This window comes from Psychrobacillus sp. FSL K6-2365 (genome assembly GCF_038003165.1).
Lineage (GTDB): Bacteria > Bacillota > Bacilli > Bacillales_A > Planococcaceae > Psychrobacillus > Psychrobacillus psychrodurans.
The window spans coordinates 1,614,803-1,730,145 of sequence record NZ_JBBOOO010000001.1 but is presented as its reverse complement, the minus strand read 5'-3'; the positions used below and the strand labels follow the sequence as shown (position 1 = coordinate 1,730,145).

General features: G+C 35.6%; 123 protein-coding genes, 1 tRNA gene, 1 pseudogene and 1 riboswitch (2 of these 126 running past the window's edge). Of the genes and pseudogenes, 18 read left to right on the top strand and 107 right to left on the bottom strand.

Annotation, left to right across the window (positions count from 1 at the left end; all coding sequences use genetic code 11):
• From MKY29_RS08270 to prsW, 33 genes are all read right to left on the bottom strand, one after another.
• Nucleotides 1-19, bottom strand: partial view of a DUF1405 domain-containing protein gene (locus tag MKY29_RS08270; protein ID WP_340879483.1) — the 5' end (the start) only. It extends 578 nt beyond the left edge of the window; 19 of the gene's 597 nt are visible here — the first part of the coding sequence; it begins with the start codon at nt 17-19; its stop codon lies off the left edge, out of view.
• Between the two features lie 67 nt (nt 20-86).
• Nucleotides 87-866 (bottom strand): menaquinol-cytochrome c reductase cytochrome b/c subunit, encoded by a 780-nt coding sequence (locus tag MKY29_RS08265; protein ID WP_090561748.1) that lies wholly within the window; start codon nt 864-866, stop codon nt 87-89.
• Nucleotides 867-908: 42 nt separating this feature from the next.
• Nucleotides 909-1,583: a menaquinol-cytochrome c reductase cytochrome b subunit gene (gene qcrB, locus MKY29_RS08260; protein WP_090561750.1), complete on the bottom strand. Its 675-nt coding sequence runs from the start codon at nt 1,581-1,583 to the stop codon at nt 909-911.
• 20 nt (nt 1,584-1,603) lie between these two features.
• Nucleotides 1,604-2,107: a QcrA and Rieske domain-containing protein gene (locus MKY29_RS08255; protein WP_090561754.1), complete on the bottom strand. Its 504-nt coding sequence runs from the start codon at nt 2,105-2,107 to the stop codon at nt 1,604-1,606.
• 157 nt (nt 2,108-2,264) lie between these two features.
• On the bottom strand, nt 2,265-2,711 hold the full coding sequence (locus tag MKY29_RS08250; RefSeq protein WP_090561756.1) for a YpiF family protein: 447 nt from the start codon (nt 2,709-2,711) through the stop codon (nt 2,265-2,267).
• A 12-nt stretch (nt 2,712-2,723) separates the two neighbouring features.
• Nucleotides 2,724-3,275: a ReoY family proteolytic degradation factor gene (locus tag MKY29_RS08245; RefSeq protein ID WP_090561758.1), complete on the bottom strand. Its 552-nt coding sequence runs from the start codon at nt 3,273-3,275 to the stop codon at nt 2,724-2,726.
• 20 nt (nt 3,276-3,295) lie between these two features.
• The gene (locus tag MKY29_RS08240) at nt 3,296-4,540 is read right to left on the bottom strand and encodes a tetratricopeptide repeat protein (RefSeq protein ID WP_340879481.1); all 1,245 of its coding nucleotides are present in this window, start codon (nt 4,538-4,540) and stop codon (nt 3,296-3,298) included.
• 190 nt (nt 4,541-4,730) lie between these two features.
• Nucleotides 4,731-6,020 (bottom strand): 3-phosphoshikimate 1-carboxyvinyltransferase, encoded by a 1,290-nt coding sequence (gene aroA, locus MKY29_RS08235; RefSeq protein ID WP_340880830.1) that lies wholly within the window; start codon nt 6,018-6,020, stop codon nt 4,731-4,733.
• Between the two features lie 15 nt (nt 6,021-6,035).
• Complete coding sequence (locus tag MKY29_RS08230) at nt 6,036-7,136, bottom strand: prephenate dehydrogenase (protein WP_340879480.1); 1,101 nt, start codon at nt 7,134-7,136, stop codon at nt 6,036-6,038.
• On the bottom strand, nt 7,136-8,236 hold the full coding sequence (gene hisC, locus MKY29_RS08225; protein ID WP_093494656.1) for a histidinol-phosphate transaminase: 1,101 nt from the start codon (nt 8,234-8,236) through the stop codon (nt 7,136-7,138). Before hisC ends, MKY29_RS08230 begins: the two co-directional genes overlap by 1 nt.
• Before the next feature lie 22 nt (nt 8,237-8,258).
• The gene (aroH, locus tag MKY29_RS08220; protein ID WP_093494655.1) at nt 8,259-8,621 is read right to left on the bottom strand and encodes a chorismate mutase; all 363 of its coding nucleotides are present in this window, start codon (nt 8,619-8,621) and stop codon (nt 8,259-8,261) included.
• Complete coding sequence (aroB, locus tag MKY29_RS08215) at nt 8,614-9,708, bottom strand: 3-dehydroquinate synthase (protein WP_093494654.1); 1,095 nt, start codon at nt 9,706-9,708, stop codon at nt 8,614-8,616. Before aroB ends, aroH begins: the two co-directional genes overlap by 8 nt.
• Before the next feature lie 2 nt (nt 9,709-9,710).
• Nucleotides 9,711-10,892, bottom strand: a complete 1,182-nt coding sequence (gene aroC, locus MKY29_RS08210) for a chorismate synthase (RefSeq protein WP_340879479.1) — start codon at nt 10,890-10,892, stop codon at nt 9,711-9,713.
• A gap of 289 nt (nt 10,893-11,181) precedes the next feature.
• On the bottom strand, nt 11,182-11,952 hold the full coding sequence (locus MKY29_RS08205; protein ID WP_090561772.1) for a CheR family methyltransferase: 771 nt from the start codon (nt 11,950-11,952) through the stop codon (nt 11,182-11,184).
• 343 nt (nt 11,953-12,295) lie between these two features.
• Nucleotides 12,296-12,742 carry a nucleoside-diphosphate kinase gene (gene ndk, locus MKY29_RS08200; RefSeq protein ID WP_090561775.1) on the bottom strand — a complete coding sequence of 149 codons (447 nt, stop codon included), beginning with the start codon at nt 12,740-12,742 and terminating at the stop codon, nt 12,296-12,298.
• Between the two features lie 145 nt (nt 12,743-12,887).
• A complete protein-coding gene (gene hepT, locus MKY29_RS08195; RefSeq protein WP_241598809.1) occupies nt 12,888-13,862 on the bottom strand; it encodes a heptaprenyl diphosphate synthase component II in 975 nt (324 codons plus the stop codon).
• Between the two features lie 18 nt (nt 13,863-13,880).
• Nucleotides 13,881-14,585, bottom strand: coding sequence for a demethylmenaquinone methyltransferase (locus tag MKY29_RS08190; RefSeq protein ID WP_093494651.1), 705 nt, complete (start codon nt 14,583-14,585; stop codon nt 13,881-13,883).
• Nucleotides 14,586-14,588: 3 nt separating this feature from the next.
• A complete protein-coding gene (locus MKY29_RS08185; RefSeq protein WP_090561781.1) occupies nt 14,589-15,350 on the bottom strand; it encodes a heptaprenyl diphosphate synthase component 1 in 762 nt (253 codons plus the stop codon).
• A 54-nt stretch (nt 15,351-15,404) separates the two neighbouring features.
• Nucleotides 15,405-15,626: a trp RNA-binding attenuation protein MtrB gene (gene mtrB, locus MKY29_RS08180; RefSeq protein ID WP_090561783.1), complete on the bottom strand. Its 222-nt coding sequence runs from the start codon at nt 15,624-15,626 to the stop codon at nt 15,405-15,407.
• Nucleotides 15,627-15,693: 67 nt separating this feature from the next.
• Nucleotides 15,694-16,263 (bottom strand): GTP cyclohydrolase I FolE, encoded by a 570-nt coding sequence (gene folE, locus MKY29_RS08175; RefSeq protein WP_090561785.1) that lies wholly within the window; start codon nt 16,261-16,263, stop codon nt 15,694-15,696.
• A gap of 234 nt (nt 16,264-16,497) precedes the next feature.
• Nucleotides 16,498-16,770, bottom strand: a complete 273-nt coding sequence (locus tag MKY29_RS08170) for an HU family DNA-binding protein (RefSeq protein WP_090561787.1) — start codon at nt 16,768-16,770, stop codon at nt 16,498-16,500.
• A gap of 172 nt (nt 16,771-16,942) precedes the next feature.
• A complete protein-coding gene (gene spoIVA / locus MKY29_RS08165; protein ID WP_090561789.1) occupies nt 16,943-18,421 on the bottom strand; it encodes a stage IV sporulation protein A in 1,479 nt (492 codons plus the stop codon).
• Nucleotides 18,422-19,316: 895 nt separating this feature from the next.
• The gene (locus tag MKY29_RS08160) at nt 19,317-20,027 is read right to left on the bottom strand and encodes a hypothetical protein (protein WP_090561791.1); all 711 of its coding nucleotides are present in this window, start codon (nt 20,025-20,027) and stop codon (nt 19,317-19,319) included.
• A gap of 13 nt (nt 20,028-20,040) precedes the next feature.
• Nucleotides 20,041-20,229, bottom strand: a complete 189-nt coding sequence (locus tag MKY29_RS08155) for a DUF2768 family protein (RefSeq protein WP_090563513.1) — start codon at nt 20,227-20,229, stop codon at nt 20,041-20,043.
• A gap of 399 nt (nt 20,230-20,628) precedes the next feature.
• Entirely contained in the window at nt 20,629-21,648 is a 1,020-nt protein-coding gene (locus tag MKY29_RS08150) for an NAD(P)H-dependent glycerol-3-phosphate dehydrogenase (RefSeq protein WP_093494649.1), read from the bottom strand.
• A gap of 30 nt (nt 21,649-21,678) precedes the next feature.
• On the bottom strand, nt 21,679-22,989 hold the full coding sequence (gene der / locus MKY29_RS08145; RefSeq protein ID WP_090561795.1) for a ribosome biogenesis GTPase Der: 1,311 nt from the start codon (nt 22,987-22,989) through the stop codon (nt 21,679-21,681).
• Nucleotides 22,990-23,089: 100 nt separating this feature from the next.
• Nucleotides 23,090-24,238 carry a 30S ribosomal protein S1 gene (gene rpsA / locus MKY29_RS08140; protein WP_093494648.1) on the bottom strand — a complete coding sequence of 383 codons (1,149 nt, stop codon included), beginning with the start codon at nt 24,236-24,238 and terminating at the stop codon, nt 23,090-23,092.
• A 93-nt stretch (nt 24,239-24,331) separates the two neighbouring features.
• Nucleotides 24,332-24,919: a lysophospholipid acyltransferase family protein gene (locus MKY29_RS08135; RefSeq protein WP_090561800.1), complete on the bottom strand. Its 588-nt coding sequence runs from the start codon at nt 24,917-24,919 to the stop codon at nt 24,332-24,334.
• A 1-nt stretch (nt 24,920) separates the two neighbouring features.
• Complete coding sequence (gene cmk / locus MKY29_RS08130) at nt 24,921-25,595, bottom strand: (d)CMP kinase (RefSeq protein ID WP_093494646.1); 675 nt, start codon at nt 25,593-25,595, stop codon at nt 24,921-24,923.
• Between the two features lie 191 nt (nt 25,596-25,786).
• Nucleotides 25,787-26,434, bottom strand: coding sequence for a flagellar brake protein (locus MKY29_RS08125; protein ID WP_340879475.1), 648 nt, complete (start codon nt 26,432-26,434; stop codon nt 25,787-25,789).
• 75 nt (nt 26,435-26,509) lie between these two features.
• Nucleotides 26,510-27,793, bottom strand: a complete 1,284-nt coding sequence (locus tag MKY29_RS08120; RefSeq protein ID WP_340879473.1) for a PepSY1/2 domain-containing protein — start codon at nt 27,791-27,793, stop codon at nt 26,510-26,512.
• 9 nt (nt 27,794-27,802) lie between these two features.
• Complete coding sequence (gene sleB, locus MKY29_RS08115) at nt 27,803-28,618, bottom strand: spore cortex-lytic enzyme (protein ID WP_090561808.1); 816 nt, start codon at nt 28,616-28,618, stop codon at nt 27,803-27,805.
• A 44-nt stretch (nt 28,619-28,662) separates the two neighbouring features.
• Nucleotides 28,663-29,355 (bottom strand): glutamic-type intramembrane protease PrsW, encoded by a 693-nt coding sequence (gene prsW / locus MKY29_RS08110; RefSeq protein ID WP_093494643.1) that lies wholly within the window; start codon nt 29,353-29,355, stop codon nt 28,663-28,665.
• 68 nt (nt 29,356-29,423) lie between these two features.
• Between prsW and MKY29_RS08105 the strand changes: the two genes are divergently transcribed.
• Complete coding sequence (locus tag MKY29_RS08105; protein WP_340879470.1) at nt 29,424-30,389, top strand: asparaginase; 966 nt, start codon at nt 29,424-29,426, stop codon at nt 30,387-30,389.
• A gap of 159 nt (nt 30,390-30,548) precedes the next feature.
• On the opposite strand, the gene MKY29_RS08100 is transcribed toward MKY29_RS08105, so the two are convergent.
• From MKY29_RS08100 to MKY29_RS08075, 6 genes are all read right to left on the bottom strand, one after another.
• Nucleotides 30,549-31,526 carry a YpdA family putative bacillithiol disulfide reductase gene (locus tag MKY29_RS08100; protein ID WP_340879469.1) on the bottom strand — a complete coding sequence of 326 codons (978 nt, stop codon included), beginning with the start codon at nt 31,524-31,526 and terminating at the stop codon, nt 30,549-30,551.
• Nucleotides 31,527-31,551: 25 nt separating this feature from the next.
• A complete protein-coding gene (locus MKY29_RS08095; protein ID WP_340879468.1) occupies nt 31,552-32,319 on the bottom strand; it encodes a metallophosphoesterase in 768 nt (255 codons plus the stop codon).
• Nucleotides 32,320-32,395: 76 nt separating this feature from the next.
• A complete protein-coding gene (locus MKY29_RS08090; RefSeq protein ID WP_241598799.1) occupies nt 32,396-33,028 on the bottom strand; it encodes a CBS domain-containing protein in 633 nt (210 codons plus the stop codon).
• A 78-nt stretch (nt 33,029-33,106) separates the two neighbouring features.
• Complete coding sequence (locus MKY29_RS08085; protein ID WP_340879467.1) at nt 33,107-33,706, bottom strand: LysM peptidoglycan-binding domain-containing protein; 600 nt, start codon at nt 33,704-33,706, stop codon at nt 33,107-33,109.
• Nucleotides 33,707-33,786: 80 nt separating this feature from the next.
• On the bottom strand, nt 33,787-35,202 hold the full coding sequence (locus tag MKY29_RS08080) for a RecQ family ATP-dependent DNA helicase (RefSeq protein ID WP_340879466.1): 1,416 nt from the start codon (nt 35,200-35,202) through the stop codon (nt 33,787-33,789).
• Entirely contained in the window at nt 35,199-36,230 is a 1,032-nt protein-coding gene (locus MKY29_RS08075) for a helix-turn-helix domain-containing protein (protein ID WP_340879465.1), read from the bottom strand. Before MKY29_RS08075 ends, MKY29_RS08080 begins: the two co-directional genes overlap by 4 nt.
• Nucleotides 36,231-36,340: 110 nt before the next feature.
• Here MKY29_RS08075 and MKY29_RS08070 point away from each other — a divergent pair, with 110 nt between their 5' ends.
• On the top strand, nt 36,341-36,589 hold the full coding sequence (locus MKY29_RS08070) for a ferredoxin (RefSeq protein ID WP_090561824.1): 249 nt from the start codon (nt 36,341-36,343) through the stop codon (nt 36,587-36,589).
• 834 nt (nt 36,590-37,423) lie between these two features.
• Here MKY29_RS08070 and MKY29_RS08065 read toward each other — a convergent pair.
• From MKY29_RS08065 to MKY29_RS08010, 12 genes are all read right to left on the bottom strand, one after another.
• Nucleotides 37,424-38,017 (bottom strand): ECF transporter S component, encoded by a 594-nt coding sequence (locus MKY29_RS08065; protein WP_340879464.1) that lies wholly within the window; start codon nt 38,015-38,017, stop codon nt 37,424-37,426.
• Nucleotides 38,018-38,170: 153 nt separating this feature from the next.
• Nucleotides 38,171-38,303: riboswitch (FMN riboswitch) on the bottom strand.
• Between the two features lie 303 nt (nt 38,304-38,606).
• The gene (locus MKY29_RS08060) at nt 38,607-39,851 is read right to left on the bottom strand and encodes a hypothetical protein (protein WP_340879463.1); all 1,245 of its coding nucleotides are present in this window, start codon (nt 39,849-39,851) and stop codon (nt 38,607-38,609) included.
• Nucleotides 39,844-40,380, bottom strand: a complete 537-nt coding sequence (gene sigX, locus MKY29_RS08055; protein WP_093494634.1) for an RNA polymerase sigma factor SigX — start codon at nt 40,378-40,380, stop codon at nt 39,844-39,846. Before sigX ends, MKY29_RS08060 begins: the two co-directional genes overlap by 8 nt.
• Before the next feature lie 314 nt (nt 40,381-40,694).
• Nucleotides 40,695-42,473, bottom strand: a complete 1,779-nt coding sequence (locus MKY29_RS08050) for an ATP-binding protein (RefSeq protein WP_340879462.1) — start codon at nt 42,471-42,473, stop codon at nt 40,695-40,697.
• Complete coding sequence (locus MKY29_RS08045; RefSeq protein ID WP_093494632.1) at nt 42,466-43,182, bottom strand: response regulator transcription factor; 717 nt, start codon at nt 43,180-43,182, stop codon at nt 42,466-42,468. The genes MKY29_RS08050 and MKY29_RS08045 overlap by 8 nt, the downstream gene beginning before the upstream one ends.
• A 369-nt stretch (nt 43,183-43,551) precedes the next feature.
• Nucleotides 43,552-44,736 (bottom strand): c-type cytochrome biogenesis protein CcsB, encoded by a 1,185-nt coding sequence (gene ccsB, locus MKY29_RS08040; RefSeq protein ID WP_276517599.1) that lies wholly within the window; start codon nt 44,734-44,736, stop codon nt 43,552-43,554.
• A 4-nt stretch (nt 44,737-44,740) separates the two neighbouring features.
• Nucleotides 44,741-46,399, bottom strand: a complete 1,659-nt coding sequence (gene resB / locus MKY29_RS08035; RefSeq protein WP_241598792.1) for a cytochrome c biogenesis protein ResB — start codon at nt 46,397-46,399, stop codon at nt 44,741-44,743.
• Nucleotides 46,400-46,412: 13 nt separating this feature from the next.
• The gene (gene resA, locus MKY29_RS08030; protein WP_241598791.1) at nt 46,413-46,949 is read right to left on the bottom strand and encodes a thiol-disulfide oxidoreductase ResA; all 537 of its coding nucleotides are present in this window, start codon (nt 46,947-46,949) and stop codon (nt 46,413-46,415) included.
• A 99-nt stretch (nt 46,950-47,048) separates the two neighbouring features.
• Nucleotides 47,049-47,783, bottom strand: a complete 735-nt coding sequence (locus tag MKY29_RS08025) for a pseudouridine synthase (protein WP_090561843.1) — start codon at nt 47,781-47,783, stop codon at nt 47,049-47,051.
• 107 nt (nt 47,784-47,890) lie between these two features.
• The gene (locus MKY29_RS08020; RefSeq protein WP_340879461.1) at nt 47,891-48,838 is read right to left on the bottom strand and encodes a D-alanyl-D-alanine carboxypeptidase family protein; all 948 of its coding nucleotides are present in this window, start codon (nt 48,836-48,838) and stop codon (nt 47,891-47,893) included.
• A gap of 65 nt (nt 48,839-48,903) precedes the next feature.
• Nucleotides 48,904-49,470, bottom strand: a complete 567-nt coding sequence (scpB, locus tag MKY29_RS08015) for an SMC-Scp complex subunit ScpB (RefSeq protein WP_093494857.1) — start codon at nt 49,468-49,470, stop codon at nt 48,904-48,906.
• Nucleotides 49,463-50,242, bottom strand: coding sequence for a segregation/condensation protein A (locus MKY29_RS08010; RefSeq protein WP_093494628.1), 780 nt, complete (start codon nt 50,240-50,242; stop codon nt 49,463-49,465). The genes scpB and MKY29_RS08010 overlap by 8 nt, the downstream gene beginning before the upstream one ends.
• A 54-nt stretch (nt 50,243-50,296) precedes the next feature.
• On the opposite strand from MKY29_RS08010, the gene MKY29_RS08005 reads away from it, so the two are divergent.
• Entirely contained in the window at nt 50,297-50,800 is a 504-nt protein-coding gene (locus tag MKY29_RS08005) for a DUF309 domain-containing protein (RefSeq protein ID WP_241598788.1), read from the top strand.
• Nucleotides 50,801-50,808: 8 nt separating this feature from the next.
• Here the strand turns inward: MKY29_RS08005 and MKY29_RS08000 are convergent, their stop codons facing one another.
• From MKY29_RS08000 to MKY29_RS07945, 12 genes are all read right to left on the bottom strand, one after another.
• Nucleotides 50,809-51,168 (bottom strand): GNAT family N-acetyltransferase, encoded by a 360-nt coding sequence (locus tag MKY29_RS08000; protein WP_340879460.1) that lies wholly within the window; start codon nt 51,166-51,168, stop codon nt 50,809-50,811.
• Nucleotides 51,169-51,474: 306 nt separating this feature from the next.
• The gene (lysA, locus tag MKY29_RS07995; protein WP_340879459.1) at nt 51,475-52,791 is read right to left on the bottom strand and encodes a diaminopimelate decarboxylase; all 1,317 of its coding nucleotides are present in this window, start codon (nt 52,789-52,791) and stop codon (nt 51,475-51,477) included.
• 68 nt (nt 52,792-52,859) lie between these two features.
• A complete protein-coding gene (locus MKY29_RS07990) occupies nt 52,860-54,305 on the bottom strand; it encodes a spore germination protein (RefSeq protein ID WP_093494856.1) in 1,446 nt (481 codons plus the stop codon).
• A complete protein-coding gene (locus MKY29_RS07985; protein WP_090561857.1) occupies nt 54,305-55,087 on the bottom strand; it encodes a SigF/SigG family RNA polymerase sporulation sigma factor in 783 nt (260 codons plus the stop codon). Before MKY29_RS07985 ends, MKY29_RS07990 begins: the two co-directional genes overlap by 1 nt.
• Nucleotides 55,087-55,533, bottom strand: coding sequence for an anti-sigma F factor (gene spoIIAB / locus MKY29_RS07980; protein ID WP_090561859.1), 447 nt, complete (start codon nt 55,531-55,533; stop codon nt 55,087-55,089). Before spoIIAB ends, MKY29_RS07985 begins: the two co-directional genes overlap by 1 nt.
• Nucleotides 55,523-55,879 (bottom strand): STAS domain-containing protein, encoded by a 357-nt coding sequence (locus tag MKY29_RS07975; RefSeq protein ID WP_090561861.1) that lies wholly within the window; start codon nt 55,877-55,879, stop codon nt 55,523-55,525. The genes spoIIAB and MKY29_RS07975 overlap by 11 nt, the downstream gene beginning before the upstream one ends.
• 1,666 nt (nt 55,880-57,545) lie before the next feature.
• Complete coding sequence (locus tag MKY29_RS07970) at nt 57,546-58,835, bottom strand: thymidine phosphorylase (protein ID WP_241598785.1); 1,290 nt, start codon at nt 58,833-58,835, stop codon at nt 57,546-57,548.
• 97 nt (nt 58,836-58,932) lie between these two features.
• Nucleotides 58,933-60,111, bottom strand: coding sequence for a phosphopentomutase (deoB, locus tag MKY29_RS07965; protein ID WP_241598784.1), 1,179 nt, complete (start codon nt 60,109-60,111; stop codon nt 58,933-58,935).
• A 72-nt stretch (nt 60,112-60,183) separates the two neighbouring features.
• On the bottom strand, nt 60,184-61,083 hold the full coding sequence (gene xerD, locus MKY29_RS07960; protein ID WP_340879458.1) for a site-specific tyrosine recombinase XerD: 900 nt from the start codon (nt 61,081-61,083) through the stop codon (nt 60,184-60,186).
• Between the two features lie 229 nt (nt 61,084-61,312).
• Nucleotides 61,313-61,756: a ferric iron uptake transcriptional regulator gene (gene fur / locus MKY29_RS07955; protein WP_090561869.1), complete on the bottom strand. Its 444-nt coding sequence runs from the start codon at nt 61,754-61,756 to the stop codon at nt 61,313-61,315.
• Between the two features lie 85 nt (nt 61,757-61,841).
• Entirely contained in the window at nt 61,842-62,309 is a 468-nt protein-coding gene (locus MKY29_RS07950; RefSeq protein ID WP_090561871.1) for a hypothetical protein, read from the bottom strand.
• A gap of 50 nt (nt 62,310-62,359) precedes the next feature.
• The gene (locus MKY29_RS07945) at nt 62,360-62,908 is read right to left on the bottom strand and encodes an NUDIX hydrolase (RefSeq protein WP_093494620.1); all 549 of its coding nucleotides are present in this window, start codon (nt 62,906-62,908) and stop codon (nt 62,360-62,362) included.
• A gap of 88 nt (nt 62,909-62,996) precedes the next feature.
• Here MKY29_RS07945 and MKY29_RS07940 point away from each other — a divergent pair, with 88 nt between their 5' ends.
• Nucleotides 62,997-63,899, top strand: coding sequence for an aldo/keto reductase (locus MKY29_RS07940; RefSeq protein ID WP_241598782.1), 903 nt, complete (start codon nt 62,997-62,999; stop codon nt 63,897-63,899).
• 196 nt (nt 63,900-64,095) lie between these two features.
• Here the strand turns inward: MKY29_RS07940 and MKY29_RS07935 are convergent, their stop codons facing one another.
• From MKY29_RS07935 to MKY29_RS07925, 3 genes are all read right to left on the bottom strand, one after another.
• Nucleotides 64,096-66,219: an ATP-dependent Clp protease ATP-binding subunit gene (locus tag MKY29_RS07935; RefSeq protein WP_241598781.1), complete on the bottom strand. Its 2,124-nt coding sequence runs from the start codon at nt 66,217-66,219 to the stop codon at nt 64,096-64,098.
• Between the two features lie 231 nt (nt 66,220-66,450).
• Nucleotides 66,451-66,714 (bottom strand): DUF3886 domain-containing protein, encoded by a 264-nt coding sequence (locus tag MKY29_RS07930; RefSeq protein WP_416235926.1) that lies wholly within the window; start codon nt 66,712-66,714, stop codon nt 66,451-66,453.
• An 8-nt stretch (nt 66,715-66,722) separates the two neighbouring features.
• A complete protein-coding gene (locus MKY29_RS07925; protein ID WP_241598779.1) occupies nt 66,723-67,904 on the bottom strand; it encodes an acetyl-CoA C-acetyltransferase in 1,182 nt (393 codons plus the stop codon).
• 106 nt (nt 67,905-68,010) lie between these two features.
• On the opposite strand from MKY29_RS07925, the gene MKY29_RS07920 reads away from it, so the two are divergent.
• Both MKY29_RS07920 and MKY29_RS07915 read left to right on the top strand, forming a co-directional pair.
• Entirely contained in the window at nt 68,011-68,907 is an 897-nt protein-coding gene (locus tag MKY29_RS07920; RefSeq protein ID WP_241598777.1) for a hydroxymethylglutaryl-CoA lyase, read from the top strand.
• Nucleotides 68,908-68,918: 11 nt separating this feature from the next.
• Nucleotides 68,919-69,848, top strand: coding sequence for an alpha/beta hydrolase (locus tag MKY29_RS07915; protein WP_241598775.1), 930 nt, complete (start codon nt 68,919-68,921; stop codon nt 69,846-69,848).
• A gap of 62 nt (nt 69,849-69,910) precedes the next feature.
• On the opposite strand, the gene MKY29_RS07910 is transcribed toward MKY29_RS07915, so the two are convergent.
• From MKY29_RS07910 to yneA, 5 genes are all read right to left on the bottom strand, one after another.
• Complete coding sequence (locus MKY29_RS07910; protein ID WP_090561886.1) at nt 69,911-70,129, bottom strand: YneF family protein; 219 nt, start codon at nt 70,127-70,129, stop codon at nt 69,911-69,913.
• A gap of 209 nt (nt 70,130-70,338) precedes the next feature.
• Nucleotides 70,339-72,339, bottom strand: coding sequence for a transketolase (tkt, locus tag MKY29_RS07905; RefSeq protein ID WP_090561888.1), 2,001 nt, complete (start codon nt 72,337-72,339; stop codon nt 70,339-70,341).
• Nucleotides 72,340-72,425: 86 nt separating this feature from the next.
• Nucleotides 72,426-72,659, bottom strand: a complete 234-nt coding sequence (locus MKY29_RS07900) for a DUF896 domain-containing protein (RefSeq protein WP_090561890.1) — start codon at nt 72,657-72,659, stop codon at nt 72,426-72,428.
• 62 nt (nt 72,660-72,721) lie between these two features.
• Nucleotides 72,722-73,372 carry a YneB family resolvase-like protein gene (locus MKY29_RS07895; RefSeq protein WP_093494613.1) on the bottom strand — a complete coding sequence of 217 codons (651 nt, stop codon included), beginning with the start codon at nt 73,370-73,372 and terminating at the stop codon, nt 72,722-72,724.
• Nucleotides 73,369-73,686 (bottom strand): cell division suppressor protein YneA, encoded by a 318-nt coding sequence (gene yneA / locus MKY29_RS07890; protein WP_093494612.1) that lies wholly within the window; start codon nt 73,684-73,686, stop codon nt 73,369-73,371. The genes MKY29_RS07895 and yneA overlap by 4 nt, the downstream gene beginning before the upstream one ends.
• A 173-nt stretch (nt 73,687-73,859) precedes the next feature.
• Here yneA and lexA point away from each other — a divergent pair, with 173 nt between their 5' ends.
• The gene (lexA, locus tag MKY29_RS07885; RefSeq protein ID WP_090561896.1) at nt 73,860-74,480 is read left to right on the top strand and encodes a transcriptional repressor LexA; all 621 of its coding nucleotides are present in this window, start codon (nt 73,860-73,862) and stop codon (nt 74,478-74,480) included.
• A 186-nt stretch (nt 74,481-74,666) separates the two neighbouring features.
• Here the strand turns inward: lexA and MKY29_RS07880 are convergent, their stop codons facing one another.
• Nucleotides 74,667-75,242 (bottom strand): peptidoglycan DD-metalloendopeptidase family protein, encoded by a 576-nt coding sequence (locus MKY29_RS07880; protein ID WP_340879455.1) that lies wholly within the window; start codon nt 75,240-75,242, stop codon nt 74,667-74,669.
• Nucleotides 75,243-75,850: 608 nt separating this feature from the next.
• Here MKY29_RS07880 and MKY29_RS07875 point away from each other — a divergent pair.
• From MKY29_RS07875 to MKY29_RS07865, 3 genes are all read left to right on the top strand, one after another.
• On the top strand, nt 75,851-76,390 hold the full coding sequence (locus tag MKY29_RS07875) for a hypothetical protein (protein ID WP_241598770.1): 540 nt from the start codon (nt 75,851-75,853) through the stop codon (nt 76,388-76,390).
• A gap of 326 nt (nt 76,391-76,716) precedes the next feature.
• Nucleotides 76,717-76,887, top strand: coding sequence for a hypothetical protein (locus MKY29_RS07870; protein ID WP_340879454.1), 171 nt, complete (start codon nt 76,717-76,719; stop codon nt 76,885-76,887).
• 337 nt (nt 76,888-77,224) lie between these two features.
• Entirely contained in the window at nt 77,225-77,659 is a 435-nt protein-coding gene (locus MKY29_RS07865) for a hypothetical protein (protein ID WP_241598766.1), read from the top strand.
• 300 nt (nt 77,660-77,959) lie between these two features.
• On the opposite strand, the gene MKY29_RS07860 is transcribed toward MKY29_RS07865, so the two are convergent.
• The 3 genes from MKY29_RS07860 to MKY29_RS07850 form a co-directional block, all read right to left on the bottom strand.
• Nucleotides 77,960-78,358, bottom strand: a complete 399-nt coding sequence (locus MKY29_RS07860) for a hypothetical protein (protein ID WP_241598764.1) — start codon at nt 78,356-78,358, stop codon at nt 77,960-77,962.
• Between the two features lie 115 nt (nt 78,359-78,473).
• Entirely contained in the window at nt 78,474-78,611 is a 138-nt protein-coding gene (locus tag MKY29_RS07855; protein ID WP_241598762.1) for a hypothetical protein, read from the bottom strand.
• A 10-nt stretch (nt 78,612-78,621) separates the two neighbouring features.
• Nucleotides 78,622-79,014, bottom strand: coding sequence for a hypothetical protein (locus MKY29_RS07850; protein ID WP_241598760.1), 393 nt, complete (start codon nt 79,012-79,014; stop codon nt 78,622-78,624).
• Between the two features lie 232 nt (nt 79,015-79,246).
• Here MKY29_RS07850 and MKY29_RS07845 point away from each other — a divergent pair, with 232 nt between their 5' ends.
• Nucleotides 79,247-79,381 carry a hypothetical protein gene (locus tag MKY29_RS07845; protein ID WP_276517598.1) on the top strand — a complete coding sequence of 45 codons (135 nt, stop codon included), beginning with the start codon at nt 79,247-79,249 and terminating at the stop codon, nt 79,379-79,381.
• Nucleotides 79,382-79,636: 255 nt separating this feature from the next.
• The gene (locus MKY29_RS07840; protein ID WP_340879453.1) at nt 79,637-80,248 is read left to right on the top strand and encodes a site-specific integrase; all 612 of its coding nucleotides are present in this window, start codon (nt 79,637-79,639) and stop codon (nt 80,246-80,248) included.
• Between the two features lie 108 nt (nt 80,249-80,356).
• On the opposite strand, the gene glnA is transcribed toward MKY29_RS07840, so the two are convergent.
• The 16 genes from glnA to MKY29_RS07760 all read right to left on the bottom strand — a co-directional run bounded on the left by glnA (nt 80,357) and on the right by MKY29_RS07760 (nt 97,804).
• Nucleotides 80,357-81,691, bottom strand: a complete 1,335-nt coding sequence (glnA, locus tag MKY29_RS07835; protein WP_090561905.1) for a type I glutamate--ammonia ligase — start codon at nt 81,689-81,691, stop codon at nt 80,357-80,359.
• Nucleotides 81,692-81,731: 40 nt separating this feature from the next.
• The gene (locus MKY29_RS07830) at nt 81,732-82,115 is read right to left on the bottom strand and encodes a MerR family transcriptional regulator (protein WP_090561907.1); all 384 of its coding nucleotides are present in this window, start codon (nt 82,113-82,115) and stop codon (nt 81,732-81,734) included.
• Between the two features lie 137 nt (nt 82,116-82,252).
• Nucleotides 82,253-83,503, bottom strand: a complete 1,251-nt coding sequence (locus MKY29_RS07825) for a methionine gamma-lyase family protein (RefSeq protein WP_241598758.1) — start codon at nt 83,501-83,503, stop codon at nt 82,253-82,255.
• 79 nt (nt 83,504-83,582) lie between these two features.
• Entirely contained in the window at nt 83,583-83,882 is a 300-nt protein-coding gene (locus MKY29_RS07820) for a rhodanese-like domain-containing protein (RefSeq protein WP_090561911.1), read from the bottom strand.
• A gap of 74 nt (nt 83,883-83,956) precedes the next feature.
• Nucleotides 83,957-84,178, bottom strand: a complete 222-nt coding sequence (gene hfq, locus MKY29_RS07815; RefSeq protein ID WP_090561914.1) for an RNA chaperone Hfq — start codon at nt 84,176-84,178, stop codon at nt 83,957-83,959.
• Between the two features lie 63 nt (nt 84,179-84,241).
• Complete coding sequence (gene miaA, locus MKY29_RS07810) at nt 84,242-85,162, bottom strand: tRNA (adenosine(37)-N6)-dimethylallyltransferase MiaA (protein ID WP_241598756.1); 921 nt, start codon at nt 85,160-85,162, stop codon at nt 84,242-84,244.
• Nucleotides 85,155-86,051, bottom strand: coding sequence for an alpha/beta hydrolase (locus MKY29_RS07805; RefSeq protein ID WP_093494606.1), 897 nt, complete (start codon nt 86,049-86,051; stop codon nt 85,155-85,157). Before MKY29_RS07805 ends, miaA begins: the two co-directional genes overlap by 8 nt.
• Before the next feature lie 25 nt (nt 86,052-86,076).
• Nucleotides 86,077-87,723, bottom strand: coding sequence for a glycerol-3-phosphate dehydrogenase/oxidase (locus tag MKY29_RS07800; protein ID WP_340879452.1), 1,647 nt, complete (start codon nt 87,721-87,723; stop codon nt 86,077-86,079).
• Nucleotides 87,724-89,235 (bottom strand): glycerol kinase GlpK, encoded by a 1,512-nt coding sequence (glpK, locus tag MKY29_RS07795; protein WP_340879451.1) that lies wholly within the window; start codon nt 89,233-89,235, stop codon nt 87,724-87,726.
• Between the two features lie 12 nt (nt 89,236-89,247).
• Nucleotides 89,248-91,056, bottom strand: a complete 1,809-nt coding sequence (mutL, locus tag MKY29_RS07790; protein ID WP_340879450.1) for a DNA mismatch repair endonuclease MutL — start codon at nt 91,054-91,056, stop codon at nt 89,248-89,250.
• 21 nt (nt 91,057-91,077) lie between these two features.
• Nucleotides 91,078-93,645, bottom strand: coding sequence for a DNA mismatch repair protein MutS (gene mutS, locus MKY29_RS07785; RefSeq protein ID WP_340879449.1), 2,568 nt, complete (start codon nt 93,643-93,645; stop codon nt 91,078-91,080).
• Between the two features lie 150 nt (nt 93,646-93,795).
• Complete coding sequence (locus MKY29_RS07780; protein ID WP_139219679.1) at nt 93,796-93,933, bottom strand: YfhE family protein; 138 nt, start codon at nt 93,931-93,933, stop codon at nt 93,796-93,798.
• Nucleotides 93,934-94,145: 212 nt separating this feature from the next.
• The gene (gene cotE / locus MKY29_RS07775; protein ID WP_093494601.1) at nt 94,146-94,700 is read right to left on the bottom strand and encodes an outer spore coat protein CotE; all 555 of its coding nucleotides are present in this window, start codon (nt 94,698-94,700) and stop codon (nt 94,146-94,148) included.
• A 103-nt stretch (nt 94,701-94,803) separates the two neighbouring features.
• Nucleotides 94,804-95,394: a nucleotidyltransferase family protein gene (locus MKY29_RS07770; protein ID WP_241598880.1), complete on the bottom strand. Its 591-nt coding sequence runs from the start codon at nt 95,392-95,394 to the stop codon at nt 94,804-94,806.
• On the bottom strand, nt 95,395-97,017 hold the full coding sequence (locus tag MKY29_RS07765) for a hypothetical protein (protein ID WP_241598740.1): 1,623 nt from the start codon (nt 97,015-97,017) through the stop codon (nt 95,395-95,397).
• Entirely contained in the window at nt 97,010-97,804 is a 795-nt protein-coding gene (locus tag MKY29_RS07760; RefSeq protein ID WP_241598738.1) for an ABC transporter ATP-binding protein, read from the bottom strand. The genes MKY29_RS07765 and MKY29_RS07760 overlap by 8 nt, the downstream gene beginning before the upstream one ends.
• A 193-nt stretch (nt 97,805-97,997) precedes the next feature.
• Between MKY29_RS07760 and MKY29_RS07755 the strand changes: the two genes are divergently transcribed.
• Nucleotides 97,998-99,197 carry a CynX/NimT family MFS transporter gene (locus tag MKY29_RS07755; protein ID WP_340879448.1) on the top strand — a complete coding sequence of 400 codons (1,200 nt, stop codon included), beginning with the start codon at nt 97,998-98,000 and terminating at the stop codon, nt 99,195-99,197.
• Between the two features lie 39 nt (nt 99,198-99,236).
• Here the strand turns inward: MKY29_RS07755 and MKY29_RS07750 are convergent, their stop codons facing one another.
• A complete protein-coding gene (locus MKY29_RS07750) occupies nt 99,237-100,292 on the bottom strand; it encodes a nitric oxide synthase oxygenase (protein WP_093494596.1) in 1,056 nt (351 codons plus the stop codon).
• A gap of 347 nt (nt 100,293-100,639) precedes the next feature.
• Here MKY29_RS07750 and MKY29_RS07745 point away from each other — a divergent pair, with 347 nt between their 5' ends.
• Together MKY29_RS07745 and MKY29_RS07740 are read left to right on the top strand one after the other, a co-directional pair.
• A complete protein-coding gene (locus tag MKY29_RS07745; protein ID WP_090561940.1) occupies nt 100,640-100,903 on the top strand; it encodes an excalibur calcium-binding domain-containing protein in 264 nt (87 codons plus the stop codon).
• Between the two features lie 292 nt (nt 100,904-101,195).
• Nucleotides 101,196-101,268, top strand: a tRNA-Val gene (locus tag MKY29_RS07740).
• 175 nt (nt 101,269-101,443) lie between these two features.
• Here MKY29_RS07740 and MKY29_RS07735 read toward each other — a convergent pair.
• From MKY29_RS07735 to MKY29_RS07720, 4 genes are all read right to left on the bottom strand, one after another.
• Nucleotides 101,444-101,641: a hypothetical protein gene (locus tag MKY29_RS07735; RefSeq protein WP_340879446.1), complete on the bottom strand. Its 198-nt coding sequence runs from the start codon at nt 101,639-101,641 to the stop codon at nt 101,444-101,446.
• A gap of 5 nt (nt 101,642-101,646) precedes the next feature.
• Nucleotides 101,647-101,937: a YolD-like family protein gene (locus MKY29_RS07730; protein WP_340879445.1), complete on the bottom strand. Its 291-nt coding sequence runs from the start codon at nt 101,935-101,937 to the stop codon at nt 101,647-101,649.
• Nucleotides 101,938-102,017: 80 nt separating this feature from the next.
• On the bottom strand, nt 102,018-102,239 hold the full coding sequence (locus MKY29_RS07725; RefSeq protein ID WP_340879444.1) for a transcriptional regulator: 222 nt from the start codon (nt 102,237-102,239) through the stop codon (nt 102,018-102,020).
• Between the two features lie 98 nt (nt 102,240-102,337).
• Nucleotides 102,338-102,640: a hypothetical protein gene (locus MKY29_RS07720; RefSeq protein WP_340879443.1), complete on the bottom strand. Its 303-nt coding sequence runs from the start codon at nt 102,638-102,640 to the stop codon at nt 102,338-102,340.
• A gap of 369 nt (nt 102,641-103,009) precedes the next feature.
• Here MKY29_RS07720 and MKY29_RS07715 point away from each other — a divergent pair.
• Nucleotides 103,010-104,343 (top strand): IS3 family transposase gene (locus MKY29_RS07715; RefSeq protein WP_340879442.1). Its coding sequence is split into 2 segments (ribosomal slippage): nt 103,010-103,397 and nt 103,397-104,343, totalling 1,335 coding nucleotides; the frame shifts between segments, so codons are not numbered across the junction.
• A 121-nt stretch (nt 104,344-104,464) separates the two neighbouring features.
• On the opposite strand, the gene MKY29_RS07710 is transcribed toward MKY29_RS07715, so the two are convergent.
• On the bottom strand, nt 104,465-104,941 hold the full coding sequence (locus tag MKY29_RS07710; protein ID WP_340879441.1) for a hypothetical protein: 477 nt from the start codon (nt 104,939-104,941) through the stop codon (nt 104,465-104,467).
• A gap of 353 nt (nt 104,942-105,294) precedes the next feature.
• Between MKY29_RS07710 and MKY29_RS07705 the strand changes: the two genes are divergently transcribed.
• Complete coding sequence (locus MKY29_RS07705) at nt 105,295-105,678, top strand: hypothetical protein (protein WP_340879440.1); 384 nt, start codon at nt 105,295-105,297, stop codon at nt 105,676-105,678.
• 572 nt (nt 105,679-106,250) lie between these two features.
• On the opposite strand, the gene MKY29_RS07700 is transcribed toward MKY29_RS07705, so the two are convergent.
• The 5 genes and pseudogenes from MKY29_RS07700 to MKY29_RS07680 form a co-directional block, all read right to left on the bottom strand.
• Nucleotides 106,251-106,508, bottom strand: a complete 258-nt coding sequence (locus MKY29_RS07700) for a histidine kinase (protein ID WP_241600711.1) — start codon at nt 106,506-106,508, stop codon at nt 106,251-106,253.
• A 177-nt stretch (nt 106,509-106,685) separates the two neighbouring features.
• The gene (locus MKY29_RS07695; RefSeq protein WP_340879439.1) at nt 106,686-107,003 is read right to left on the bottom strand and encodes a hypothetical protein; all 318 of its coding nucleotides are present in this window, start codon (nt 107,001-107,003) and stop codon (nt 106,686-106,688) included.
• Nucleotides 107,004-107,218: 215 nt separating this feature from the next.
• Nucleotides 107,219-108,085 (bottom strand): annotated as a pseudogene (locus tag MKY29_RS07690) (serine hydrolase domain-containing protein).
• A 230-nt stretch (nt 108,086-108,315) separates the two neighbouring features.
• Nucleotides 108,316-108,720, bottom strand: coding sequence for an HIT family protein (locus MKY29_RS07685; protein WP_340879438.1), 405 nt, complete (start codon nt 108,718-108,720; stop codon nt 108,316-108,318).
• A 575-nt stretch (nt 108,721-109,295) separates the two neighbouring features.
• The gene (locus MKY29_RS07680; RefSeq protein ID WP_340879437.1) at nt 109,296-110,126 is read right to left on the bottom strand and encodes a GNAT family N-acetyltransferase; all 831 of its coding nucleotides are present in this window, start codon (nt 110,124-110,126) and stop codon (nt 109,296-109,298) included.
• 603 nt (nt 110,127-110,729) lie between these two features.
• Here MKY29_RS07680 and MKY29_RS07675 point away from each other — a divergent pair.
• Nucleotides 110,730-111,953, top strand: a complete 1,224-nt coding sequence (locus MKY29_RS07675) for an IS110 family transposase (protein WP_340878735.1) — start codon at nt 110,730-110,732, stop codon at nt 111,951-111,953.
• Nucleotides 111,954-112,053: 100 nt separating this feature from the next.
• Here the strand turns inward: MKY29_RS07675 and MKY29_RS07670 are convergent, their stop codons facing one another.
• The 5 genes from MKY29_RS07670 to MKY29_RS07650 all read right to left on the bottom strand — a co-directional run.
• Nucleotides 112,054-112,866, bottom strand: a complete 813-nt coding sequence (locus MKY29_RS07670) for a Cof-type HAD-IIB family hydrolase (protein WP_340879436.1) — start codon at nt 112,864-112,866, stop codon at nt 112,054-112,056.
• A 202-nt stretch (nt 112,867-113,068) separates the two neighbouring features.
• Nucleotides 113,069-113,392, bottom strand: coding sequence for a hypothetical protein (locus tag MKY29_RS07665; RefSeq protein WP_340879435.1), 324 nt, complete (start codon nt 113,390-113,392; stop codon nt 113,069-113,071).
• A gap of 380 nt (nt 113,393-113,772) precedes the next feature.
• On the bottom strand, nt 113,773-114,261 hold the full coding sequence (locus tag MKY29_RS07660; RefSeq protein WP_340879434.1) for a hypothetical protein: 489 nt from the start codon (nt 114,259-114,261) through the stop codon (nt 113,773-113,775).
• Nucleotides 114,262-114,365: 104 nt separating this feature from the next.
• A complete protein-coding gene (locus tag MKY29_RS07655; protein WP_340879433.1) occupies nt 114,366-114,692 on the bottom strand; it encodes a hypothetical protein in 327 nt (108 codons plus the stop codon).
• Nucleotides 114,693-115,166: 474 nt separating this feature from the next.
• Nucleotides 115,167-115,343: the 3' end of a hypothetical protein gene (locus MKY29_RS07650; protein WP_241598659.1), read on the bottom strand. It continues 249 nt past the right edge of the window; 177 of the gene's 426 nt are visible here — the last part of the coding sequence; its start codon lies beyond the right edge, outside the window — the gene reads right to left on this strand; the stop codon is at nt 115,167-115,169.

Genomic DNA, 115,343 nt, shown 5'->3' with positions numbered 1-115,343 from the left:
ACAGTAGCAATTCTTTCATTTATCTGGGCTCCTTTTTAATATGAAAAAAAGAGAGCCAGTTTCCTGACTCTCTTCACTTGTTAATATTATTCTGCTGGTTGAAGTGTTGTAATAAACTCAGCTAGTTTTTGTAATTCTTCTTCAGTACCTGTGTAAGTTCCACCAGGCATACCGCCTCTACCTTCATGAGCGATTTCTACGATTTCCTCAGCAGTCATGTCTAAACCTGCTAATGGTAAACCAATACCGCCCTCAAAGGAGTTACCGTGACACCCAATACATGAAGAAGCCTGGTAAAGTTGATAACCCTCCGAGGTTTCATCATATTCAACAGAAACTTCTTCTTTAATTTCACCGTAAGCTTTAGCAGCTTCCCAGTCATGGTTTACAACAGATTCCCATGTTAAGAAAATAATTGAAGCAATTGCAAGAAGCATGAATCCTGTCGGTAATGGACGTTTCCATGGGCTTCTTTCTTTACTTGTATCTAAAAATGGTACTAATAATAGCGCTCCGAAAGCCAATCCTGGCATAACGATTGCTCCAATAATATTATACGGTCCAGAAGCAAATTCATATTTTAATAATTGGTATAAAAATAAGAAATACCAGTCTGGTACTGGAATATAACCTGTGTCAGCTGGATCAGCTGGGCGTTCAAGTGGCGATGGATGTGCAACTGTTAATACCAAATAACCAACTAAGAAAACCGCACCGACTAACCATTCTTTAAGTAAAAAGTCAGGCCAGAAAGCTTCTGTTTTACCTGGATACTCTGAATAGTCCTTTGGAGTGTTTTTCTTACGATTAGAAAGATCTGGTACACGTGAGTCTCCAACAAATTTCATGCCTTTTCCGCGATGCATAATGTCCCCTCCTTGTTAAGAATTATCTGAACCACTTACCCATTATAGTGGTCCAGAAATACCTTGACGACGAATCATGATAAAGTGAGCTGCAAGTAATCCAAATAAAGCAGCCGGCAAGAAGAACACATGAATCGCAAAGAATCTTGTTAATGTTTGTGCACCGATGATTGTTTCATCACCAGCTAAAAGTGTTTTAATTATTCCACCAATAAATGGAACAGATGCTGCAATTTCAATACCAACCTTCGTTGCGAACAATGCTTTCATGTCCCAAGGAAGTAGGTAACCTGTAAATCCTAAACCTAACATAACGGCGAAGATTAGTACTCCGACCATCCAGTTTAGTTCACGAGGTTTTTTATAAGAACCAGTAAAGAATACACGTAATGTATGTAAGAACATCATAACAATTACAAGTGATGCTCCCCAGTGATGCATCCCACGCACTATTTCACCGAATGCTACTTCATTTTGAAGGTAGTAAACAGATTCCCATGCATTTTCAATATCCGGTACATAATACATAGTTAAGAACATACCTGAAAGAATTTGAATTACTGTGATGAAAAATGTTAATCCACCGAAACAGTATACAAATGCAGAGAAATGGTGTGCAGGGTTTACGTGTTCTGGTACTTCATGGTCTGCAATATCACGCCATATTGGTGTAATATCTAGACGTTCATCCACCCAATCATAGATTTTATTAAGCACTGATGTCGTACCCCCTTACTTTAAACTAATGTGTTAGGAATAGCTTTCCCAATTTCTAAGAACCCGTCATTTTCACGAACTTCATATTGATCCAACGGACCTAGAGGTGGTGTTTTTGGAACATTTTTACCGTTTTTCTCATAACGACCCGCGTGACATGGACAGAAGAACTGATTTTTGTGAGCTGGGTCTGCTTCCCAGTTTACTGTACAACCCAAATGCTTACATACAGGAGATAGTGCGATAATTTCATCGCCTTCTTTGTATACCCAAGCAGCATTGGTAATATCAGACTTGTACCATGCATCCACTTGTTCAAAAGTGAAGTCAACACGTTCTGGAACTTCCGTAATATCGGCAATTTTCTTCTCCGTTAGTACAAAATCTCCGCCTTCTTTTTTCTGCAATACAGGATCAACTGCAAATCGTACCATTGGCATAAGCATTCCAGCTGCCATAAAACCGCCAACACCTGTTAAAGTGTAACTTAAAAATTGACGTCTTGATACTTTATTGTTACTCATCCTTTTCCCCCCTCTTACTTAAAGGTCAGTCCAATGGACATACTTGCTTGAATAATAATACTAGGACATATACATGATATATCAATAAAAAAGGAAGGTCAATAATCGATTTCCTCGAATTATAAACTTTATAGACAAATCATGAAACAAATTGTCACTAATTCGCCCATTTTTTCGCGAAAATAGGAATAAGTTGTCGTAATTGATCTTCTAGTACTGAGTTTCTCATTTTTTGGTCCATGGAATCCAGTGGTACAGATGGAATCCAAATAATATTTTGTTCCTCTCCCATTGTACTCCACTCTCTATCAGAAGTAACGTAAAAGATATGCTTGAAGGATGCTTTGTTTAGTTCTTCCTGCCAATCTTTAAATACGGATTGCTTGTCCTGACTTTTTGTATAGGAGAAGGAAGGAAATAAAACAATCCTTCCTTTGAACTGATTTTCAATTACGTTTGCTAGGGACAGTGTGAAGTCAGCTGCAGATGCTGCAAATTGGAAGCCCTCATCTGAGCCATCAATTTGTATTAATGGAATCACTGCTGTGTCTATAAATTCTTTTTGTGCTTGATATACTGTGCTATCTTTTCCGTTCCAATGCATTTGTAACCTCTCCTAAACCTCTTTTTGTTGTATTTGTTTCCACAATGAAGAAAGCTCCATAAATTTTTCTTTGTTATTATCATCTATCGCTTGATCAATCTGCTTTTTTAATTGTTCCACTTGAAATGAATACAAGCTTTCACTAACTATATCCTCGGCTATCAATTTATCTTTTTCACTAATCTGCAAATATTTCGGCATATATGGATTCTCTTCTAATACCGCCAAATACTCAGGACTAGGTGGCATCATTTGAAAGTTCAATTGAATGTACATATCTTCTTCTGGATGTAACCGCAAATCATGGAAGGACTTTTCAGCATCAGCAGTCATGATACTTCCTTTGTAAAAGCGAAATGGGATGCCTGAGGACGTCGTAACCGACATAATCATCGCTCGAGGACAATAATGCGCCTCCTCCACAAAGTGTACATTATTCAACAACGTTTCGTGGCTTATCAAGTAATTCAAGATCCACACGCACTCTCTTCTTTTCATCTGATACTTTTTTAAAAACCACCGAACAAATTCTTTTTTCTCACCAACTGAAACAGAAGCAGTCACGTAACCTCTCCTTCCTTCATTTATTCAAACATTTCAAACCATTCACTATTTTCAGGTTGAAGTTTTTGTAAAATTAACACAATATCTTTTGCCTCTGCTCTTTTCCCTTCTTCTAAAAGGAAATAAACGTATTTCTCTAAAAAAGGAACATCCTCTTTATGTTCAGTATATGCAAGCTGATAAAATTCGTATGCTTTTTCGTAGGATTCTAATCTTTCATACGCAGCTGCTAAAAATGGATACATTGCATACCATTCAAAATGCTCTTGCTTCAACGTTTCATAGAGTTCCACTAACTCCTCATCTTTCTCTTCTGTTGAAAATAAGGAAGACAAAATGAAAATAGCATCCATATATTCTGGGTCAAGAGCAATTGCTTCTCTTAAAAAAGTTTCTGCTTCTTTCACTTTACCCAATTTCAAGGAAATTTTACCTGCAAATAAATAATATTCTTTTTCATATTCATCACGAGTGATACCATCTGTAATTGTTTTTAGAGCATCCTCATTTTTTTCCAGCATTGCATAGGTCTCAGCAAGAAGCATATACCCTGAGAAGTAGTCAGGATCAATTTGAAGGAGATCTTCTAATTGTTTTGCAGCAGTTTCATAATGCTGTACCTGGAAGGATGCATAAGCTGCATGGAAAAGTACGTCTGGGGCAACTTCTTTTTTCAGTGCTTCTGTATAATATGGAATCGCTTCCTCATATGCTGCCCCAGCACTATAGATTTCTGCTAGTTTAAGAGGTAAATCTACTGCTTGTATAGAGTCCTGATGAGGCAGTAAATCCTCCATTACTCGTGCTGCCTCTAGGTATCGACCAGTTTCAAACAACAATTCACCTTTAGCATACATTAGTAAAGGTTCTTTTGGTAATAGCGTGATTGCTTCATTTATCTTTTGTTCTGCAACCTCATATAACCCAATCATTTGATAATAGTCAGCTAATGTAAGTAGAGCCTGCGGGTAAGCATCGCTAGTTTTTTCGATAGTTGTTAGCATCTCTAGAGCTTCATCTTCTTTATCCATTTCTAAATAAAGCTGGGCTTGATCAATCTTCAATTGATTCTCTTCAGGAAATAAAAACTGAAGATGCTCTAAGACTGTAATAGCTTCCTGTATAAAACCAAACTGTGTTAGTAGATCTGCAAGCTGGTATTGCTCATCTGGATCGCCATTCAATAAAAAATCATCAATCATTGTTCCAAGTTTTTCCATGTTTCCTTCTTCCATCGTCTGGATAAAAGGTGTCAAGTTGTCCATGTTATCACCATTCTTTCATTATACCTTTATCCTACAAGAACATTTGTTTTTGAACAAGAAAAAAAACCTCTTCTAAAAAAGAGGGTTTTTATTTTTTCATTTATTAATGAGGTAAAGCACCCGTGATGTTTAACTATAAAGGTGTTCAGCTAATGATCAGTAAGGAATGAAGCTTTCCCTAATCTAAGATTCATTTGATCACACTCGAAATATCTTCAAAAAATGTAGGGTATGAAACAGCAATACATCCCGCATTGTCAATTGTGACAGGTTCTGTTGTTATTAGGGAAGCAACTGCAGCCATCATACCAATACGGTGATCTCCATATGTGAGAATATCTCCGCCATGAAGTGTTGTCGGCCCCTCTATTATCATTCCATCATCTGTGGCAGTAATATTTGCTCCTAGTTTCTTCAACTCATTTACTACTGCATCAATTCGGTTCGTCTCTTTCACTTTTAGCTCTTCTGCATTTTTAATAACAGTTTTGCCGTTAGCCTGTGTAGCGAGTAAAGCTATTATAGGTATTTCATCGATGAGCCGAGGTATGAGTTCTCCTCCGATTTCTGTTCCAACTAAAGAAGAGGACTCAATTTCAATTGTACCCATCTCTTCGTGACTGCTATTTGCTGCGTCATTAACTGTAAAAGAAGCACCCATTGCTTGAAGAACATCCATAATGCCTGTTCTTGTTGGATTTAACCCTACATTTGTTAAAGTTAACTTACTACTAGGAACAATTGCACCAGCTACTAGGAAGAACGCTGCAGAGGAAATATCACCAGGTACGACAACGGCAGTTCCATTAAGCTTTTGTCCGCCTAGAAGTCTGATCGTCCTATTATCAACGGTGATGTTCGCACCAAAGTGTTCTAGCATTTTCTCTGTATGATCCCTAGAAGTTTCTATTTCTTCAACTACTGTTTCACCGTTTGCATTTAAAGCTGCTAGTAATATTGCAGATTTCACCTGCGCACTAGCTACTGGCATCGTATAGTGAATAGCTTGTAATTTAGTACCTTCTACAGCAATAGGAGTAAACTGACCGTTTTCTCTCCCGATTAGCTTAGCATTCATTTGTTTTAGAGGATCTGTAACTCTTCTCATTGGACGTTTTTGGATTGATTCGTCACCTATTAATACCGAAGATACCGATGAACCAGCTAAAATTCCAAGCATTAAGCGAGTAGTTGTCCCTGAATTCCCCGTATATAATATTTCATCGGGTTCTTTCCAGTGCGTGATTCCCTTACTATTGATATTTACTTTGTCACCTTCTATAGATATTTCAACTCCAAGCTTTTGAAAGCAATCAATCGTACTTAAGCAATCATCACTTTGCAAAAAGCCTTCAACTGTAGTAGTCCCTTCAGCAATAGCTCCGAACATGATAGAACGATGCGAGACAGATTTGTCCCCAGGTATACGAATAGCACCCTCCAATGAGGGCTGTGCATATTCTAATTTCTTGCTAGTTATCAAGATCACCCCTCCTTAAGAAATATACGTTTCATATGATGTATTATTGGCAATACAGTCTACCGCTTTAGCACGATCATCTGTTGATTGAAAGCTTATGACAAGTATTCCGAAAACGTCTTCACGAGTTTCTACAATTCGTAAATTTGTAATACTAATATTGTCTTTAGCTAAATATCCTGTAATCTCCGAAATAACACCAGGATAATCAGGTACATCAACATAAAGGTCAAAAGAGCTAAACATTGCCCCTTGTGCATTTATAGGAAGATCATCTCTTACTCTTTTAGCGGTAGCAAAATATTCTTCTATATCACTAGAATCTGCGTATGTTAGTAAGTCCTGTAATCTACTCATTTCATTCGTCCATGCATGTAATTGATTACGTAGTTCTTTACGATTTTGAAGCGTTATATCTCTCCATACAATCGGGTTTGCAGAAGCAATTCTCGTTATGTCTCTAAATCCTCCGGCTGCAAGTTGTTTTGTAAATGGATATAGTTCGTTTTCAAAAGATAATTGATGCACAAGTGAGGCGGCAACTAAGTGGGGGAAATGACTAACTACAGCAGTCATATGATCATGTTCCTCTGCTCCGACTTTTACCAACTTCGCTTTCGTCACCTGCAATAAATCTATCAGAACTTGAATTCGTTCATAAGATTCGTCTTCAAAAGGTGTGAGCAAATAATAAGCATTCTCAAAAAGAATCGGTCTGGCAGCCTCTACACCACTTTTGTGGGAGCCCGCCATGGGATGTCCACCTATAAACGTAATGCCCTTTTCTCTTAATGAAATGGCAGCTTTCATAATTTCTTTTTTGGTACTTCCCGTATCCGTAATAATTACTTGGTTCTTTAGTTGCCATTTTGGTAATTCATTCATTAATCGGATTGTTTCACTTACTGGAGTAGCAAAAACAATTACATCCGAACACTCCGTTCCATCTTTCATGTTTATGACTATTTCATCTATGACACCAATTCTTTTCGCTGTTCTAAGGGTATGACCATTTTCATCATACCCAATTATTTTCACATCTTTATTGCGTTTTAATCCAAGTGCTAGAGATCCACCTATTAATCCGAGACCAATAATAAAAACTGTTTGCTGCATTATAAGACGCCTTCCTCTTTTAGAACTTCATCTAGCTTTTCTAATAACTCGCTATTTTGCTGTTCTGTTCCAATTGTTATACGAAGGTATCCTGGTTTCCCTAATGCATTCCCACTTCGAACGATAAACCCTCGCTTCATTAATCCTTGGAATACTACGTCACTATTAGCTTTGACTTCCATTAAGATGAAGTTTGTTTGGGAAGGAAAATAATCTAAATTTCGTTCCTCGCAATATGCCACGAATTGAGCTTTTCCAGTGTTATTTTTCTCTTTACATTGTTCTATAAACGCTTGATCTTCTAATCCAATAAGGGCTACCTGCTGACTTATAATTGTATTATTAAATGGCTCCCGAGTTGGTTCTAGTTGAGCTATTACTTCTTCTGAACCAATCGCATAACCAATTCGAAAGCTTGCAAGTCCATAAGCTTTAGAAAATGTACGCATTATTAATATATTTGGGTGTTTTTCTAATAATCCAAGAGAATCCTTGTAGTTATTGTCTGTTATGTATTCTGTGTATGCTTCATCTAAAACGATCAATACATCCTTTGGCACTTTTTCAATAAAATCTTTCAATTTATCGCTAGGTGTTAGTGTCCCTGTTGGATTGTTTGGATTACATACCCAAATGATAGCGGTGTTCTCATCAATCGCTGTAAGCATATTGTTTAAATCATGCTCCCCGTTATTTGTAAGGGCGATTTCACGAACTTCTGCTCCTTCAACAATCGCATTATGCTTATATTGACCGAATGTTAAATCTGCCATAATAGTATTCAACCCAGGTCGTAAAATAGCTCTTGATACGATTAAAATATTCTCGTCAGAACCATTACCAAATAATAATTGTTTTTCAGAGATGTTTAAATGATTCGCTACAGCTGTTCTTAGGTTTGAAGCATATCCATCAGGGTAAATGGCAAAATCTAATTTCGCATTTGCGAAGTATTCTTGTACTCTTGGTGAAGCACCGTATGGATTTTCGTTAGATGCAAGTTTCGTCACTTTTTCTAAGTTATACATTTTCTTTACTTCGTCGGAAGTTTTGCCAGGCTGATATGCATGTAACCCATTAATCTGTTGTTTGAATTTCATTTTAACCCCTCAGTTCTATAGTTTATTTGAGTAAATCTGGTCTTAACTGTACAGCGTTATTTAAATAAATATGTTGTATCTCTTGCTGCGGTTTTGTCGTATTTACATGCATTAGTAATCGTATACACTTTTCCAACGCTCCAGGAACGTTCATTTCATGAGTGCACATTACTGGGACATACGCCCATCCTTCTATGCCTCGAACAGCTCTTGCAGGAAAAGCAGAAATAATATCCGTCGTAGTAGATATGATGACTGAAGCGATATCTTCTGGTAAAATACCATTTGATTTTGCCATTTCTTCTACAAGACGCCTAGTTTCCTGAAGTACTAATTCATTTGAATCCTCTGTTACTGTAGTTGCTCCTCTTACGCCTCTAATCATTAGTTACCTCCTTAACCCATTGCCGCAGTTGTTCATCGGACCTTTTAATTTCTTCTACCGAAATTATTTGCACAAATGGATTCCCAATTTCTTGAAGCAGCGCAAAATGTAGTTCTCCATTTGTCGTTTTCTTATCTTTTTGCATAAATTTAGATAAACTTTCAAATGAACACTGAAGCACATGTTCAAAATTATAGCCAAGTCTTTTCGCTAAATCATATACTTTTTTGGCATATCCTTCTTCCACATTTCCATGAAGTTCACTTAGCATTAACGCTGGAATCATTCCAATCATAACTGCTTCACCATGCGTGATTTTACCGTAACCTACAGATGCTTCAATTGCATGACCATATGTATGACCAAAGTTCAAGAATTTACGATAAGATTGTTCCTTTTCATCTAATTCGACAATACGAGCTTTTACTAGAATTCCTTTTTCAAGCCATTGTAATAATTCTTTATTATTGATTGCCTTTAAGTTGGGAAGAGCAATAAATTCATCCATCCAGCTAGCATCACTGATAATCGCATGCTTTATAACCTCTGCAAGGCCAGAGCGAACTTCTGCTTCTGGTAACGTTTTTAAGAAATGAAAATCATATAAGACTTCCGAAGGTTGATAGAAAGCCCCAATCATATTCTTTCCATTTGGGTGATTGATCGCAGTTTTACCTCCAACGGCACTATCATGTGCTAGTATAGTTGTTGGAATTTGATAAAAAGGAATACCACGCATAAATGTTGCTGCCACAAATCCAGTCAAGTCCCCAACTGCTCCCCCTCCTAATGCGATAAGAGCAGAATTCCTTGAACAATTTTCTTCCAGCAAAAAGGTTTGGACTTGAAAATAGGATTCAAACGTTTTGCATGCCTCACCATTTGGAACAATATAAAGTTTAAAAGACAGATTAAAATTAGTACGAACATAGTCTTCATGAAGTCTCCAAACATGTTCATCCGTGATTATCACTAGTTGATCATATTTTTTAAAATCTGCTGCTCGTCTTTCACAAAAAGATTGTAAAATATTCTCTCCTAAAAAAACTTCATAAACAGAGTCTTTCGTTTTTACTTGGATAGACATCATTAAAACCCCTTTGTATATGCTCTATGACTCTCTATATCTGCAAGTAATGTATCTATTTTATCTCCATGAAAGGTTTCTAATACCGCTTGTGCAATCTCCCAAGCAATAACTGCTTCAGCAACTACTGAAGCTGCTGGTACCGCACAGCTATCAGATCTTTCAATACTAGCCTTGAACGGTTCCTTCGTATCAATGTCCACACTTTGAAGCGGCTTATAAAGCGTAGGAATTGGTTTCATCACACCACGGACTACTATTGGCATTCCCGTAGACATCCCGCCTTCAAGTCCACCTAGACGATTTGTATCGCGTGTATATCCTTCTACTTCATTCCAAGAAATTTGATCATGAACTTGACTTCCAAAAAGGTTAGCCATTTCAAATCCTAATCCTACCTCTACACCTTTAAATGCATTGATGCTCATCATCGCCATTGCCAACTTGCCATCTAACTTACGATCATAATGGACATAGCTTCCAACTCCAGCTGGCATACCAGAAACGATTATCTCTACCACTCCACCAATCGTGTCTCCAGCTTTTTTTGCATTATCGATTGCCTCTACCATTCGGGCTGATGCTTCCGGATCTAAACAATATACCGGATCTGCCTCAACAATCTCACGAATTGCTTCTACTGTTTTGCCATTAGCTAGACTTAAATCGGCTTCAATCCCACCAATTTTCGTCACATGTGCCACGATGGATATACCTAGTTTACTAAGCAATTCTTTTGCAACAGCTCCTACAGCAACTCTTACCGTAGTCTCGCGCGCAGAAGATCGCTCTAGAACATTTCGTAAATCGCGATGACCATACTTCATACCTCCAACTAAATCGGCATGACCAGGACGAGGTCTTGTAATTTGTCTTTTAATATCCTCAGGGTCTATTTCTTCTCCAAGAGGCTCAATCCCCATTATATTCGTCCAATGCTTCCAGTCATCATTATTTACAACTAGGCAAACTGGAGATCCTAATGTTTTCCCGTGGCGTACACCTGAAGTAATAGCAACTGTATCTTTTTCAATTTGCATACGTCTTCCACGACCATGTCCACCTTGACGACGTTTTAATTCTTTATTTATGATTTCACTCGTTATTTCTAATTGGGCTGGTAACCCTTCAATAATCGCTGTTAGTTGTGGTCCATGTGACTCACCTGCAGTTAAATATCTCACAGCACTTTCCCCCTTCAACTCGCTAAAGTATTTGTTTTTCACTATAACAAAATTTTAGAACAATGTATACAAAAAATGTGTAAGTATCTTTTAAAGGCTCGTTGTAAAATAAAAATCATTCCGCAACTGAAGTCAACCTTTGTTCATTGAACATTGTCTTGACTTATCTATACTTTCTTTTCATTGATCAGTTACCACTTTTCTTCCATTATTGCTGAATTCGTAAGACCTTCTATTCATTATCTTTGCTTAGAAGAAAAACTGTCCGGAAATTCTCGGACAGTTCTTCTTATTTTTTCCGATAAAAAAAGGTATCTTCCGTTTCAAATCCATATTTTCCTGGATTGAATATTTGCTCAGTACTACCAACAAATAGTATTCCGCCAGAACGAAGGGAATCGCTAAAGTTTTGATAAATTTGATCTTTTGCTTCCTCTGTAAAGTAAATCATAACATTTCTACAAACAATCAAATCAAAGTTTTTATCATATGTATCTTTCAATAGATTATGTTTTTTGAATGTTACCGTTCTTTTAACTGCATCACTCATCTTATAAAATGGAGTTTGGTTCTCAAAATGCTTATTCTTCATATCAGTTGGAACCTCGGCTAGGGAACGTTCAGGGTAAATGCCTACTTTCGCACGTTGGATTGCATTTTCATCTAAATCCGTTGCGTGTATAGCAACTTGAGTTAAAGGAACATGATTGGACAGAACCATTGCAATGGTATAAGGTTCTTCTCCAGTAGAGCACGCTGCACTCCAAATTTTTAGCCGCTTATTTGTTTCTAATAATTTTGGAAATATTTTAGTCTGTAATATTTCCCAGCGTTTCGCATTCCGATAAAACTCCGAAACATTGATTGTCATCCTGTCTAGAAATTCATTCATTAAATCTCTATTTGAGTCGAGAGCTTGATAAAATTCAACAAAATTTTTATATCCCTTTTTTTCATACAACGAAGTTAGTCTCCGACGCATCTGCGCCTCTTTATATGCTGCAAGATCAATGCCTGTCTTTTTCTTAATGGAATCCACAAATTTAATATAATCCGGCAAAATGATTTCGCCCCCTTCTAAAACCTATAATTAGTATATCCTATACGCAGCATTTCGAACATACTAAAAAGACAGACAAATATGAACACTTACCTACCATTTAGTTTGTTGTGTGTGAGTTTCTCTCGTTTAGGTCAATCCTCCTTGGATAAAACATTTGCCCCTCCTTTATACTCCAACCTCTCTTAAATAGATCGATATGCCATTCGAATAACAATGTATTTCTCGATTAGCAGTTATTCTCTCTCTCATTTAAGCTTAATCTCATCTCATAGCTTCTTTTTTCAGAACAAAAAAAGGTTGTTTATGAATGAAGTCATAAACAACCTTTTTCTATTTCTTATTAGTTAATCCAGTTGTTAGCATCTTTTTTGTATGATACTAGCTCTTCTTGCTTGAAGAATAATCCAATTTCACGTTCAGCGCTTTCAGGAGCGTCAGAACCGTGGATAATATTTTTCCCTACAGTTACTGCGAAATCACCACGGATAGTTCCTGGTGCAGATTCTTTAGGGTTTGTAGCACCCATCATTAAACGAGCAGTTGAGATAACATTTTCGCCTTCCCAAACCATAGCGAAGACTGGTCCAGAAGTGATGAATTCTACTAATTCTCCGAAGAATGGGCGTTCTTTGTGCTCGCCGTAATGTTGTTCAGCAAGTTCAGTAGGAATTTGCATTAATTTTGCTCCAACTAATTGGAATCCTTTTGCTTCAAAACGACCTACGATTTCACCGATTAAGTTACGTTGTACGCCATCAGGTTTTACCATTAAAAATGTTTTTTCCATATTTAACACTCCTCGAATATATATAATGGACTTTATTCTCCACCGTTACAAATATTATCATTATAATGCATTATTTTCAAATTAAATTAACAACTTAGTTTTTCGCTACGGAGTTCCTAAAGGAAGCAACTAATCAATCTTCCTCTTAAAATTTCCTTTTGCTCATGAATAGCGCAATATTTTGTAACGATTTCTTCGCTGAATTTGCCGGTAATTGCTTAACCTCATCTAGCGCTTTTTGTAAGTATATATTACTTATTTGTTTGGCACGTTCAATACCGTCTGATTCGCGAATTTTCGTTAACAATATTTGTCGATTGGTGTCGCTAATCGTTCCAGCTAAAATATCACTTAATAAAGGTTCAATGGCTGGATCGTTTTTAACGAATAAAACAGGCAGAGTAATATTGCCCTGCGCGAGATCAGATCCAGCAGGTTTGCCTAATTCCTCGTCAGAAGATGTGAGATCTAAAATGTCATCAATTATTTGAAATGACATACCAACATAATATCCAAACCGCTTCAAATGACTAACAGTTTTTACATCTGCTTTGGAAGCAATTGCACCTAATTCACAGCTGGCTGATATTAATATTGCCGTTTTTCGTTTAATTCGACGTAGATAGTCTCTAACTGTTTGCTCAAGATAGTGCTTATCCTCAATTTGAATAATTTCACCAATACAAAGTTCCACCATTGTTTGAGATAACACTTCATGTGCATATGTATTTTGTAAATCTGTTATGTATTCAATTGCATTTGCAAAAAGAAAATCACCTGTATACATCGCAACCCGATTGTTCCATTGCGCCTTTACAGTTTCTCTGCCCCGTCTGGTTTCTGCATCGTCTATTACATCATCGTGGACGAGAGATGCCATATGAATGAGTTCAACTGAAACAGCCACACTTTTTATTGAGTCTATAGAGTAATTTCCGAATTTCGCTGCAAGCAAAACGAAAACTGGTCTAATTCTTTTACCTCCAGCAAGTAGTAGATGAAGAGACGCTTCATTCAATAAGTGAGAAGAAGAATTCACCGCTACAGCTAATTCTTTTTCGATGATTTCAAGATCCGATTTTAAATCGGAATAGAGTAACTTCAACTTCATCTTGTCCACGGTTACAACCTCACTCACTTAAATATCTTTTTTATATCCAATATGTCTAGCTGCCGCTCCACCACTATATGGTTTACTAGTTACATTGACCAAACCCACTTTTTCAAAGAGCTTTGTTAAATCAGCTCTATTTGGAAATTCTTTAGCTGACTCCTGTAACCATGAATATTCTTTATAGCTTTTAGCAAATAGTTTTCCGAATAGGGGCATAATATAACGGAAATAGAATCGGAACAATCCATTAAATAGTTTAGAATCTGGTGTAGATGTTTCTAAACATACAACCATTCCACCCGGTTTAACAACACGGTTCATTTCACTTAATACTTGTGTATAGTCGGGAACATTGCGTAAACCAAACCCAATCGTTACATAATCGAAAGAATTATCTTCGAATGGCAATTCCATAGCATTTCCTTGAATTAACTCAATTTGCGAAATATGCTTAACTTTTTCTAATCCAACATTTAACATGTTCTGACTAAAATCTAATCCTCTTACTTCGCCAGTTGGTCCTGTTGCCTCTGCCAATGCGATTGTCCAGTCTGCTGTTCCGCAACATACGTCTAATGCTTTGCTTCCACGTTTTACTTGCATAGCCTTCATCGTATCTTTTCGCCATGCTTTATGTTGTTGAAAGCTAATAACCGAATTCATTGAATCATAATTATCGGATATCTTTTCAAAAACTTCATGTACATGTTGTTCTTTTGATTTTCCCACGATTTAACCTTCTCTCAACTGCTTTTCTAAGGTGCATCTCATTAATTTATCTAACAGTAGGCCTTTCAGTTGATCTTGCAATAGCTCTGAGTTAGTTATTTCTTCCTTGAGTAAAGACTCAACTTTTTCTATCTCCACCTGTAGCAAATTAATATTGGCTTGTAATTGACTAGATTTACTAATGTAAAATGGTTTGCCGCCTTTTTCATATGCTTCTAGTTCTCTTTTTAGAGCAATGAGTAGCAATGATTCTTTCATAACGAATACATATTCATGAAATGAATAATATTCATATAATTGTTCTATAGATTTAGATTCAATCAGTTGGATAGATTGTATGATTTCCTCAAAGCTATATAATTGTCGATCATAAAATCTAGTCTTCTGTTCAGATATAGTTGCGACACCATCCGACAATTGTTGGATTAAGTCTAATTGTTTGTCACTAGCTAGTAACTGGTAATACTTCCCACTATAATAGTCCCCAGCTAATACTTGTAGTTGCTGTTCCTTAGTGGTTGCATTCAATTCTTTTACTAAGTCGTGAGCAGCTAATGCAGAAAAGATAAGTGTAACTGCAATGGCAGATTTACTTTGGGACTCATCCCATTCTTCCCCATTAAATAGTGGTAAAAGTGTAAAAAACAAACGCTCTTCATCAATGACAGGAGCCCCGGTATATTTTAACAAAGTACTATGCTGTACTTGTTTGAATATGCCATCTTTATACTGCTTTATATGTTGTTTGATCAATGCTTCGTTCATACACTTTACTCCATTTCCCAACTGCGCTTAATCTGTCTATCTGTATATTTTAATTTATTTTTTAGAATCGGATTGTATAATACCATTTGCAGAATGGATTGATGCTTTCCCTCTGATCTTCATGGCCGACGTATGTTCGGTAAATTGGGCAATCATAACTTCACCATTATCCAGTTTTTCAGAATGATGAAATTTTGTATCTGTTCCTCTTGTAAGACCAATTACATGAACTCCGTCTTCCTCTGCTTTTATCAAAATATAATCTGAACTAGACATATTATAGTCTCCTTTGTTCACAGTCTTTTTCCATCATACCATATTCTAAAGCCGACATCCAAAGGTGTTACTTCATCTTTATGAATGAAAGTATTTCTGAGCGCTTCACATCGTCAGTTTCTAAAATTCCACGTGCAACAGCAGTAATTGTTTTTGCACCAGGTTTTTTAATACCTCGCATTGTCATACACATATGTTCTGCTTCCACTACTACATACACACCATGTGGATTTAGCATTTGCATTATATCATCCGCTACGCTTGAGGTGATTCTTTCCTGTAGTTGTGGGCGTCTTGCTGTAGTTTCAACAGCTCTAGCAAGCTTACTTAAGCCCGTGACAACCCCATTACGAGGAATATATGCTACATGTGCTTTACCGTAAAAGGGAACTAAATGATGTTCACACATGGAGTAGAACGGTATGTCCTTTACTAAAACTAACTCTTCATGTTCTTCGTTAAAGACAGTTTTAAAATATTCCTTTGGATCCTGATGTAAGCCTTCGAACATTTCTGCGTACATTTTAGATACTCTCTTAGGTGTCTCTAATAATCCTTCTCTATTTGGATCTTCACCGACTGCTTCTAAAATCATTTTAACAGCTTCTTCTATCTTGTTCAGATCGACTTTTGTCATCTGTAGACCCCCTAAAACTATGTATTATATCAATTGCATCTTAGCATATGACATAATTATAATAAATAAATTTATTCTAATGTCATATCTGCATATTTTATCTCGTTAATAGCTGAAATTCTTTTTTTGGGTTATAGCTTAACAATCGAACAATCTGATAACAGAACTTAATTGAAAAGAACGGCTACCGTGAAGCAAGCTCCACAATAACCGTTCTATGTACTACAACATCAGTTATTTAACTGCGTCTTTAAGTGCTTTACCTGGTTTAAACGCAGGTACTTTGCTTGCAGCGATGTCGATTTCTTTACCTGTTTGTGGGTTACGTCCTTTACGTGCAGCACGTTCACGAACTTCAAAGTTTCCAAAACCGATTAATTGTACTTTTTCACCATCTGCAAGAGCAGTTTGAATTGATTCAAATACAGCTTCAACAGCTTTAGAAGCATCTTTTTTAGAAAGTTCTGTAGCTTCTGCAACAGAGTTAACTAGTTCTGTTTTATTCATACCATTCACCTCCTCTCAAAGGAAGATAGCTTCAATCCTGTAAAAAGAGTATCACAACCAAAAAACCTTCGCAACACAATTTACACGAGTTTAGCTAAGTTTCCTCAAAAAAAGGACATTTTCACACAATAACAGGACTTTTTGCATACTCGCAAAAAGTCCTGTATTGACTTCACAATATAAATGTGACCATCCCTCGGTCACCTTCATTTACCATTCGTTCAATCGTTTCTCGCATTCTCTTCTTCGCTACGTCAGAAACACTTTCTGTTTTATAACGTAAACTTTCTTTTAAAACTTCCACTAGAGAAGTTCCAAAAACCTGTGTTTGCCATAAAGCATCTCGGTCGTGTAAATACCCATGTTTTAAATCCTTTAATAATTGCTGACTATGAAATTCAGACCCGATTAATGGTGCGAATTCAGCTTCCATATCTACACGTATAATGTGGAGAGAGGCAGCTTTTGCTTTTAAGCTTACACCATAGAAATTATTTTGTTTGATAATTTCGGGAGCAGTAGGCTGAAAATCTTGAATTGTTGGTAATGATACGCCATAACCATGTTTTTTAGCTGCTTCCAAAGCATCTGAAAATTTATGATATGCCTTCTTTGCGGTAGATGCTTCTTTAACGAACAGTAGCCAATCCTTCTTCGACTCAATAGGTTCCTCTAACCATTCATCGCAAACTTCCTGAAACACTTCGGGTTTTAAGCCAATTTGGATACATGCTGACCCTCTACCGGGATTTGCTTCTACAACTTCTGCTGACTGGATAAAGGGAACTTGCTTGAATCTAGAAGCTAATTCTTTCACGTCTTTCATTTTGGATACTATTTGCAGCCATTCTTGTAAGGAGGAAGTGATAGCATTATTGACAAAATGGTCAGGTTCTAACACATCTGTCCAATCTGGTTTTACTAATTCGATATCCGTGATCGGAAATTCATAGAGTGCTTGTTGGAGTATGTATTGAATTTCCTCAGCAGTCATACGATCAACGGCAGTTGCAATTACTGGTACTTCATGCTGTCTTTGTAATTCTTCACTTAATTGAATCGTCTCTAAATGACCTGGATTTTTGCTGTTTAGAACGATAACGAATGGTTTACCAATTTCCTTTAATTGTGTAATTATTTGTTGTTCTGCACTTTCAGCTGCCATACGAGGGATATTATTTACTGATCCATCCGTTGTGACAACAATACCAATAGTAGAGTGATCTCTAATTACTTTGTCTGTCCCAATTCTAGCAGCTTCCTCGAAGGGTATTGCTTCGCTATGCCATGGTGTATGCACAAGCTTTTGACCTTCTTCACCAGAGTGCGTTTTAATGCCATCGATCATATAACCGACACAGTCTACTAGTCTGATCTGTAAGCGTAGCTGATCTTCTCCTAAGTGGATATTTGTCCCGTGTGCTGGTACAAATTTCGGCTCCGCTGTCATAATCACATTACCTGGAGAACTTTGAGGCAATTCATCTTGTGCACGTAGTCGCTCGGCCTCTTCCTGAATATTCGGGATTACTACTAACTCCATTACACGTTTTACAAAAGTAGACTTACCTACTCGGACAGGGCCGACTACACCAATATACACATCTCCATTCGTTCTTTCTGCTATCTGTTCATACAGTTTACTCGACATGGATACTCTCCTTTCTTAGCAATTTAATATATGCACAAAAAAAACGTTTCATGCATATCGCACGGAACGTCCTTTTCAACTTCTAGAAACGAATGATTATTAATCCTCATTGTCTTGCTCAAATGCATATTACAGCTAGAAATAGAAACTGTTACTTAAATACTAATATTAGTTAATAATAAAATGTGACAAAACCATTTATTAATGGTATTTGAAACATAGATGCAATTATTTTATTGTGATTTATAGATGTAAAGATTTTCAATTTATATAAGTTTAAATGATTCTATTTCACAAAGAATATTATATAGTTAAATCCGAACAACACTGATTTCCGCTCTAGGCGCACGCTTTCCGCGGGCACGGCTTCAATCTCCTCGTCACTACGAAAACATATGCTCCTGCCGTTACTCCTCGCAAAGACGTTGGTCAAACAAAGTTCGACCAACGTTTTTCCTTCGGGGCTTTCAGCTCGTGCTGTTTCCACTGGAGTCACCGCCTACGACTCCAATCAACGGGATCGCCTTAAAAAACGAATAATATATGGCGATATTAAGTAAACATTCGCATTTGGTAAATGAAACAAGTAATTATGAAATTGACTCAAATAGTAAATATTTATCCGATTAGGAAAGAAAAACACAATAACATTTATATTTCGAGAACCACAGGATAAAAGTCAAATTCACTATTCTCTCTAATAGTTTTTGAAGGTGGACTGACAGAGAAATGTCATAAAATTATCAAAAAAGTGATTCTGATTGCAACATCCATCACAATCAAAATCACTAAAAATTCACTTGGTAATAATATAACATCAAGAATGATCAAGACATTTTGAAAACAATTTAAACAGTTCCCCACTTTAAATTTAAGTCTTTATAACTATTTTTTCTTACTTACTCAACATAAAAACTGGCTCATTTTGTTCATTAATCGTGTAGGGAAGCGAATATGCAGGAACAATTGCAAAATTATCCGTTAACAAAAAACGAATGTCATCTCCCGGTTTTATTTGCTCTTCTGTTTCTTCGAGTAATCTATTCAATTCTATTGAGTAATCAACATAGACCTCCCCATCGCCAGTAGCAACAATCGGTAATTGAGTATCAGAATATGGACTTTGAACGGATAATTCACTATCATATCCCATTTTTTTATAGTCCAACTTATAAACACCTTCTACAATGGTCTCAGCAATAGGTCCGAATCCATTTATCCCTTTTCGATGGTTAATGTCACGAAGGGTATCTGCAATACGTAAGTCTACTAATTTAACAGTAGGATTCTCTTCTACATTCATTAGTACATATTGATAAATACCCCCAGCTTCATAAGAATTAGCAGGAGCCTCTCCAAGTTTAGATGGAATGATTTTACTAAAGTCAATTGGGTATTTAATGTATTGGTCAGTTTCCATATCGCGTGTTTTTATCGGTAATAGTCCACTGGAATCTTCCTGAAAACTATCAACAGCATTTTGAACTGCTAACAGTTGATCTTCATATGGCAATAAATTTTCAGGTTCATAACCACTTTTATAACTACATCCAGCTAAAAAAATCACTAACATAATTACAACAGCAAAAAGTTTAAAGTTTTTCATAGGAATCTCCTTACTAAGCCTTAGTTGGGTTAGATATTATATAAATCATCGTAATGAAACCTATAAACAATAATATGTATGCGATTAAACCTAATATAAATTTCAAGAATTTATTTTTCAGTTTATTCTTTACGAAAAACATAAATGCCATAGCTAAAAACATACAACCCATAGATCCAAACGATATCCACATTTTATCCATTGATGATACTAATAACACCACAACAACTTCCACACCTTTCTTCAATAAAAATACAAAACAAACTAAAAGCGCACAATGCCAATGAAAGCCCCGACAACTTGCTTATATAACAAGCTTTACTTCGGGGTAAGCGTTGGTAGAATTTCACGTGAAGACGACCCTTTGCAAAAAAGTTATTCTGTCTAAGATCGTGACACCATGTAACAACCAATGACTACTATGCCATCCAGCTTCCCTGAAAGCCCGATGCGACTCAGGAAACTAGGTGTTGAAGATAGACAAATTCTAACAAAAAAGTTCGGGGCAACACTTACAAGGAACTATTTAATAAACAACATTTCAAGTATACAGTCAAAAAAGAGTTGTTATTATCAACAACTCTTTCCATTTGTGACAAATTTAGAACGTTTTATAATCTTCTAATTCGTGTTTTTTCGTGCGGTGCATCAAAATATCTACTGCCTCTTTAGGATTGACCTGTTCAAATAAAACGGAGTGCAAGGCTTCTGTAATCGGCATGTCCACTCGTTGCTTAGTAGCGAGCTGATATGCTGCTTTTGTAGTACGCACACCTTCTACGACCATTCCCATCTCTTCTAACACAGTATCCAGGGTAGCCCCCTTACCTAACATATTACCAGCGCGCCAATTTCTTGAATGCACGCTTGTACATGTTACGATTAAGTCACCCATACCTGTTAATCCAGAGAAAGTGTATGGTTGCGCACCAAGACTAATGCCTAGACGAGATATTTCTGCAAGCCCTCTAGTTATTAGAGCCGCTTTTGCATTATCTCCGTATCCTAAACCATCAACAATTCCAGCTGCTAATGCAATTACGTTTTTTAAAGCCGCACCAATTTCTACACCGATTACATCATCGTTTGTGTAGACACGGAAAGATTTGTTCATAAACAAATCTTGAACCTTCTCGGCTGCCAGCATATTTTCACTTGCAACTGTAATAGTTGTTGGATGCTCTAAGACAACCTCTTCTGCATGACTAGGACCAGATAATACGACTATTGCTTCCGTAACACCCGCAGGTAACTCTTCCTCAATCATTTCTGATATTCTTTTTAGCGAATCCGGTTCAATCCCTTTAGAAACATGCACAAATAGTTTCTTCTCATCCAAGATAGTTAACATGTTTTCGCAAACTTCTCTAATCGCTTTAGTTGGCACAGCAATCACAATAACATTTGCATGTTGAATTGCTTTTTGAAAGTCACTAGTAGCCTTTAGATTAGCTGGCAAAATAGTGTCAGGCAAATACTTTTTGTTTGTATGGTTTATAGTTATTTCTGTTGCCTGTTCATCTCTGTGTGACCAAAGTAAACAATCATGGTCATTGTTTGCAAGAACCATTGCAAGGGCTGTTCCCCAACTTCCTGCACCCAGTACAGTTACTTTTTCCATCGCTATTTCGCTCCTTTAAAACTAATAGGATTAAGTTCTTGCGCGTGTGATAATCCGGATTGGAGTACCCTCAAAGTCAAAGGACTCTCTTATACGATTTTCTAAAAATCTTTCATAAGAAAAATGCATCATCTCTGGCTCATTAACAAATACAACAAAAGTTGGCGGTTTAATAGCCACTTGAGTTGCATAGTAAATACGCAGTCTCTTCCCTTTATCAGTTGGAGCTGGATTTCTCGCTACAGAATCTTCAATTACCTCATTCAATACAGATGACTGAACACGCATTGCATGATTTTCACTTACCTGATTAATGACCGGTAACAGTGCATGAACACGTTGTTTCGTTTTAGCAGAGACGAAAACAATCGGTGCATAGTCCAAGAATTGGAAGTGATCTCTAATTTTTTTCGTCATCACATTCATTGTTTTGTCATCTTTTTCAATAGCATCCCATTTGTTCATGACAATAATAACTGCTTTTCCAGCCTCATGTGCGTAACCAGCAATTTTTTTATCTTGTTCTTGAATACCTTCTTCTGCATTCAAAACAACTAAAACAACGTCAGAACGTTCAATCGCCTTTAAAGCACGTAAAACACTGTATTTCTCCGTCGTTTCATATACTTTCCCTTTTTTACGCATACCTGCTGTATCAATCATTACGTATTCTTGGCCATCAAAAGAGTATTCCGTATCAATCGCATCTCTTGTTGTACCAGCGATATCACTTACGATTACACGATCATGTCCTAAAAATGCGTTTATCAAAGAAGACTTCCCTACATTTGGACGTCCAATTAGAGAAAATTTAATAACTTCTTCGCCATATTCTATATCTTCTACATCTGGGAAATTCTTCGCTACTTCATCTAGCAAATCACCTAATCCAAGTCCATGGGAGCCTGAGATTGGGAAAGGTTCACCTAATCCTAAAGCGTAAAAATCATAAAGCATATCACGCATATCCGGATTATCGATTTTGTTAACAGCTAATACAATTGGTTTTTTAGTTTTATACAAAATTTTAGCAACATATTCATCTGCTGAAGTTATTCCTTCCCGACCATTAGTCAAGAATATGATAACATCAGCTTCGTCCATCGCTATTTCTGCTTGCTGCTTAATTTGTTCTAAAAATGGTTCGTCGCTTAATTCAATACCACCTGTATCAATAATATTAAATTCATGTGTCAACCAATCGGCAGAACTATATATACGATCACGTGTAATACCTGGAATGTCCTCCACAATTGAAACACGCTCTCCTACGATTCGATTAAATATAGTCGATTTGCCAACATTTGGCCTACCAACGATTGCTACTACTGGTTTTGTCATTACTTTTTCATCCTTCCAACTTCGTCTAAGTTGTATTATACAACAAAAACACAAAAACAGGCGACTTTATTGAAGTCGCCTGTTCAATATATGGTATTTTTTAGTTATTGTTTGTGAAGCCTTTCAGCTTGTCTCCTAATACATCACTTATAGAGAATCCTCGTGATTCTTCAGGCATTTGATAATCTTCTATATTGTATTTATCTTCATTTTCGACTAATTCTTTAATGCTTAAAGAAAGACGTTTATCAGCCAGGTTAACTTCAATCACCTTAACTTGTACTTCTTCACCCTCTTTTAAGACCTCTTGTGGATTACTAATATGCTTATGTGCAATTTGAGAAATATGCACAAGCCCTTCAACTCCAGGGAATACTTCTACAAACGCACCATATGAAACTAGACGTTTTACTTTCCCCGTAAGTACTGCTCCTTTTGAAGCTTTTTCTTCCACTTCAGCCCATGGTCCAGGCAATGTATCTTTGATAGATAGAGAAATTCTTTCTGCATCACGATCGATAGATAAAACTTTTACTTTAACTTCTTGCCCTTCTTTTAAAACGTCTGCAATATTTTCTAAATGCTCGTACGAAATTTGTGAAATATGAACAAGTCCATCCACTCCACCAATATCCACAAATGCACCGAACGATGCTAGACGTTGTACTGTACCTGTTAAAATGTCACCACTTTTGATGGATTCAAATGTTTGTTGCTTGCTAACAGATTTTTCATCTTCTACAACTGCTTTATGAGAAAGAATCAGTCTATTTTTATCCTTTTCAATTTCCACTATTTTAAAAGTTATTACTTTCCCTTTATAGTCTTCAAAGGACTCTACAAAATGATCCTCTATTAATGAAGCAGGGATGAAACCACGGACACCTAAATCTACTACTAGTCCGCCTTTTACTACTTCTTTAACCTCTGTTTCAATAATTTCTCCAGATTGGAATTGCTGCTCTAACTTATCCCAAGCTTTTTCCGCATCCACTCTTCTTTTAGAGAGAACAAAATTAGTTTCTTCCACTTTAGTAATCATTAATTCCAATTCGTCACCGATGGAAACGGAGTCGGATGCTTTTTCAATATGCAAGCTAGATAGTTCACTTATAGGAACTATTCCATCATAAGGTGCTCCTTCAATTGTTACGATTATAGATTTTTCATCTACTTGTGCAACAGTTGCTTTTACTAGTTCACCCTCTTTAAACTCATTCGTGTCGTTTAAGTTCATTTCTTCTGACATATGATATTCCTCCTTCACAGCGTCTCTATTCTATATTATGCGAATTGGCACAGAATTACAAAAGGAAGCACTTTTCAAATTAAAATTTTCTAATTATTTTGATTGGTGCTCTTTTAATAATTGAGCAATATTCTCCATTATTACTTCTGTAACTTCATCTGCAGAAGCCTTTCTTTCACGATAAGGTTTAATATCAATTGGTTCGCCGTATACAACTTTTAACTTTTTAAAAGGTTTATAAGGACCAATTATAGCGCAAGGAACAACATTTGCTTCTCCGCGTAATGCGAAGAACCCCGCTCCACTAAATCCCTTCCCTAACTTGCCATCTTTACTTCTTGTCCCTTCAGGGAATAATCCTACTACTTCCCCTTCTTTTAAAAGCTTTATAGCTGTTCTGAGGGCATCGCGGTCACTTAGCCCTCTCTTAACTGGGAAAGCATTTACACCAGGTAAAATCCCTTTTAATAGTGGGACATTAAATAATTCTGCTTTCGCCATAAAATGGACTGGCCTAGGAGCAAGTATCCCTACTACTGGTGGATCTAATGCATTAATATGATTGGAGCATAATAAAATACCACCATCTTTTGGGAAATTTTCGGTTCCAATAACTTCAAATCTATATATTGGTTTTAATGCCGAAAAAACAACCGTCTTTGCAAAGGAATATATATTCAAATTAGGACATCCTTTCTTTTGCAAGTTGCATAATTTTTTCAGATACTTCTTCAACCGTTAAGTACGTCGTGTCTATATAAATTGCATCATCTGCCTGTATTAAAGGTGATGCTTGTCGTTCACTATCTAACTTATCTCTAAGCGCAATCTCTTGTTTAAGTTCTTCTAAGTTGGTTTCAATTCCTCTATTTTGGTTTTCTAGATATCTTCTATTTGCTCTTTCTTCTACACTAGCACTCATAAAAATCTTTAGCTCAGCATCCTTTAATACATGGGTACCAATATCTCTACCATCCATTACAATGCTCCCATTTTTACCCATTTCCATCTGTCTTTTAACCATTTCTTCTCGTAATGTTGCATGTGCAGCAACCGCTGATACAGATGCTGTAACTTCTTTCGAACGAATTTCCTCAGTGACAGCCTTATTATCAAGAAACACCAATTGACCGGTTGGAGAAGGTTTTAACTCAATAAAAGTATCCTTTAATAAGTATGTTAATTTATCTTCGTCTTGCAAATCTATGTTTTCTTGTAGTGCTTTATACGTGATTGCACGGTACATTGCACCTGTGTCTACATATGTATACCCTAGTAATTCTGCAGTCTTTTTTGCAATCGTACTTTTACCTGCTGCTGCAGGGCCATCAATGGCTATTTGTATTTGTTTCTTCAATCTATTTGCCTCCACTCTATTCCTTTACATTTTATCATAGAACTGTATTAATGAGAAAAAAGCAAGTGTCCAAATGATAATTTGTGTTAGATTTCTCAAAAAGCCTTTTTTAAACTTGACTGAAATTTCTATCAAAAATTTTAAGAGGCTACCCAAAAGTTATACTTTTGAACAGCCTCACTTCTTTTCATTTAATTTATCGTTTTCTTTCGAATCGATAGTTGACGCTCAAAACAAAATCTTACTATTTGTTGTTTATCTAGGTCATCCGTATCTGTAAAGTTTAAAGAAGCAATAGTAAGTGATTCTTTTTCCCAAATCCTAATTACTTGGGCTAGAGTTGTGACATATTTAAGGTCTCCATTGTTAAACAATAGAGGAATTAGTAATGTTACTTCGTCTCCAGCTTTAAAGTTGACTGGTTTGTTCAAGATAACAGCGGATCCACCGGCGCTGATATCATCTGTAACGAATTGGTATCTTTCCTCTTCAAATTGTACAGAAATATCGATAGAAGTACTTACACGAACAAAATCTCTACGCTGAATTCGCAAAAATTCGGAATCTGCTGGAAGCGCAAGTCTAACCATTGGTATTTGTTTTGATTTTTTTCCTAATACCTCTGTTTGAAATGCATAAACTGCCTTTGAATCTTCTACAAAAGTTGCTCTTAGCTGCATGCCGTCCATTAAAAAAACTGTCCTATTGGATATTGTATCCGTCGGGTAATCGATATAAATAAATTGTTCGTCTAGATCAACCACTTTACATCGATACTTTTCTGTTTTATCAGTAAAGGTTGGCTCTAACGTTAATTGTGTACCAACTTTGATTTTCATAAGCAACCCTCTTTAGTGTCATAATATACTTTCTATTATGACACTGAAATGAGTATATTTCTATAGAAAAAAGTTCTATGGAAGCTTATCTGCATGTAAAATTTCATGGTTTTCGGTATCTATATAAATTTTGTACGTGCCAATAGAATCATTTTTAGCTAATACCTGGTAGGCCAAACGTTGCTCTAGTTGTTTGTTTTCTACATATGCTAATCTCTCTTCCTCAATGTAAAAGTTACTTGAAAAGAGACCCACATTATCTAGCGGTACAATTTCTTGCTTACCAATTTTTTCTTTCTGAATATATTCCATGGCATTTAAACCGAGCAATTCTCCATTGTCCTTAGCAATTTTCAATTGAATACCATCTGCATAAATTAAAGCATCATTATTTTCGTCTTTTCTTGCAAATGATAAATGCCAAGCCACTGAGTTTTCACGATATTCTACCAACTCTGTGTCCGTAAACCCTAATGTTTTCATATATTCAGCTGACTTATCTTTCATCTGCTGTACTGTTATAGTCGTCTTTTCAAAAGGTCTTTCCAGCAAAAATGACAGAATGTGTCCACCTTTTTTGGTCAAATCTGCATATCCTATCCGAATACCTTCATGGAATTCGATATGATAAAAAGGATAAGGGGCATCCTGGGAACTTTCTGTTATATGAATTTTTGCATCCTTAAATTCTGGAAATAATTTGACGAACTGTTCCTTAGCCTCATCTTCCGTAATTTCGGAGTCCTTAATATGCTGTAAATCCTTTTTCTTTTGCTGATCCGTTTCACTAGCAGTCATAGGGAAGTCGCTTTCTGTATATGCCTTTACAGAGTTCCCTAGTGACTTCCAATTTTTCTCACCATTTTTATCTAATTTGTTTTGAACAAAGGCTGTTACAATATAATCTTTATTTCCACCGTCTTTGTTCGTAAATGCCCACTGATCTGAAAGGGCTTGCAAGTTTTCTCTAGTACTGACCATATTCTTTTGCCATTCCTCAATTGGCACTTCTCCATTTTTCACCTGTGCAGCACCATTACCTAATCTGTTTAAATAATTCATCCATACTGTAGAAGTTTCGCTACTAATAGGCAATGAACTTATAGAAGTTCTTATATCAGAGGAAATCCGCCATACATCATCTAAGGGCTGTTCTAGTGCTTCTTTATCCTTAAATAGCATTGTCTGATCGACGGATTCAGTTAGCTTAGTCAATTTTTCTGATGCTGAGGTCAATTGATTGGAGTATTGTACTGCTAATGCATTTTCTAACCTGTTATTTTGAGACTGAACTGAGAAATGATACATAAGAAAGACTACTGCGACCGAAGACACGATTACCCATATAATTTTTTTCATTTTATCTCCTTATGCACAGAAAATATGCTGTCCTATTGTTTTAATTTGTGGTCTGCTCCATATCCATTCACTTGTTGCAGTGTCTGGATTGAAATAATAAATAGCATTTTCAGTTGGATCCCATCCATTTAGGGCATCTAACACAGCTTCCTTTGCACGTTCATTTGGTTCAAGCCAAATTTGCCCATCCGCTACTGCTGTAAATGCTAAAGGCTGAAAAATTACTTCTGAAACCGTATTCGGAAAATCTGGATGTTCGATTCGGTTTAAAATTACTGCTGCTACTGCAACTTGTCCTTCATAAGGTTCTCCACGCGCTTCTCCATATACAGCATTAGCAATCAGTTTCAAATCTTTTTCCGAATATTGTGGAGGCAGCTGCATATTTGTACTTTCTGCTTTTTTGTTTTTTACTTGCTTATCTAAATCCACCCCACCATAATGTGTAAAGCTATTCCCTTTGTTTATCTGCTCGTGGACAAATTCTTTATTGTAATCTGAAACACCTACTAATTTTTTCTTAGTGTCTTCTCCCAGTAGGCCGTCGATTGGAAGTCCATATTTTTCCTGGAAATTCCTCAGTGCCCAGTAAGTACTATAACCAAATTTACCATCTATCTCACTCTTATAAAATCCAATATACTGTAACCTTGCTTGAAGTTCGATAACGTCGTCTCCGTAAGCACCCCGTTCTAATATTTGAGCAGAGAAAGCCTGGGTAGTTGGTTGCTCATTGATTAATGAATAACTAAACGTACAAAATAGCAAACTAATCAGGATGTATTTTATTTTTTTCAAACGACATCTCTCCTTTTTATTTAGCATGGAGCATGAAGTGTCAAAATATACAAAAAAAGTCTAGCATATAGCTAGACTTTTTCTTCTACATAATATTCATGATTCTTATATCTTTTTCTACGGGATAAGATATGGGCTTTCTTTACTTTCGATAAACTAAATAGCCACAAAAACAACATAAATGGTACCATTAATAATAACTCCAAGCCTGTAATGCCCAGAATACTATTATAAATAGTGTGCAAGGCTAGTGGTCCTATCAATGCGTAAAATATTTCATAACGAGATTTCGTTAAGGTCGTGAATTTTGCTCTACCGATATAATACCCCATTAAAACGCCAAATAGGGCATGACTGGAAACTGGAAGAATTGCACGTAAAATTGCTTCATCCATACCAAAATTCAATAAATATAATATATTTTCAACAGTCGCAAAACCTAGTGCTACGCTAGCACCATATAAAATGCCATCGTAGGGGTCATCAAACTCTACATGCCCATAGATAGCTACTATAAGAACCAACCATTTAAAGAACTCTTCTAGTGCACTCGTTACAATAGCTTGATGTAAAAATAAAGAAGAAAAAATCTGTTCCTCTTGAAAAACATGTTGAATAAACATTATTGGAAATGTTAATATAGCGCCATATATAAATGTATGTAACAATAATCTGGAGGGTTCTGCAGATATTTCTTTACGTAAGTAAAAAAAACTTAATAATGCCAACGCTGGGGCTATTGCAACGGAAAGTAGTATGAACATAAACTTACTCCTTCCATTTCATTATTACTATTATACCTTAAATACACAGATTATGGGAGGTACTTACATTGAAAACTATTTTATTAATCCATACAGGTGGCACAATATCTATGCAGGTGCACGCAGACACAGGAGCTGTTGTTCCAGCAGATCAAAACCCACTTTTAATCGAGGCAGGAAAACTTAAATCATTAGCCAATATAGTAGAAATAGAGGCATTTAATCTCCCTTCACCTCATATTACACCCGACGAAATGTTAGAGCTGAAACAGCTAATAGATCAATATATTATAACTGACGATATAGATGGTGTTGTCATTACGCATGGAACAGATACATTAGAAGAGACTGCATACTTTTTGGACCTCACTGTTGATACGGAAATACCAATTGTCCTTACTGGTGCTATGCGTTCTTCCAATGAGATTGGTGCAGATGGGTTATATAATTTAATGTCTGCTATCCAAGTGGCTTCTTCCGATGATGCAAAAATGAAAGGTGTACTAGTTGTATTAAACGATGAAATACACACTGCAGAAAATGTAACTAAGACACATACCAGCAATGTGAGTACGTTTCAGAGTCCACAATATGGACCTATTGGGTTTATTTCTAAATCCATCGTACATTTTCATCATTCACCCAATCACCGTATCGTTTTTCCGATTGAACATATTGAGAAAAAAGTTGCATTGTTTAAAGTATATGCGGGAATGGAGCCAGACTTGCTAAAAGCATCGATAGATTTAGGATACGATGGAATAGTATTAGAGGGGTTAGGTCAAGGCAATGTACCTCCAAGCCTTGTTTCTGTCATTGAAGAGACATTAAACAAAAATATTCCAATTATATTGGTTTCTAGATGTTTTAATGGAATTGCACAAGATGTGTATGGTTATAGAGGAGGAGGTAAAGGCCTTAAAGATGCTGGTGTAATTTTTGCACAAGGCTTAAATGGACAAAAAGCTAGATTAGCATTGCTGATAGCATTAAACCATCCTGATCCACAGAAAGCAATTGAGTATATTTTTTGAGATACGAAAAAGCAGTGTAAAACATTTAAGAGTAGTTGTCGTACTGACTATACGACAACTACTCTTTTTTCAATCAAGATAATAAAGTGAAGAAATTTGTAAAATGTTATCACAGAAACAAGCATTAAAATATTTGACTCATGTAGTCATGAAAATGACTCACATATTGTCTTGTTTTCTCTTAATTTCTTTTGCTATTTGCTCTCCATGGAATCGTCCATTTTCTATAAAGATTTCATTTGCATTATTACCAGCTGCAATTACACCAGCTATGAAAATCCCTTCTACATTCGTTTCCATTGTATACGCATCATGAGTTGGCCTTCCTGTAGCTTCATCAATTTGAATACCCATTTGTTTTAAAAATGTATGATCAGGGTGATAGCCCGTCATTGCAAATACATAGTCATTTGACAATTGGAATTCCCCAGTTTGACTATTTTTTAATGTTACATTAGATACTCCTATTTCTATTACTTCTGTATTAAAATGCATTTGTACCTCGTTATTTCTTACGAGACCATCAAACTCTGGAAGTACCCATGGTTTTATACTTGGTGAATATTCATTTCCTCTATAAGCTACCGTTACATTAGCTCCAGCTTTGTTTAGTTCTAAGGCTGCATCAATGGCTGAATTTTTTCCTCCGATAACCAGTACATCTAAACCAAAATACGGATGTCCCTCTTTAAAGTAATGTTGTACCTTTCCTAAATCTTCACCAGGAATATTCATATAGTTCGGATGATCATAATAACCAGTTGCTATTACTACATATGTTGCCACATAAGTTCCTTTAGAAGTATATACCTTAAAATTATTTTCTTGTTTCTCTACTTTTAGCACCTGTTCATATTTACGGACATCAAGGTTTTTAAGTTTTGCTACTTCTCGATAGTAGACTAAAGCCTGATTTCTCTTGGGCTTTCTCTCCTCTACTATAAATGGAACTTCACCTATTGATAATTTCTCACTTGTACTGAAGAAAGTCTGATGTGTGGGATAATTATAAATAGCCTCCACTATATTTCCTTTTTCAATTATGATGGTTTTTAGTCCGATATTTTGTGTAGAAATAGCTGTTGCTAACCCGCAAGGTCCTCCTCCAACTATTAATACATCTACCTGTTGAAACACAAAAAAACTTCCTTTCTTTGTTCACTTAATTTCTTCCACTTATAGTAACTATATGGCATTCAGATTTTGCTCCCAGTCTCAATGGCACCGCAGTTGTTCCAAATCCATTACTTATGAGCTCTGCACTATTTTCTTTTTCACGATAGCTACCGTTCTCATAAATCCCAAAAGGGCCAAAGCGTATTTGGCCACCATGGAGATGACCCGCTAAGAGAAGATGCGGCTTACATACCTTTTTGGCATTATTAAAGTATGCTGGAGCATGAGTTGTAAAAACGATAATATCAGATTCAATAACGTCTTTGAACGCTTCATATATTTTAACTGGTCCCACAAATCCATCATTAATCCCTACTACACGAACAGAAAAATTGTTTTTTTCATATTTAATAGAGTTGTTCTCCAATATACAGACATCATGCGAATAAAGGATATCTCGTAAATTTTGTTCCCCAACTTCCCGATCATTGTTACCGAAAACGTAACAAGTATTTCCTAACTTGGCAAGTTGTCTGATATTATCATTCGTCCGTTTTAAAGGGACTCCCCTCTCCGTCAAATCTCCTCCGATTATAACGATATCCACTTTTCCGCTGAGTTTTTGAATAAGCTCATCACTTATTCTTCTGCGATGGATGTCGGATATGAAAAAAATATGAAAATGATCTTCCTTCTTCCATTCATCAATATACAATGAATGGGTATGAATATTTGTTTGAAAAGCTAAAAATAACATATACAAAAAAATAATAAAAAATATAAACAATCCTATACCAATTATCCATCCTATCAAATATATACCCCCATATAACATGGAAAAGGACAGGGAAATTCCCCTGCCCTGCACTCGTGTTTCCTATAAGCTAATTTTACTCTTCTTTGTCAATATGTAAAACACGAAACCCTGCTTTTTCTAAATCTGCTAGAATACGATCAATTTTTGAATCGTTTTCAATCTTTAATACAATACGTCTGAATAGTTTATCTGTTTCATCAAATGTTACGATTGAAATGACCGAAGCGTGATATTTATGCAGTACATCCGTCATTTTTTGAATTCGTCCTTCAGATTCTACAGAAGTAAAAGTTATACGCGTTCCCTTACTATTCATACCAAATGCACTTTTAAATTGTATTACTGAATCATAACGAGTTACTAAACCAAGAAATTTTCCATCCTCCACAACAGCTAGGACAGGAAAATCATGAAGCTTAATCATTGCATTTTCGAAAACTTCTTCGTAACCAACAAATATATCCTCATTTGTCATAATATCTGTTACTTTCGTTTGCTCCATGAAAGTTTGTTTTTCAAGATTGCTATAGAAATGCGCTTTATACAAAAGGTATTTGTTAAACATACCTACATATTGTCCGTTATCTAAAATCGGTAAAGCATCCATTTCTTTTTCCTCTAAAACACGAAGAGCCGACGATACTGAAGTATCTACTTGAACTGTAATACATTTTTCTTTTGGGATCATTACACTTTTTACAAACATATTAGCACCTCTTCCAACTAGGATATACCCTATATTATATATTCAACATTTATGAAAAATATCCTTCTTTATATATGTTTAAGGTAGTACTAACTTTTGACCAACAGAAATTTCATTTGACGAAAGGCCATTAGCAGATTTTATTTTTTCGACCGCTGCTGGATCTTTATAATAATTAACGGCTATACGATATAGTGTTTCATTTTCCTTAACTATATGCGTTTTAGAACTAGCTGCTTCTGTAGTTTCTGTTTTATCTACTACTACTTCTTCTTGCTTTGGCTCTTCAGTAACTTCCTCTGTCTGTTCAGCTGGTTGCTGAGTTTCTTCAGGAGTAGTTACCACTGGAACTTCTACTTCTTCTTCTTTTTCTTCTGCTTTGGTAGTTTCATCTTTTTCTGTCCCATTATTAATAGCTTGCGTTTCTACATGTATCGTATCATTTTTTACTACTTCTGCTTTATCTGGATCAGCTACATAGAAAAATTGTACGTAAATAAATATACTAATTGGGATTAATATGAAAATGCAAAAAACAACTGGGATTAATAAATTTCTAGATTTTTTCTTTGGTTTTTGATTTGAACTTCTACTTCTTCTCATTTCATTGGTATCGTCATCTTGTCCTATAGATTGTCGATGTTCGTCGATTTTTTTTTGATAATCATCTTGGTTCATTTTATTCAAACTCCATTTCTGCCTTCATTTCTACTTCTATTATGACGAATATTGTAGAAAAAGTAAACTTAACAAAAGTATTATGATGGAAGAAGTATATTTAATCTATCTATCCAATTCATTTCATCTTGCCTATTCTTTTCATCAGTTCTTTTCCTTAAAATGCTCGAGACATTTAATTCACATTTGGAGCAACAATGATGGGGGCGTTCTATTAATGCTTGATCAAAATAATGAAGTAGCTGCTCCCTCAAACAGGAATCATTTCGAATCATTAAGTAAAAACTTTGAATATCCTGCCACTTTTTTTGTTTAATTTGCTTAAATAATTGAATAGTTTGCTGTTCATTTAATTGCTCTTTCCAATAAGCTAGAATGCGGCTTGTAGTCTCTGCCTGTTCAACTTCAGAATATTCTTCTTGATAAGCAAAATGTATGTCTTGTTCCTCTGGAAAATCTTGCATCGCTACGTAAAATGTTTGCTCAACATCTGAAGAAGTATATAAGAGTGAGGCGATTGCCTGATTGCCATCTCTTGCAGCTCTTCCAACCTCCTGCATATAGCCTGCTACAGAGGTCGGAATATGATCATGAATAATTTGCCTGATATTATCTTTGTGAATACCCATTCCAAAAGCATTAGTCGCACAGATCCAATCTAATTGTCCCTGCTGAAACTGTTGCTGGATTAATATCCTGTCACTTTGCTCCATTTTTGCGTGGTAATAGGCAACAGAAATTCCTTGTTCTCTTAGCATTGTTGCATAAACTTCCGTCTTTTTACGTGATTGTGTATAAATTATTCCTGGACCTTCAGTAGAGATAACTCTACCTAATATCCAATTCATTTTTTCTTGGTGGTTTTCAACCTCTACTATTTCATATGCAATAGCAGGACGATCAAGTGAATGAATGTATTCAAATGGTTTTGTCATCCGTAAAGTTCCTTTAATATCTTTGACAACTTCGCTTGTCGCAGTTGCTGTTAATGCAAGAACATTCACAGCTTTTAGCGAATGTATCCAACCTGATATCCTCAAATAATCAGGTCGAAAATCAAACCCCCACTGAGAAATACAATGCGCCTCATCTGCTACAACATATGCGATGGAAAGCTCTCTAAGCGCACGGTTAAATTGTTCATTTTGGAGCATCTCTGGTGAAGTAAATATAAATTTAAAATCAGCTAAGTGACGAAAAGCCATTTCTCTTTCTTGGAATGGTAAAAATGAATTGATGGCAATAACTCTTTTTTCTCCTAGTAATTTTAGTTGCTCTACTTGATCCTGCATAAGAGATAAAAGAGGTGACACGATAATCACAGTTCCTTCCATTAGGTATGCTGGTAGCTGATAAAGAAGGGATTTCCCCATACCAGTAGGAAGTATAGCAACAACATCCTTTCCTGCTATAATTTGTTCAATTATTTCCTGTTGCCCATCTCGGAAGTTTTCATGACCGAACTTTTTCTGAAGAATTTCATTTAATTTATTCATGAATTCTTTTCTCCCTTCGTCAATGCTAAGCGCACTTGAAAGAAACTAATTTCCGGTAATCTTTGTTTTATTAATGTGAGTTTTTTTGTTTCTAGCTCGTTTGATAGATGAAGAATTTCTTCTATTTGCTCCTTAGAAATAAAAGCAGAAATAGAGAAGTTTTTATTGTTTGAGACTATTTCAATAACATGATCTTCTATTGTATTAATCTTCAATTTTCTTATTTTTGCAATTTCTTCAATAGAATATCCCTTTTCAAATAGACTATTAGTTTTAAAAGCAGATTCAGTTAGAGGCGTTTCGATACGAATATCTTTAGCTAAATTAAATAACTGGGGACTTGTCTCTACCGAAATATTGTCTAACATACTATGTAAACATTCTAAAAAAATTATTTTAATGTTCAAGTCAGTCATATGATAGTGGCGAGCCAGTTGTTCCCATGTCAAACCAGTTGTCTTATAGCCACTAAGCCGATAAACAAGCAACGTTCTGTGTATGTCATCAAAAGAAGGATTTTCAAGTAAATAAAAAATTTCTTGCTTAATATCGTTATTCAAGTTAAATTCACGAAAATTATTATGGATTAAAAAGTCTTTAACAAAATGCTGTATAGAAATATCCTTTTGGTTTGGTACGAATTTTTTTTCATTCGCTTGGAACTGCGATAATGTTTGGATAACTAAGTCTATTCTTTTCCAAAAAAGTTGTTCCTTGCCCCTATATTTCCAACCATTAAATAGAGGTTCTTTATCACTCGGTAGTATTTCAATTCCTTTTTCAGTTATATATACGAGTGATTCATTTACCCGAATAAACTCATTTTTAAACAGCTCATTTATCGCTTCATCATAATCTTCCTTCGATAATTGTGGAAGGATAGAGAAGAAAGCATGAAGTTGAAAATATGTCACATCTTGAATGGTTTGTCCTGATTTTTTGCCTTTTAATAAATAATATGGGGCATTCTCAGAACGTTGCCCAGATATTTTATGTATTATAAATAGTAATATTTGATGAAAATGCATAGGAATACCTCTCTTTTCTGAAGTATTTTGGTTGAAATGTATGGAAAACATCTTTAGAATGAATAAGATAGCATATTCGTTTTAGTAGTTATAAAGGAGAGAATATAATAATGGCAAAATATACAATTGTAGATAAAGATACATGTATTGCATGCGGAGCATGTGGAGCAGCTGCCCCAGATATTTATGATTATGATGATGAAGGTATTGCCTTCGTTATTTTAGATGATAACATGGGTACAACAGAAGTTCCAGAAGAACTAATGGAGGACATGGAGGATGCATTTGAAGGTTGTCCTACTGATTCTATTAAAGTAGCAGATGAGTCATTTGAAGGCGACGCTCTGAAATTCGAATAGTATATTGAATGGTGGTTGTGACTCTTGTCATGATCACCATTTTTTTATTCTGTAAGAAAAACTGGGTAAAAAAGATACCAGTGCCTTTTTTCCCAATCGTTTGCGAAGGCTTGGACAGACGTTTTGCTATATCGTTACCAAGGTAATTTTTAGTGATATTGGCGTTTACCTGTCCGCGCCATTCTGCAATTCTTAGAAAAATACCTAAGTGCGTTTTTGGTTAACTACAGAAAAACTACTAACTATTCCTAGATTAAGCACTCGAAGATGCAATTTCGTTCGCTCTAACGCTACTCTATACGATTGAAACCAACTATTTTTTGTCGTATGTCTTCTGTCTTCTTACTAGTTGAAAGATGCTTGATAACAAATCCAGAGCCCCTGTTTTGTATGCGATGCACTTCATATCATAAAGTACTAGGAACATGGACTTTGTGCGTATACATCCTCATCTTTTATGAAATAATTGAATCCAATTTTATCGTTACTTGCTCTCCCCTATTGTTTACTTGCTTACATCTGTGGCTTACTTGCGGTCGTAAAGAGCTTACTTGCCCATAGTCCATAATTACTTGCGGTTTATTACCTATTACTTGCGAAAAGGATAATTTCCCCAAATAATTTGATTAATTCACAACCTAAATGAATGTAACTGAATTACTAATTGTTATTTTCTACTTATTAGTTCCAATGCTATAAATGATGTCTTTAGATGATCCTATAATAATCACTGCTTACTTAGTTGATTGTGGCGGAAATCAAAGCGGTATTATCCATTTATATTTACTTTCCTCTAAAAAAAAGTTGTTCCTCCTAATGGAGAAACAACTTTTTTTAATTTGTATTAGGTTTCATATATGAATTAGTTACCTTATCAAGTAAAGGTTTTATACGTTTAAATAATACAATCATCACAATAGTTACTATTACGCCTTTAATCAAATTAAAGGGTAAAATACCGAAAATGATAGTATTAAACAAGGCAGTACCGGTTTCCATTGGGAAATTTAAGAAATAAGTGTACATTGGTAAAAACACATAATAATTTAATACACTCATACCAATCGCCATTGATACTGTACCTGCTCCTAGTCCTACCATAATTCCTTTTGATGTAGTAACTTTACGATAAATAAAATACACTGGTGTTAAAAATAAGATACTAGTTACAAAATTAGCCATATGACCAACAGGTACACCAGTTGGACTTCCTGCAAATAACCAATCTAACACATTCTTTAAAAATGCAACTAGAATTCCTGCTATTGGTCCCATCGTGATTGCAGCGATTAAAGCTGGTATATCACTAAAGTCGACCTTCAAATATGCCGGTAAAACCGGTAATGGAAAAGCAAGTAGCATTAAAACAAAAGAAATACTACTAAGCATTGCGACTGCAATAAGCATTCGCGTTTTGCCTTTTATCATAAAATCCTCTCTCCTTTTGCGATTCACTCCACAAGAAGAAAGGTTCAGCTCGTTTGCACACTTAAAGAATCCCTTGAACCAATAAAGTTCAAGGGAGAAACAAGGTACACTTAAATAAGCGTATCCGTATAAGCATACGAGAAACGACTGCACCTTCACCTTCTCCCATCCAGACTATACTGTCGGCTTTGGAATTTAACCAAATCAACCTGTTAAGGTTCGCGGGCTGAAGAAATAAATTTCTAATACCGCCGGTCGGGAATTGCACCCTGCCCCGAAGATGAATCAATATTTTGTTGATCTTCAAGATTAATATCTTGAATTAATAACATTTTATCAAATATAAACAATATATGCAACAGACCTGTTTGTAATTGAGACCAACATCCTAATATAGGCTATAATAAAAAATTTACGGGCTTTTTTGATTTAATTAAGGGCTATATTTAAAATCTTATGGGCTTTCATCTCGTTATTATTCCTAGATTGATTGTTTATGGGCTATTTCCACAACTTTATAGGCTATCGCGTACCCAGATACAAAAAAACTGCCAAGCTTTAGTTGATAAGCATTGGCAGTTGACGTTATTTAGTTGGTTCGCAAAGTAAAACCATTCGGTCCGATTGGAACAGGAAGTGAGCTGCTTAAATTAATTCCATCCCAACTATCTTGTACAACATTTTCTAATTGGATGGATTGATTAAAGCTTGCGGCAGTTAGGGAAAAAGCTTCTAATAATCGAGATGCCTCACTTACATCTAAAGATTCCAGGTTTAAAGGTTTATCGAAGCGTATTACTAAACCTTTATCCTCTCTTATTGTGTAGGCCACATTATTTGGTATAACAGAAGTGTAAATATCATTTCCAGGATCTCTCATATCCATCAATGCTTCCGATAATGTAGCGAATGTTTTATTAAAATTTGGTGCTAAATATGTCTCTCCATTTGAACCAATATATGCAAAGTAATTTACCTTTTTCTCTGTACCTTTTAGCTCAACAGGTTCATCTAGCGTACCGACTTGATCCCAGTCAATCGGCGAACCATCTTCATTGACCCTTAAAAAGGAATCAAAATCAGTGAAAATTTCATTGATAGAAGCTAGATACGGCGCCATTGCTCCAGGAGCAGCATCGTAACCATGATCTACTGGTAAGTAGTGCTTTAACATTTTACCTTCTGTCAAAAAGTAACCTTTGTAAGGATGGTATTCTTGGAATCCAAGGGAAATCTCATCAATCCCAAATGCGTATCTTTCATATAACTCCAAGCTATTTGGTGTCTTATTTGGAAAATCCATATCTATTTGTTCTTTAGGAATTACAATCGTTATTGGAATAGAGAGAGCATTTTCTAATAAAGAAAAATGAAATACTGTTCCTCCATTTAAATCGTTTTCGTAAACAGAGGTAAATAGACTGTCGAAAGGAACTAATTCATACGAAGATACTATTTTTCCAGACATAGTCGACATATCGCTAGACTTGTCTTCTTCAGTAGCCATTGATGCTTCTTCTGGTACGTCCATCGTTCTCATATGATCTTTTTCCATTGATGACTCTTGGGCTTTATCAGCTGTGGAACTCTCATTCTTATTTATAAAGGAAGAGACGAGAACTGTTAATATAAGGACAGAAGCTACGGAAATGATAAAAGGTAGCCATTTGTTCATTGAAACCTCTAGTCGATTACGTTTCTCAGGCCTCTCCTGAATTTCTATTTTGGATTTTACCAGTTTATACATTTCATCTTTCGAGCGTTTATCTGTAAACTTCGGCATGTTATTTAATAGCTCATCTAATACACGATCTTCTGTCTTTTTCTCACTCATGATGAACATCTGCCTCCTTTTGCTTATCAGATAATCGTTCACGAAGTGCTTTTATTGCACGATGTTGCGTTGTCTTCACTTTCCCTTCCGACCAATTTAGAATTTCCGATGTTTCCGCAATCGAAAGTTCCTGGAAATATCGCATAATAATAACCATTTTCTGATCTCCCGTACAATCATCCAATGCAATTAATAATGTTCTCATCTCATCATTAAGCTGTACTAAATCTTCCGGTAACATTTCGGAAGATGCAAGTTGCATCTTTTCCCAGTCAAATGAGTCAAATAACCTCTTTTTTCTGACGGTTTGTTTTCTAAAATGGTCAATTGCAATATTTTTGGCTATTGAAAATAGCCATGTCTTTTCTGAGCTTTTTCCCTCAAAGCTGCTATAAGCTTTAAGCACTCGTACATATACTTCTTGAACCAAGTCTTCTGCAGTTTGTCTATTTTTCACCAAATATATGAGAAACTGAAAAACGTCTTGATGATAGGTATCATACAAGCGGTGGAAAACGGAGTCATTCATAGGCTCCCCCCGTTCTTTCAATTAGTCGTTTCAAGTACAAATTTGTTACACGCCTTTTATCCCACATTAATAGACAATACGACTCCCAATTAGAAGATAAGATGGGAGAATAACTGCCTATATAAGCGCAACGTAGAACATAGTTCAAAACGCTACGACAGATGGGTCTGTCTCTGTTACACGGTTCCTGCGAGACACGGACCATCAGGATGCTGTTTACTCAGGTATTGCGGTCCGAATCAAGACACAGCGTTATATACAAGAGTCCATTTTCACTCATCGGGATGTGAAGGTAATCTTCACAGTTTGTAGAATCACTTTATAGGCAAGTTAATAATAAAGGATGTACCTACTCCAATTTCACTTTCTGCAGTTAGCACACCATCATGTCTTTCGACAATGTTTTTCGCAATTGCCAAACCTAAACCAGTGCCACTTTTCCCTCTAGTTCTGGCCTTATCAGCTTTATAAAAACGTTCGAATACATACGGAAGATCTTCTTTTGGAATGCCATATCCAGTGTCGACTACCTTTATAACAAATTGTGTATCTGACTTACTTAATTGGACGGTGACAGAACCATTCTCTTTTGTATGCCTAAGGGCATTATCGATTAAATTGGTTAACACTTGTTCCATACGATCTTCATCAATTTCCATCGATAAATTTTCATTTATATTATGTTTAAAAGAAAGTCTAATATTATTTTCTTTGGCAACTTGATCAAATTTTTGTGTTATTCGTTCAATTGTCGGGACAACAGAAACCTTTTCTTTATATATACTTAGATAACCTGACTCTAGGCGGGCTAAATCTAACAATTCAGTTACTAGTCTACCCATTCGCTTAGACTCATCGTATATAATACGGATCATTTCATTCTTATCCTCTTCTGTTGTAACGACATTATCTATTATTGCTTCTGAATAGCCTTGCAACATCGAAATAGGCGTTCTAAGCTCGTGCGAAACATTTGCGATAAAGTCTGACCTCATTTTATCTAAACGATGCTGTTCAGTCATATCACGAAGTACTATTACTGCACCACGCACAACATTACCACTAGTGTATAAAAGACTAATAGATGCAGCAAAATAGGAGCCTTTAATCTCTAATTTTTCGTCAAACTCCTCTTGAACATCAAAGACGTACTCTAAAAGATGATGAAGTTCAGCAGGTAGCTTAGAATCATCTAACGTCTCTGCATTTGCATACCATTTGTTGAGAAGGATATCTGCCTGTGGGTTACTAACTTGAACTTCAAATTTAGTATCAAATGTAATAACCGCATCCGTCATGGATGTTAGTATACTCGCCAGTTGTTCCTTTTCTTGGTTAATCACTTCTACATGATGTTTCAATTGTTTCCCCATTTGGTTAAAAGCGATTCCTAGTTCTCCAATTTCATCCTTTTGCAGATACGGAACTTTTGTTTCAAAGTTACCTTTAGCTAATTGAATCGCCGCTTCCCTCATAGACCTAAGTGGTAAAGTAATACGAGAGGTTAAGAAAAAAGTAAACATAGTAGTTAAAAGTAACGCAATAAACCCAGATAAGAAAACAATTTTCGTAGTACTATTTGTCGTCTTACTAACAACTTCCAAACTTTGATAAATAAATACAGCACCATGAATGTTTTTATTGGATTCTAAAGGGGCAGCTAAAATAATATAATCTTCCATCCGATCCTCACTATTCATAGCGGGCATTAGCATTTTCTTCACAATTGGCTCATCAGAAGTGTATATTTTAGATAATTCCTTATTATCCAATATTTTTTTCTGTACTACATCCTTGTTAAGCCCTTCATGGACTGATAAAAAAACGGATTCTGCATTGCGTACAATTAAAGTATTAGTTTCTGTACCTAAAATATCTTGTATAATTTTAAACGAATCTTCTACATTGTCATGCTGCTCAACAATTTTACCGATAGTAACTGCCTCTTTACGGAGTGACTCCTCCGCCTGCTCTGTATGAAAATCACCTAGAAATTCAAGTAATAAAACGGTTACAATAAATAACACAAATAAGACGAGAAGCAGTATGGTTCCCCATAGCTTCCCGACAACACTATTCCAAATTCTATTCATTTATGACCTCGAATTTATATCCGACACCCCATACAGTCACAATCATTTTAGCAGACTTTTCAGAAACTCTATTTAGCTTTTCACGCAACCGTTTTACATGAGTATCAACTGTTCTCAAATCCCCAAAGAAATCATAATGCCAAACTTCTTTTAGTAATTGCTCACGATCAAATACTTTATCTGGTGCTTTCGCTAAGAAATATAGTAGTTCATATTCTTTAGGAGTTAAACCTACTTCTACCCCATCCGCAGTAACTCTATGCGCATCATGATCTATCGTTAGATGCGGAAAGACTACTATTTCTTTTGAAATAGATGTTCCTTGAGAAGGTGCAAAAGCAGTAGAGCGTTTCAAGAGAGCTTTTACACGTAATACTACTTCTCTTGGGCTAAACGGTTTTACAATATAATCGTCAGCTCCAAGTTCAAAACCTTCCACACGGTTTGCTTCTTCACCTTTAGCTGTCAATAATATGATAGGTGTTTCTTTATGCATACGTAGCTCTGTCATCACTTCTATGCCATCTTTTTCAGGCATCATTATATCTAATAGGATGCAATTATACTCAAATTCTAATGCAAGCTGTAATGCGACTTCCCCATTTTCAGCTTCTTCTACTTCATATCCTTCTCGTTCTAAATACATTTTTAAAAGACGACGAATGCGTTCTTCATCCTCAACTACTAGAAGTTTAATTGTTTCAGACATAGTTTTATCAAACCTTTCTATCAACATCTACTTTATATTGTACAATTACTGTATCCAAAATGAAAGAAAAGCTCTTCCTCCCGTTAAGTAAAGAGTAAAGAGCTTTCTAACTGTGCACTAGTTCTATCTTTTATTCTAGATCCATCGCCTAGCTCCTCGAGTCGCTTCAGGATTTCAGGGTCGCACGATGCGGGTCAGACAGTCGTTGTGACACGATGTCATGACCTTAGACTGACTCCCCCTCTGCAAAGGACTCCTTTACGTGAAATCCTTCCAGCTCTTGCTCCTGCGCAAAGCTCGTTGCAGAAGATCGTTTTGCTCCTGCGCAAAGCTCGTCGCAGAAGAACGGTGTCGGCGCTTACACTTTTGTTATGCGTAAGAATGTAATCCCGCTAAAATTAGATTTACTGCAATCAAGTTGAACATAATTATGATGAAACCAATTAGAGCAATCCAAGCCGATTTCTTACCTTCCCAGCCTTTTGATAAACGAAGGTGTAAGAACACTGCATAGAATAAGAACGTGATAAGTGCCCATACTTCTTTTGGATCCCAGCCCCAGAAACGTGACCATGCTTCATGCGCCCATATCATGGCGAATATTAATGCTCCAAGTGTAAACACAGGGAAACCGATTAATACTGAACGATACCCGATTTCATCCATCAATTGAGAATTAGACTTTTTCGTAAGTGGTTGTAAAACAGTAGAAATACGTTTACGTAATATTAAACGAAGTAAAACATAAATTACTGTACCAAATAAAACAGACCAAACAACTGTAGTTAATTTTTTTGCATTTACTAGCGGTGGCATTTCCACAAGTGGTTCAAATGCTCCATCTGTAATTGCTTCTGATTCATTCATACCAAATAGGGCTGGCATTGTGTATACAATTGTATGTTGTGTTTCATCTTTACTTATATAGTTGTATTCTGCATTATAATTCACTAAATAAAACGATAGCGAAGCAACAACAAAACCTACTACAAGGACTAAAACGTACATAACTGCCTCAATCCAAAAACGTTCCTTGGATCTCTTTGTCAAGTCAATATTTTTCAACAAATAAATAAATCCTGCTACAGCACTAATCGCTAAAATTGCCTCACCCATTGCTGCAGTAATTACATGAATGGTTAGCCAGTAACTTTTTAATGCAGGTATTAGCGGAGTAATTTCTTTTGGGAACATACTTGCATATGCAATGATTAGTAAAGCTATTGGTAATGCAAACAATCCAAGAGCAGGAGCTTTATATATAAAGTAAATTAGAATAAATGCTCCTACAATCATCATTCCAAATGCAGCAGTAAACTCAAATAGGTTACTTACAGGCGCATGTCCAGCAGCAATCCATCTAGTAATAAAATAGCCGAGATTAGCAATAAATCCTATAATAGTAACGGTAATCGCTAATTTGCCCCATCTATCAAAGGACTTGGTGGTTTCAGCATTTGAAGATTTCACTGCTCCTCCAAATAAAAATGTAGCAACTAAATATGCTACAAAAGCTATAAATAATAAGGTACTACTTAGAGATGCCATATCCATTTTGTTAAACTCCTTCTTCTTTATCCACTTTTTCTTCTAAAGAATCTATATCCTGCTGATCTAGATATTTTGGAAGATGAGCTACTTCTGTAACCTTGTCCAAATCTCTCTTAACACTTAACCAATTTTTGTTTGTATGCGCAGCAACAACCGTCTGTCCATCTTCTGATAATTGAATCCAAATTCGACGATGGTTCCAGTAAGAGCCTTGAGCTACACCTATCATAAATATAAGACCACCTAACGCAAGAAGTGGAAGTGTTAAATCTTTACGAACTGTTAAACCAGATACATCTCTCGTTTCCACGCTTTGGAAAGCAATTTTATGTTGGTTTACCCCTAGAGGTTCTACAGTTTCTTTAATCATGACAAAGCTAGTTTCACCTTTAGGGAATTCAGGACTATACATTTTTATCAAAAAGGCAGGATTGTTTGGAAGTGGTGATTGAGATTGCGGAACCCCTTCTTCAAATCCAGTAAAATCAGCGTAATAATCCATAACCTCGACCTTATATCCCTCATCTAATTCATAAAAAGGTTGAGGATCTGCTAAATCAATTGTAAACTCTCCAAATGATTGCTGTGTCTCTTTATCCTGTAATTGGAATGTCATTGTTGCTAATTCATCCAAGCGGAAGTCCATTTGGAACACTGAGAAATTATCAAATTTAATTGGCTTATTTACTTGAATAGAAGCTTCCTTTTCAAATTTCAAGTCTTCTGTATGTCCTGCTACAGAATCTTCTGGTCCTTTATATAAGGAAACGTCTGTTTGATAGTTCTTTGCAATCGTACCTACTCGATCAATAGCATCACCGTATACTTCTTTAGATTCTTCTTTCGAGTATGTCTCATAGATGAATTCTTTACTTTCTAAGAAATAACCGTCTGTTTCAGGTACATAAAGCGTTTCACCTTCACGTAACCACATCGTTTCATCTACATAAAAACCAGGAAGGGCACGAAGCATTACACCAAAAAGGAAAATAATTAGTCCTAAATGGTTGACGTACGGACCCCAACGTGAAAAACGTCCTCGTTCTGCTAAAATCGCATTACCTTCACGTTTTATATTGTATTTTAGCTCTTTAAGCTTTTCTTCCGCTTTCAGTAATGACTCCTCAGTAACATCCGATTTACCCATGCCAAAAATACGTTGTCTCTTCAAGAAACTTAAATGTCTCTTCGTCTTTTGTTTTTTCAAAGATTTATAAAGAGGTATGACTCTATCTAAACTTGCTATTACTAGTGAAATACCAAGCATACCAACTAATACCTGAAACCACCATGAGCTGTATAAGTCCGATAACCCAAGCTTATAATACAGGGTTCCAAACCCACCATACACTCTCTGATAATATGCAGCAATATCAGTTTCATTTGTTGCAGGCACATAAAATACTTGTGGAAGTATAGTTCCAATTGCAGCTGCAATTAGAATCGCTACGATTATCCACATACCTACTTTTACACTGGAAAAGAAATTCCATACTTTATCAATTATCGTCTTATTATACGTTTGAGACCGTCTTGCAGATCCTTCATAGCGCATATCTACAATTTTTTTCTCTTTTGTCTCTTCAGTTAATGGACGACCACAGCTCTCACATAACTCTGTACCAGCTGGATTAACGTTTCCACATGCACAAACTATCTTGTCCATTTTTAAGACTCCTTCATGAAGGTTTAATTTGATCCATAAAATTCGCAATATCTTCTTCGGTCATTTCGCCTTTAATAATTTTCTCAATCTTACCTTCTGGATTGATCAAAAAAGTAGTTGGCAGCGGATCAATATTATACGATTCCATTACACTTTTATTACGATCAATTGCTATAGGAAAAGTTAAACCATATCGATTTGAAAAACTATTTACCTTAAGGTCTGATTCACCAATATTAATAGCCAGTGTTTGGACACCCTTATTAGCATATTCACCGTATTGGTTGTCCATGGCCGGCATTTCTTTAGCACAAGGCTTACACCATGTACCCCAGAAGTTCAGAAACACACCTTGCCCTTTATAATCAGACAAACGCCTTTCAGTTCCATCCATATCTACTAATACGAAATCTGGAGCTTTATCGCCTACTTGTAATACAGCATTTTTCTCTTTATTTAAGTTGGAGTAAACTGTAAAAACTATAGCTACGACGAGTACTGCTAATATAGCTGTTCTCATATAAAAACGTCGTTTCTTAGACTGTGCCAATTTGCTAACCTCCATTTCCAAGCATAATCATGAATTATTATAACAAAATTTACAAATTAAAAGAGCCTTACTTATGAAGGCTTTGTGAACACATAGGTTTTATTTTCCTATTTTCCCCGTCTCTGCTAACACTCTCATTTGTTTTACTTCATGAGTAGTCAATTCTCTCCATTCCCCGGCATTTAAACCGTGAAGAGTTAAGAAACCAAATTGTTCTCTTTTTAGCTTTTGAACAGGAAAACCTATTGCATCGAACATTCTACGTACTTGTCTGTTTTTTCCTTCATGTATGGTGATCTCTATAATCGATTTATCAGCTTTTCTCTCGGAAGATAGTAGCTTTACTCTAGCAGGAGCTGTTTTACCATCTTCTAAAACAATTCCTCGTTCCAGTGGTCGCAACTGTTCCTTTAAAGGGATACCTTTTACTCGTGCTACATATGTTTTATCCACTTTATATTTTGGGTGTGTGAGGGCATAAGAAAAATCTCCATCATTAGTAAGAAGTAACAAACCTGATGTTTCATAATCCAGTCTTCCTACAGGATATAAGCGCTCTTTCACATGTGGCAATAAATCTGTTACTGTTTTTCTGCCTTTATCATCCGAAACAGCCGAAATTACTCCACGTGGTTTATAAAGTAAATAGTATACTTTTTGCTCTTTTTCTAATTTAACCCCGTCAACTTCTACTACATCATTGTCGGACACTTTTAACCCTTGTTCTGTTACTACTTTTCCATTCACTTTAACTTTTCCTTGTGTAATCATTTCTTCCGCTTTTCTTCTAGATGCCACACCTGCATGTGCGAGCACTTTTTGTAATCTTTCCAACACATTCACCTCGTCCATTCTATCCAAATCATATGAGTGAATTATGTCATACTTTGGGACAAATTAAAAGAAGACAGTCTTTTGTAATAACTGTCTTCACCATAATTCTATTTAATTTTCATTACGTTAAATTTTAATGCAATCTCATTATTAATCGTAACATTCCAAAGATAGGGTTTTTTTTCTGATGATTTACGTGGAATCATCAATACATTTTTAGTCGCATCTTTTTCTTCTTTTTTAAGTAAAAGGAAATAATCTTTTTTCACTTCAATAATCTGTTTATCTAACAGACGATATTTTCCTTTCTCCACAACCTTGACATTATCGTATGTCCGAAAAACATTTGCTGCAAGAGAAGAATGAGTATTCCAATCATTCGAATGGTTTAATGTTACTACAATAACTTTTTTCCCATTATCCTCAAAATAAGTCACTAGTGTTCTTCCTGCTACTTTTGTATACCCGGTTTTTCCAGCTACCGCAGACTTATTAAAGTGCAATAATTTATGTTTATTTCTCCAAGTGACGGATCTTTCTTTAGGAGTATAAGTTTTAGCTGATGCAATTTGAGTATATGAGTCGTTCTGCAACGCCAGTCGGAACATATTAGCCATATCTAAAGCAGAAGCATAGTGTTCATCCTGGTGGAGTCCCGATGGATTAGTAAAATGAGAGTTTTCTAACCCAGCTAACTGTATTTTTTCGTTCATCAATTTTGTAAAGCCTTCCATAGATCCACCTGTATGCTCAGCAAGTGCATAAGCAGCGTCATTACCTGATTGTAACAGCAACCCATACAATAAGGATTCGACAGTCCAAACCTCACCGGCCTTTAAGTATAGAGATGACCCTTCTTGTGTTGCAGCAGCATTTGAGATTGTTATTTCGTCATCGAGCGACACATTATCCAACACTGTTAAAGCAGTCCAAACTTTAGTGAGGCTTGCGATTGGTAGTTCTGTATTTGCATTGCTACCCTCTAATAATCTCCCTGTATTTGCATCAATAACAGCATAAGAGGACGAGGCTTCCACATCATTTACATTCCACAAAAGAAAAAGCAACAGAAAAAATACCATTTTTTTAAAAATGAATCATACTCCTCATTCGATTATTTCTACCCTTCAAAGGTCTCTTGAAATTTCGTCATAAATAAATCTGTGTCTTCCATTTCATCAACAGACAAATCTTCTGGTAGTGGTGGAAGTGCTTTAATATCTTTTAACCCAAAGTATTGAAGAAATTCAGTTGTCGTTCCATATAAAATAGCCCGACCTGTCCCTTCTGCACGGCCTATTTCTTGTATTAGACCTTTAGCAGAAAGAGTATGAATTGGTCGCTCTGATTTGACCCCACGAATTTCTTCAATCTCTACTCTCGTAATAGGTTGCTTGTATGCAACAATTGCTAGAACTTCAAGAGATGCCTGCGACAATGACTGATTTGTTGGATTCTCTACTAGTCTCTGAATACTATCTATATTTTCTTGCTTCGTAACTAATTGATAGGTTCCTGCTAATTGTTTTATCTCAATTCCCCTAGTGTGATTTGTTTTATATTCCTGTATCATTTCCTGGAGGATCGCTTCTATTTCCTCATCTGCCGAACTAGTTAGGAAAGCTAATTGTTTTTTAGTTAGACCATCCTCTCCACTTACAAATAATAGACTTTCTATATTACTCATCAATTTCATCTTGGAATTCACTTTCTATATCTTCCTTTCGCAAATGCACAAACAAATCTTCAAAATTACTTTTTTGTTCTACATGTATAATCTGACGTTTCATCAGTTCAAGTAGAGATAAAAAAGTAGTAACGATCGAGGTCTTATCTCTTGTAGGGAATAAATCGTAAAATGATAATTTCCCTCCTCCCTTTTTCAAAACCTCAATAACATTTTTCATCTGAGCTTTAATCGATATTTCTTGTTTACTTATTCGTGTATTAAGAGGTGCATTTATTTGTTTTCTTCGCAACATTTTTTGAAAAGCACCGAGCATATCGTACACATTTGCGTCTAATTCAAGTAATTCTAATTGTTTACTGGTTTGGTATTCACTTAAATCTGTTGGTGGCCTAGAATAATAGAGTGAACGTGTCTCCTCCATCTCATGCAAGTTTTCTGCTGCTTCTTTATACTTCTTATATTCTATTAATCTTAGTACAAGTTCATCCCTTGGATCTTGTAAATCCATATCGAAATCATCGTCCATGTCATCGTCTTGGTGAATTGGCAATAACATTTTACTTTTAATCGATAGTAAAGTTGCAGCCATTACTAAGTATTCACTTGCTTCATTGAGTTCTAGAACACGCATTGCGTGAACATGCTCCATGTACTGCTCTGTGATTTCCGCCATTTTTATATCGTATATATCTATTTCCAAACGATTTATTAAATGTAATAATAAATCTAGAGGTCCTTCAAACGCTTCTGTTTTTACTTCGTAAGTCATAAAACTCCACCTATTATCGGTTTTTAACATTATTATAGAGGAAAGGTGATTGTATTGCACCCTACATTTCATACTAGTTTTGTCGCATTTCTAAAACATTTCAATGAAACCTTCGATTATTTTGAGTGTCACGAGTTATTGGAAGACTATTGGAAGGAAGTTTCTCCAAGGCATAAAAATCATGCGTTAACTGCTCTAATCTTGTTAGCAACTTCTATGTATCACTGGCGTCGCGGAAATCTAACGGGAGCTATTAAAACGATGAGAACAAGTATTAAAAGAATGGAAATAACGAAGAATTCTCCTTTCTTTGAAAACCTAAATTTCCAAAAATTAACAAAAAATATGACAAATGCACTCGAATTAATGACTAGTAGCCAAAAGTTTCAAGGATTTACTATTGAGATAACTAATCCTAGTCTACAGACGCAAGTAAGTCGCGTCCATTTAGAAACGAATGAGGACATACATTTTCTTATTCATAAACATATGCTTCGAGATCGTTCAGAAATACTGGAGGAACGAGAAAGAGAGAAAAAAAAGAGAGATGACTTATAAAATTAAAGTCATTCCTCTTCTTTTTTTGTTTGGCATTTAGTATAAAATGGTTCTACATCCTCAGATGGCTTTATGGAATTAGTTTGTAAAACGGCTGGAATTTTTTCCAACATTTTTTCACCGAGACCTTCACCGCGATGTGAAGGGTTGACTGAAAGATGTTGAATTACTGCTTCAGTTCCTTCCATTCGTACTCCTATTAATCCTACTAAGTCGTCCTCTTTCTTCCAAAGAAACAAATGCCACTCTGGATTTGTCTCATACTCATGAATTGTTTCTAATAGTTTTTTTACGTCTTTTTCATGAGGCATAAAGGAAAGTAACCCCATTGAAATTTTTTCAAATGTTTTTTTATAGCGAAGTAGCATAATTAAAACCCTCTTTTAATTTCTTGGCTTGTTTATTCATTCATTATTGATATTATACATACGAATATACAACTTTAATTTAAGACACTTACAAATGTAATTTAGTTCGTAAATCTATAAACGTATCATACTCAACACTAAATTTAACATAGTCCAATTTCTTAAAATATCTGTATTATCGCACCTTAACTTACCATTTTTACAAATTCGCATTTGGTGCTATAAATAACCAGTATATGACACCCCATACTATTCCAACAATAAAAATCATTAGAAATAGCATTACGTTAGCCTTTTTCATCTTGTTCACTCCTTCTCCATTGTTAAAGGAAGGTCAAGATGTATGAGGTCTTCCAACGTCTCTCTTTTAACAGCTAATTGATGTTTACCATTTTCTACAAATACAACCGCTGGTTTCGTTAAACGATTATAATTACTAGCCATGGAATAACCATAAGCGCCTGTGCAGAACATCGCTAGAATATCTCCTGGCTCAGCTACAGGTAATTGTATATTTTCGATTAGCTTATCACCAGACTCACAACATTTACCAGCAATTGTATAATTATTTGTTAACTGTTCGTCCATTTTGTTTGCAATAACTGCGTCATATTCAGCTCCGTATAATGCAGGTCTGATATTGTCGGACATACCTCCATCAACCGCTAAATAATTTCGAACATTTGGTACAATTTTTTCAGATCCGACAGTATATAACGTAGTTCCTGCATCACCAACTAATGATCTACCCGGTTCTATCCAAATTTCTGGCATTTTAAAAGAAGAATTATGCACGAGCTCTTTTACAATTTGTATCATTTCTTTTACATATACAGCTGGTTCAAGCGGAGCATCCTCATCTGTATATTTTATACCGAAGCCACCGCCTAGATTTAATACACCGCATAAGAAGTTATAATCCGTATACCACTCTATCATTTTAGTAATTAGCTTCTCAGCAGCCACCTTAAAACCAGTCGTGTCAAATATTTGAGAGCCAATATGACAATGCAAACCAAGCAACTGGATATATTTATCCTGATATACATCCAGAAATGCTTGGTCAGCTTGTCCATTCAACAGATCAAACCCAAATTTAGAATCTTGTTGACCAGTTGTAATATAATCATGCGTATGGGCTTCGACACCAGGTGTTACCCTTAACAAAACATTAACTTTTTTCTTGGTTTTTTCAGTAAGTATCTTTAATAATTCTATTTCATAAAAATTATCGACAACTATACAACCAATATTATGCTCAAGAGCTAATAATAATTCTTCTTTACTTTTATTATTTCCATGAAAATGAATTCTTTCTACTGGATATCCTGCTTGAATCGCAGTATACAATTCTCCAGCAGATACCACATCTAATGATAAGTTTTCTTGTTTCATCAATTGATACATTGCAACACTTGAAAAAGCTTTACTCGCATAAGCAACTTGTGCCGATATATGTTGATCTCGGAATGTCTGGATGAATGCATGTGCTCGTTCTCTAATTAGAGACAGATCGTACACAAACAATGGTGTTCCATATGTTTTTGCAAGCTCTAAGCTATCTATTCCACCAATCATTAAGTGACCTTTTTCGTTTACAGCATGCCGTGAAACTAGCACCATTTAGTTCGCCTCTTTTCCCTATATCTATTAAAACTTTATCACAATAGATAAGGAAATGGCAATGCACATTATGAACGTTTACGATCTGGTGATCGTGTTATAAATGGTCGTTTCGCATCATCAGGCATTGGAAACCTAATGATCAAACGCATAAATGCCCTTGGAAAAAAAGGTTGAAGTGGCCATAAATAAGGCACATTTAAAGGTTTAACAGAACATACGTACCAAAGCAAAGCTAAAGAAGCTACAAAAAATCCACTCGGTCCAAATAACGCAGTACTCAACAGAATAATCGTCCTAAATATTTTTGTTGTAATACTAAGCTCATATGAGGGAATAGAAAAAGTGAATATCGCTGTTATAGCTGTATATAAAATAACCTCTGGCACAAAAATTCCTACATCAACAGCCATTTGTCCAATAACTAACGCAGCTATAATCCCCATCGCAGTTGAAAGCGGAGTAGGAGTATGAATAGCAGCAAGCCTTAAAAATTCTATCCCAATATCTGCAAATAGAAGCTGTAATAACAGCGGTATTTCAGTGGATTCTTTCGGTCCAATGAATTCAAGAGCCTTTGGTAAAAACTCTGGATGTACTGATAATAAATACCAAAATGGTAAAAGAAATAAACTTAGAAGAACCCCTACAAATCGAATCCACCTAACCACTGTACCAATTGCTGGTGCTTGCCTGTATTCCTCAGCATGTTGTAGGTGGTGAAAAAGGGTCGTAGGTACTATAACTACGGATGGAGATGTATCTACTACTATTATTATATGTCCTTCTAGTAAATGCGCTGCTGCTATATCTGGCCTTTCTGTAAATCGTACAAAAGGCAAAGGGTGAAAACCTTGTTTAAATAGCCATTCCTCTAATGCTTTGTCCGTCATAGTAATTCCATCATGTTTTATTTGCTTTAATCGATCTCGAATTTGAGTAAGATTATCTTCATTAGCAATATCTTTAATATAAGTTATTGCAATATCAGTTTGACCTAACTCCGTAATTTGGTGTAGCTCAAAGCGCAAATTGGTATCCCGAATCCTTCTTCTAATGAGTGCTGTGTTTTGGATTATGTTTTCTGTAAATCCATCCCTTGAGCCTCTTACAACCTTCTCATTATCAGGTTCTTCAGGTGATCTTCCAGGGTATGAACGAACATCTATTGTATATACTGAACCATTTGTTAATATAAAAGTTACTTGTCCACTCAAAAGTGCAGCAAGCCATTTTTCCTTGGAATCATATTGCGTAATAGAGTAATACGGTAAATAATGCTCAATGATATCATTTTCGCTTATTGTTTTATCTGTAATTTTCATTTGGGTGTTCGTTAATAATTGTGTAATTACTAGGCCATCAATCAGTCCAGTAATAAATACGAGTAGTACAGGAAATTCATATAAATGGGTATGTAAAATTCCCACATCAAAAGACTCGTTTTCACCGAACTTTTCTTTTAAATATAATTCTGCTTCATCCTTACTAGTAAACAAAGGTTTCGTTTCAATCACCTATCTTTTGCATTTGTATTCGTATGACCTACTGGTACTAGCCAGGTTTTTAATTGAGTTAATATTTTCTTCTCTAGTCTCGACACTTGTACTTGGGAAATTCCTAATCGTTCAGCAATGTCACTTTGTGTACAATCAAGATAATAGCGTAAATAGATAATCATTTGCTCTCGTTTTTCCAGTTTTTCTACTAGCTCACGTAACGGAATATGCTCAAATGGTTTCTCGGAACGCTCGTCCTTCATTTGATCCATTAACGTTAGTGCATCCCCGCTATCATTTTCATAAAGCTGCTCCTGTAACGATGCCGGATCACGAAGAGCATCTGTGGCCATTACTATTTCTTCTCGTGAAACCTCTAAAATATGCGCAAGCTCCAAAATAGTTGGTTGACGCTCAAACGTTTTTAAAAAGTCATCCGTAGCATGACGAATTTTAAAATTTAACTCCCGAATCGAGCGACTGATTTTCACCATTCCATCATCTCTTAAAAACCGCTGAATCTCCCCTATAATCATAGGAACCGCATACGTTGAAAACTTCACTTCATAGGACAAATCAAATTTATCTACCGATTTCATCAAGCCGATACAGCCGATTTGAAACAAATCCTCTAGATCTGCTCCTCTTGATGCAAACCTTTGGACAATAGACCATACAAGCCTAGTATTACCCTCAATCATTTGCTGCCTTGCTAATTTATCACCAGTCTGTGATAGTGCTATGAGCTCTCTCATTTTTTCTTGAGTTAGTAAAGTAGACGGTTTTTTATTTATCATTAGACGATCCTACAAGATTCCTGGATTGGTACAAATTGCTTTGTTATTGTTACAGTCGTCCCCCTATCAGGAATGGAGTAAATCTCAACTCCGTCACTAAAGCTTTCCATAATTGTAAAGCCCATTCCCGAACGTTCCTGCTCAGGCTTTGTCGTAAATAGTGGTTCACGAGCTTGATTTACATCACGTATTCCACGGCCATAATCTACTATAGAAACGATAATTTCTCTATCTACTCTTTGTGCATGCAATTCAATTTTTCCGATACCATCTTCTTCATAACCATGAACGATAGCATTCGTTACAGCTTCGGAGATGACTGTTTTAAATTCAGATAACTCTTCAATTGTCGGATCAATCGTTGCGATAAAACTAGACATAACCATTCTAGCTAATGCCTCATTCTCACTTTTAGCGATAAAAGATAATGTGATCTCATTGTCCATAAACTATTCCCCCTAACTTAGACATTATTTCAATTTCGGATTCGCTATAGATATAAGGGCTTAAACCTGCAAACTGAAAAATTTTACGCATTGTTGGTGACGGATTTACAATAATTGTTTGTCCATCTATCGGAGCAAGCTCTCTCATTCTGCCTAAAATTAACCCTATCCCCGAGCTATCCATAAAATTCAAATCTTTCAAATTCCAAACTATTACTTTAATAGACCCGTTTTTTATCATTGGAACTATCTCATTTCTGATATCATTTGTACTGTGATGATCTAATTCACCTTTTAATCGAATAATAATAATTTCGTCTCCTACTTTTTCTACTTCATGAATCATACAATCGCCTCCTTAGATAGCGCTATTCCACATGTTCCTTGAAAACTCCTTGCGCTTGACAAAAGTAGAAGAAATCATCTCTTATTAGTCGATTTTCGACAGAGGGTGGTCATTTAAAGTATGGGAACATATTCTTTTTTTTAATCAAAAAATAGGCATCTCGCAAAAGTTTTTAAAAACCTCAGCGAGATGCCTATTTTGAATGTTTTAAACTGAAAAAAAACCCCTGTTTCGCAAGTAAATGTCACCCTAATGCAAGTAAGTAGACATGGAGACCAAGTAAACGAAATAATTGTATCTTCACTTAGTTGTTTCTTTGGAAAAATAATCCACTTCGCAAGTAATTGTCCCTCATGAGCAATTAAAACTACTGCACCCGCAAGTAAACAGCCACGGAGAGCAAGTATTCAAAACGGAACGCAAGTAAATAGCATGCAAAAGCAAGTAATCGAAATAATTGTATACCTTCACTTAGTTGATTCTTTGGAAAAATAATCCACTTCGCAAGTAATTATCCCTCATGAGCAAGTAAAACTACTGAACCCGCAAGTAAACAGCCACGGAGAGGAAGTATTCAAAACGGAACGCAAGTAAATAGCATGCAAAAGCAAGTAATCGAAATAATTGTATACCTCCACTTAGTTGATTCTTTGGAAAAATAATCCACTTAGCAAGTAAATGTCCCTCATGAGCAAGTAAAACTACTGAACCCGCAAGTAAACAGCCACGGAGAGCAAGTAAATGAAATAATTGTATATCTTCACTTAGTTGATTCTTTGGAAAAATAATCCACTTCGCAAGTAATTGTCCCTCATGAGCAATTAAAACTACTGCACCCGCAAGTAAATAGCCAAGGAGAGCAAGTATTCAAAACGGAACGCAAGTAAATGAAATAATTGTATCTCCACTTTGTTGAGACATTGGAAAAATAATCCACTTCGCAAGTAATTGTCCCTAATGTGCAAGTAAAACTACTGCACCCGCAAGTAAACAGCCACGGAGAGCAAGTATTCAAAACGGAACGCAAGTAAATAGCATGCAAAAGCAAGTAAATGAAATAATTGTATCTCCACTTTGTTGAGACATAGGAAAAATAATCCACTTCGCAAGTAATTGTCCCTCATGAGCAAGTAAAACTACTGAACCCGCAAGTAAACAGCCACAGAGAGCAAGTATTTAAAACGGGACGCAAGTAAATAATGCGAGTGCAAGTAAATGAAATAATTGTATCTCCACTTTGTTGAGACATTGGAAAAATAATCCACTTCGCAAGTTATTGTCCCTCATGAGCAAGTAAAACTACTGCACCCGCAAGTAAACAGCCACGAAGAGCAAGTATTTAAAACGGGACGCAAGTAAATAGCATGCGAGAGCAAGTAAACGAAATAATTGTATACCTTCACTTAGTTGATTCTTTGGAAAAATAATCCACTTCGCAAGTAATTGTCCCTCTTGAGCAAGTAAAACTACTGCAGCCGCAAATAAATAGCACACGAGAGCAAGTAAACGAAATAATTGTATATCTCATTGGATCCTTCAAATTTTAAAAAGTGATCTAGTTAACTTATCTTTGTATTATTTATTTTTACACTTCTACAAAATAAAAAGTTGGTAAGCTAAATCCAATTAGCTAACCAACTTTTTCTTTATATTGTATAGAATTATTTTACATTATTTTCAAGATAGAATTATTTTTGACTGGTTCATCTTCAATAATTTTATAAGCTTCTTCAATCAATTTTATTGATTCCGCTACATCATCTTTGTTTGAATATAGAATAGCTAATGTATCACCTTTTTGAACTTCTTGACCTGTTAATGATACCAGTTTAACTCCTGCATCAAAATCAAGGGTGTCCGCTTTTGTTAAACGACCTGCACCTACTAATAGAGAAGCCATACCAATCAATTCAGCATCAATTAAATTGATATAACCATCTTTTACAGCTTTTACTTCAATCGTATGCTTAGTGTCTTTCGGATTAATATCAGAAGCATCTCCGCCTTGAGCAGTTATAAACTCTTTGAATTTTTCCAATGCAGCACCATTTGTAAGTGTTTCTACTACTTGGTTTTGTGCTTCATCTTCACTTACTCCAGTAGCTAATTGATACATTTTTGAAGATATAGCTATTGTAACTTCTAATAAGCCTTGCTCACTATCTTTATAGTTTCTAAGGAAATCATGTGCTTCTGCAACTTCTAATTTATTACCAATGTTATGACCTAAAGGTTGGTTCATATCAGTAATAACAACTGATACCTTTCTACCTAAACTTTCACCAATGCTAATCATAGTAGAAGCCAATTCTGTAGCATGATTTAAATCCTTCATGAAAGCACCTTTACCACATTTTACATCTAGTACAATGCCGTCTGCACCACTAGCAATTTTCTTACTCATAATTGAAGAAGCAATTAACGGGATTGAGTCCACAGTACCTGTTACATCTCTTAAGGCATATAACTTTTTATCAGCTGGAGTTAAATTACCAGATTGACCAACTATCGCAATTTTATGTTCATTTACTTGCTTTATGAATTGATCAGAAGTTAATTCAACATTAAAACCTTCTATAGATTCTAATTTGTCTACAGTACCACCTGTGATACCTAATCCTCTTCCACTCATTTTTGCAATGGGAATGTTTAATGATGCTAAAATCGGTGCAACAAGAAGACTAATTTTGTCTCCTATTCCTCCTGTTGAGTGCTTATCAACTTTGAATCCTTCAATAGAAGATAAGTCAATAACATCACCTGATTCAACTATAGATTTTGTTAACCATGATGTTTCATCTTTATTCATTCCATTTATTAAGATTGCCATCAACATGGAACTCATTTGATAGTCTGGAATTTCATCATTTGTATACTTATTAATCATATATTGTATTTCTTCTTCGGTTAATGAATTGTTTCTTTTTTTCTTATCGATTAAATTAAGCATATTCATATTAAATAATCTCCTTACACATCTCTTTTATTTTTACAGGCGTCCACCTGGAGTGGAATTTTACTACCCTTATGAAATTAATTCATATAAATATGGATTATTTTAATAGAGAAAGAAAACTCTCTCCGAATTCTGTAGTCGATACACCAAAGTTTTCACTAATCGTTGCTCCAATGTCGGCAAATGTATTACGTAGTGGTAACTCTGTTATTTCCTTAAATTTTGGTGAGTATACAATTAACGGAACATATTCTCGCGTATGATCTGTTCCTGGCATAGTTGGATCATTTCCATGGTCTGCCGTAATTATCAACAAATCTTCCTCTGTTAACTTTGGAAATACTTCTTTTAAACGTACGTCGAATTCTTCTAAAGCTTTACCATAGCCTAATGGATCGCGGCGATGACCAAATAATGCATCAAAATCAACTAGATTTAAGAAACTGATTCCTTTAAAGTCTTTATCCAGTGTAGCGATGAATTTATCCATCCCATCCATATTATCTGTTGTTCTTTCCGTAGAAGTGATGCCTTCACCATTATAAATATCGTTAATTTTACCAATTGCGATTACATCTAGTCCCTCGTCACTCAGTTCGTTCATCGCTGTACGACCAAAAGGTTTTAACGCGTAATCATGGCGATTTGATGTACGAACAAATTTACCCGATCCTCCGATAAAAGGACGAGCAATTATACGACCTACTAAAAATTCCTCCGACAAAGTTAATTCACGTGCAATTTCACAAATACGATACAATTCTTCTAACGGAATTATTTCTTCATGTGCTGCGATCTGTAGCACAGGGTCAGCAGATGTGTATACAATTATGGCACCAGTTTTCATATGCTCTTCGCCAAGCTCATCTAAAATTTCTGTTCCACTTGCCGGTTTGTTTCCAATTACTTTACGACCAGTTTTCTCCTCTAATTGGGAGATTAACTCCTGAGGAAATCCGTCTGGATATACTTTAAACGGTTTATCAATATTAAGACCCATGATTTCCCAATGACCAGTCATTGTATCCTTACCAACAGAGGCCTCCTGCATTTTACCAAAATAAGCGGTAGGCTGAGTCTGTCTAGCAATCCCTTGAATATCATCAATGTTACCAAGTCCAAGTTGTTCCATCTGAGGCATATGAAGTCCGTTCATTTTTTCTGCAATATGCCCAATTGTATGTGATCCTACGTCACCAAATACGTCGGCATCTGGTGCTTCTCCAATACCTACAGAATCCATTACAATAACATGTATGCGCTTAAATTTATTCATTTTATAACCTCCTACTATTTTCTTCTAGTTTACCAAAAAAAAACAAAATGTACAGGTCAGACCTCTGACAATTTATGCTCTAGGATGGAATTGTTTATAAACATCCTTTAAACGGCTTTTGCTAACATGGGTATAAATTTGAGTCGTAGAAATATCAGCATGTCCTAGCATCTCCTGAACAGCACGTAAATCCGCTCCATTTTCGATTAAATGTGTTGCGAATGAATGGCGAAGTACATGAGGTGTAATTTCTTTTGAAATCCCTGCTGTAGTAGCATGCTTATTTAATAACTTCCAAATTCCCTGTCTAGTTAGACGTTTTCCACGTTGATTAATAAAAATTGCTTCCGTTTTTTCGGACTTCAATAATTCTGGTCTTGCATTCTCTATATAAGTTACACATGCTCTAATGGCAGAACCACCTAAAGGTACAATTCGTTCTTTGCCACCTTTTCCAAATACACGAACAAATCCCATGGATAAATGAATATCTTCCAGATTTAAGTTCAAACACTCACTAATCCTCATACCACTAGCATACAAGAGTTCAAACATTGCTAAATCCCTTTGGCCCTGTGGTTTGGACTGATCAATACTATTTAATAGATTATTCAATTCCTCCACTGACAGATATGTAGGCAGTTTTTGTTCTAGTTGGGGCAAATCTAAATGGACAGAGGGATCTGTGTTCGCCACTTTCTCTCTTAATAAAAATTGATGAAAGGAACGTATAGAAGAAATATGCCTAGAAATGGTTCGAGCAGATTTTCCATTTTCTTTTAAACTTCGCAGATACAAAACAATATGCGTGCGTTCAATCTCATTTAGACTTTGTAGTTGCTGCACTTCAAATATATGATGTAAATAATCGGTTAAATCTTTTTTATAGGAGGTCAATGTATTACTCGCTAACTGGCGTTCAATCTGCAGGAAGTGCATATAATCCTCTAAATGTAGTATTCCATTATTCATGTTATTCACTCCTTTTGATAAGACAATCTAGGCAAATTTCGTAATGAAGTATTTGAAGTAAAATTGATTTCCATTCCTACTAACCTTTCATTCTTCGAAACTAGCGTAGCAATGTGAAAGCATTTACCGCTCCCACTGGAATCACTAGTTTGTGTGTAATTATATTGAAATAAATTATGCAATTGACTTAATCATTTAAAAAAAGGATAGCAATAAGCTATCCTTTTGTTTATTTATCCTCTTGGCAACGGTAGCATATACCGTGAAATGTTAGACGATGGTCTTTTATTCTAAAGTTCCACTTCTTTTCTACAATAGCTTCTACATCTTCTAACAAATCTTCTTGAATTTCATCTACAGCTCCACATTCAATACATACTAGATGATGATGAAAATGCGCTGCACCTTCTTGTCTTAAATCATAGCGAGATACGCCATCACCGAATTGAATTTTATCTACCACATTCAATTCGTTTAATAACTCAAGCGTTCTATAAACTGTTGCAAGTCCTATATCAGGTGATATTTCTCTAACTAGTAAAAATACATCTTCTGCACTTAAATGATCTTCTTCATTTTCAAGCAAAACTCGGACCGTCGCTTCTCGCTGCGGCGTCAGTTTATAGCTCGCACCAGATAATTGTTTTTTTATACGATCAATACGGCTTTCCATATGACGCCTCCTTAACTGAATCCATTATACCAATAATTGAATTCTCATTACAAGAGATTCACATAATAATAACTATTAATAAAAACTAATTATTAAATAATATAAATGGTATTAAGATGGATTCTATAATTATAACAATTATATAAAAGGATAGCGAAAAAATATTAATACGATTTGCTAAAGCTAATAACAAGACACAATACACTAGCTGAAATGGAAACCACCAAAACACATAAGGAAAAGTAGATTCCTGTGTTTGTAGTATATAACTCGAACAATATCCATAGAATGTAATCTTAAATGCACAAATAACTAAAATTAGCTTTCGTAAAAAAGGATGCTGATAAAACAAAAAAAACACAATGGCAAACATGAGGTGAGGAAAAATCGTTTCTAAAAAAGTAGGCTGTTCTATTAATAGAACGCGTGCATCCAAGAGATTAATAATCCATTGCTGCTGTTCTGCCGTACTTTTTTCAAATAATACTAAACCTCCGATAAAACTAACAACGAGTACACATAATGAGATGAAAATAGTATAAGTCTGGTTCAAATTGGAACACCCCCCTATCTACTTTCATCATATGCTTGTACTATCTTAAATCATGCTTCTTTAAAATAATCTTTCAACCAAATATATGCAAAGGCAGTTTTAGCATCATAGATTTGTTGCTTTTTTACCATTTCTTCCATCTCGGAAAGACTCACATGTAGTAATTCTACAAACTCATCTTCGTCCAAGCCTACTGGTTGCTCCAGCTTTTCAATATTCTCTGCAAAATATAGATGTATAATCTCATCAGCAAACCCTGGTGATGTGGCAAATGATTGAATGTATTGAAGTTTGTCCGTCGTATAGCCCGTCTCTTCTTCCAATTCACGCAGCGCAGTTATTTCGGGAACTTCATCAATCTCTATTTTTCCAGCGGGAATTTCAATAATTGATCGTTCTAAAGCTTTTCTATATTGTTCCACTAAAATTATTTTCATATCTTTTGTAACGGCTATGACCGCTACAGCACCAGGGTGTTTAACAATCTCTCTATTACTAGTTTTGCCATTTGGTAGTTCTACTTCATCTATCTGAAGAGATATTATTCTTCCTTTATATTTAACCTCAGATTGAATTGTTTTTTCTTCAAATTTTTTCATAACGAATCGTCCTCTCGTTTCTAGTGTTTCACTTTAGTTGAATCTATCTATTTGACATTGTACCATGTAGAAAAGGACGTGATGAAACTTGAAGAAAAGACAATTAGGTAAAAGTGATATATACGTATCTGAAATCGGACTAGGATGCATGTCACTTCCATCAGATCAAAAAGAAGCGGATAACATTATTCAAGTAGCACTAGAAAATGGTATTAATTATTTTGATACAGCAGATCTTTATAATAAAGGCGAAAATGAAAAGATTGTTGGTAATGCCCTTAAGAGCAATCGACAAAATGTTATATTAGCTACGAAGGTTGGAAATCGACTCAATAATTCTGGAGACGGTTGGTCATGGGATCCAACTAAGGAATGGATAACAGATGCAGTTCATGCCTCTTTAAAGCGACTTCAAACGGATTATATAGATGTATATCAGCTACATGGGGGCACGATGGAAGACAATGTAGACGAGGTTATAGACACAATGGAATCTCTTCAAAAAGAAGGGTTAATTCGTGAATATGGTATATCCTCTATTCGCCCAAATGTCATAGACCGATTTTTACGCAAAAGTAATGCCGTCTCTGTTATGATGCAATATAGCCTACTAGACAGAAGACCCGAAGAGTGGTTCTCCTTGCTAGAAGACCATCAAGCTTCACTGTTCACGCGAGGAACAGTTGCAAAAGGTTTACTTACAGCAGATGGTCTTAATCGTGCAATTAAAACAAAAGAATATCTTAGCTACACGCAGAAAGACTTAGTTGATACTATCGAAAAATTACAAATATTAGAAGCTCCGATTGCTTCTATTGCACTTCAATTCGTGTTACAAAGAAAAGTGACAGGTTCTCTGATCATTGGAGCTAGTAACTCGGAACAATTACTTGAATCGATCGAAGCTTATAAACAGCAAGTGCCAGACACCATTCTATTAAAAGCAACGGAAATAACAAAGCAAGAGTTGTATATGGAGCATAGAGTTTAAAGAAACCTTCATAATTAGGGAAGTGCTGATACAGGAATATCGCGGTTCGAGGGATCATGATAGCTTCCTATGATATGAAATTTTTAAGCCATGCTAAACGATGTAATATAGTAAGATATAAAGCCTAATACATCCTACTCTAGTAGTTACACGAAAAAACACCCCCTGAATAGTTTTCAGGGGGTGTTAAACATTTTTATACTTTGCGAACAACAATTTCATCATCCATAACATCTACATGGACCTTTTTAATCATTTCTTCCTCTAAAATAAGATCTGTTAATGGATCTTCAATTTTGTCTTGAATCACTCTGCGAAGCGGTCGAGCACCGAACCGTTTATCGTAACCTAATTTGACCAAGGTTAGTTTTGCTTCCGACGAAATCGTCATATCAATATTATTATCTGAAATTGTTACTAGTAAATCTCCAAGCATCAAGTCTACGATTTTTAGTAAATTTTCTTCTGTCAGTTCATTGAATGCGACAATAGCATCGAAACGGTTGAGAAATTCTGGTTTGAAATAAGCCCCTAGCATTTCAAGCATATTGATGGATTCATGTGCTGGTTGATTGAATCCTACACTTACTTTTTTGTCGCCTGTTCCAGCATTACTCGTCATTATTATGACCGTATCCTTGAAACTGACTGTACGGCCATGCGAATCCGTTAATCGACCATCTTCCATTATTTGCAGGAACATATTTTGTACGTCAGAATGTGCCTTTTCAATTTCATCCAACAATAAGATGGAATAAGGATTACGGCGAACATGTTCTGTCAGTTGACCTGCTTCCTCATGGCCTATATAACCTGGAGGAGAACCAATAATTTTAGACACCGAATGTTTCTCCATATATTCACTCATATCAAGACGAATTAACGTATCACGTGAACCAAATAATTCCTCTGCCAGCACTTTTGTAATCTCTGTCTTACCGACACCTGTTGGACCGACAAATAAGAAAGAACCAATAGGTCGATTTTTAGATTTTAGCCCTGCACGACTTCGACGGATCGCTTTGGCAATTTTATCGACCGCATCTTCTTGGCCAATTACTTTTTCACTAAGATTTTCTGCGATTCCTTTCATTTTTGCCTGTTCTGCAGATTGTAGTTTTGTCACAGGAATTCCAGTTTTTTCCTCTACTATTAATTCGATATCTGCTACCGTAACTTTTACTCGAGGTGTGTCCTCATTTTGTTTCAATTGCTCCAATTGTTTCCGCAACTGGATTTCCTCAAAGCGTAAATTTGCTGCTCTCTCGTAGTCTTCTTTTTCTGCGGCTTGATCTTTTTGCTGAATGACTTCGTTAAGACGTGTTTCGATTGACTCCGAATATGCTGACGTATGTGTCAGATTTAATCTTGCCCCCACTTCATCCATCAAGTCGATTGCTTTGTCTGGTAAAAATCTATCTTGAATATACCGTTGTGATAAATTAACAAAAGCATGGATCGTGTCTTCTGGATAGTGTACTTCATGGAATTTTTCATACCGATCCTTGATACCATTTAGAATGTGAATCGTATCTTCTGTAGATGATTCCTTTACAATAATTGGTTGAAAACGACGCTCAAGTGCAGCGTCTTTTTCAATTTGACGATATTCACTCAACGTCGTTGCACCAATAAGTTGCATTTCTCCACGCGCTAAAGCAGGCTTCAAAATATTACCGGCATCCATTTTTGACCCTTCAGCCGTGCCTGCCCCAACTAGTAAGTGAATTTCATCAACAAATAAAATCACGTCTTTCCGTGTTTGAAGTTCCTCGATTAATTGTTTCATTCGTTCTTCGAATTGCCCTCGAATACCGGTGTTCGTTACGAGTGAAGCGACATCTAATAAGTACACTTGTTTGTTCATTAATTTCACAGGTACATCGCCTTCATGGATTTTTACTGCAAGTCCTTCGGCAATGGCAGTTTTACCAACACCTGGTTCCCCAATTAGAACGGGATTATTTTTATTTCTTCGATTTAACGTTTCGATGACACGTTTTACTTCTTGATCACGTCCAATTACCGGATCAATCCGCCCATCTTTAGCATCGTTGGATAGGTTTTTACCAAGTTGATCTAACAAACTATTGCCATGAGATTCTTCAAAATGTTTCGTTTGTGTTCGTGCCTGTTGGCTCCCATTCGATTGGAAAAAATGTTCTGCATTATCACCAAATGACGGTATTTTTCCTGCAGTCAATTGTCCTTGAATATCTTGAAAACATATGTGGCATAAGTTCATTTGCATTCCTTGATGATTCAACTGCACTTTCAGGCTCATCGTTGCATCATTTTTACTACAATGTTGACACTTCATATTTATTTCCTCCTATATTTAACTATTTGACTTTGACTATATTTAACCTTTGAGATTAGTATACACTGACCTTTTTTGACTTTCAAATAAGATGCTTAGCTTTTGAATCTATTTTGCTGACTCTTATCAGACAGAGTTGTTTCGCTAAAAACTATGTAATGAATATAATTATCAATCAAAAAAACAGTTTAGCAATCCATTTATTGGATTACTAAACTGTTTCTAATTCACCTAAAACTTAGAGCCACCAAAGCCATATTCATCTAGTAGTTCTTCAAACGATTTGTTTTTTTCTTTTTCTTTCTTTTCGAAAGCGAGTTGTGCTTGTCTTTCTTCCTCTTTCTCCTGTTCAGCAGTTACTAATTGTTTCTTCGTTTCTTTAAGTTTTGCTAGAACGTCAGAAGAAAGTTGGTCAGACAATGAATTCCCTTCATCCAATTGCTTAGCAGGCTTTACCTGTTGTTGTCTTTGTTTTTTCTTAGCCAATATGTTCACCTTCTTTATTAACGTTTAACTATGGTTGCAACTCCTTGGCCACCACCGATACATAGTGTTGCTAGACCGGTTTTCGCATCTCTCCTCTTCATTTCATGAAGTAAGGTAACGAAGATGCGTGCACCACTAGCCCCAATTGGATGACCTAATGCAATCGCTCCACCATTTACATTTAGTATATCATGATTAAAGGATAGCTCTCTATCAACAGCAATCGATTGTGCTGCAAAAGCTTCATTTGCTTCGATTAAATCGATATCCGCTAATGATAATTGAGATTTGTTTAATACTTTTTTTACTGCTTCCACAGGTCCAATCCCCATAATGCTAGGATCCACTCCTGCAGATGCATTTGCTACCACTGTAGCTAGTGGTTGAAGACCAAGTTCATCCGCTTTTGCTTTTGACATCACCACTACAGCAGCTGCTCCATCATTAATCCCTGAAGCATTACCCGCAGTTACAGAACCGTCTTTTTTAAATGCTGGACGAAGCCCCGCTAATTTTTCCTCCGTAGAACCTTTCTTTGGATACTCATCCTGAGAAAAGATTACTGGATCCCCTTTTCTTTGAGGAATTTCCACAGACACGATTTCATTTGAAAACTTACCTTCTTCTATTGCTTTAGCTGCTCTGCTCTGCGACCGTGCAGAAAATTTATCTTGTTCTTCTCTAGTAATATTATATTGATCACATAGGTTTTCAGCGGTTACCCCCATATGGTAATCATTAAAAGCACACCATAGCCCATCTGAAATCATGCTATCTACTACCTTTTGATCGCCCATACGGAAGCCATCTCTAGCGTTTTTCAACAAATAAGGAGATTGACTCATGTTTTCCATTCCACCTGCAACAATAATATCTGCATCTCCTGCAATTATAGCTTGAGTAGCAAGATGAATTGCTTTTAAGCCAGACCCACATACTTTATTAATAGTCAGAGCAGAAACTGATTGTGGTAAACCAGCCTGAATAGACGCCTGTCTAGCCGGATTTTGTCCTAAACCTGCTTGAAGGACATTCCCCATAATTACTTCGTCCACAGCATCTTTAGAAACCCCTGCTTTTTCTAATGCCTTTTCAATTACAATAGCACCTAGTTTAGTAGCTGGCACATCTTTCAAAGCCCCTTGAAACGAACCAATTGCAGTTCTAACTGCGCTTACGATTACAACTTCATTTGTCACGTGATTTCCTCCTTGTTTCCCCTGTATTAAACAAACTTCTACAAAGCAAAATTTAAATTTGCTTGTTTAACCATCCTTTCTTTACAATAAAGAGGGAGGGATGATTATGTTTAGTTTACCAAATAAAGTGACAATTATCGAGGTAGGTCCAAGAGATGGCTTACAAAATGAAAAAAACGAGGTGCCGACAGAAGTAAAATTAGCCTTTATCGAAAAACTGCAACTTGCAGGAATAGAGGAAATGGAATTGACTTCTTTCGTATCACCAAAATGGGTACCACAAATGAAAGATGCCAATGAAATAGTCACCCAAGTTAAAAAGTTGGGTAGACAACTCGTATTAACACCTAATCATAAGGGCGTTGAAATAGCCAAACAATCCGGTGCACAGAATTTCGCCGTTTTTGTTGGGGTTTCAAACAGTTTTAATAAAAAAAATATTAATAAAACTACGACAGAAAGTATGGATGAACTCAAGCCTATTGTGGGAAAACTATTACAAGAAGGTCATTTTGTTCGTGCCTGTATATCCACTGCATTTTATTGTCCATATGAAGGAAAAGTAGATTCATCGGACACGCTTGCATTATGTAAGGAATTTGTTTCATGGGGTGTAAACGAACTTAGCGTAGCTGACACTATTGGAATGGCTAATCCTCGGGAAAGCTATGAATTATTCGACTCACTAAAGAAGGAATTCCCTGCTACACTAATAACTGCTCATTTTCACGATACTAGAAAAATGGGAATAGCCAATATTCTTGCTAGCCTACAAGCAGGAATTGATCGATTTGATACATCAGCTGGTGGTCTAGGCGGCTGCCCTTTTGCACCTGGTGCTACAGGAAATGTAGCAACCGAGGATGTTGTGAATATGCTACATCAAATGGGCATTGGGACGAATATAAATCTCGACTCATTGCTTAAGGCAGTAGAAGTGGTTGAACCGTATGTGTCCAGGCAGATAGACACGGGAATGTATAATCTATTTAAAAGTAAGTAGGGGTTGATCAGATGAAGAAACGTGTAATTATTTGGACGAGTATTTTTACTAGTGTCTTGACCGCTATGGCTACGTTCTTTGGTTTCTTTGTAACTAATAGGCTTATGTATATGAAGAAAAAAGAAAATGATTTTATATTAAACCGTGAAATAACTTCTAAACGATTAGATGAAGCATGGTTTAACGCAGTAAATAAAACCGAACAATGGATTGAATCTAAAAATGGATATTCCTTAAAAGCAATTTTTGTCGAGCCATTAGAAACAAATAATTATGTCGTTATTTGCCATGGAGTTACAGAAAACAAAATTAACTCACTACGTTTCGTTCGTATGTTCGAAAGACTAGGCTTTAATAGTGTCGTCTACGATCATCGTAGACATGGTGATTCTGGTGGCAAGACAACTAGTTTCGGCTTTTACGAAAAGGTAGATTTACAATCTATTGTTGAGGCAGTAAGAGAAAGAGCTGGGAAAGATGCGGTTTTAGGTATCCATGGGGAATCTATGGGCGCTGCTACTACATTATTGTATGCTGGTTCTATAATAGATGACGCTGATTTTTATATTTCAGACTGTGCATTTTCTGATTTTGAGCAGCAAGTTTATCATATAATGACACAGACGACTCCACTTCGTACTAGTTTAGCCATTCGATTTGCTAATTTGTTTTTGAAACTTCGTGATGGATATACGTTAAATCTCGTCTCACCAATTGATGTTATAGACAAGATTGAAAAACCTGTCTTGTTTATCCACAGTTTGCAGGATGATTTTATCTTACCTAAAATGACCGAAGATTTATACGAAAAAAAACAAGGCCCAAAGACTTTAGAATTATTTGATATTGGTGAGCATGCTAAATCCTTCAATGAAAACAGCAAGGAATATGAGCAAGTTGTTGCAGATTTCCTACAAGAAAATGGCTTACTAAACAAATAAAATCTATTTTCAAATGAAGTAAAGTTTCTTTCAAATAAAAAAGCACTCAGCTGAGTGCTTTTTTATTTTTGCATTTTATTCATTTGATTCATCATTTGTTTAACTTGTTTTTCAGAAGGCTTACGACCCATTTGTGCCATCATCATACGAAGCATTTGTTCATTGATCGGTGGATTTTCTTTTAAATATTTCATCATATATTGACGTGCCGCAAAAAATCCTATTGCCACACCAGCGATTAAAGCAACAATTATAATAACAATCCAAATCCATGTTTGCATATATTCTCCTCCTTTACGAACTTATCTACGTGTACAAGACACCACCCCAAATTATACTATAGATTCTTTTTGCATTCTATTATAATTTTAAATAAAGTGAAACTTCACTTTGAAAGGGTATCTTCTACAGCAACCACATGCAATTGCGCGTATAAAAAAAACAATTCGAATACTTAATATCAAAGTATTCGAATTGCTTGTACAACTTTTTACTTTTGAAGTAATGCTTTCATTTTTGCAACTACGTTCTCTACAGAGAAACCATATTCTTTCATTATAATTTCACCAGGGGCACTTGCACCAAATTTATCAATAGCAATTACGTCCCCTTCAAATCCAACATAACGATGCCATCCTAATGAAGCACCCATCTCAATTGCAAGACGTTTCGTTAAATGAGATGGTAGTACCGCATTTTTATAAGCCGAATCTTGCTTCTCAAACAAATCCCATGATGGCATAGAAACGACAGAAACTTCGATTCCTTCTTTAGAAAGTGCTTGTTGTGCTTCAACAGCAAGACTTACTTCTGAACCAGTTGCAAGTAAGATTGCTTCCGCTTTTTCATTAGGTGCTACAACATAAGCTCCTTTTGAAACTCCTTCTTTAGCTAGTTCAACAGAATTTTCAAGAGTCGGTAAATTTTGTCTAGAAAGAACTAAAACTGTAGGATTATTTTTTGATGATACAGCTAGTTTCCACGCTTCTGCAGTTTCATTAGCATCAGCTGGACGGATCACAGATAATCCAGGCATTGCTCGTAAAGAAGCTAAATGTTCCACTGGCTCATGAGTTGGGCCATCTTCCCCGACAGCGATACTATCATGCGTGAATACATACGTTACAGGAAGTCCCATTAATGCCGATAAACGAATTGCTGGTCTTACATAATCACTAAATACGAAGAACGTACCTCCAAATACATTTAGCCCACCATGTAAAGCCATTCCATTTAAAGCAGTTCCCATTGCAAATTCACGTACACCAAACCATATGTTTTTCCCAGCATAATCATCAGCTGAAAAATCTCCAACATTTTTCATAGTTGTTTTGTTCGATCCCGCTAAATCGGCACTACCACCGAAGAAAGATGGTAGGTTTTGAGCAATTGCATTAATTGCTTCTCCAGAAGCAGAACGAGTCGCATGTGAAGTACCAGCTTCATATGTTTTAAGAGCGTCTGCAAAGTTTTCAGGTAATTCACCAGAAATCGCAGTTTTTAGTGTCGAAGCTAACTCAGGGAATTCAGACTCATACTTCTTCAGTTTTTCATTCCAAGCGGACTCTTCTTGAATACCTAAACGTTCTGATGCTTGTTTAAACGTGTCATAAACTTCATCTGGAACATAAAAGTCCTCTTCAAATAACCATTTATATTCAGCTTTAGCTAAAAGTGTTTCGTCTTTTCCTAACGGCATGCCGTGAGCATCTGACTTACCAGAACGGTTAGGAGAGCCAAACCCAATAACAGTTTTAACTTCAATAATTGTTGGCTTGTCATTTTGAGACTTCGCTTTTTCAATAGCACTTGAAATTTCTTCAATATTATTTCCGTCTTTTACATGAATGTAGTTCCAACCGTATGAATCAAAACGTTTTTCTACATTTTCTGAGAATGATTTATTTAAATCACCATCTAAAGAAATATCATTACTATCATATAATACAATTAATTTATCCAACTGAAGATGTCCAGCAAGAGAAATTGCTTCTGCAGCTACACCTTCCATTAAATCACCATCACCACATAAAGCGTAAGTGTAATGATCAATAATAGAATGGTTTTCTTTATTATAAGTAGCAGCTAAATGCGCTTCCGCCATCGCCATTCCTACTGCCATTCCAATTCCTTGACCAAGTGGACCTGTTGTTGCTTCTACTCCTGCAGTGTGACCGAACTCTGGATGTCCAGGAGTTTTAGAATCCCATTGTCTGAAGTTCTTAATCTCCTCCATTGGTAAATCATAGCCACCAAGATGAAGTAAGCTATATAAAAGCATAGAGCCATGACCTGCCGATAACACAAAGCGGTCACGGTTGAACCATGTTGGGTTACTTGGATTATGACGTAAATGTTTTGTCCATAATGTGTAAGCCATTGGCGCTGCCCCCATTGGTAAACCAGGGTGACCAGAATTTGCTTTATCAATTGCATCAATAGATAAAGTTCGAATCGTATTAATTGCTAATAAATCGGATTGTAATGACATGAATGACATCCTCTCAAACAAATTTTTTCTATATTTCTAGTTTAGACAAGAATGTCTGTATTATCAATGGTTTCTGAAATGATTAATTAATTCAGAAACTTTCCTTTCTTTGCTTCCTGAACTTTTACAGGTGTTACATCATTTCCTTCGGGGTCAATTATTTTTACACTTTCGATTGTATCTCTCATTGTGGAACGAAAAGTTTCCAAATATTCTTTGCGTAAAGAGCTTTGTTCTTTTGCTTCTTCAATAGAAAGACCCGATGTTTTAGATTTTCTAGATAACTCGCCAATTCTCGCTAATTTTTCTTTGCTTAACAATTTATTTCATCCTTTCACTTTATCTAAATATAAAGGTAAGGAAAAAACACACAGAGTGCAAGTCATTTCACTCCATGTGCTTCTATATACTCAATATAACGTCTATGTACTGTTGCTTTACTAATATTAAATCCTAAACCTTTTAAGGTCATTGAAATCTCTTCATAAGTAAGTCCTGCATTCCGAAGTCTGACTACTTCTGCTAAAGGAACATCTATTCTTTCTCTACCTTCAGGATTGCCTTTTGTCTTTAAGTTTTTCTCTGGTCTATATCCCTCGGAGACCGCTTTCTTCATACCTCTTCTGATTTTAGCGTTGTGTAATTTCCTTTGATATTCTTCTACAAGCGCAAGTATTTCCAGTAACATAGAATCCATTTCATTTAAATTGATAACACCCTTATCCTGTAAAGTATATATTGAGGTATTTGTTTTTTGAAGAAGATGCAGAACTGCCATTCTTCCATTTCCTCTACCAATCCGGGTTTCATCTTGAACAAATATCGCTTTAATTTCATTTTCTTTTATATAATCCAGTAAATCTAATAAGCCTTCACGTTCAATATCATATCCACTATGTTGATCTATAAATACTTTCTCTACTTCATAATTGTGTAGCGCTGCAAATTCTAATAGCTCTTCCTCCTGTCTTTGTAAAGATGTCTCTTGAGATTCTTTTTCAGTACTCACTCGACAATATATAACTGATTTCATTTAGTATCGCCCGCTATCTCCGTTTCGTGATTGAAATGGTAACTTTTTTCCTCCACTGGGATTTTAAGCATCTCCCCAGCTTTAATATGTCCATCTTGTAAATTATTCATAGCTATAACCTTATTAATCCATACTTTTTTATCTTCCTTCACGCCATACTCATTTGCTAACTCCCATAAAGAATCGCCTTGCTCTATATTAATATGAAGACTCTCATCAGTTGAAAAAGAATTCGAGATTATTATAAACATTATAAAAGCAATACTACACGCTACAAATATTGTTAGAAAATAGTTTTCTTTAATCCAAGTCATAAATAATACCTCCAATAGAATGTGTGTTCGTAATGTATATTTCAATAATAATGCGAACACTTGTTTTTGTCAACAACAATTAGAACCTATGTTTGCATTAAAGTTCTTCGCCTGTTATACTATTAATAAGATAGAAAAGGATAGAGATTAATTACTCTAAAAGAGGTGAGCATATGAAAAAAGCATCTAAGAGACAGGAAGACATTCTAGCTTTTATAAAAGAAGAAGTTCGTAAAAAAGGATATCCGCCATCTGTTCGAGAAATAGGAGAAGCTGTGGGCTTAGCCTCTAGCTCAACCGTACATGGACATTTAGCACGACTGGAAAGTAAAGGTTTGATAAGAAGAGACCCAACTAAACCACGTGCCATTGAGATTCTTGATGGATTAGGTAGTATTGCTGAAAAACAAAACGTTGTGCATGTCCCCCTTGTAGGTAAAGTTACCGCTGGTGTTCCCATTACCGCAATTGAAAATATAGAAGAGTTCTTCCCGCTTCCAGAAACTTTTGGTACTGCCGATGATAATTTATTTATGTTGGAGATAATGGGTGATAGTATGATTGAAGCAGGTATATTGAATGGTGACTACGTCGTTGTAAAACAACAGCAATCAGCCAATAATGGAGATATTGTAGTTGCTATGACAGAGGAAGATGAAGCAACCGTTAAACGATTCTTTAAAGAGAAATCTTACTTCCGTTTACAGCCTGAAAACTCATCCATGGAACCTATCATCGTAAATTCAGTTAGTATTCTCGGAAAAGTAGTTGGTGTTTACCGCAATATTCAATAGATTTAACGGACTTGACAATATACTTAAATGTCAGTAAGATAACGAAGAGCCGATATCATATTTCAACGAAAAGTGGACATTTTCGTTGAAATCATCGAAAAACCCCTTTACCTTTATGGTTGAGGGGTTTTATTTTGTCCGAATTTCTTTTTTAGTTAACATATTCTGTTTTCCTCTTAGTGTTTTTTATTTATTCTTTAAAGCAGCTAAAGTTCTTGGCCCAACAATTCCGTCAACTGCCAAGCCGTTTTTCTTTTGAAAATCTTTAATTGCTGCAATTGTTAAAGGTCCCTCGATCCCATCAACCATTAGTTTATAACCTACTGAATTTAAACGTTTTTGTACTTCGGTTATATCTGTTTCGCTTATATAGTTTAAAGGATTCACTGCATTTGGCTGCCCCACCTCGTAAGATGGTATGTGAATTTCAAAATGCAAATGTATTCCTGTACTATTTCCTGTTGTGCCCTTTATACCAATCTGTTGGCCTTGTTTTACATTTTGTCCAATCTTTACGGTGAAAGATTTTAAATGAGCATACAAGGTTTCATATTTCTTACCGTTTAAAGTATGGACAATTGTTATTGTGTTTCCATAGCCACCTATAACTTTTGCTCTCGTCACTACTCCACTTGCTGATGCCTTTATAACCGGACTTCCATCACTTCCGAAATCCACTCCTTTATGCTCTTTAACTATATTATTCTTTCGAATTTCCCCAAAATGCGATGTAATTCTTCCTTCGCATGGTCTGATAAACAATGTTTCCCCCCCCCTTCTAATTTAAGTAGAGATTCAATATCCCCTTACTAGTAAATGCTAAAATAAATAGTAACAAATAGTCAAATGCCATTATATTTATCAAATAAAATAATAAAATGGTTAAAAATGCGTAAATTTGGGTATTAGTATTTATAATTGAACATAGGTTAAATTAATTATATTATTTTATGTCAGCCTATATAACTATAAAGGGGCAAAAAACTTATGAAACTAATTATAGTAGAACTAAAAAAGCTAATTAATGATTACTATAGATGCAATAACTACCATCTGAAGGAAGAAATTTTGATCGATATCAATTTGTTAAAAGATGCTATAAGAATCTTAGAAAAAAGAAAGTTAGAAATAAACACAAACAGCTCACTTGGTTATTAACCAAGTGAGCTGTTATATATATTTTTTTAAACCATACTTTGTTTTATTGTATCTCTTTAAATCACCTACCTATATCAAACTACTTCAAATCCCTCCATATTTATATTATTTATTCATACGAGATAATCAATCTAACTAGTTCTATTAATTTATAGGACATATATTACTGTATGCCGATATTTTGGCAAATCTATTAAAAGGAGGTGATTTATATGGTTCTTGTACTTCAAGAGTTTACTACCCCAGCTAATACAACTGTCATTGCAGATACAGCTGCACCACCCGGAACACTTCCTACGCCTGCAATATTAACTCCTCCAGCAATGGTTTCACCGTTAATAGACGGAAGCAATGCTTACATTTGGTCTCCAAACACAGAATCCAATCAGACAGTGACATTTCAAAGTATCTTTGATATTGGAGCTTTGCCACTTCTAACTCTAGCATTACCTATTTCCGCCTACTATGCTTTTGCAGCAAACGAAACCGCTACAGTTACTGCATCTTTAGAAGTAGTAAATCTTCTAGGTATTGTAATTGCTACTATTCCACTTTTTGATGGAGCAAACTCAGGTAGCTCTCAGGACGTTGCTATTACATCCGGTGACACATTAGTTGGAGTAGGCCTTCTAGGCAATACAGGTCGTATTGTAGTTAATGCTACTGTAACTTCTCCAGTAGCTGCCGGTTACTCACCAAATCCCGGTAGATATTTGGGACAACTTACAGTGCACAGTTTTCTAGCAGTGTAGTATGGATGAAAAAATAAAATAAGGTAACAGTATTTGCCATCAGTGACACCTTGAAATAGAGAAAAAGGCTCCTTTTCTAACAGAGAAAAGCACACATTTCTAGGAACAAGCCCTCCTTGTTTGTGGAAATGTATATATTTTGGAGGGGCGCGTATAAAACCGAGCCCCTCCAATCTTTCTATTTATAACTAACTATATACAATTGCATTATATAAACTTACTAAAGCTACTAACATTTCAAAAATTATAGGTCAAATTCCTTCCAATTACACATAATATGTTACATAATATAAAATAGGAAATATAGATCATTAGGGGGAGTAATTTTGCCTATCATTTTAATTTACAAAGAACTAAATCACCTAATAGATGATTACTACAAATGTCCCTTTACTCATATAAAAGAGCAAATTCTCATAGATATTAATCTTTTAACAGACGCATTGTTAATGTTTGACGCAGATATTCAATTGGAAGCTCAACTTAAATCTGTTTAAGTACAATCAACTTATCAACGGAATGTAGGTTGGGCAATTCTTGTCAACACATTAAACAAGGACATGTGCTACAAAAGACCATATGCAACTTACAACAAATGATATGGTCAACATATAAAAAAGCGTTGATAGCTTCGTGCTACCCAACGCTTTTTTATTTTATCATTTTCAAGCATTGTTCAAGAGTAATAGCCAAGGTGCTCGATTTTAATTATTTTTACCGAGTCATTCATCTAATATTTCAACTTTAAATACTAAAACTGCCTCTTAAGAATCTCAATGAGGTTGTTTACTTTTTGTGTTTCCAATAAAATGAAATAAAGGGAGATGATAGAGTATGAAAAAAATATTTTTCATCGGCGCTTTAGCTGTATTATTGTTAACTGCTTGTGGGAATGAAGGAAATTCTGATGAAACCAATACCTATAAAGTATCACAAGGTAAAATAACGAATGAAAAGCTATTAATTAATCTAGCAGTTCGCGCAGAAACTATTATTGAAAAATATGATGGAGTCGATAGTGTAAAGGTAGAGGATGCTGAAATTGAAGCTAAAAAACATCCTAATTTGAGAAATGATGAAACTAAAGAAATTTATAAGAATGTTTACTATATCGAAGGTGAGTATTCATATCAGGGTAAAAAATATGATTTCGTGTGGAGTGTCTCTTTTAATAATAACGATATTGATTCTGGAGGACAAGTTCTTCAATATATATCTGACATGGAAACAGGCGAAAAAATAAATGTCAATAGATCACTAGCAGATTGATTATTATAAACCTCTACAATATCTAAAAAGCGTTGGAAGCTCAGAGCCCCAACGCTTTTTTATTAATACATTTTTAAATATTGTTCACGTTCCACGGATGTACAGTCGTTCTAATGACATACTTATTTAATTTCAAGTTATTTGAGGTCAGAGAAGTACCATTATATTAACGTTATCGTGATTATGAATTATGTGTGATTATGCTTACTATTTTATTTTTGGGGTATTCATGGGGTGAATTATGGGGTACGAAAAATCTAGACCATGCTAACAAAGGTGGTCTTTTATTTTTATTATTCACTACCATAATAACCAATTCTCCAAATTAGGATTACTTTTCACAACTATTCTTTCCTCAATCTCTTCTAACCAGTTATAAAACTTCACAGGCTTACTCACACGTAGTTGTTCCTCCACAGATGATATGGATGTATTCTTATTAGATCGCTCCATCGATTTATTATAAGCTCCTAAGAATGCACTCCTTAATGTCTTAGTTAAAGTTAATGTTCCATCTGTAATATCACTTATAAGCTTGAAGATAACATTCTTCGCTTTAATGAAATCAGATACATTATTTAACTCTGTTGCTAATACTGCTTTATGCAGCTGATGATCTAAACAGATGGTTAATAGGTTGTCCAAGTCTAATGCAAGCTCTGGATTCGTTTCGATTTCTTTAATATGATGGACATTCAACACAATGCTCTTTCGTTGTCCTTTGACTTTGATTGAATCGATATGAACCTTCCCTTCAGCTTTACATAGTTGGCAATAGAATCATTCAGTTCATTTTGATTTAATGAAAGTGAAATTAAAGCCAATCAAAATCATATTCAATTTCAATCTTTGCAGCTTCCCATTCTGCACCATATGAAGAACAAACTCTATCACCTTCAAACGTTACTGGAAAGCCTCTGTCACAATAACGACATTCCCAACGCTTCACCATTGCCATCACCTCACACTGTTAATTCATCTAAATATCCTACAAGCTTTATCAACATGGCATGTTTGTTATATATAGTACCTTTGCTATAACCTACTTCATCTGCAATTTCACCAAACATCTTTCCTTCGATATATCTGCCATATAGAATCTTTGTATCTACTAAACTGAATTTTTGGACCATACGCTTAATATCAATCAAATCATTCATTTTATGAGCGAGATTAAATTCTAAAGTAAAAATTTTTTCTTCAAGTTGCGCTCCGTAACTATCAGTGGATAACTTGACTCCTATCAAGTCACCGCCTGTCCAACGTCCTAATTCACGTTTTGAACGGGTAATCGAATTTTCTAACTCAATGATATCAATTTCAATTTTTCGATAGTCTTTCAGCCATTCATACATGTAATCACCTTCCTTTGTGGTATTGGTATCTCAAGACCTGCTCAGCAAATGCCCTAGTTGAAACTGACATAGATTTATGATTTATTCAATTGTCCAAAATTTCGCAGTAAGATATTTTTAAACTCATAAAAACTCATGTCGAATACTGTAGAAATTATCATACTAAATGCCCTTTATTTCCCATTTTTTCAATGTTACAATAGATTTAATATTCAGAAAGGATGTGATATTAATGAAAAAAATGAAAAAAGTTATTATATCTGCCTTACTTCTTTCAGCAATATTTGCAGGTACAGCGACATCAGCATTTGCTGATAACTCAACCAAAGGGCCATGCGGCGCTAAGCCATGTCTTCAAACACCTTAAAACATGCACTATGAATGTCTATTCTTTGTCTTGAAGAAAATATTCTTTAAGGCAAAGAATAAATAATCAAGTGAGAATCTCAATGAGGTCATACTTTTTTATAAATTCCCTCTTTCACATAATGTTGTCTACTGCGTCGTACCTCTCCATTCTTTTAACTCGCTTACATAAATTCAAAATGTATAGAATGTTTTCCAATCCACCAATGGCTAGAATAAGTAGGATGAATAGAATGATTGTAATATTCCAGAACTTTTGAATCATGCATATCAGTACGGTTATATTTATTGGATATTTTTCAAAGTGCTAATTGAAACAGGCATGCGAAAAGGTGAAGCCGCTGCTTTACAATGGAATGATATTAATTTAAAAGAAAAGACTATTTCTATTAGTAAGAGTATGGATTTTCAACCTGGAGAAAATGGAGAAATATTCGGAGATACCAAGAATAGAAAGACAAGGGTTATCGATATCGCTGATACTACAGTAAATGCATTGAAAACACATTTCAATTCACAAAATCAAAACAAACTTCTTTTAAACGATATTTATCGTCATGATTTAAACTTAGTCTTCTGTAGGAAAGATGGGCAGCCCATGCCCAAAACTAGTCTATTCAATGCTTTTGGCAGGATATTAAAAAGAGCTGGATTAAACTCTTATCCAATTCATTCTCTACGTCATACGTATGTAGTTATCCTATTAGAAGATGGTGCAGATATAAAATACATTCAGAAACAACTAGGTCATGGCAGTCAACAAATCACTTCAGATGTTTACGCTCATTTATCTAAAAAAATGAACAAGAAAAACACCGAACAAGTCAACGAAAGACTGAACGATGTTTTTAAGGGTATAAGTAAATGATATTTTTTTATAAAAATAATGGGGTGAATATGGGGTGCGAACTATTTCTTTGAACAACTTTATAATTACACCCCATACCAAAACCCTTTAAAACTCTATATTACGGGATTAATACATTTTTAAATATTGTTCACGTTCCCACGGGTGTACAGTCGTACGGAACATATCCCATTCAATTTCTTTCGCTTCTACAAAGTTTGCATAAATATGCTCACCTAATGCTCCGCGAATAGTTTCACTCTTACCTAACTCTTGTACGGCAGCATGTAAAGTTGGTGGTAGGTTATGAATGCCATTTTCAATGCGTTCTTCTTCTGTCATTACATAAATATTACGGTCCACTGCTGGTGGTGGAGTTAGTTTATTTTTAATACCATCTAAACCAGCTTGTAGAATTACTGCCATCGCAAGATATGGATTGGCTGCCGGATCTACTGAGCGAACTTCAACACGTGTACTTACACCTCTTGAAGAAGGAATACGGATTAATGGACTTCTGTTTTGTCCTGACCATGCCACATAACAAGGAGCTTCGTATCCAGGTACTAGGCGTTTATATGAGTTAACTAATGGATTTGTAATTGCAGTAAAGCTTTGTACATGCTTCAATACGCCAGCCATAAATTGCATTGCTGTTTCACTTAAGCCGATTTCTGCTGATTCATCATAAAATGCATTTTCTTTCCCTTTAAATAAAGATACATTAAAGTGCATTCCTGAACCGTTTACGCCAAATAGTGGTTTCGGCATGAATGTCGCATGTAAACCATGTTTACGAGCAATTGTTTTTACTACAAGTTTGAACGTTTGAATATTATCACATGCTGTTACTGCATCTGCATATTTAAAGTCAATTTCATGTTGACCTGGAGCAACCTCATGGTGAGATGCTTCAATTTCAAAGCCCATTTCTTCTAGCTCAAGAACGATATCGCGACGGCAGTTTTCCCCTAAATCCATTGGTGCTAAGTCAAAGTAGCCACCATGGTCATTCAGTTCAAGTGTTGGCTCCCCTTGAGCATCTAATTTAAATAAGAAAAATTCAGGTTCAGGTCCTAAGTTAAAGCTAGTAAATCCTAACTCTTCCATTTCTTTTAGGATACGTTTTAAATTATTACGGGGATCTCCTGCAAAAGGAGTTCCATCTGCTTTATTTACGTCACAGATTAGACGAGCCACTTTCCCTTTACCCGTAATCCAAGGGAACACTACCCATGTATTTAAATCAGGTACTAAGTACATATCTGATTCTTCAATTCGTACAAAACCTTCGATAGAAGATCCGTCGAACATCATTTTGTTATCGAGAGCTTTATCGAGCTGACTCACTGGAATTTCTACGTTTTTAATCGTACCTAGTATGTCTGTAAACTGAAGACGTATAAAATTCACCTCATGCTCTTGAACGAACTTTTTAATATCCTCTTTTGTATACTTGCTCATTGTTTCACTCTCCTAGTTAATTAATGTATATGAACCTCGATTATCTAAAAAATCGAGATAGGTCCCCTTGTCGCAGAGAAGCTCGTTGTTGTCTTTGAGCTAAATGCATTTCTTCTTTCACTATTGCACGTAGTTCTCTGTCCGAAATTACTTGTCGAACTTCTTTTGAAGTAATTGGACTGTTTTTCATTTCAAAAATCTGCTTGATTCCCGCAATATTAACACCTGTTTTCAATAAATCTTTAATCTCTAATAATATATCAATATCATCTAATGAAAACATGCGCTGTTTACCTTCAGTACGTGCAGGGTGAACCAGTTCTTGCTCTTCATAGTAACGAATTTGCCTTGCAGTCAAACCAGTAAGCTGCATGACAATATTCATAGAAAGTAATGGCATTGAACGTCTCCATTCCTTTTCCATCACTGCACCTCCTAGTAGGTTATATAAATAGTATATGTCATGTTAGTTAACATGTCAACATCATGTTAGGAAAACTAACAAATATTTTTCAGAAAATTAAAACCATTCCTTATAACTCAGAAATGGTTCTACACTTTTTATTTGTTGAATGTTTGTACGGCTCCTAAAATAGCATATTTCACATGTTCGTATGTTAATCCACCTTGAATAAATGCCGTGTAGGGAGGACGGATTGGCCCGTCGGCTGTTAACTCCATACTCGACCCTTGTACAAATGTACCTGCAGCCATTATGACATCGTCAGCATAACCTGGCATATAAGCTGGTTCAGGCATAAACTGAGCATTTACTGGGGAATGCATTTGTATTGCTTTACAAAACTGAATCATTTGATCGGCAGTTCGGAATGATACCGATTGTATTAAATCTGTACGGGGCTCTGCATAGTGTGGTTCCGTTGTCATTCCGATTTCCTCCAAAAGTGCCGAAGTGAATATTGCTCCCTTCACTGCTTGAGATACAACATGCGGAGCAAGAAAGAATCCCTGGTACATATCCATTAATGCATTTAAAGAAGCACCCGCTTCTGCTCCTATACCCGGTGAAGTCATTCGGTAAGCACATTTAGTGACATATTCCTCTTTCCCCGCAATATAGCCCCCTATTTTAGCAAGACCACCACCAGGGTTTTTAATCAGAGAACCAGCCATTAAATCTGCCCCCACGTCCGTCGGCTCCAACTCTTCCACAAATTCTCCGTAACAATTGTCCACAAAAATAACAGCATCCTCTTTAATACTTCTAATTTCGATAACCATTTGTTTTATTTGTTCTATCGTAAACGAAGGACGTACTGCGTAACCCTTCGAGCGTTGAATTGCAATTACTTTCGTATTACTTTTCACAGCGCTTTTTACGGAGTCCCAATTGACTTCCCCAGTATCCATTAAATCCACGTGATTATATGTAATGCCAAAGTCGGCTAGGGATCCAGTATCCTCTTTCCCTCCACTAACTATCGATTGTAAAGTGTCATAGGGTTTGCCCGTTATATATAGTAATTCGTCATTCGGTCTAAGCACACCGAACAAGCTTATAGAAATCGCATGGGTCCCTGAAATAATTTGAGGACGCACAAGTGCTGCCTCTGAACCAAACGTCGTTGCATATACTTTTTCCAGTGTATCTCGACCTTCATCATCATAGCCATATCCAAATGACGGATGGAAATGGTGATCACTAACCCCGTGATTCTTAAAAGCCTGAATTACTTTTTGTTGATTTAAAAATGCAATTTTTTCTACAAGTTTGTGATATGGTGCTATTTTGGCTTCAACCTGTTCTGCACGATCCAATACTTCTTTTGATAATGTGGTTGTAAATGTCATGTAATATTCTCCTATTTTTCTTCAAAATACAAATAGAAAAGACTAATCTCATAAATGAAATTAGCCTTTTATCTATAAGTTAGAACTGCAACTCGCCGTCCCAGTCCATCATACCTCCAGCAATGTTCGTTACATTATATCCATTTTCCTCTAGAATTTCACAGGCCATTGCGCTACGGCCACCCGCTTTACATACTATGTAATGAGGAACTGATTTGTCGAGTTGATCCATGCTGTTTTCGATTTGTCCTAATGCGATATGCTTAGCACCGGGAATAATCCCAGTTGCCACTTCATCACTTTCACGTACATCGATGACACTGATTTCTTCGCCAGCATCTATTTTTTCTAAAAGTTGTTCTGTCGAAATAACATTCATATTAAACTCTCCCGATTCTCTGTTTATTCTATAAAATCATAATAGGAGCATGCCCATCTGTCAAACAATTCATGTTACTCTTCTGTTAGCTTAACTGGTTTAGAAGGAGCAAATGTAGAAATTGCATGTTTGTAAATTAACTGTTGCTTTCCATCTGATTCAAACAGGACGGTAAAATTATCGTAAGACTTTACTAACCCCTTTAGTTGGAAGCCATTCAATAAAAATACTGTTACAAAAATATCATTTTTTCTAAGCTGATTTAAATATAAATCTTGAATATTCATAGGTTTCATCCCAATACCCCCATTATACAATTTGCATGTGTAAACATACTACATTGTTAATATTCGCTTTAATTATTCATTTTCCTGCATAAATTCATTAATTTCTTTTATAATTTTTTCGGAATCAGTAAACGGATTATACCAATGGATATCCATTTTGTTTCTAAAATACGTTAACTGCCTTTTTGCATACCTTCTAGAGTTTTGCTTCAGCTGTTCAATTGCTTCCTCGAATGAAACCTCTCCATCCAAATATGCATATATTTCTTTGTAACCGATGGCTTGGATTGATTGAACATTTCGGATGCCTTTACTGTAGAGCGTCTTTACTTCTTCCAAGAGTCCTTTTTCTAGCATTATGTCTACTCGATCATTAATGCGATTATATAATTGCTCACGATCTATAGACAGGCCAATAATATAATGTCGATATATATCTTCATGACCTTGGTTTTGTTCAATATCATTCTTTTGCTTCCCAGTTAGTTCCACTCGTTCAATCGCTCGTATCACACGTTGGATATTATTTGGATGTATATCCTTTGCCGCCTCCGGATCAAGTGATTGTAAATGTTCAAATAATTTATAAGGAGCCATATTTTCTAATTCCGCAAGTCTAGTTTCATCTCGATTCGGTTGTTCCGTAAATCTAAAGTCATACAGAACAGATTGAATATAAAGACCAGTTCCTCCAACTATAATCGGAATTTTACCCTTTAATGTAATTTCCTCAATTTTACCTCGTACGAGCTTTTGATACTCCGCAACAGAAAAATTCTCCTCAGGTTCCTTAATATCGAGTAAGTGATGAGGAATACCTTCCATTTCTTCTTGGGTAACCTTTGCAGTTCCTATATGGAGCTCTCGATACACCTGCATCGAGTCTCCATTTATAATTTCTCCATTAAATGCCTTAGCCAGTTGAATACTTAAAGCAGTTTTGCCGACGGCAGTCGGTCCGACTATTGCAATTACATTTGCAGTATTATGCATTTTCTATCATCCAATTTGCAATTATTTCATATGTTTGAAGCTTATTTACCTCGTTTAATATTTCGTGTCGCGCATCCTCTATCAAATGTAAGGTTACGTTTGTCATTCCAACACTTTTTAATCCAGTAGCGACTTTGAATAAATCTTTTCCGTCTTTTCCAACAGGATCCTTGGCACCACTAATAACTAAAACGGGTAAATCCTTTTTTATATGATTATTTTCTATGTCTTGGTGAATTATTTTTAATCCATCAAAAAGGTCAATATAGAATTGGTTCGTTGGTATAAAACCGCATAGCGGATCTTCAATATATTTTTGTACTTCTAGTTCATCTGTTGTAAGCCAATCAAATGGTGATTTCGGATTTTTTATTTGTTTATTGAAACCTCCAAAGGCCATACTGTTCAGTAATTTCCCTTCAGATTTGGGACTTTTTACAGCAGATATAAGTTTACCGACTACTTTACCAACGTCCCCCATAACTCCAGGACTATAAGTGGTGCCAGAAAGGACAACTTTCGTTAAGGAGTCACTATATTTTTGCATATATCTTCGAGCAATAAACGACCCCATGCTATGGCCGAATAAAATAAGCGGAATATCCCCTAAATCCTCCCTCACATGCAGCAAAACTTCGCGAACGTCTTCGGCAACCCGTTCAAAACCTACCTTATCTGCAAAATATCCAAATTGCCCATTTTTTTCAGCTGTTTTACCATGTCCACGATGATCATGACCGGTAACGACAAACCCTTTATCAACTAGAAATGTAGCGAAATCATCATAACGACCAATATGCTCTACCATTCCATGTAGAAGATGGATATGTGCAATCGGGGGTGTATCAGGAGAAAACTTAACGATATGAATTAGATGATCATCTGACATTTTGCCTTCTAAGATAGTTTTCAGCTTAATCCCAACTTTCTTTTAATGTAGCTTCATTCAAGAGTGTATCTAGTTGTTTATTAAAAGCCTTTGTTTCCTCGTCTGAGTATTGAAGCAATTTTTTCATCACATTCACTATTTCTTCTTTATACTCGTTAAAATGCTGTATATCAAAATAGAGCATACCTGTTCTTCTTACCAAAAAGTCTTCAGGAGAATATGCCATCTCTTCATGCACTGCGTAATAAATTTGGGCTAGTATTGCCATAGGTAAAGTTGAAGGAAATGTAGAAAGAATTTGTGCATACTGAAATACTTTATCTACATTCGTCCCGTACATTTTGGCCAGTTTCCTTCCTTCCAAACCAGAAAGTCCGTAAACTTGAGCTACTTGTTCCTTTTGAGTGAGAAAAGCCTCCCATTGTTTAGAGCCTCCAACGTCTCCTCCGGATAGCGTTAAATGCCTCGTTACACATGGTCCGTATTTTTCATCCCCTAATTGCTTCGATATTTTATCTACAATAGTTTCAGCCATTTTTCTATACCCTGTGAGTTTACCTCCAGCTATTGTAAATAAACCAGCTTCCGACTGCCAAATTTCATCTTTTCGAGAGATTTCTGATGGATTCTTCCCATCCTCAAATATCAATGGACGAACCCCCGCCCATGTAGACTCCACTTGATTTGCGGTAATATGAACTAAAGGAAACATAAAATGAATTGCTTGAATTAGGTAATCGACATCTTCCGTTGTAGCTACAGGATGCCGAATATCACCTTCAAAGAACGTATCTGTTGTTCCTACATAAGTTTTACCATCACGTGGGATAGCAAAAACCATTCGTTTATCAGGTCCATCAAAATAGACAGCCTGTTTAAGAGGGAAAACAGATTGGTCAATAACAACATGCACACCCTTGGTAAGCTTTAGTTTTTTATTGTTCTCAATAGCATCCAAAGCACGAACTCCATCAACCCAAGGACCAGTAGCATTAACTATTTTTTTGGCATGAATGGAAATTCTTTTATTGCTAACTGTATCAACGATTTCCGCACCAATTACTTGATTATAATCGTCATATATAAATGAACGTGCTTTAGCATAGTTTAAGCACACCGCACCTTTTTCCATTGCTTTTTTTAGCACCTCAATCGTTAGACGTGCATCATCTGTACGATATTCAACGTAGTATCCTCCACCTAGCAACCCTTTACTTTTTAGTAGAGGTTCTTTTTCAAGTGTCTCTTGATCGGAAAGCATTAATCTTCTTTCCTCTTTCTTAACCCCAGCTAAAAAGTCATACATCTTTAAGCCAGCTGATGTAGATAATGGTCCAAACGTACCTTTTTTATGAAACGGTAGTAGCATCCATATAGGTTCAGTCACGTGAACCGCATTTTCATATACAATTTCTCTTTCTTTTCCTACATCAGCAACCATTTTCACCTCCAATTGTTTCAAATAACGCAAACCACCGTGCACAAGTTTTGTGGACCTACTGGAAGTTCCAGCAGCAAAATCCTGCATTTCTACCAAAGCAACAGACATACCTCGTGTAACAGCATCTAGTGCTATCCCCGCGCCTGTAATCCCTCCACCTATAACCAACACATCGAATTCATAATAATTTAGTGTATTTACTATTTGGTCACGCTCTACAGAAGACTTCAATTATTCCACCTCTTCGTCTGAAAGTTTGAAAATACGTGTTGCCTCGACTGCTTTTGTCCAACCCTTATATAGTTGTTCTCTTTTCTCACTTTCCATTTTTGGCTCATACTGCTTTTGACTTTCTCGCAAACCGGATAGTTCTTGTTCATCTTTCCAGAAACCAGTAGCTAACCCTGCTAAGAAAGCAGCTCCTAATGCTGTTGTTTCATTGAGCTTAGCAAGTTCTACAGGTAAGTTTAATAAATCACTTTGAAACTGCATAAGAAATTCATTGCTTACTGCTCCACCATCTACTCTTAATACCTCTACATCTACTCCCGAATCTTTTTCCATCGTATCAAGCACGTCTTTTGTTTGGTAAGCAAGAGATTCTATCGTTGCACGTATGAAATGCTCCTTAGATGTGCCTCTCGTTAATCCAAAGATTGACCCCCTTGCTTCAGAATCCCAATAAGGAGTTCCAAGCCCGACAAAAGCTGGAACAAAATAGACACCTTCCGTAGAATCTACTTTTTTGGCATATTGTTCTGACTCAGGTGCACTCTTTATCATGCGAAACCCATCTCGAAGCCATTGGATCGCAGAACCAGCAACAAATATACTTCCCTCTAACGCATAGGTCACTTTACCATTTAATCCCCAAGCGATTGTCGTTAATAAACCAGAAGGCGAAGTAACTGCTTCTTCACCTGTATTTAAAAGCATAAAACATCCAGTTCCATACGTATTTTTAGCCATACCCTTCTCAAAACAGCATTGCCCAAATAGTGCAGCCTGTTGGTCCCCAGCTGCTCCTGCAATGTCTATTTCTTTACCAAAGAAAACAGACGGATCAGTCTGTGCGTATACTTCAGACGAAGACGCTACTCTAGGGAGCATTCCCATAGGGATAGATAGCTTTTCACAGATTTCTGAATCCCACTTTTGATCATATATATTATAAAGCATCGTCCTAGATGCATTGGAATAATCAGTCACATGTGCTTTTCCATTTGAAAGTTTCCAAATTAGCCACGTATCTATCGTTCCGAAAAGTAGCTCACCCGCTTCTGCTTGCTCTCTCGCACCATCAACATTATCCAATATCCATTTTACTTTGGTCGCAGAAAAGTATGGGTCTAATTTCAAGCCGGTCTTGTCTTGAAAAAAAGTTTCCAGATTATCTTTTTTAAGTTCCTCGATAATGGATTGAGTTTGTCTGGATTGCCAAACAATCGCATTATAAACAGGTTTCCCTGTATGTTTGTTCCATACGACTGTTGTTTCTCGTTGATTTGTAATTCCAATCGCATGGACATCCTCAGGCTGGTTTCCACTTTCAGTTAGGACAGCAGCCAGTACCGATAGTACAGATCCCCAAATTTCTTTCGCATCATGCTCAACCCAACTCGATTTAGGAAAATATTGTTTAAATTCTCGTTGAGCAGAGTGAACAATATTGCCAAGCTTATCAAAAAGTATTGCTCTAGAGCTTGTCGTTCCTTGGTCAATTGATAATATATATTTTCCCATTCCCGTTTCCTCCTACATAACTCGTTTGAACATTTTCTCAACCTCATACGTCGAAAAATGTACGATTACTGGTCTTCCATGTGGGCAAGTCAATGGATGTTGCGCATTTTTTAAGCTTTCGAGCAGCTGTTCCATATCATTCATCGTTAGATAATGATTTGCTTTGATGGATAGCTTACAACTCATCATAATAGCTGCATCTTCTCTAAGCTTTTTTATATCCGTTTTACGATTGTTCAATACCTGTTCAATCAGACCCTCGATTATCTTTGTCTCATCACCTTTAGGGAACCAAGTAGGGTAATCTCTTACGACAAAGCTAGCAGAACCAAACTCCTCTAAAAAAATTCCTACATTATTTAATTCGCTCAATGACTCCTTAATACGGTATGCCTCGTCTAAAGAATAGTGAAAAGTCAGTGGCAGCAATAGTGATTGTCGTTCATTTGCATTTACTTCCCCAATCTTTTCCTTATAAAACTCATATTTTACACGCTCTTGCGCAGCATGCTGATCTATCAAATAAAAACCATCATCACTTTGGGCAACAATATATGTACCATGGATTTGTCCTACAACATGCAAATCAGGAAATGGCTTTTTATCCTCCACATATTCAATCGGTTGAATATCGAGGTCCGCCAATGGCTCTACCTCTTCATATACAATACTAGGCTGTTCTTCGGGTGGATTATGTGTTTGTTCGGATATCACACCCTCATAGTTTGGAGTAATGGGTTCCTTTTGAACTGGCTCATATGTTTGTTTGAAGAAATCGAATTGTACACTCGGCTGCTTTTTCACAACTGGCTTCTCTATAATTTCAGGTGGTTTCTGCAGGCGATGCATGATCGAACGTATTGTTACTCGGATCATTTCCATCAGCTCTTTTTCCTTACTTAGACGAATTTGATGCTTAGCAGGATGAACATTCACATCCGTTAGTATCGGATCCATTTCAATATTTAAAACAACAATCGGATATCTGCCAATCGGTAACAATGTATGGTAGCTATCTACTATTGCGTTATTTATACCATAGTGTTTAACCCAGCGACCGTTCACGAGAACGGTTATATAGTTTTTAGAGGCTCTTGTTATTTCTGGTAATGTTGCAAAACCTAAAATACGAAAATCTGATGATTCCTTGTCGAAGGCAACCATCTTTTTTACATTAGAAATCCCATAAATTGAAGCTAAAACCTGTTTCAAGTCTCCCCTTCCACTGGTCTGCACAATAGTTTGATGATTATGTGTAAGTTTAAACGCAATCCCCGGGTAACTGATTGCTAAACGGTTTATCAAGTCAATGGAATGCCCTAACTCTGTTTGAATCGTTTTCAAATATTTTAAGCGAGCTGGTGTATTATAAAATAGCTGGCTTACGATTATATCAGTCCCTCTTCGAATAGGAGCAGGGGTATTAGATAATACCCTTCCACCTTCTAACTCTACTTTTGTCCCAATATTTTCGCCATTTGATGTCCATAAACTAATTTTAGATACAGAGGCTATACTAGCAAGTGCCTCTCCACGGAAACCTAATGAACGTATTCTAAAAAGGTCATGCTCCGTAGTTATTTTAGAGGTCGCATGTCTAGAGAACGATTTTACAGCATCCTCCTCATCCATCCCCTTACCATTATCAGTCACTTGAATTTTAGACAGACCCGCTTCTTCTAGTGTAATTTCAATAGAGGTACTTTCTGCATCTATTGCATTTTCTACCAATTCTTTCACAACTGAAGCTGGTCGCTCTACCACTTCACCGGCAGCAATTTTGTTGGACAGGAGTTCGTCCATTAAAATGATTTGTCCCACTTCATTCACCTACTTCCTGCGCTATTCTAGCTCGTTTTGTAACTCGTACAATAGTTGTAGTGCTTCTAAAGGAGTCGTACCTGATATATTGACTTTCTTCAACTTTTTTATTATTTTATCCGTCGATTTATCATCTTGGATAACTACTGGTTCTTTACGTGTCTTTGGTTGCTCATCGAAGAAGGATAATTGGGTTTCGCTTACCTGAACAGCACTTCCTCCTTTTTCCTCCTGATCCTCGAAGGTCGCTAGGATATCACGTGCTCGGGAAATAATTTGTTCCGGCAATTGTGCTAACTCTGCTACATGGATACCGTAGCTCTTATCAGCCGGACCATCTTTTAGCTTGTGTAGAAAGACCACTTTGCCATCTTTTTCAGTTGCTGACACATGTACATTTCGGAGCTTTGGTAACGAGTCCTCTAAATCCGTCAGTTCATGATAATGAGTGGAGAAAAGCGTATTAGCTCCTATATTTTCATGAATATATTCCATCATCGCTTGTGCCAAACTCATGCCATCATAGGTAGAAGTACCACGGCCAATTTCATCGAATAACAACAAGCTCTTACTTGTAGCATTCATAATGGCATGCTGTGATTCCATCATCTCAATCATGAAAGTACTTTGCCCACCTGCCAAATCATCGGCAGCCCCAATACGAGTAAATATTTTATCGACAATTGGAAGCGTCGCAGATTCTGCAGGTACATAGCATCCAATTTGCGCCATTACAGTTGTAATGGCTATTTGACGCATAAAAGTACTTTTACCAGACATATTAGGACCAGTGATCAATAGCATATTAATATCTTCCGTAAGAACACAGTCATTTGGTACATATAACTGATTGTTCATCACTTTTTCAACAACTGGATGTCTTCCCTCTTTAATAATCATTGCATTGGAATCATGGAAAACAGGTTTCGTTAATCTATGGTTCTCTGCAACCTGGGCAAAAGAGATAAAAACATCTAGCTCACTAATTTGTTTCGCTAATTTTTGAACTAGCGGAATATATGTTTTTATTTCTTCTCTAACTTGCGTAAACAATTCATATTCCAAAACTAGGCTTTCATCTTCTGCAGATAAAATAAGGGATTCTTTCTCTTTAAGCTCGTCGGTAATATATCGTTCTGCATTCGCAAGTGTTTGTTTACGGACATATCTAGACTCATCTGCTAAATGAATATTCGATTTTGTTAGCTCGATATAATAGCCAAAAATCCGGTTATATCCTATCTTCAAGTTTTTAGAACCTGTAATTTCTCTTTCCCTTTGCTCAAGTTCTGTAATCCACTTTTTACCGTTAACAGAGGCATCACGTAGTTGGTCCAGTCGTTCATGGAAACCGTTGTTAATCACTCCGCCGTCTTTTACGGAAATCGGAGGGTTCTCACTAATCGCTTCTTGTAACTTTCTCCAAATAACTTCACAATCCTCTAATGCGTTCCCAAGTTTTTGCAACTCTTGATCTTCCGATTCTACGAGTAGCTGTTTAATAATAGGGACCTTAGAAAGGGACTGCCTTAACTGGGCAAGATCTCTCCCGCCAGCACTACCAAATCCAATACGGCCTACAAGACGTTCTAGGTCGTATACTTCCTTGAAAGCTTCTTTAATCTCTTCACGAAGCATAAAGTCATTCAAAAAACTCGTTACTATTTCTTGACGCGCTTCAATCGATTGTCTGTTTGCAAGGGGCTGATGAATCCATTGCTTTAATTTGCGTCCACCCATTGCAGTCACTGTTTCATCTAATAACCATAATAATGTACCTTTTTGGTCACCACTTCGAATAGATGATATTAGCTCTAAATTTCGCTTAGAATGATAGTCCATTGCTAAAAAGGATTCTCTTTGTTGAAAAGTGAATGGTTGAATATGTAATAGAGATTGTTTTTGCGTTTTTTGAATATATTGTAATAATCGTTTAACCGTTTGATGTGTTTGATCGGGATGGTTCGGAATGTATTTATGAATATCTTCATTCGATAACTCATCTTTTTCAATGGAAACCGTAAAATCATGAATAGCAGATAATTCATTGATCAAGACGTACATTTGTTCACTGACGATCAATTCTTTTGCCTGGATTGCCAGTAGCTCCTGTACTACTTCCTTCTCATCTCCTGTAAGAATAGTCGTAAAGCCATCTCCTGTTGATACATCTAAGTATGCAAAAGCGACTTCATTTGTAGCAAGCAAGTCAGCAGAAGAAATAAAATAGTTAGACTTCGTTTGCATAGCTTTTCCTTCGATTATAGTTCCTGGTGTAACAAGACGTACAACCTCTCTTTTAACTACACCCTTCGCATGTTTAGGATCTTCCACTTGTTCACAAATAGCGACTTTATAGCCCTTACTTATAAGCGTTTCGATATATCCTTGAGCAGAATGATGAGGTACTCCACACATCGGTATATTGTCCTTCCTACTAGTCAGCGTAATTTCCAAAATCGCAGCAGCTTTAATAGCATCATCGTGGAATAATTCATAAAAATCACCTAAACGGAAAAACAAAAACGCATCTATGTGGTCTTCTTTAATTTTTAAGTATTGTTGCATCATTGGAGTTTGTGTAGTCATTTAAATCCTTCTCTCTTCATTACTAATATAATGATTATACCAAAAACAATAAGAAAAGAGGCAGAAGTAAGAATCGCGTAAAGGATATATGCGATTAGTACTAATAAAGCGAACCCTGAATTAACTACCTATTCAGGGTTCATAATTAGGTTACTTTTTAATCGGATTTTTTTTAAATGACTCTTCATCAGCACGTTTGAATTCTTTTGGATATATTACTTCTTGCATAGAAGATAATCCATTATCTTTCTTCGTAAACTTCTCATGTGGTTGTTTCCGGTCCTTCATAGTGAACACTCCTCTCATTTTTAATCTTTATTAGTTTTTCCCTTATCATGAGAGATATTCAGTCAGTTATATAAATGAAACAATTGAATAAAACATAAAAAATAAATTCACGTAAATATTCATTTTCTTGATCAAATAATTGACTCAATAAAAAAAGTCATTTCCTAATTTTTTAGGCAATAAAAAAAAAGCCGGAAGAAATAGCCGGCTTGTTAAAGGGACGAAGAATCTTCTGCTTCTTTGGAGGAACCGGTGGATCCTGCAGAACTTGATGACGAACTAGAAGAGCTTTCTTCCCCATATGCCCATTCTTCTTCAAATTCCGCTTCATGAACTTGAATGCATATAGTTGTTTCTCCTACAACCTCAACAAGTATTTCTCTTTCTACAGTTACCTGGAACTGTGTTCCTCCTGAAATAATAATTGCCTCTGTACAATTTGGTTGCTGTAACACACGTACATGTACTTCTTCCCCAGTAGAGTCTTTATCGCGATAATGTAACTTAATACGATCTTTGTAATTGATCGTTTCTGTGAACACAGAAGTTTTGGAATGATCATGATGTGCATACCAAACGTTTATATCAAATTTTCCAGTTACTTCAACATATCTTCCGTGTTTTTTAGACGAACATGTGTGATTAATAACCCAACATCCTAAAATACTCGACGGTGTATTTGGTGGACGAAGCACTTCACAGGATTCTGTTCTCTTTTTACCTTTAGCAACAACAGCTTTCGTCACAATATGGCGCATGTGTTTCATTTTTTTCCTCCTTGTAATCAAGTCATAACATCATATGCGCCCATCGCCCAATCGGTTCATCAAGTTTCAAATGTTATGTAGAATAAAAGAAGGAAAACAAAAACTAATGTACTTTTTGCCACATCTTGCTGTTACTTATACTTATATTTGGCCAAATAGAATGCCAGTTTTTCCTATGGATACGTTGCTCGTAAATTTCTAAAAGTTCTTTATTTGTTGCAAATCGAGGAACTGGTTTCACTGTCATCTGCAGGATATCCACTATTCCATGTGGAGCAACAACTACTATTTCATTCTGATCATTTAATTTCACTCCTATTGCTGTCACTGTTTCCGGAAAATTGGATATTCCATCTTCCGAAGATTTATAAGGCGGCAGGTTATTTATCCTATGCATTCTAGCCTGATTTTTCACAGACCATGGAATATTTGGTCTCAACTTCTGTAGCTGATCCTCCCATTTTTTCTCCTCTGACTCTTCCTTATTATGAGGATTAAAATAAATAACATCGATATCCGCTAATGGAGTTTTTTCGTTATATCCATGTAAAGTATCCCAAATCTTCGAGCGTACAAACCCTGCGCATATCCACCAGTCTGGCAGCTCCAATTGCTGAGCTACTTTTAATATATCCATCATCCATTTATCTTCTATTATTAAATTCTCTATATCTTCTATTGTTTGAATAACAATTCATCCCTTCGAGAACATTAACTTCCACCCTATGAAAATACTTATTAACAGTATGAAGGCATATATCGGTAAACCATAAGGAATGATTAAAACCACAGCATGCAGCGCAGCCATAAGCCCTACTATGAACATACTACCGAAAACTTTAAAAAAGGCATTAGTTTGTGTATGCTCATGCGAACTAGTGAAGGGAAACTTCCCCTTCTTAAAAATGCCATAAGATACTAATGTTAGTGCAATTGTGGCTAATAGGACAACGACTAAGTCCAGAATTATTTTAAAAGAAAAAATCCATAAAAATATAACACTAAGCATAGTTAAAATAGGTATGAAATAATTCATTATGCTTGCCTTTAGAGTTGCACTATAAACAATTGATTTGTTTTTAATAGGAGCAGCGTAGAAGATCCATTGCCCTTTATAATTACCAGAGTACTCGAGCATTTGCACAACGGATGGAATCATAATTAGCGCAAAATATATGACCATAAATGAATTTCCGCTTTTCATTTCCTCATAAGAACTAGTGCTTAATGTATTGAATAAAAAGATAAAAGGAAAAATAACCGCAAATCCTAGTAAGGGAAATATTTTTAGCTTTAATTCCCTTTCTTCTTTTAACATAAGAGATGCAAACTTATAAAAAGTACGCTCCTCTTTAGTTCTACATAAAATTTTTGCAAAAACTAATTGTAATTTACGATTTTTCTTTTTCCTTCTGTTTGTATCACTTTGTAATTTAGATAGATTTCGTTCAAAGGTCGGCATTAGACGAATATACACCGCAATCGCAAGAAATGGAGCTACAAGAGCGAGTAATGATAATACAATTATATGAAAAGAAAAATCTTTATTTAAGATTAATTCAAAAGGTGCTGCGAACCAAAAAGGAGGCAGTAACGTATGCCACCAAGCAAAGGCATACGAAATATCAATATTAACTATTTGAAATACGCGCCCAACTAATTGATAACTTACCGCCATTCCAATTGCTAGGAAAATTTGTACATAGTTAATAATATCCTTTAACATTTCACCACTAAAAAAACGGAGAATGAACAAATAAACAAAAGCGGTCAATACCACAGCCAAACTACTTATCAATATTATTTCTATTAAAAATAAGAGCGCAAATATAATACCAAATTTAAATATACTTACAATAAGAGGAATAATTACAAACGCACCAGTTAAAAGAACCATATATATCATAATATGAGTAATCTTCGCTGCATTTAAAGTCTTTTCACTAATGGGTTTCGGGTGAAGTATATTTTTATCCCGTATATCAAGCAGAACAGCAGAAAAATCAGATACCATTGATGTCATTAAAATGACAAATAAGGAGCTGAACATAATAGTAAGAGAGAATAGAAACTCATTACCTAAAAATAGAAAAGGAACTAAAAAGAGAATTCCAAATAACGCGTACATCCATAAGGATTTTAGAAACTGGTTCCCTTCTTTTTTTACATTTGAACCACTAAAGATAGCCGGCATCCTTCTGCTATCCATCGTCAGCTTCAGTTGTAGAATCAAACGCATCACATCATAGTCTATATTCAACTTTTGAAAGACAGGTCTAAAACGATCTAGTATTCTAAGTGATGCAAAATCATTCATGGACGCTGCCTCCACGAACTAAATCTACAAACCTGCCTGCAATGTCCTCGTGCTCGGTAAAACCAGTCAACTGATTGAAGATGTCTTCTAATGACCCTTCCTGATTCTGCGATTTTAACTCTTCAAAAGTTCCATCCGCTACTACTTGACCATCTACTAATAATACAATTCTGTTACTGATTTTTTCTACAACATCCATAATATGGGAAGAATAAAAAATAGTCTTCCCTTGCTGTGCAAGCTTTGCAAGTATCTCTTTTATAACCATCACACTGTTCGCATCTAAACCACTAAGCGGTTCATCCAAAAACAATAAATCCGGGTCGTGTAACAAACTCGAAATGATTAATACTTTCTGCTTCATCCCTTTTGAAAAAGAGGAAATTCGTTGATGAAATACAGTTTCTAAACCAAATTCCTTCATTAAACCGAATGCCTTTTTCTCCGCTTCCTCACTACTTAATCCGTATAGTTCACCTGTGAAGGATAGATATTCGAATGCAGTAAGATTTTCATAAAGCTCAGCCGTCTCTGGCACATAGCCAATTCTCTTTTTATAGGAATAATCACTTTTGAGAATATTTTCTCCAAAAATTTCTATAAATCCAGTATAGCCATCTAAAAGGCCAAGCATCATCTTTACAGTTGTACTTTTTCCTGCTCCGTTTGGTCCGATATAGCCAATAATTTGACCTTCAAATACATCTAGATTGACACCTTTTAACACTTGTTTATTTCCAAAACTTTTAGATACTCCCACCAATGATAATACTTTCTTAGCAGTCAATTGAATCCCCCTATTAGCACATCAATTTCGAATTGTAAATATTTACATATCTATTTTATCATAACAATTCTCTTAATATTCCATTATTTTCTTTTATAGAAATATCTTTCTAATATATCTATTGAACTTCAAGGACAAAGGGTGTAGCATTTTCTAATATCGAAATACATAATCTCGTAAGGAGAGAATTCATTTGTTAACGAATCAAGAAACAAATAAAAAGACAATTGCATTATTAATAATTGGAATTATTTTCATTTCAACGACACTACGAGCACCACTTACTGCCGTAGGCCCAATTATTTCGTACATACGAGATGGATTAGCCATATCGAATGTATTAGCTGGGTTTATCACAACGATTCCACTTCTGGCATTTGCGATCATATCCCCTTTTGCCCCAAAGATTGCACGACGCTTAGGGATGGAAATGACACTCTTTCTGGCAATTCTATTATTGGCAATCGGAATAATTATTCGCTCGCTCGGAACACCATTCTTCTTACTATTAGGCACTGCTTTAATAGGAATTGCGATTGCTTTTGGTAATGTATTAATCCCAAGTTTTATAAAGCTTAAATTTCCTTTACAACTTGGTCTAATGACTGGAGTGTTTACCGTGTCCATGAACTTATCTGCAGGTATTGGGGCAGGTATCAGCTATCCAATAGCAGATGGGACTTCATATGGCTGGCAAGGTGCACTTGGTTTTTGGTCGGTTCTTGCGATAGTCGCGTGTATCATATGGTTACCACAAATCAAGCAAAAACAAATAGTTGTCGTAAGCCCTAAAACTAAAGTGGTAAAAGCTAAGTCTATTTTTAAATCACCTTTAACCTGGACCATTACCTTATGTATGGGTCTACAATCACTTATTTTTTATACAACTGCAGCATGGATTCCTGAAATATTACAAACCAAGGGAATGGATGCTGAAAGTTCTGGATGGATGCTTTCCTTTATGCAATTTGCGCAGCTTCCAATGACTTTCCTTATTCCAATTCTCGCAGGTCGACTTAAGGATCAGCGAATACTTGTTGCATTATTTACGGTTTTCTATTTAATAGGTTTCACTGGTTTATTGTTTGGAGATATTTCACTTTCTTTACTTTGGATGATTACACTTGGCTTAGGTGGGGGGGCATCGTTTGGTCTTGTAATGATGTTCTTTTCGCTTCGTTCTCGCACACCCATGGAAGCAGCTGATTTATCGGGTGTTGCACAGTCAATTGGATATTTACTCGCAGCAGTTGGACCGGTGTTCTTTGGATTTATCCATGATGAAACAGGAAGTTGGTATACACCAATGATTTTATTCATTGTAACCGTCGTTCTCCTCTTCTTAGCTGGAATGCATGCTGGGAGAGATCGATATGTCTCGGAGGAAGTCTAACAAGAATTGAAAAAAGAAGCATGAAATCATGCTTCTTTTTTAATACGGTGATGGTTGATAGGAATAATTTGGCGTTACTTTTTCATTATTGTATTGCTTATGGAAGATATGAGTTGTAGCAGGGGACATTGGAGGAATTAGCCATGTCCAGTTGCCTGTTACGTCACGATCTGCATCCTTCTCAATTTCTTCGAATTTTTTAAATTGCTGTGCTGCAGTATGATGATCTACAATACTGACACCGTCTTTTTTGAAGGAATACAATACCGCTACATTTAGTTCCAACAGCGCACGGTCTTTCCAAAGTGAAGCATTAGATTTCGTATTTAATCCCATATGTCTTGCTACTGAAGGTAACATATTGTAGCGATAATCGTCGGCCAGATTCCGTGCACCAATTTCAGTTCCCATATACCATCCATTAAAAGGAGCAGCAGCGTAAGTAATACCTCCCATTTCTAACTTCATACTTGAAATCATCGGAACTGCATACCATTTTAGTTGTAAATACTCAAACCATTCATATTCAGGATGACGAATGGGCACTTCTAAAATATACTGCTCCGGAATATCAAATAATTTCGGAGGGTGATCTTTTATCTGAATGACAAGTGGTAGAACATCAAAATTGGTTCTCTTCCCTTTCCATCCAAGCTCCTCACATTTTTTCGTAAAATCAATAGAATCAGAATCTCCTATTATCCAATCTTCCGTTTCATAGCCAGCATATCTAATTAGCTGATGATTCCATATCCGTACATCTTTTGGTGAAAATATTGTAATGGTAGGTCTGATCCGACCTTCATTTGTCGCAAACTGCATATGCTCTATTAGTGCTTCAAATACAGCGTCCTCGGTATGTAAATCCCTTTTATCAAAAACAGTAAGGCTTTGCCAAAATAGTCGTCCTATGCACTTATTGCTATTGCGCCACGCTACCTTGGCCCCAAATTCTAACTCTTCGGTAGTATGTTCATAAGTACCTTCTATTTTTATCTGATTTTCTACTTCTCTAAATCGCGTATGCATGTCTAATTCTTTTTTACCAGTTTCATCATAAAAAAGACGAATAAAATTTTGTGCTTCCAATAACATGATTGTAGCACCTCCCCTATATCTCCATCTTAGTAGAATGATGCCTCTGCAAACAAGTACCAGAGATGAAAAAGATGTGAGGAATTTATGACAGTAAAAGTACTTGTTTTAATCCTTTTTGGTATATAAGTATTTATCTAATATATGTTAAAATATAATTAACATGAGATATTATGGTTCGTCTACTTCGGGTTTTGAAAATCTGCTTAAAGTTAAAGGACCCTTTTAGATTGAAAGAACGAGATATAGTTATCTATGTCTCTTTTTTATCAAATGGATATAGTAGTTTTTACACACACCTTTAGACATAGTTATTTACTTATTGAAAAAATTTAGGAGGAGTTACAATGAAACGAATTTCAGTAATTTTACTTTCAGCAACATTAGTTTTTGGAGTTTCTACAATTTCACCAACAGAGACAGATGCGGCAGCCAAAAAATTTAACAATTGCACAGAGTTAAACAAAACCTATAAAGGGGGAGTAGCCAAAGCTGCGAATATTAAAAACAAAGGTGGAAAAACTAAATTCACTCCTTTTGTATCAAAAGAAATTTATGATGCTAACATAAAAAGCGATCGTGATAAAGACGGCATTGCTTGTGAGAGATAACTATAAACTAATAGTTTGAGAATAGTTTTATGAGATAGAATATTATTCTCTTGTTTTACATTAACTCGATTCCATTTTCTACTTTTTGATATAACTATAAAATAACCTTGAAAGGTGTTAGCTTTTCAAGGTATTATTTTTTATTTAGTTTCAGGATTCCTCTTTTAATAAAGTGATTTTATGTAAGAATATATCTATAAAAGTATTCCTTTTAGATATATACTAGCTCCCTACTTTATAGTATATTTATATAGAGAAACATTGAAGTATTATGAGTTTCTTTTTTCATTATGGTCTTGTAGCTCAGTTGGGAGAGCACCACCTCGACAAGGTGGGGGTCGCTGGTTCGAGACCAGTCGGGACCATCTAAACAAAAGCCTTTAACCTCAATGGTTTTGGGCTTTTTTCAATTAAATTTAATACCTATAAAACAGGTGAAAATCCTTCTTACGTGACCGATATGTGACGAATTTATTAAAAACGTGTTTTTTGGACTTTGTACAATACAAATTTCCATAAAATAAATCAAACCACCTTCCATTAATCTGGTTGGTGTTCTTTAGCTTTCTCGACTTCTGCAGCTTCCGTTCTATTTATGACTTCGCATAATTTACCTAATGCTACAAGTTCTTCTCTGTTCATTCGTGACATCTCATCAAGGGCACCTAGTATTAACTCCGGAGGATGTTCATCCAGTAACTTATTAAATAGTTCTTCCGTTCTGTCCAATACTTTCACAACCTTTAATCCATTATAGTTACGTCAACTATTTCATCGAGCTTTAATGATAACAAATAAAAAGGATCTTTCAATTCGATTTCTCGCTTCTGCAAATTTACACTTTCTACCGTTCCTCTGTTGTATATAAATTCTCCATTTTTCCATCTTTTAATTTTTGTATCAGCTTTACTTTTAATGGCTGCATCCAAAGTATGTTGAATGGCATCATAATCCCATTCGTCTAATTCTGGTTTAGGTTCTCTTTTAATTTCTTCACTATATTGTCTTAATAAAGCTACGTGTTCTGGAAGCATCATTGCTACCTATTTCTTACTTCCTCTGTCTTGTAAACGTGACAAATCAAATATTGGCTCATCCTCATAAAAATCGTGATTCATACAACTTCACGCTCCTTATGGATGATGGGAACGTATGCGAGCACACTATCAATGATAAATGTACGTTTAGCATTTCGCTTAAAACATAGCGCCTGAAAAGTAGTTCCTTGAAACTTGAGGACTTTCACTCGTCTTTTGCTTATATTACCCTTTGAATCCATATACATTAATTCAATCAGTTGATTACGTTCCATACATTTCATTAAATTTATACGCACATCTGTTCCCTCCTTCTATCGTTTAGTATACGAACAATAGTTCTTTTTTACAACTAGTAATTTTTGGACACATAAAAAAATCACCTCCAGAGAGGTGATTAAATAGTATTTTTTTTGAATGCTTTTCTTAATACATCTGAGAAACCCAATAATAAAACAACTATTGAAAGTGCAATTTGTTGTTCCAAATCTAAATTGTTTAAATAAAAATAAAAGACGCAGCATGCAATTAATAGTATGGCTAACGTTTTTAATCTTTTATGATTATTATTATCATCTAGCATAGAAAATAATATTGGAAAAATAATTAAATAAGGAATAGTTGGAAACCAAATTAAAACTAAATAAGATATATATAGTATCATACGAAAAAATAAATTAGATTTAGAATCTAATTTCATAGCAGATTTCTCCTTACATTCTTATGTCTACTCTAAAAGTAGTATCATTAGTAAAATGAGTGTCATTTGTTTTATAGCTGTTATTAAGAATATTATATGTCAACTAACCTATTCTTTTACTTTATTACGTATAAAAGCAATAGAAGTTCCAATTATTTCAAAATATAAAGTTCCCCTTATTGAACTAAACTGCTGCGTTAGTTCAATAAGAAAAAAGGCTTTACTCCTTCTTGAAGTAAAGCACCCGTTCGTATTATAAGGTTAACCAGTTTTTTAAACTGTACCCTATAAGATAGACACTTTAAAAAAGGTCATCTTATAGGGTCTTTTTGTTTATAATGAAAAAAACAGTATTCGGAGCGATAAATTATGACTAAAAATTATTTAACACCTAACCAACAAAAAGAACTAAAAAAGAATCCATATGTAAAAGCTGTAAGCAATAAAGCGATTACGTACACAGATGAATTTAAACGATTATTTATTACTGAAAATGAATTTGGGAAGTTTCCGCGTGAAATTTTTGAAGATGCAGGATTTGATATCGAAATGATAGGGATGACACGCATTCATAAAGCGGCAGCTCGATGGAAAACAGCATACCAAAACCAAGGAATTACTGGGTTAGAAGATTCTCGGAAATATAGTTCTGGTCGCCCACTTGAACGAGAACTAAGTCTCGAGGAAAAGTATGCACGATTAGAAGCGAAGACTCGATTACTTGAGGCAGAGAACGAACTCCTAAAAAAGCTCGATTTACTCGAAAGGCAGATGGTGAAGAAGAAATAAAAATTGCGCCAGAATTAAAATTCGAACTCATTAACCAGATTATTAAAAAGTATGAGTTAAAGCGTATGGTAAGTTATCTTTGCGAGGTAATGGATGTATCTCGATCAGGTTTCTACAATTACTTTGATGAAAAATCCATTCAAAAACGTGCAATTAAAGGCGGTTCGGACGAGGTGGTGAAAAACATCATTTTAAAGGCGTATCATTTCCGAGGACGCAAAAAAGGAGCACGCCAAATTAAAATGACACTCCAAAACCAGTACCAGATTACATATAACTTAAAACGTATTCGCCGCATTATGAAGAAATTTGAGATTGTTTGTCCAATTCGAAAAGCGAATCCCTATCGCCGCATGGCGAAAGCAACAAAAGAACATCGCACATGCCCGAACGAATTGCAGCGCAACTTTAAACAAGGGTTGGCTGGAAAAGTGTTATTAACGGATATCACATATTTAAACTACAGAAGCGGAAAGCGTGCTTATTTATCCACGATTAAAGACGCAGAGACGAATGAAATTTTAGCGTATGAAGTCTCAGATAAAATTACATTAGACATCGCATTAGATACACTTCACCAATTAAGACGTCGTCATTCACATATTCGAAATGATGCCTTTATTCATTCGGATCAGGGATTTCATTACACAAATCCGACCTATCAAAAATTAGTGAAAAAGATGAATCTTGGACAGTCAATGTCACGCCGTGGAAACTGTTGGGACAATGCTCCACAAGAATCATTCTTTGGGCATTTTAAAGATGAAACAAATATAAAAGAATGCGAAACATTAGAAGAAGTAAAACAAGAAGTGAAGTGTTATATGATATATTACAATTATTATAGAGGCCAATGGAATTTAAAAAAGCTGCCGCCTGCAAAATACAGACAGCAGCTTCAACAAGTTGCCTAACCTTTTTCAAAATGTCCTTTACAAAGGGTACAGTTTATTTACTGGTTGACCTTATAATACGAAGCACCCGTTAGTGAAATAAACTTCTACTGTAAATTTTCTATTCCTGTCTCATTTTGGCTTAATACTCAAGTATACTTACGATATCATTTGTATTATAAGTTTTATCTTTCAATTCTTTATTTTTGTGTAGTACTTCTCTCAGTTCAACTAAAATTTGTTTATCAAATTCTCGGAAAACATTTTCAAAATTATTTCTATCACTCAATCCGATTAAATATATGAGTATTATCTCGTTAAAGAGTGGAAACTCTCGTTTTATAGCTTCTTGGTTGTCCAAAAACGACCTTACATAATCTTCGAAATTGTATACCTTTGCTGGATAATAGTCTTTTTTTCTGATTTTAATTGGTACAAAAACATTGGCTGCCTTTGAATGCCAATGGGCGAGTGCAGACATGAAAATGAGAAGCGAGTACTTTCGATACTCTACATTTGGATGTGTAAAATATAAATAATAGTCATCATAATTCACATCTGCCCACTCTCCACCATGTTCTATAGTTTTATAATCATCGGCACCTCCTGGTAACCCCAATAATATCCTTTTCGCTTTTACAATAATATTTTCTGTAATAGATATCCGTCCCTTCCAGCTACATTATAAAGTCTCAATAAAAAATATCTGTTAACTATTACTCTTAAACTAACCTGCTGCGTTAGTTCAATAAGAAAAAAGATTTGCCTAAGCAACCCATGAACTTTAACTAAGCACCCGGTAGTTTAAGTGAAAACCTTCACAATGATGATTATAAATGCAATTACCTATACCAAATAGGTTTTCCTCTTTGTTCAACACTTCCTACCTATGTTAATTTCTAAATATTTCCTAAAAAACAAATCCTATATTGTGGTAAAATTATTATAGATTTTAGAAGGGATTGGTATTTAATGAAAAAATTATTGTCTTTTATATTAATTGCTTTATTCTTCTTTTCCTTTAGCGTCTCTTCTCCTGAAGCTTCTGCACAAAAAATAATGTGGGGGAAAACCGAATTGAAACCTGGACAGATTGGAAAAGTAACAATCTTGCAATCAACTTCTTTATTCAAAGTAGAAGGTGGTACTTCAGGACCTGTAAAGATTTTTGACCCCGTGCGCCGATTAAATCCAGGTGAAGAATACCGTGTGTATGGCACTAAAAATATACAGGGATATGCTCCGCTTTATGATGTTGGTGGTGGCTATTATGTGATACAAAGTGCCTATCTAAATATAGGTCACTTGATGTATGAAACTCCCTCTAAAGCAAAATTAAATTTATTAAACAGATGATAGCCACAATTTGTGGCTATCTTTTTATTTAACAGAACCTACCTTTTGTTTCATTAAACCTTTACAATTTGCCTATTACAAAATACGTTATTATGACAATTAATAATTATCATAGTTATGCACTTTGTTAGTCTCAGGAACATTACTTTTTCCCACACTTTCCCATACCTTTTAAGTATCCATTTAAAACCTCCTAGCGTCACATTTTCTTCTCAAATGCGACATAAAAAGTTTCCTCCTCTTATTGAACTAAACTGCTTCGTTAGTTTAAGTGTAACATTTCACAATGCATATCTGAGATCAACTTAATATATTGGACATAAAAATAGATCATCGAAATGATGATGCTGCACCACAGAGAATGAAAATGGTTAGGAAGTGGCAACACTGATACTGACCTTAATCCAGTCAACCGCATTCCATAGACTTATTTGCGCTCTCCTCTTTTTTTTAACGATTAAGTAGGGGTCCTCTTAAGTATTGTCATTTTTCATTTCTTGAAGAACTAATTTTCATGGGAGTTCAATTACAAATACAATGACTTCAGAATCTTCTTCAAAGGATTTACCAAACTATTGCTCATAAAATATTGGAAGTAAAATTAATCCTATTAGAAATAACACTGGAATCGAAGATATAATTAAAGCAAAATTTCTCCATTTCCCTTTTTGGCTAAAGTATGCTGTTAAAAATGAAGATATTATTAATAAAATAATCACAATATCCCCAATTTCCGAGGTTCCGTTCACTACGATTGGTGTAATAAAACCAAAAATAATGAACAAAGAAAATAATAACAATGAAATAACACTCAAATATCTTCTCAACACAATTACCTCACCTTCTCGGCTCTTTTTTACAATTGACTATATTTATTGTACTTCTTGTTCAACTAAACTGCTGCTTTAGTTCAATAAGCAATAAATGCTTTACCCCTTCTTGAAGTAAAGCACACCGTTAGTTGAATAAGAACAGAGACGCTTTTTAAACAATGGCGCCAGTTTGTTTTACAATGCGCTCCTACGCCGATATAAAAACAACGTAAGTGCATTTAATAAAATGGTAACAATGACAAGTACCGTTGAAGCAACAGCTACACCGTGCATTTCCGACAGAGCAGACCAGTCTTTAATGTTTACCAAGTAAAGGTTATAAAAAATTTGTAAACATATTGAGATAGCGCAAGCGCTGAAACTGATAATGGTAAGAGCAATCCATTTCTTATTCATCTGTTTTTTACCTACTGCAAGATTAATAATAGGAATTATCCAAGCTACTAATCCAAGTACCAAACTGCCGATGTTAAGCCAACCAGCATCGAACATATTTCATCCCACCTTCATTTTCTTTCTAATTTATCCTCAAAAAAATGGTCCGTTTGTTGCACAAAAGTTAAATAACACTGTTCCACTAACCTGCTTCCTTCTTTAGTTCAATAAGAAAAAAGAGTTGCCTAAGCAACCTAAAAGTACCTGTCAGTTAAACAAGAATTGATTTTTCAACAAATCATTTACATGATTCGTATTCTCAAGAATGATTTTTAAGTAATTATGTCAAGAATCTTATTAGATAAAGTTTCACTCTGTAAGCGATTAAATGTTTTTGGGTTAGCAGTTACAATAATTGAAATTTTTTCTTCTGGATATATGAGAATTTGTTGACCGCCTGAACCTAAAGCACGATAAATTTCATTATCTTTATAATTTTTAATCCACCATCCAAATCCATAATCACCGTAACTTAAATTTGTTGGGATGCCATTTGTAGTAGACACATTTAGCCAATCCTTAGGAATTATTTCATCAGTATTTTCTATTCCATTATTTACAAGTATTTGAGTTATTTTTATTAGACTTTTAAACGAGATCTTTAAACCAGTACTCCCGACGGTGACACCCTGAGGGTCACTTTCCCATTCAACATCTTCTATTTTTAATGGAGAAAAGAGATTTGTCTGAGCAAAATTAGACAGTGTTAATCCTGTTGACTTACTAATAATTGCAGATAGGAGGTGATAATCAACTCATTTATACCTAAATGTACCCCTTCCTGCTAACGGAAAGCTTAGAATGTCTCGTACCCAATCATTACTACTTCGAATCAGTCCATATAAGTCTTTATCATCAATATCGAAACCCGAACACATTGTAAGTAAATCTCTTATAGATATATGACTAGGAGCACCAGGTAGGTAGTGATTAACCGGAGTTTCAAGAGACTCTATATATTCTTTTTTTAATGCAATCCCAATTAAAAGTGAAACTATGCTTTTTGTCATTGAACGAATATCTATTAAATGTGAAATTTTCTTATTCTGTGATCTAAATATTTCTTCGTTTGAAATGGATACATATAAATTATGAATAGATTCATTCTGTTCATATAATCTTAGAATTTCTTTAATCATTAAAATTCATTCCCCTTGTCTTCATATATTTCATCTGCAATAGGCAAGAATTCCTTCTTCCACTAAACTCCCCTATACATTAAAACGTTTGAAAGGAATAGATGTTCCAATTTTGAAAAAATTCTCCTCCTGAAATGTCAAAAACCCATTTTTTCTTATTGAACTAAACTGCCGCTTTAGTTTAAGAAGAAAAAGGCTTTACTCCTTCTTGAAGTAAAGCACCCGTTAGCTTAATAATTTTTCCTTTTATTATCAGCACTTTTAAACATATATCTAATACCTTTACCTGCAAGTGGTTCATCTTCATACCTTGGTAATACATGAAAATGAGAATGAAATATATGTTGTCCTCCAATCTCGCCACAATTCCATCCGAGGTTATATCCTTGGGGATTATACCTTTCATCCAAGTAATTTTTTACATCTTTAAGAAGTGTATAGGTTGCAATCCATTCTTCTATTGTTAAGTCAAATGCAGTTTCCCTATGTTTTTTAGGTACAATTAGCCCAGCACCTTCAAGTTGAATACCTTTCTCTTGTGCTTGTTCTAACTGCAAAAACATACAATACTCGTTGCTTAAAATGACTTTTTGGGTTGGTTCTAATTCCAGATTACAAAATATACAATCTTTCATTCAAATCTCCTTCTCCCCGTTCGTTATTTTCTGTTTTTATTTTAACTTTGTTATTACACTAACCTGCCGCTTTAGTTCAATAAGAAAAAGGCTTTACCCCTTCTTGAAGTAAAGCACCCGTTAGCCATCCATGCAGCCCCAAAAAGCTGCACCACAGAGGATGAAAATTGTTGCAGAGTGGGTATAGATTAGTATGGCTGGCGAAGAAGGTCGATGAACTATGGTGCCTTAGAGCCCTCCAACGACCACGGTGCATCACAGACTGTCGCACTCTATATGAGTAGCACTCATGGGAGATTAATCCTACTCTGGTTTTTGCACCAGCCTGCCTTTATTCTTACAAGAATGGAGTGATTATTGATTTACCTTTTAACACAAAACTCAATATAAGCATTCTGAAGGCTCAGCCTTTTTTTAAAAAAGCAATTTCTGAGTCTCTTTTGTTATGCAATTTTGTATATTTTGAGCATTTTTTAATTTTCATGGGAGTTGAATAAGAATAGTAAAGCTTATTTAACAATAAAGCCAGATAGGAACATCATCAAATCAAATTTTTTCAACCTATAAATGAATAATTAATCGAGCGGAAAATAATAGCCAACATAGCTAAATACATTGCTGAATCCAATATTTTCTGCAACTGCAACAGAGGGAGTGTTCTTCTCCATACAATCCCAATACGGAACCTTATTATTCTCCAAACAATCTTTAACAAAACTGTGAGCTACTCTTTGAGCTAATTTTTTTCCCTGATGGGTCTCTAATGTTTCAATATCAATGCAGTGTACTTTTCCAACGACAAAACCTGAAAAACAAACACTAACAATTTCATTTTTATAAACAATACAATAACCCAATCCACTATTAAAGAAACTCTCAGGTGAGGACCAAAACTCTAATATTTTTGATTGTAAAAATTCAATGTTTGTTATTGAGTTATTCTTATTTTCAAAGAAAGTATTACAGATTTTTATAACCTTATATTCTTGTTCGATTGCAGGTTTGTAATTACCTTTATAATCAGCCTTATGTAAGATATAAACCCTTTGATTCCAACTCTCTAATTTACGATGTTCAAAAACTCTTTCAATAATGTTATTCCATTTTTCGTGATTGCCGACTCCTTCAAACCATTTTAAATGGACCTTTTTTGCTTCTGATGCGATTACATTGCTAATAAAATGGTTTAATTCATTATTAAATACTTCATTTTGCTCACTTCCAAAAAATATAAATCCATCATTATTTCCTAACCAAATAAGCCCAGACACAGGATTATTAATATCATCTACAAAAATACCCCCCGGATTTATATTTTCAACAATTGCTAATGCTTCTAATTGCCCTTGTTCATTTAACAATTTTCTACACTTACTAAATTCAGATTTATCTAATTCGAATATCATATACATCCCCTACACCTTCATATTTATAGGTAAAATAAATATTTCAATTTATATACACTAAAACTCCTAATTTCCCTTTATCCATTTAATTCGATTTTAAGACAACTAAAACCTTTATAATACTAAACTTTTATTTAACAATCTGGCCTAATTGTGAACTAAACTGACGCTTTAAAGGCTTTACTCTTGAAGTAAAACACTCAATTAGTTGATTATGTGGTTTGTGTGTTTATTGCTAGTATTTTATAAAAAAAATAATTATTTCGGAAATCGAATTTTCAACTAACCTGCTGCTTTAGTTCAATAAACAATAAATGCTTTACCCCTTCTTGAAGTAAAGCACCCGTTAGCCATCCATGTAGCGCAAAATCAGCGCTACACCACAGAGAATGAAAATGTGAAAACCTGGGTATAGGATACTACGGCTGGGAGAGGAAGGTCGATGAACTATGGTGCCATAGAGCCCATCCGTTAGTCTGACTCCAACGACCACGGTGCATCACAGACTGTCGCTCCCTTACGGGAAGCACTCATGGGAGATTAATCCTACTCTGGTTATTGCACCAGCCTCCAATACTATTTGCCGTAGAAAGGATGATTACAATGGAAGTAATCATTGAACGTGCTTGTGGAATGGATGTCCATAAGGATTCCATTACTGCTTGTATTATTACCCCAAAAGGAAAGGAGATTCAAACGTTTTCCACTAAAACTGTATTTCTATTACAGTTAATTGACTGGATTAAGGAGCATGATTGTACTCACGTAGCAATGGAAAGTACAGGTGTATTTTGGAAGCCTATTGTTAACTTGCTAGAAGCCGAGAGCATTGAGTTTTTAGTAGTGAACGCTCAACATATGAAAGCAGTACCAGGTCGTAAGACCGATGTAAAAGATGCAGAATGGATTGCCAAACTTCTTCGTCACGGTCTACTTAAAGCAAGTTTTATTCCAGACCGAAATCAGCGGGAATTAAGAGAGTTAGTTCGATACCGTCGAAGTATTATTGAAGAGCGTGCGAGACAACATAATCGGATTCAAAAGGTTTTAGAAGGAGCGAATATCAAACTCGGTTCCGTTGTCTCCGACATCATGGGTGTTTCGTCTCTTGATATGCTCCGTGCTATCGCCGATGGCGAAAATGATCCTGAGAAATTAGCTAGCTTTGCCCGCCGATCAATGAAGAAGAAAAAGAGTGAACTGGAGCTAGCTCTTCGAGGGTATATCAATCCACATCAACGTCTCATGTTAAAAACCATTCTGGTCCATATAGAATTTCTAACTGAGCAGATTGAGCTATTAAACGAAGAGGTTGCTACTAGGTTATCCTCCCATCAAGAAGATATAGAACGATTGGATTCCATTCCTGGCATCGCCACTCGAATGGCCGAACAAATCTTAGCCGAAGTCGGTACAGATGTGGAGAAGCAATTTCCCAGTTCGGCGCACTTATGTTCCTGGGCAGGATTAGTACCTGGGCATAATGAAAGTGCGGGCAAGAGGAAATCAACCAACATGAAAAAAGGAAACAAGTACTTGAAATCGGCATTAATTGAAGCAGCTCATTCTGTTAGAGGATCCAAAACCTACTTGGGAGCCCTGTATAGGCGTACTGCATCAAGAAAGGGTAAAAAGCGTGCAGGGATATCAGTCGCTCATGCCATTTTAAGAATCAGCTATTATCTCCTAACACGCAAAGAAATGTACCTAGACTTAGGGGAAGATTACTTTGACAAACAAAAAGAACAATCGATTGTACGATATTCTGTTCGAAGACTTGAAAACTTAGGTTACAACGTTACAATCACTGAACCAAATGCCTCCTAGTCCAACCCATAATTTAATTCTCATTTAGGCGCTGCACTTTTTTAAAAAATTATTGAGCTGCGTCCGATTTCGTATTGCCTTTTTCTATAAATCGAAGATTTTAATTTTCATGGGAGTTCAATAACTTTTCCAAGATATTCGCTACACCATCTTCATCATTTGAAGTTGTATTATTTTTAGCAATTTCTTTTAATTCGTCTATCGAATTTTCCATAGCTATTGGAATTCCACATAGCTTAAATAAACCTAAGTCGTTAAAGTCATCACCAAATACCATTGTTTTTTCTAATGAAATGTTTAATTTTTCTGCAAGTTCTGCTATTGCGGATTCTTTCGAAATACCTAATCTCATTATTTGTGTAAGTTGATTCGAGTCCGTATTAATAACATTTACTTTATCGCTGAACTTTTTAGTGAAATCATCAATATTCTTTAAGTGTGTAACAAGGATTTTCGTTGGGCTTTTTAATTTCATTTCTACAATATCAATAATTTCAGGATTATTAGAAACCTTCATAAATGAACGATAATCAATCTCTTCATAACTATACCAAGTATCATTGACCTCAATAGAAAATAGGTGTTCAGGTTCATTGGATATTAAGTATTCAATAATTTGCTTGTTTATAGTTGAATCGATAGAATAATGTTCATTTATTTGTAATGGGCTATTAATAATTAATGCACCGTTATAAAAAACAATAATTGCAATTTCTTGTAATTCCTTTGGAATTAATTCTTTTACTGTTCTTGGGGGTCTTGCAGTTGCAATAATAATTGGTATTCCAAGTTTATGAATTTCTATTATTGAATCTAAATTTCTCTTACTTACTTTCTTATCGGAATTTAATAATGTACCATCTAAATCCAATATTACTGCATCTACTTTATTTCTATCCTTTAAAGAATTCATGTTTGCCCTCATTATTCAACAAATATAGTAGTGGTTAATACTCTTTATCTAATAAGTTTTTTTCTCCATATTGAATTAAACTGCCGCTTTAGTTCAATATGAAAAAAGAGCTGCCGAAGCACCTATGATCTTTACTAAAGCACCTGTTAGTTCAAAAACAAGGAACAACTCCTTGAACTTTAAAACAAAGGTCTCTGAATATTTAAAAACCATTTAGAGCATTTGAAATATCCCTAATAATTTCTTTATGAACGTAAATATTCCAAATAATAAAGGTGGTAAGGAAGAAAAACAATACAGCAACATACAATTTCACGTTTTTTCTAGGTCTCAAAGGTTTAAAAAGTAATACAAAAAAGACTGAAATAAAAAACCAAAGTATAAAGATAGTGAGTCTCCACATTTCATTCGCTTTATTAATTGGCAATATTACTTTTATTGCTTGAATTACAGTATCTTCTACATTGTACACTTCTTTTTTTACAAATCCCTCTTCAATCGTTAACATCATTGATTCTTCATCCAAGTAGTAATTATAACCAGTTAAATTGAAATTGCTTTTCAGTGTTAAAAGTATAAGTATTGCTGCCAGAGAAAAATAGAAAAATAAAGGTAAAAACCTCTTATTAATTTTAGTGATAGCTACCCCTCCTTATAACAACCTTTTTCTTCAACTAACCTGCTGTGTAGGTGCCACCCGAGACTTGAAGTAAAGCACCTCTTTCGTTCAATAATTTACATATATTAACTTATTCAACACAATCGCAAAAAAACCTTCTTCTTCAACTAAACTGCTTCGATAGTTCAACAAGAAAAAGCCTTACTCCTTCTTGAAGTAAAGCACACCGTTAGTTCAACAAAAAAAAGCTGTTTTATACCAGCAGCTTGTAAGTGGAAGATTCTTTTTTATTCTTTATAGGCTTCGACATATACTGTTCCAAAAAACTTTTCATCAATATATGCATCCATTTTCCACATACCTATTTTGGGTAATGACATATAAGTGTGTTGGGATCTATCTGCTTCGTTAATAGGACCAGTAAGTTGTACAGTTTCTGCCAAGAGAACTTGTTCTCCATCATCTTGGTTGGTAGCAATTACTTTAAACCTTCCATCAAGTTCTGTTTCATCTCCCCAAAAATGCCACATGTACTTTTGTGTTTTATTTGGATAAAATCTATCCACTTCTCTATCATCATATATAAAGCCCAAGCGTCCTTCTTCTCCAATCATTGTGTAAACTCCTGATTTAAAAAGAGAACTCTGTTCCCATCGGTCTTCTTTATTCTCTACTTTATTTACAGCATCAGCCTTTTGCTCAACAACATTATTACATCCAAATATGACCAGTAAAATAGTGCATGAAATAATTAGAGTAATATATTTTTTAAACACTAAACACTAGCCCCCCTCCCCCGATCTAGAAACATATTCTTACCTATGTACAAATATTACCTGTTAAACTAAAGCACCCATTAGTTGAAGAGGAAACGTTATTCTTACACACGCAATTCCTTTGACCATTCAATAAACCAACTATGAGGTAACTCTAATTCTGACTGATCTCTATTCCTTAATTCTTTTTCACTCCAAAACAAATCCCATTGACATTCGATATCCCTTGCGACGCCTTTAGCTAGTGAATCATAATCATTCAATTCTTCACCTTCATCATCGTCAAATGCCATCGTTAAAGTATCGCACCACATAGCAAAATCATGTTGTGAAAATCCGTTTTCTTTCCGACAAACAGTATCTAACAATGTCCTTAAGTTTTCGGATGTATATGGAAGTTTTATGTTGGTATCATTCCAATTCCAATCCATTTATGTTTCTCTCTCCCCTTTGAACTGCTTTTCTTTGTACTATATCTAACCTTCTTAGTTAGTTCAATAAGGAAAAAGGCTTTACTCCTTCTTGAAGTAAAGCACCCGTTAGCCATCCATGTAGCGCAAAATCAGCGCTACACCACAGAGAATGAAAATGTGAAAACCTGGGTATAGGATACTACGGCTGGGAGAGGAAGGTCGATGAACTATGGTGCCATAGAGCCCATCCGTTAGTCTGACTCCAACGACCACGGTGCATCACAGACTGTCGCTCCCTTACGGGAAGCACTCATGGGAGATTAATCCTACTCTGGTGACCAGTTCATTATCCTTACTCTCTTCTTCACAACCAAAGATAGTAAGCCCCCCAAAAACTATCAAAAGGAATAGATATCGTCTCTTCATTTATTTAGCTCCTCCCATTATTGAACTAACCTGCCACGTTTGTTGTAGATGAAAGTAGTAATTTCTCTATTTATATTGATTAAAGTTTGTTTCTTTTGGCATTACCGATTTAATAAAGGCTATATCTTTCTCGTTAACATTGGGAGCAAAAAATTCCATCCCCCAATGTTCGGAATGAAAAATAGTGGTGGCATTTTTACTCAAAAAAATAGAGAACCATTTTATCTTTCCCTCAATATTTAC

What these genes read in the sequence shown, in the direction of transcription:
- spoIIAB (WP_090561859.1), bottom strand. Translation starts at nt 55,533, where the DNA reads ATGGACAATGAGATCACATTATCTTTTATCGCTAAAAGTGAGAATGAG.
- MKY29_RS07820 (WP_090561911.1), bottom strand. Translation starts at nt 83,882, where the DNA reads ATGAATGTTATTTCGACAGAACAACTTTTAGAAAAAATAGATGCTGGC.
- mtrB (WP_090561783.1), bottom strand. Translation starts at nt 15,626, where the DNA reads ATGTCTAGTTCAGATTATATTTTGATAAAAGCAGAGGAAGACGGAGTT.
- scpB (WP_093494857.1), bottom strand. Translation starts at nt 49,470, where the DNA reads ATGAGTAATATAGAAAGTCTATTATTTGTAAGTGGAGAGGATGGTCTA.
- MKY29_RS08125 (WP_340879475.1), bottom strand. Translation starts at nt 26,434, where the DNA reads ATGAAAATCAAAGTTGGTACACAATTAACGTTAGAGCCAACCTTTACT.
- MKY29_RS07750 (WP_093494596.1), bottom strand. Translation starts at nt 100,292, where the DNA reads ATGTTATTGGAAGCACAAAATTTTATTCGTCTTTTTTATGATGAAACT.
- sleB (WP_090561808.1), bottom strand. Translation starts at nt 28,618, where the DNA reads ATGCTAAATAAAAAGGAGAGATGTCGTTTGAAAAAAATAAAATACATC.
- MKY29_RS08185 (WP_090561781.1), bottom strand. Translation starts at nt 15,350, where the DNA reads ATGAACGAAGCATTGATCAAACAACATATAAAGCAGTATAAAGATGGC.
- miaA (WP_241598756.1), bottom strand. Translation starts at nt 85,162, where the DNA reads ATGCATAATACTGCAAATGTAATTGCAATAGTCGGACCGACTGCCGTC.
- MKY29_RS07985 (WP_090561857.1), bottom strand. Translation starts at nt 55,087, where the DNA reads ATGATAAATAAAAAACCGTCTACTTTACTAACTCAAGAAAAAATGAGA.
- MKY29_RS07845 (WP_276517598.1), top strand. Translation starts at nt 79,247, where the DNA reads ATGAAAAAAATGAAAAAAGTTATTATATCTGCCTTACTTCTTTCAGCA.
- MKY29_RS08085 (WP_340879467.1), bottom strand. Translation starts at nt 33,706, where the DNA reads ATGAACCAAGATGATTATCAAAAAAAAATCGACGAACATCGACAATCT.
- MKY29_RS07680 (WP_340879437.1), bottom strand. Translation starts at nt 110,126, where the DNA reads ATGATATTCGAATTAGATAAATCTGAATTTAGTAAGTGTAGAAAATTG.
- MKY29_RS07730 (WP_340879445.1), bottom strand. Translation starts at nt 101,937, where the DNA reads ATGCTTCCAGAACACGTAGCTTTATTAAGACAATATAGTGAAGAAATT.
- MKY29_RS08075 (WP_340879465.1), bottom strand. Translation starts at nt 36,230, where the DNA reads ATGCATTTTCATCAAATATTACTATTTATAATACATAAAATATCTGGG.
- MKY29_RS07655 (WP_340879433.1), bottom strand. Translation starts at nt 114,692, where the DNA reads ATGGATTGGAATTGGAATGATACCAACATAAAACTTCCATATACATCC.
- prsW (WP_093494643.1), bottom strand. Translation starts at nt 29,355, where the DNA reads ATGTTCATACTACTTTCCGTTGCAATAGCCCCAGCGTTGGCATTATTA.
- mutS (WP_340879449.1), bottom strand. Translation starts at nt 93,645, where the DNA reads ATGACTACACAAACTCCAATGATGCAACAATACTTAAAAATTAAAGAA.
- yneA (WP_093494612.1), bottom strand. Translation starts at nt 73,686, where the DNA reads ATGACTTGGATTAAAGAAAACTATTTTCTAACAATATTTGTAGCGTGT.
- MKY29_RS07705 (WP_340879440.1), top strand. Translation starts at nt 105,295, where the DNA reads ATGAAAAAATTATTGTCTTTTATATTAATTGCTTTATTCTTCTTTTCC.
- MKY29_RS07945 (WP_093494620.1), bottom strand. Translation starts at nt 62,908, where the DNA reads ATGAAAAAATTTGAAGAAAAAACAATTCAATCTGAGGTTAAATATAAA.
- MKY29_RS07855 (WP_241598762.1), bottom strand. Translation starts at nt 78,611, where the DNA reads ATGGTGAAGCGTTGGGAATGTCGTTATTGTGACAGAGGCTTTCCAGTA.
- MKY29_RS07875 (WP_241598770.1), top strand. Translation starts at nt 75,851, where the DNA reads ATGGTTCTTGTACTTCAAGAGTTTACTACCCCAGCTAATACAACTGTC.
- MKY29_RS08000 (WP_340879460.1), bottom strand. Translation starts at nt 51,168, where the DNA reads ATGCTACTTCGCTATAAAAAAACATTTGAAAAAATTTCAATGGGGTTA.
- MKY29_RS07805 (WP_093494606.1), bottom strand. Translation starts at nt 86,051, where the DNA reads ATGTCAGATGATCATCTAATTCATATCGTTAAGTTTTCTCCTGATACA.
- sigX (WP_093494634.1), bottom strand. Translation starts at nt 40,380, where the DNA reads ATGAATGACTCCGTTTTCCACCGCTTGTATGATACCTATCATCAAGAC.
- fur (WP_090561869.1), bottom strand. Translation starts at nt 61,756, where the DNA reads ATGGAAAGCCGTATTGATCGTATAAAAAAACAATTATCTGGTGCGAGC.
- MKY29_RS07935 (WP_241598781.1), bottom strand. Translation starts at nt 66,219, where the DNA reads ATGAAGTGTCAACATTGTAGTAAAAATGATGCAACGATGAGCCTGAAA.
- hfq (WP_090561914.1), bottom strand. Translation starts at nt 84,178, where the DNA reads ATGAAACCTATGAATATTCAAGATTTATATTTAAATCAGCTTAGAAAA.
- deoB (WP_241598784.1), bottom strand. Translation starts at nt 60,111, where the DNA reads ATGAATAAATTTAAGCGCATACATGTTATTGTAATGGATTCTGTAGGT.
- MKY29_RS08150 (WP_093494649.1), bottom strand. Translation starts at nt 21,648, where the DNA reads ATGGAAAAAGTAACTGTACTGGGTGCAGGAAGTTGGGGAACAGCCCTT.
- MKY29_RS07830 (WP_090561907.1), bottom strand. Translation starts at nt 82,115, where the DNA reads ATGGAAAAGGAATGGAGACGTTCAATGCCATTACTTTCTATGAATATT.
- tkt (WP_090561888.1), bottom strand. Translation starts at nt 72,339, where the DNA reads ATGTCATTACAATCCGATTTATTAGCAATTAATACGATTCGAACTTTA.
- MKY29_RS07895 (WP_093494613.1), bottom strand. Translation starts at nt 73,372, where the DNA reads ATGAAATCAGTTATATATTGTCGAGTGAGTACTGAAAAAGAATCTCAA.
- MKY29_RS08250 (WP_090561756.1), bottom strand. Translation starts at nt 2,711, where the DNA reads ATGCATTGGAACGGAAAAGATAGCACAGTATATCAAGCACAAAAAGAA.
- MKY29_RS08265 (WP_090561748.1), bottom strand. Translation starts at nt 866, where the DNA reads ATGCATCGCGGAAAAGGCATGAAATTTGTTGGAGACTCACGTGTACCA.
- MKY29_RS08170 (WP_090561787.1), bottom strand. Translation starts at nt 16,770, where the DNA reads ATGAATAAAACAGAACTAGTTAACTCTGTTGCAGAAGCTACAGAACTT.
- der (WP_090561795.1), bottom strand. Translation starts at nt 22,989, where the DNA reads ATGACAAAACCAGTAGTAGCAATCGTTGGTAGGCCAAATGTTGGCAAA.
- rpsA (WP_093494648.1), bottom strand. Translation starts at nt 24,238, where the DNA reads ATGTCAGAAGAAATGAACTTAAACGACACGAATGAGTTTAAAGAGGGT.
- MKY29_RS08230 (WP_340879480.1), bottom strand. Translation starts at nt 7,136, where the DNA reads ATGCAGCAAACAGTTTTTATTATTGGTCTCGGATTAATAGGTGGATCT.
- MKY29_RS07910 (WP_090561886.1), bottom strand. Translation starts at nt 70,129, where the DNA reads ATGCAAACATGGATTTGGATTGTTATTATAATTGTTGCTTTAATCGCT.
- MKY29_RS07670 (WP_340879436.1), bottom strand. Translation starts at nt 112,866, where the DNA reads ATGAATTCTTTAAAGGATAGAAATAAAGTAGATGCAGTAATATTGGAT.
- folE (WP_090561785.1), bottom strand. Translation starts at nt 16,263, where the DNA reads ATGACAAAAGTCGATCTGAACAAGATAGAAGAAGCTGTTAAAATGATT.
- resB (WP_241598792.1), bottom strand. Translation starts at nt 46,399, where the DNA reads ATGGACAAGATAGTTTGTGCATGTGGAAACGTTAATCCAGCTGGTACA.
- MKY29_RS08065 (WP_340879464.1), bottom strand. Translation starts at nt 38,017, where the DNA reads ATGATAAAAGGCAAAACGCGAATGCTTATTGCAGTCGCAATGCTTAGT.
- MKY29_RS08060 (WP_340879463.1), bottom strand. Translation starts at nt 39,851, where the DNA reads ATGAGTGAGAAAAAGACAGAAGATCGTGTATTAGATGAGCTATTAAAT.
- hisC (WP_093494656.1), bottom strand. Translation starts at nt 8,236, where the DNA reads ATGAAATTCAAACAACAGATTAATGGGTTACATGCATATCAGCCTGGC.
- ndk (WP_090561775.1), bottom strand. Translation starts at nt 12,742, where the DNA reads ATGGAAAAAACATTTTTAATGGTAAAACCTGATGGCGTACAACGTAAC.
- MKY29_RS08080 (WP_340879466.1), bottom strand. Translation starts at nt 35,202, where the DNA reads ATGAATAAATTAAATGAAATTCTTCAGAAAAAGTTCGGTCATGAAAAC.
- MKY29_RS07850 (WP_241598760.1), bottom strand. Translation starts at nt 79,014, where the DNA reads ATGTATGAATGGCTGAAAGACTATCGAAAAATTGAAATTGATATCATT.
- MKY29_RS07920 (WP_241598777.1), top strand. Translation starts at nt 68,011, where the DNA reads ATGTTTAGTTTACCAAATAAAGTGACAATTATCGAGGTAGGTCCAAGA.
- MKY29_RS07765 (WP_241598740.1), bottom strand. Translation starts at nt 97,017, where the DNA reads ATGAATGATTTTGCATCACTTAGAATACTAGATCGTTTTAGACCTGTC.
- MKY29_RS07915 (WP_241598775.1), top strand. Translation starts at nt 68,919, where the DNA reads ATGAAGAAACGTGTAATTATTTGGACGAGTATTTTTACTAGTGTCTTG.
- MKY29_RS08045 (WP_093494632.1), bottom strand. Translation starts at nt 43,182, where the DNA reads ATGTCTGAAACAATTAAACTTCTAGTAGTTGAGGATGAAGAACGCATT.
- aroB (WP_093494654.1), bottom strand. Translation starts at nt 9,708, where the DNA reads ATGTCTATCCAAGTAAAAACGAAAGACTCTGTTTATGAAGTTTTTTTA.
- MKY29_RS07865 (WP_241598766.1), top strand. Translation starts at nt 77,225, where the DNA reads ATGAAAAAAATATTTTTCATCGGCGCTTTAGCTGTATTATTGTTAACT.
- MKY29_RS07695 (WP_340879439.1), bottom strand. Translation starts at nt 107,003, where the DNA reads ATGTTCGATGCTGGTTGGCTTAACATCGGCAGTTTGGTACTTGGATTA.
- xerD (WP_340879458.1), bottom strand. Translation starts at nt 61,083, where the DNA reads ATGAATAATGGAATACTACATTTAGAGGATTATATGCACTTCCTGCAG.
- MKY29_RS08240 (WP_340879481.1), bottom strand. Translation starts at nt 4,540, where the DNA reads ATGGACAACTTGACACCTTTTATCCAGACGATGGAAGAAGGAAACATG.
- lysA (WP_340879459.1), bottom strand. Translation starts at nt 52,791, where the DNA reads ATGGTGCTAGTTTCACGGCATGCTGTAAACGAAAAAGGTCACTTAATG.
- spoIVA (WP_090561789.1), bottom strand. Translation starts at nt 18,421, where the DNA reads ATGTCGAGTAAACTGTATGAACAGATAGCAGAAAGAACGAATGGAGAT.
- MKY29_RS07685 (WP_340879438.1), bottom strand. Translation starts at nt 108,720, where the DNA reads ATGAAAGATTGTATATTTTGTAATCTGGAATTAGAACCAACCCAAAAA.
- MKY29_RS07825 (WP_241598758.1), bottom strand. Translation starts at nt 83,503, where the DNA reads ATGACATTTACAACCACATTATCAAAAGAAGTATTGGATCGTGCAGAA.
- MKY29_RS07720 (WP_340879443.1), bottom strand. Translation starts at nt 102,640, where the DNA reads ATGAAATTAGATTCTAAATCTAATTTATTTTTTCGTATGATACTATAT.
- lexA (WP_090561896.1), top strand. Translation starts at nt 73,860, where the DNA reads ATGAAAAAAGCATCTAAGAGACAGGAAGACATTCTAGCTTTTATAAAA.
- glnA (WP_090561905.1), bottom strand. Translation starts at nt 81,691, where the DNA reads ATGAGCAAGTATACAAAAGAGGATATTAAAAAGTTCGTTCAAGAGCAT.
- ccsB (WP_276517599.1), bottom strand. Translation starts at nt 44,736, where the DNA reads ATGGATATGGCATCTCTAAGTAGTACCTTATTATTTATAGCTTTTGTA.
- cotE (WP_093494601.1), bottom strand. Translation starts at nt 94,700, where the DNA reads ATGAAACACATGCGCCATATTGTGACGAAAGCTGTTGTTGCTAAAGGT.
- MKY29_RS08050 (WP_340879462.1), bottom strand. Translation starts at nt 42,473, where the DNA reads ATGAATAGAATTTGGAATAGTGTTGTCGGGAAGCTATGGGGAACCATA.
- MKY29_RS08010 (WP_093494628.1), bottom strand. Translation starts at nt 50,242, where the DNA reads ATGACTTACGAAGTAAAAACAGAAGCGTTTGAAGGACCTCTAGATTTA.
- MKY29_RS07780 (WP_139219679.1), bottom strand. Translation starts at nt 93,933, where the DNA reads ATGAAGGACCGGAAACAACCACATGAGAAGTTTACGAAGAAAGATAAT.
- MKY29_RS07975 (WP_090561861.1), bottom strand. Translation starts at nt 55,879, where the DNA reads ATGATTCATGAAGTAGAAAAAGTAGGAGACGAAATTATTATTATTCGA.
- aroH (WP_093494655.1), bottom strand. Translation starts at nt 8,621, where the DNA reads ATGATTAGAGGCGTAAGAGGAGCAACTACAGTAACAGAGGATTCAAAT.
- MKY29_RS08160 (WP_090561791.1), bottom strand. Translation starts at nt 20,027, where the DNA reads ATGAAAAACTTTAAACTTTTTGCTGTTGTAATTATGTTAGTGATTTTT.
- glpK (WP_340879451.1), bottom strand. Translation starts at nt 89,235, where the DNA reads ATGGGAAAATATATATTATCAATTGACCAAGGAACGACAAGCTCTAGA.
- MKY29_RS07970 (WP_241598785.1), bottom strand. Translation starts at nt 58,835, where the DNA reads ATGAATATGCTTAATTTAATCGATAAGAAAAAAAGAAACAATTCATTA.
- MKY29_RS08090 (WP_241598799.1), bottom strand. Translation starts at nt 33,028, where the DNA reads ATGTTTGTAAAAAGTGTAATGATCCCAAAAGAAAAATGTATTACAGTT.
- MKY29_RS08255 (WP_090561754.1), bottom strand. Translation starts at nt 2,107, where the DNA reads ATGAGTAACAATAAAGTATCAAGACGTCAATTTTTAAGTTACACTTTA.
- MKY29_RS07745 (WP_090561940.1), top strand. Translation starts at nt 100,640, where the DNA reads ATGAAACGAATTTCAGTAATTTTACTTTCAGCAACATTAGTTTTTGGA.
- MKY29_RS08070 (WP_090561824.1), top strand. Translation starts at nt 36,341, where the DNA reads ATGGCAAAATATACAATTGTAGATAAAGATACATGTATTGCATGCGGA.
- MKY29_RS08155 (WP_090563513.1), bottom strand. Translation starts at nt 20,229, where the DNA reads ATGGATAAAATGTGGATATCGTTTGGATCTATGGGTTGTATGTTTTTA.
- MKY29_RS08120 (WP_340879473.1), bottom strand. Translation starts at nt 27,793, where the DNA reads ATGAAAAAAATTATATGGGTAATCGTGTCTTCGGTCGCAGTAGTCTTT.
- MKY29_RS07675 (WP_340878735.1), top strand. Translation starts at nt 110,730, where the DNA reads ATGGAAGTAATCATTGAACGTGCTTGTGGAATGGATGTCCATAAGGAT.